102 protein-coding genes and 2 pseudogenes (2 of these 104 cut by a window edge) are annotated in these 114,212 nt (G+C 65.7%); 43 read left to right on the forward strand and 61 right to left on the reverse strand.

Features of this window, described 5'->3' with window-relative positions; genetic code table 11:
• Positions 1-220: the start of an aminotransferase-like domain-containing protein gene (locus tag AzCIB_RS01100; protein ID WP_050414197.1), read on the reverse strand. The gene continues 1,214 nt to the left of window position 1, outside the view; the window shows 220 of its 1,434 coding nt (coding positions 1-220); the start codon lies at positions 218-220; the stop codon falls past the left edge of the window.
• Positions 221-383: 163 nt separating this feature from the next.
• Here AzCIB_RS01100 and AzCIB_RS01105 point away from each other — a divergent pair, with 163 nt between their 5' ends.
• From AzCIB_RS01105 to AzCIB_RS01115, 3 genes are all read left to right on the forward strand, one after another.
• Positions 384-983 (forward strand): LysE family translocator, encoded by a 600-nt coding sequence (locus AzCIB_RS01105; RefSeq protein ID WP_050414198.1) that lies wholly within the window; start codon positions 384-386, stop codon positions 981-983.
• Between the two features lie 87 nt (positions 984-1,070).
• On the forward strand, positions 1,071-1,259 hold the full coding sequence (locus AzCIB_RS01110) for a DUF3460 family protein (RefSeq protein ID WP_050414199.1): 189 nt from the start codon (positions 1,071-1,073) through the stop codon (positions 1,257-1,259).
• An 89-nt stretch (positions 1,260-1,348) separates the two neighbouring features.
• On the forward strand, positions 1,349-2,752 hold the full coding sequence (locus AzCIB_RS01115) for an exonuclease domain-containing protein (RefSeq protein WP_050414200.1): 1,404 nt from the start codon (positions 1,349-1,351) through the stop codon (positions 2,750-2,752).
• Between the two features lie 16 nt (positions 2,753-2,768).
• On the opposite strand, the gene AzCIB_RS01120 is transcribed toward AzCIB_RS01115, so the two are convergent.
• A complete protein-coding gene (locus AzCIB_RS01120; RefSeq protein WP_050414201.1) occupies positions 2,769-3,449 on the reverse strand; it encodes a Crp/Fnr family transcriptional regulator in 681 nt (226 codons plus the stop codon).
• Between the two features lie 219 nt (positions 3,450-3,668).
• On the opposite strand from AzCIB_RS01120, the gene AzCIB_RS01125 reads away from it, so the two are divergent.
• The 18 genes from AzCIB_RS01125 to ccmI all read left to right on the forward strand — a co-directional run bounded on the left by AzCIB_RS01125 (position 3,669) and on the right by ccmI (position 19,827).
• On the forward strand, positions 3,669-5,618 hold the full coding sequence (locus AzCIB_RS01125) for an ATP-binding protein (protein ID WP_050414202.1): 1,950 nt from the start codon (positions 3,669-3,671) through the stop codon (positions 5,616-5,618).
• Positions 5,615-6,268 (forward strand): two-component system response regulator NarL, encoded by a 654-nt coding sequence (narL, locus tag AzCIB_RS01130; RefSeq protein WP_050414203.1) that lies wholly within the window; start codon positions 5,615-5,617, stop codon positions 6,266-6,268. Before AzCIB_RS01125 ends, narL begins: the two co-directional genes overlap by 4 nt.
• 120 nt (positions 6,269-6,388) lie before the next feature.
• Entirely contained in the window at positions 6,389-6,889 is a 501-nt protein-coding gene (gene napF / locus AzCIB_RS01135; RefSeq protein ID WP_050414204.1) for a ferredoxin-type protein NapF, read from the forward strand.
• Positions 6,886-7,209, forward strand: coding sequence for a chaperone NapD (locus AzCIB_RS01140; RefSeq protein WP_050414205.1), 324 nt, complete (start codon positions 6,886-6,888; stop codon positions 7,207-7,209). Before napF ends, AzCIB_RS01140 begins: the two co-directional genes overlap by 4 nt.
• 1 nt (position 7,210) lies before the next feature.
• On the forward strand, positions 7,211-9,763 hold the full coding sequence (napA, locus tag AzCIB_RS01145) for a nitrate reductase catalytic subunit NapA (protein ID WP_050414206.1): 2,553 nt from the start codon (positions 7,211-7,213) through the stop codon (positions 9,761-9,763).
• A 29-nt stretch (positions 9,764-9,792) separates the two neighbouring features.
• Entirely contained in the window at positions 9,793-10,662 is an 870-nt protein-coding gene (gene napG, locus AzCIB_RS01150) for a ferredoxin-type protein NapG (RefSeq protein WP_157058398.1), read from the forward strand.
• Entirely contained in the window at positions 10,659-11,543 is an 885-nt protein-coding gene (gene napH, locus AzCIB_RS01155) for a quinol dehydrogenase ferredoxin subunit NapH (protein ID WP_050414207.1), read from the forward strand. The genes napG and napH overlap by 4 nt, the downstream gene beginning before the upstream one ends.
• Positions 11,540-11,992: a nitrate reductase cytochrome c-type subunit gene (locus AzCIB_RS01160; RefSeq protein ID WP_050414208.1), complete on the forward strand. Its 453-nt coding sequence runs from the start codon at positions 11,540-11,542 to the stop codon at positions 11,990-11,992. The genes napH and AzCIB_RS01160 overlap by 4 nt, the downstream gene beginning before the upstream one ends.
• A 30-nt stretch (positions 11,993-12,022) precedes the next feature.
• Entirely contained in the window at positions 12,023-12,661 is a 639-nt protein-coding gene (locus tag AzCIB_RS01165; protein WP_050414209.1) for a NapC/NirT family cytochrome c, read from the forward strand.
• A gap of 113 nt (positions 12,662-12,774) precedes the next feature.
• Complete coding sequence (gene ccmA / locus AzCIB_RS01170; protein WP_050414210.1) at positions 12,775-13,401, forward strand: cytochrome c biogenesis heme-transporting ATPase CcmA; 627 nt, start codon at positions 12,775-12,777, stop codon at positions 13,399-13,401.
• On the forward strand, positions 13,398-14,075 hold the full coding sequence (gene ccmB / locus AzCIB_RS01175) for a heme exporter protein CcmB (protein ID WP_050414211.1): 678 nt from the start codon (positions 13,398-13,400) through the stop codon (positions 14,073-14,075). Before ccmA ends, ccmB begins: the two co-directional genes overlap by 4 nt.
• A gap of 8 nt (positions 14,076-14,083) precedes the next feature.
• The gene (gene ccmC / locus AzCIB_RS01180; RefSeq protein ID WP_050418143.1) at positions 14,084-14,848 is read left to right on the forward strand and encodes a heme ABC transporter permease CcmC; all 765 of its coding nucleotides are present in this window, start codon (positions 14,084-14,086) and stop codon (positions 14,846-14,848) included.
• Entirely contained in the window at positions 14,848-15,060 is a 213-nt protein-coding gene (ccmD, locus tag AzCIB_RS01185; RefSeq protein WP_050414212.1) for a heme exporter protein CcmD, read from the forward strand. Before ccmC ends, ccmD (AzCIB_RS01185) begins: the two co-directional genes overlap by 1 nt.
• Positions 15,057-15,503, forward strand: coding sequence for a cytochrome c maturation protein CcmE (gene ccmE / locus AzCIB_RS01190; RefSeq protein WP_050414213.1), 447 nt, complete (start codon positions 15,057-15,059; stop codon positions 15,501-15,503). Before ccmD (AzCIB_RS01185) ends, ccmE begins: the two co-directional genes overlap by 4 nt.
• Positions 15,500-17,473: a heme lyase CcmF/NrfE family subunit gene (locus AzCIB_RS01195; protein ID WP_050414214.1), complete on the forward strand. Its 1,974-nt coding sequence runs from the start codon at positions 15,500-15,502 to the stop codon at positions 17,471-17,473. Before ccmE ends, AzCIB_RS01195 begins: the two co-directional genes overlap by 4 nt.
• 8 nt (positions 17,474-17,481) lie before the next feature.
• Positions 17,482-18,078 (forward strand): DsbE family thiol:disulfide interchange protein, encoded by a 597-nt coding sequence (locus AzCIB_RS01200; protein WP_050414215.1) that lies wholly within the window; start codon positions 17,482-17,484, stop codon positions 18,076-18,078.
• 4 nt (positions 18,079-18,082) lie between these two features.
• Positions 18,083-18,559: a cytochrome c-type biogenesis protein gene (locus tag AzCIB_RS01205; RefSeq protein WP_050414216.1), complete on the forward strand. Its 477-nt coding sequence runs from the start codon at positions 18,083-18,085 to the stop codon at positions 18,557-18,559.
• On the forward strand, positions 18,556-19,827 hold the full coding sequence (ccmI, locus tag AzCIB_RS01210) for a c-type cytochrome biogenesis protein CcmI (protein ID WP_083446834.1): 1,272 nt from the start codon (positions 18,556-18,558) through the stop codon (positions 19,825-19,827). The genes AzCIB_RS01205 and ccmI overlap by 4 nt, the downstream gene beginning before the upstream one ends.
• Before the next feature lie 388 nt (positions 19,828-20,215).
• Here the strand turns inward: ccmI and AzCIB_RS01215 are convergent, their stop codons facing one another.
• The 6 genes from AzCIB_RS01215 to AzCIB_RS01240 all read right to left on the reverse strand — a co-directional run bounded on the left by AzCIB_RS01215 (position 20,216) and on the right by AzCIB_RS01240 (position 26,562).
• Complete coding sequence (locus AzCIB_RS01215) at positions 20,216-21,418, reverse strand: ligand-binding sensor domain-containing protein (RefSeq protein WP_050414217.1); 1,203 nt, start codon at positions 21,416-21,418, stop codon at positions 20,216-20,218.
• 88 nt (positions 21,419-21,506) lie between these two features.
• Positions 21,507-22,586: a ligand-binding sensor domain-containing protein gene (locus tag AzCIB_RS01220; protein WP_050414218.1), complete on the reverse strand. Its 1,080-nt coding sequence runs from the start codon at positions 22,584-22,586 to the stop codon at positions 21,507-21,509.
• A complete protein-coding gene (locus AzCIB_RS01225; protein ID WP_232299320.1) occupies positions 22,583-22,897 on the reverse strand; it encodes a c-type cytochrome in 315 nt (104 codons plus the stop codon). The genes AzCIB_RS01220 and AzCIB_RS01225 overlap by 4 nt, the downstream gene beginning before the upstream one ends.
• Positions 22,894-23,604, reverse strand: coding sequence for a tetratricopeptide repeat protein (locus tag AzCIB_RS01230; protein WP_232299321.1), 711 nt, complete (start codon positions 23,602-23,604; stop codon positions 22,894-22,896). Before AzCIB_RS01230 ends, AzCIB_RS01225 begins: the two co-directional genes overlap by 4 nt.
• Positions 23,549-24,973: a sigma-54-dependent transcriptional regulator gene (locus AzCIB_RS01235; RefSeq protein ID WP_050414220.1), complete on the reverse strand. Its 1,425-nt coding sequence runs from the start codon at positions 24,971-24,973 to the stop codon at positions 23,549-23,551. Before AzCIB_RS01235 ends, AzCIB_RS01230 begins: the two co-directional genes overlap by 56 nt.
• A gap of 38 nt (positions 24,974-25,011) precedes the next feature.
• Positions 25,012-26,562, reverse strand: a complete 1,551-nt coding sequence (locus AzCIB_RS01240) for a sensor histidine kinase (protein WP_050414221.1) — start codon at positions 26,560-26,562, stop codon at positions 25,012-25,014.
• A 260-nt stretch (positions 26,563-26,822) separates the two neighbouring features.
• Here AzCIB_RS01240 and AzCIB_RS01245 point away from each other — a divergent pair, with 260 nt between their 5' ends.
• From AzCIB_RS01245 to AzCIB_RS01260, 4 genes are all read left to right on the forward strand, one after another.
• On the forward strand, positions 26,823-27,350 hold the full coding sequence (locus AzCIB_RS01245) for a tetratricopeptide repeat protein (RefSeq protein WP_232299322.1): 528 nt from the start codon (positions 26,823-26,825) through the stop codon (positions 27,348-27,350).
• Positions 27,351-27,444: 94 nt separating this feature from the next.
• Positions 27,445-28,320: a hypothetical protein gene (locus AzCIB_RS01250; protein WP_232299323.1), complete on the forward strand. Its 876-nt coding sequence runs from the start codon at positions 27,445-27,447 to the stop codon at positions 28,318-28,320.
• Positions 28,321-28,335: 15 nt separating this feature from the next.
• A complete protein-coding gene (locus tag AzCIB_RS01255; protein WP_050414224.1) occupies positions 28,336-29,115 on the forward strand; it encodes a type IV pili methyl-accepting chemotaxis transducer N-terminal domain-containing protein in 780 nt (259 codons plus the stop codon).
• 34 nt (positions 29,116-29,149) lie between these two features.
• Positions 29,150-30,571, forward strand: coding sequence for a multicopper oxidase family protein (locus AzCIB_RS01260; protein ID WP_050414225.1), 1,422 nt, complete (start codon positions 29,150-29,152; stop codon positions 30,569-30,571).
• A 31-nt stretch (positions 30,572-30,602) separates the two neighbouring features.
• Here AzCIB_RS01260 and AzCIB_RS01265 read toward each other — a convergent pair whose 3' ends face one another.
• From AzCIB_RS01265 to AzCIB_RS23585, 20 genes are all read right to left on the reverse strand, one after another.
• Positions 30,603-31,037 (reverse strand): TlpA family protein disulfide reductase, encoded by a 435-nt coding sequence (locus AzCIB_RS01265; RefSeq protein WP_050414226.1) that lies wholly within the window; start codon positions 31,035-31,037, stop codon positions 30,603-30,605.
• Positions 31,038-31,173: 136 nt separating this feature from the next.
• Positions 31,174-31,380: a heme exporter protein CcmD gene (gene ccmD, locus AzCIB_RS01270; RefSeq protein ID WP_050414227.1), complete on the reverse strand. Its 207-nt coding sequence runs from the start codon at positions 31,378-31,380 to the stop codon at positions 31,174-31,176.
• The gene (gene ccsA / locus AzCIB_RS01275) at positions 31,377-32,150 is read right to left on the reverse strand and encodes a cytochrome c biogenesis protein CcsA (protein WP_083446835.1); all 774 of its coding nucleotides are present in this window, start codon (positions 32,148-32,150) and stop codon (positions 31,377-31,379) included. The genes ccmD (AzCIB_RS01270) and ccsA (AzCIB_RS01275) overlap by 4 nt, the downstream gene beginning before the upstream one ends.
• A 227-nt stretch (positions 32,151-32,377) precedes the next feature.
• On the reverse strand, positions 32,378-33,310 hold the full coding sequence (locus AzCIB_RS01280) for a hypothetical protein (protein ID WP_232299324.1): 933 nt from the start codon (positions 33,308-33,310) through the stop codon (positions 32,378-32,380).
• A gap of 42 nt (positions 33,311-33,352) precedes the next feature.
• The gene (locus tag AzCIB_RS01285; protein ID WP_050414229.1) at positions 33,353-34,012 is read right to left on the reverse strand and encodes a c(7)-type cytochrome triheme domain-containing protein; all 660 of its coding nucleotides are present in this window, start codon (positions 34,010-34,012) and stop codon (positions 33,353-33,355) included.
• A complete protein-coding gene (locus tag AzCIB_RS01290; protein WP_050414230.1) occupies positions 34,009-34,440 on the reverse strand; it encodes a c(7)-type cytochrome triheme domain-containing protein in 432 nt (143 codons plus the stop codon). The genes AzCIB_RS01285 and AzCIB_RS01290 overlap by 4 nt, the downstream gene beginning before the upstream one ends.
• 453 nt (positions 34,441-34,893) lie before the next feature.
• Positions 34,894-35,523, reverse strand: coding sequence for a tetratricopeptide repeat protein (locus AzCIB_RS01295; protein ID WP_157058399.1), 630 nt, complete (start codon positions 35,521-35,523; stop codon positions 34,894-34,896).
• Positions 35,448-36,764 (reverse strand): heme-copper oxidase family protein, encoded by a 1,317-nt coding sequence (locus AzCIB_RS01300; protein ID WP_050414232.1) that lies wholly within the window; start codon positions 36,762-36,764, stop codon positions 35,448-35,450. The genes AzCIB_RS01295 and AzCIB_RS01300 overlap by 76 nt, the downstream gene beginning before the upstream one ends.
• Positions 36,764-37,576: a cytochrome c biogenesis protein CcsA gene (gene ccsA, locus AzCIB_RS01305; protein ID WP_050414233.1), complete on the reverse strand. Its 813-nt coding sequence runs from the start codon at positions 37,574-37,576 to the stop codon at positions 36,764-36,766. Before ccsA (AzCIB_RS01305) ends, AzCIB_RS01300 begins: the two co-directional genes overlap by 1 nt.
• A gap of 1 nt (position 37,577) precedes the next feature.
• Positions 37,578-38,636 (reverse strand): cytochrome c biogenesis ResB family protein, encoded by a 1,059-nt coding sequence (locus AzCIB_RS01310; protein ID WP_157058400.1) that lies wholly within the window; start codon positions 38,634-38,636, stop codon positions 37,578-37,580.
• Between the two features lie 18 nt (positions 38,637-38,654).
• Positions 38,655-39,749, reverse strand: coding sequence for a 6-bladed beta-propeller (locus AzCIB_RS01315; RefSeq protein WP_232299325.1), 1,095 nt, complete (start codon positions 39,747-39,749; stop codon positions 38,655-38,657).
• 11 nt (positions 39,750-39,760) lie between these two features.
• Positions 39,761-40,696 carry an NHL repeat-containing protein gene (locus tag AzCIB_RS01320; protein ID WP_050414235.1) on the reverse strand — a complete coding sequence of 312 codons (936 nt, stop codon included), beginning with the start codon at positions 40,694-40,696 and terminating at the stop codon, positions 39,761-39,763.
• A gap of 7 nt (positions 40,697-40,703) precedes the next feature.
• Positions 40,704-41,099: a c(7)-type cytochrome triheme domain-containing protein gene (locus tag AzCIB_RS01325; protein ID WP_157058401.1), complete on the reverse strand. Its 396-nt coding sequence runs from the start codon at positions 41,097-41,099 to the stop codon at positions 40,704-40,706.
• The gene (locus AzCIB_RS01330) at positions 41,096-41,686 is read right to left on the reverse strand and encodes a c(7)-type cytochrome triheme domain-containing protein (protein ID WP_232299464.1); all 591 of its coding nucleotides are present in this window, start codon (positions 41,684-41,686) and stop codon (positions 41,096-41,098) included. Before AzCIB_RS01330 ends, AzCIB_RS01325 begins: the two co-directional genes overlap by 4 nt.
• Positions 41,687-41,861: 175 nt before the next feature.
• Complete coding sequence (locus AzCIB_RS01335) at positions 41,862-44,294, reverse strand: TonB-dependent receptor (protein ID WP_232299326.1); 2,433 nt, start codon at positions 44,292-44,294, stop codon at positions 41,862-41,864.
• Between the two features lie 57 nt (positions 44,295-44,351).
• Entirely contained in the window at positions 44,352-45,410 is a 1,059-nt protein-coding gene (locus tag AzCIB_RS01340; RefSeq protein ID WP_050414238.1) for a peptidylprolyl isomerase, read from the reverse strand.
• Positions 45,411-45,594: 184 nt separating this feature from the next.
• The gene (locus AzCIB_RS01345) at positions 45,595-46,407 is read right to left on the reverse strand and encodes a cytochrome c3 family protein (protein ID WP_050414239.1); all 813 of its coding nucleotides are present in this window, start codon (positions 46,405-46,407) and stop codon (positions 45,595-45,597) included.
• A 292-nt stretch (positions 46,408-46,699) separates the two neighbouring features.
• Positions 46,700-47,824: a 6-bladed beta-propeller gene (locus tag AzCIB_RS01350; protein WP_232299327.1), complete on the reverse strand. Its 1,125-nt coding sequence runs from the start codon at positions 47,822-47,824 to the stop codon at positions 46,700-46,702.
• 120 nt (positions 47,825-47,944) lie between these two features.
• Positions 47,945-48,592, reverse strand: coding sequence for a cytochrome c3 family protein (locus AzCIB_RS01355; RefSeq protein ID WP_232299328.1), 648 nt, complete (start codon positions 48,590-48,592; stop codon positions 47,945-47,947).
• A gap of 181 nt (positions 48,593-48,773) precedes the next feature.
• Positions 48,774-49,076, reverse strand: a complete 303-nt coding sequence (locus AzCIB_RS23585; RefSeq protein WP_083446836.1) for a c-type cytochrome — start codon at positions 49,074-49,076, stop codon at positions 48,774-48,776.
• A 146-nt stretch (positions 49,077-49,222) separates the two neighbouring features.
• On the opposite strand from AzCIB_RS23585, the gene AzCIB_RS01360 reads away from it, so the two are divergent.
• Both AzCIB_RS01360 and AzCIB_RS01365 read left to right on the forward strand, forming a co-directional pair.
• A complete protein-coding gene (locus tag AzCIB_RS01360; protein ID WP_050414242.1) occupies positions 49,223-50,077 on the forward strand; it encodes a c-type cytochrome in 855 nt (284 codons plus the stop codon).
• Complete coding sequence (locus AzCIB_RS01365; RefSeq protein WP_050414243.1) at positions 50,074-51,078, forward strand: c-type cytochrome; 1,005 nt, start codon at positions 50,074-50,076, stop codon at positions 51,076-51,078. Before AzCIB_RS01360 ends, AzCIB_RS01365 begins: the two co-directional genes overlap by 4 nt.
• Before the next feature lie 55 nt (positions 51,079-51,133).
• On the opposite strand, the gene AzCIB_RS01370 is transcribed toward AzCIB_RS01365, so the two are convergent.
• Genes AzCIB_RS01370 through AzCIB_RS01380 form a run of 3 tightly spaced genes read right to left on the reverse strand, consistent with a single transcriptional unit; the run spans position 51,134 to position 56,742 of the window.
• Positions 51,134-53,206, reverse strand: a complete 2,073-nt coding sequence (locus tag AzCIB_RS01370) for a tetratricopeptide repeat protein (RefSeq protein WP_050414244.1) — start codon at positions 53,204-53,206, stop codon at positions 51,134-51,136.
• 14 nt (positions 53,207-53,220) lie between these two features.
• Complete coding sequence (locus tag AzCIB_RS01375; protein WP_232299329.1) at positions 53,221-54,894, reverse strand: tetratricopeptide repeat protein; 1,674 nt, start codon at positions 54,892-54,894, stop codon at positions 53,221-53,223.
• A gap of 12 nt (positions 54,895-54,906) precedes the next feature.
• Positions 54,907-56,742: a tetratricopeptide repeat protein gene (locus AzCIB_RS01380; RefSeq protein ID WP_232299330.1), complete on the reverse strand. Its 1,836-nt coding sequence runs from the start codon at positions 56,740-56,742 to the stop codon at positions 54,907-54,909.
• A 190-nt stretch (positions 56,743-56,932) separates the two neighbouring features.
• Here AzCIB_RS01380 and AzCIB_RS01385 point away from each other — a divergent pair, with 190 nt between their 5' ends.
• From AzCIB_RS01385 to AzCIB_RS01415, 7 genes are all read left to right on the forward strand, one after another.
• Positions 56,933-57,805, forward strand: coding sequence for a glycosyltransferase family 2 protein (locus tag AzCIB_RS01385; protein ID WP_050414246.1), 873 nt, complete (start codon positions 56,933-56,935; stop codon positions 57,803-57,805).
• Positions 57,806-57,937: 132 nt separating this feature from the next.
• Positions 57,938-59,194 carry a lipid II flippase MurJ gene (locus tag AzCIB_RS01390; RefSeq protein ID WP_050414247.1) on the forward strand — a complete coding sequence of 419 codons (1,257 nt, stop codon included), beginning with the start codon at positions 57,938-57,940 and terminating at the stop codon, positions 59,192-59,194.
• A 144-nt stretch (positions 59,195-59,338) separates the two neighbouring features.
• On the forward strand, positions 59,339-60,157 hold the full coding sequence (locus AzCIB_RS01395; RefSeq protein ID WP_198149596.1) for a class I SAM-dependent methyltransferase: 819 nt from the start codon (positions 59,339-59,341) through the stop codon (positions 60,155-60,157).
• Between the two features lie 20 nt (positions 60,158-60,177).
• Positions 60,178-61,113 (forward strand): glycosyltransferase family 2 protein, encoded by a 936-nt coding sequence (locus tag AzCIB_RS01400; RefSeq protein WP_050414249.1) that lies wholly within the window; start codon positions 60,178-60,180, stop codon positions 61,111-61,113.
• The gene (gene asnB / locus AzCIB_RS01405) at positions 61,113-63,008 is read left to right on the forward strand and encodes an asparagine synthase (glutamine-hydrolyzing) (RefSeq protein ID WP_050414250.1); all 1,896 of its coding nucleotides are present in this window, start codon (positions 61,113-61,115) and stop codon (positions 63,006-63,008) included. Before AzCIB_RS01400 ends, asnB begins: the two co-directional genes overlap by 1 nt.
• Positions 63,005-63,787 (forward strand): glycosyltransferase domain-containing protein, encoded by a 783-nt coding sequence (locus AzCIB_RS01410; protein WP_050414251.1) that lies wholly within the window; start codon positions 63,005-63,007, stop codon positions 63,785-63,787. The genes asnB and AzCIB_RS01410 overlap by 4 nt, the downstream gene beginning before the upstream one ends.
• Positions 63,784-64,767, forward strand: coding sequence for a glycosyltransferase family 2 protein (locus AzCIB_RS01415; RefSeq protein WP_050414252.1), 984 nt, complete (start codon positions 63,784-63,786; stop codon positions 64,765-64,767). Before AzCIB_RS01410 ends, AzCIB_RS01415 begins: the two co-directional genes overlap by 4 nt.
• A gap of 26 nt (positions 64,768-64,793) precedes the next feature.
• Here the strand turns inward: AzCIB_RS01415 and AzCIB_RS01420 are convergent, their stop codons facing one another.
• The 12 genes and pseudogenes from AzCIB_RS01420 to AzCIB_RS24950 form a co-directional block, all read right to left on the reverse strand.
• A complete protein-coding gene (locus tag AzCIB_RS01420) occupies positions 64,794-65,810 on the reverse strand; it encodes a glycosyltransferase family 2 protein (RefSeq protein WP_050414253.1) in 1,017 nt (338 codons plus the stop codon).
• Positions 65,807-66,727: an NAD-dependent epimerase/dehydratase family protein gene (locus AzCIB_RS01425; protein WP_050414254.1), complete on the reverse strand. Its 921-nt coding sequence runs from the start codon at positions 66,725-66,727 to the stop codon at positions 65,807-65,809. The genes AzCIB_RS01420 and AzCIB_RS01425 overlap by 4 nt, the downstream gene beginning before the upstream one ends.
• Positions 66,724-67,872 (reverse strand): glycosyltransferase family 4 protein, encoded by a 1,149-nt coding sequence (locus tag AzCIB_RS01430; protein ID WP_050418150.1) that lies wholly within the window; start codon positions 67,870-67,872, stop codon positions 66,724-66,726. Before AzCIB_RS01430 ends, AzCIB_RS01425 begins: the two co-directional genes overlap by 4 nt.
• 168 nt (positions 67,873-68,040) lie before the next feature.
• Complete coding sequence (locus tag AzCIB_RS01435; protein WP_050414255.1) at positions 68,041-69,375, reverse strand: BatD family protein; 1,335 nt, start codon at positions 69,373-69,375, stop codon at positions 68,041-68,043.
• Entirely contained in the window at positions 69,369-70,937 is a 1,569-nt protein-coding gene (locus AzCIB_RS01440; protein ID WP_050414256.1) for a VWA domain-containing protein, read from the reverse strand. The genes AzCIB_RS01435 and AzCIB_RS01440 overlap by 7 nt, the downstream gene beginning before the upstream one ends.
• Complete coding sequence (locus AzCIB_RS01445; protein WP_050414257.1) at positions 70,934-71,953, reverse strand: VWA domain-containing protein; 1,020 nt, start codon at positions 71,951-71,953, stop codon at positions 70,934-70,936. Before AzCIB_RS01445 ends, AzCIB_RS01440 begins: the two co-directional genes overlap by 4 nt.
• Positions 71,950-72,429: a DUF4381 domain-containing protein gene (locus AzCIB_RS01450; RefSeq protein WP_050414258.1), complete on the reverse strand. Its 480-nt coding sequence runs from the start codon at positions 72,427-72,429 to the stop codon at positions 71,950-71,952. Before AzCIB_RS01450 ends, AzCIB_RS01445 begins: the two co-directional genes overlap by 4 nt.
• On the reverse strand, positions 72,426-73,379 hold the full coding sequence (locus tag AzCIB_RS01455; RefSeq protein ID WP_050414259.1) for a DUF58 domain-containing protein: 954 nt from the start codon (positions 73,377-73,379) through the stop codon (positions 72,426-72,428). The genes AzCIB_RS01450 and AzCIB_RS01455 overlap by 4 nt, the downstream gene beginning before the upstream one ends.
• Positions 73,380-73,386: 7 nt before the next feature.
• Positions 73,387-74,361, reverse strand: a complete 975-nt coding sequence (locus AzCIB_RS01460; protein WP_050414260.1) for an AAA family ATPase — start codon at positions 74,359-74,361, stop codon at positions 73,387-73,389.
• Between the two features lie 185 nt (positions 74,362-74,546).
• On the reverse strand, positions 74,547-75,713 hold the full coding sequence (locus tag AzCIB_RS01465; RefSeq protein ID WP_050414261.1) for a hypothetical protein: 1,167 nt from the start codon (positions 75,711-75,713) through the stop codon (positions 74,547-74,549).
• Positions 75,710-76,285 (reverse strand): glycosyltransferase, encoded by a 576-nt coding sequence (locus tag AzCIB_RS01470; RefSeq protein ID WP_050414262.1) that lies wholly within the window; start codon positions 76,283-76,285, stop codon positions 75,710-75,712. Before AzCIB_RS01470 ends, AzCIB_RS01465 begins: the two co-directional genes overlap by 4 nt.
• Before the next feature lie 19 nt (positions 76,286-76,304).
• Positions 76,305-76,466: pseudogene (locus AzCIB_RS24950) on the reverse strand (glycosyltransferase); the annotation flags it as partial.
• Positions 76,467-76,603: 137 nt separating this feature from the next.
• On the opposite strand from AzCIB_RS24950, the pseudogene AzCIB_RS24550 reads away from it, so the two are divergent.
• Positions 76,604-78,070: pseudogene (locus tag AzCIB_RS24550) on the forward strand (glycosyltransferase); the annotation flags it as partial.
• Between the two features lie 612 nt (positions 78,071-78,682).
• Here AzCIB_RS24550 and AzCIB_RS24555 read toward each other — a convergent pair.
• From AzCIB_RS24555 to AzCIB_RS01530, 11 genes are all read right to left on the reverse strand, one after another.
• Positions 78,683-79,858 (reverse strand): glycosyltransferase family 87 protein, encoded by a 1,176-nt coding sequence (locus AzCIB_RS24555; protein WP_083446841.1) that lies wholly within the window; start codon positions 79,856-79,858, stop codon positions 78,683-78,685.
• Positions 79,859-79,914: 56 nt separating this feature from the next.
• Positions 79,915-80,739 (reverse strand): cytochrome c biogenesis protein CcsA, encoded by an 825-nt coding sequence (ccsA, locus tag AzCIB_RS01485; protein ID WP_050414265.1) that lies wholly within the window; start codon positions 80,737-80,739, stop codon positions 79,915-79,917.
• Positions 80,736-81,581: a hypothetical protein gene (locus AzCIB_RS01490; RefSeq protein ID WP_050414266.1), complete on the reverse strand. Its 846-nt coding sequence runs from the start codon at positions 81,579-81,581 to the stop codon at positions 80,736-80,738. Before AzCIB_RS01490 ends, ccsA (AzCIB_RS01485) begins: the two co-directional genes overlap by 4 nt.
• Entirely contained in the window at positions 81,578-82,525 is a 948-nt protein-coding gene (locus AzCIB_RS01495) for a formylglycine-generating enzyme family protein (protein ID WP_083446842.1), read from the reverse strand. The genes AzCIB_RS01490 and AzCIB_RS01495 overlap by 4 nt, the downstream gene beginning before the upstream one ends.
• A 12-nt stretch (positions 82,526-82,537) precedes the next feature.
• Positions 82,538-83,353 carry a formylglycine-generating enzyme family protein gene (locus AzCIB_RS01500; RefSeq protein ID WP_050414268.1) on the reverse strand — a complete coding sequence of 272 codons (816 nt, stop codon included), beginning with the start codon at positions 83,351-83,353 and terminating at the stop codon, positions 82,538-82,540.
• Between the two features lie 26 nt (positions 83,354-83,379).
• Positions 83,380-84,414, reverse strand: coding sequence for a cytochrome c biogenesis ResB family protein (locus AzCIB_RS01505; protein WP_157058403.1), 1,035 nt, complete (start codon positions 84,412-84,414; stop codon positions 83,380-83,382).
• Positions 84,395-87,001, reverse strand: a complete 2,607-nt coding sequence (locus AzCIB_RS01510) for a cytochrome c3 family protein (RefSeq protein WP_050414270.1) — start codon at positions 86,999-87,001, stop codon at positions 84,395-84,397. Before AzCIB_RS01510 ends, AzCIB_RS01505 begins: the two co-directional genes overlap by 20 nt.
• A gap of 64 nt (positions 87,002-87,065) precedes the next feature.
• Positions 87,066-88,658, reverse strand: coding sequence for a B12-binding domain-containing radical SAM protein (locus AzCIB_RS01515; protein WP_157058405.1), 1,593 nt, complete (start codon positions 88,656-88,658; stop codon positions 87,066-87,068).
• Between the two features lie 161 nt (positions 88,659-88,819).
• Positions 88,820-90,190 carry a LuxE/PaaK family acyltransferase gene (locus AzCIB_RS01520; RefSeq protein WP_050414271.1) on the reverse strand — a complete coding sequence of 457 codons (1,371 nt, stop codon included), beginning with the start codon at positions 90,188-90,190 and terminating at the stop codon, positions 88,820-88,822.
• Between the two features lie 186 nt (positions 90,191-90,376).
• Positions 90,377-93,010, reverse strand: coding sequence for a cytochrome c3 family protein (locus AzCIB_RS01525; RefSeq protein ID WP_083446844.1), 2,634 nt, complete (start codon positions 93,008-93,010; stop codon positions 90,377-90,379).
• 233 nt (positions 93,011-93,243) lie between these two features.
• The gene (locus AzCIB_RS01530) at positions 93,244-94,653 is read right to left on the reverse strand and encodes a diguanylate cyclase (RefSeq protein WP_050414272.1); all 1,410 of its coding nucleotides are present in this window, start codon (positions 94,651-94,653) and stop codon (positions 93,244-93,246) included.
• A gap of 290 nt (positions 94,654-94,943) precedes the next feature.
• Between AzCIB_RS01530 and AzCIB_RS01535 the strand changes: the two genes are divergently transcribed.
• From AzCIB_RS01535 to AzCIB_RS01545, 3 genes are read left to right on the forward strand one after another with little or no spacing between them, the layout of a single operon-like run.
• Entirely contained in the window at positions 94,944-96,209 is a 1,266-nt protein-coding gene (locus AzCIB_RS01535) for a glycosyltransferase family 9 protein (protein WP_232299331.1), read from the forward strand.
• Positions 96,206-97,411 carry an aminotransferase class I/II-fold pyridoxal phosphate-dependent enzyme gene (locus tag AzCIB_RS01540; protein WP_050414274.1) on the forward strand — a complete coding sequence of 402 codons (1,206 nt, stop codon included), beginning with the start codon at positions 96,206-96,208 and terminating at the stop codon, positions 97,409-97,411. The genes AzCIB_RS01535 and AzCIB_RS01540 overlap by 4 nt, the downstream gene beginning before the upstream one ends.
• Entirely contained in the window at positions 97,408-98,829 is a 1,422-nt protein-coding gene (locus tag AzCIB_RS01545) for a B12-binding domain-containing radical SAM protein (protein ID WP_050414275.1), read from the forward strand. The genes AzCIB_RS01540 and AzCIB_RS01545 overlap by 4 nt, the downstream gene beginning before the upstream one ends.
• A 48-nt stretch (positions 98,830-98,877) precedes the next feature.
• Here AzCIB_RS01545 and AzCIB_RS01550 read toward each other — a convergent pair whose 3' ends face one another.
• Entirely contained in the window at positions 98,878-99,231 is a 354-nt protein-coding gene (locus AzCIB_RS01550; RefSeq protein WP_050414276.1) for a DUF2249 domain-containing protein, read from the reverse strand.
• Positions 99,232-99,601: 370 nt separating this feature from the next.
• On the opposite strand from AzCIB_RS01550, the gene AzCIB_RS01555 reads away from it, so the two are divergent.
• On the forward strand, positions 99,602-102,739 hold the full coding sequence (locus AzCIB_RS01555; protein ID WP_232299332.1) for a bifunctional diguanylate cyclase/phosphodiesterase: 3,138 nt from the start codon (positions 99,602-99,604) through the stop codon (positions 102,737-102,739).
• Between the two features lie 32 nt (positions 102,740-102,771).
• Here AzCIB_RS01555 and alr read toward each other — a convergent pair whose 3' ends face one another.
• Together alr and AzCIB_RS01565 are read right to left on the reverse strand one after the other, a co-directional pair.
• Positions 102,772-103,833: an alanine racemase gene (gene alr, locus AzCIB_RS01560; protein ID WP_050414277.1), complete on the reverse strand. Its 1,062-nt coding sequence runs from the start codon at positions 103,831-103,833 to the stop codon at positions 102,772-102,774.
• Positions 103,830-105,131, reverse strand: a complete 1,302-nt coding sequence (locus tag AzCIB_RS01565) for a D-amino acid dehydrogenase (RefSeq protein WP_050414278.1) — start codon at positions 105,129-105,131, stop codon at positions 103,830-103,832. The genes alr and AzCIB_RS01565 overlap by 4 nt, the downstream gene beginning before the upstream one ends.
• Before the next feature lie 134 nt (positions 105,132-105,265).
• Here AzCIB_RS01565 and AzCIB_RS01570 point away from each other — a divergent pair, with 134 nt between their 5' ends.
• Positions 105,266-105,730 (forward strand): Lrp/AsnC ligand binding domain-containing protein, encoded by a 465-nt coding sequence (locus AzCIB_RS01570; protein WP_050414279.1) that lies wholly within the window; start codon positions 105,266-105,268, stop codon positions 105,728-105,730.
• Positions 105,731-105,737: 7 nt separating this feature from the next.
• Here the strand turns inward: AzCIB_RS01570 and AzCIB_RS01575 are convergent, their stop codons facing one another.
• On the reverse strand, positions 105,738-106,466 hold the full coding sequence (locus AzCIB_RS01575; protein WP_050414280.1) for a hypothetical protein: 729 nt from the start codon (positions 106,464-106,466) through the stop codon (positions 105,738-105,740).
• A gap of 4 nt (positions 106,467-106,470) precedes the next feature.
• Entirely contained in the window at positions 106,471-106,788 is a 318-nt protein-coding gene (locus AzCIB_RS01580) for a hypothetical protein (RefSeq protein ID WP_050414281.1), read from the reverse strand.
• A 405-nt stretch (positions 106,789-107,193) separates the two neighbouring features.
• Between AzCIB_RS01580 and AzCIB_RS01585 the strand changes: the two genes are divergently transcribed.
• Positions 107,194-108,372, forward strand: coding sequence for a porin (locus tag AzCIB_RS01585; protein ID WP_050414282.1), 1,179 nt, complete (start codon positions 107,194-107,196; stop codon positions 108,370-108,372).
• Positions 108,373-108,495: 123 nt separating this feature from the next.
• Complete coding sequence (gene torR, locus AzCIB_RS01590; RefSeq protein ID WP_198149597.1) at positions 108,496-109,248, forward strand: two-component system response regulator TorR; 753 nt, start codon at positions 108,496-108,498, stop codon at positions 109,246-109,248.
• On the opposite strand, the gene AzCIB_RS01595 is transcribed toward torR, so the two are convergent.
• Entirely contained in the window at positions 109,245-112,187 is a 2,943-nt protein-coding gene (locus tag AzCIB_RS01595) for an ATP-binding protein (RefSeq protein ID WP_050414283.1), read from the reverse strand. The genes torR and AzCIB_RS01595 overlap by 4 nt on opposite strands.
• Positions 112,188-112,377: 190 nt before the next feature.
• Here AzCIB_RS01595 and torT point away from each other — a divergent pair, with 190 nt between their 5' ends.
• On the forward strand, positions 112,378-113,457 hold the full coding sequence (torT, locus tag AzCIB_RS01600) for a TMAO reductase system periplasmic protein TorT (protein WP_050414284.1): 1,080 nt from the start codon (positions 112,378-112,380) through the stop codon (positions 113,455-113,457).
• 68 nt (positions 113,458-113,525) lie between these two features.
• Here the strand turns inward: torT and AzCIB_RS01605 are convergent, their stop codons facing one another.
• Positions 113,526-114,212 carry the 3' end of a molybdopterin-dependent oxidoreductase gene (locus tag AzCIB_RS01605; protein WP_050414285.1) on the reverse strand. 1,974 nt of this gene lie beyond the right edge of the window, so 687 of the gene's 2,661 nt are visible here — the last part of the coding sequence; its start codon lies beyond the right edge, outside the window; it ends in the stop codon at positions 113,526-113,528.

Below are 114,212 nucleotides of genomic sequence, written 5' to 3' on the forward strand. Positions count from 1 at the left end.
GCGAGCGCACGAAGTAGCCCGACTGCGGCCGCGCCTCGATCAGGCCGTGCGCCTCGAGCTGGCGGTAGGCCGCGAGCACGGTATTGATGCTCAGTCCGCGGCTTTTCGCCGCTTCGCGCACCGAGGGCAGGCGCTCGCCGCTGGCGAGGCGCCCGTCCGTCATTGCGTGGCGCAGTTCCAGTGCAAGCGACTGATAGAGCGGCTGGCTGTCGTCGAGCATGGCGGGACTCCGGGAGCGATGGGTGCAGTCTGCATACCGAACGACGGATACAGTTGTAATCGTCGATAACTGTATCCAGTATAAGAGACGTTCTCTGGTTCTGTAACCTTCGCGCGCGAATCCCTATCCTTGAAGGCGTGAAAGTCAGCCCGGAGGAAGCGCCATGTTCGATCTGCCCCTGATGACCTACGTGGTCACGATGTCCGTCACGCCCGGACCGAACAACCTCATGCTCGCGGCGAGCGGCGTCAATTTCGGCTTCCGCCGCACGCTGCCGCACATGCTCGGCGTCAGCGTCGGGCACGGCGTGCAGGTCGTGCTGGTCGCGAGCCTGCTGGCGTGGATCATGGTGTGGCTCGAAGCGCTGCGGGTGCCGCTCGTGATCGCCGGCTGCGCTTACCTGCTGTGGCTCGCGTGGCGCCAGGCGCGCGCCGGGGAGCCGGCCTCGCGCGGCCAGGCCCGTCCGTTGGGCTTCTTCGGCGCCGCGCTGTTCCAGTGGGTCAACCCCAAGGCGTGGATGATGGTGCTCAACGTTGCGATCCTGTTCCTGCCGCGCGGCAGCGGCTGGCAGACGGCGGCGGAGCTCGCGTGGTGGTGCGCCGTCGTGAACCTGCCGTGCATCGCGCTGTGGGCGCTCGCGGGCGACCGCATGGGCGTCTTCCTGCAGAGCCCCGTCGCGCTGCGTGCGTTCAATTGGGCGATGGCCGCCCTGCTCGGGGCGACCGCGGCCTGGATCCTGATCGACGAACTGGTGTCGAAGTGACGTGAAGGAATCCCGTTTTTCGTGCGCGCATTGGCGGCGGCCGGTCGGGACGTCTACAATGCGTCGCCTTGTACCGGGAGAGAATAAATGGCGATGTACGAATCGGAGCACACCAAGTTCATGCGCGAGTGGCTGGAAAAGCACCCGAAGGAACTCGACGAGCAGAAGAAGGGCCGTGCCCTGTGGTGGGACAAGCCGCAGGATGTGGCGACCCAGGCGCGCTACGACGAGTCGAGCGTGCCGGTGAGGGCCTACTACTACGATACTCACTATTGAAGCGGCGCTACTGATTCGTCCGCCGCGCACGCGTCCGTCCGCGCCGCGTGCGGCCTGTCTTGCGGGAATCCGCCCTGTCCCCCGCCCGCGTGTCGCTGCCTGACTCACTGGTCCTGATCGACGTCGAAACCACCGGCGCGAATCCGCTGCGCGACCGCGTGACGGAGATCGCCGTGCTGCGCATCGAGCGCGGCGAGCTGGTCGAGCGCTGGGAAACCCTCGTCAATCCCGAATGCCCGATTCCGCCGCTGATCCAGCGGCTGGTCGGCATCACCGATGCGATGGTGGCCGATGCGCCGACCTTCGCGGCCGTCGCCGACGAGGTGCGCGCCCGTCTCGGCGGCGCGGTGTTCGTCGCGCACAACGCGCGCTTCGACTACGGCTTCATCCGCAGCGAATTCGCGCGCATCGATCAGACCTTCGATGCGCCGGTGCTATGCACCGTGAAGCTGTCGCGCGCGCTGTACCCCGAGCATCACCGCCACGGCCTCGACGCCCTGATCGAGCGCCACGGCTTCACCTGCGGCGCGCGCCACCGCGCGATGGGTGACACCGAGGTGCTGTGGCAGTTCGCCCGGCTCGTGACCGACTCCTTCGCGCCCGAGGTGCTCGCACGCGCCGTCGAGCGCGCGATGAAGCGGCCCGCGCGCGTGGTCGAGCTGCCCGAGGGCGTGCTCGAAGGCCTGCCCGAGTCGCCCGGCCTGTATTACCTCTACGGCGACAACGACCAGCTGCTCTACCTCGGGCGCAGCGCCTGCCTGCGCGCGCGCGTCATGGAACACTTCTCGCCCGGCGTGAAGGGCAAGGATGCGGAGCTTGCGCAGCGTGTGCGCCGCGTCGACTGGGAGGAGAGCGCCGGCGAACTGACCGTGACGCTGCGCGAGGCGGAGCTCCTGCGCCGCCGCTGCCCGCAGTACAACCGCGCCGCGGGCGGCGCGGACGTGTTCGGCCTGCAATACGTGCCGGGACGCAAGCGCCCGCCCATACTGCAACGCGTTCCGCTCGCCGACAGCGATCCGGCGGCATGGGGCGACGTGCACGGCACTTTCCGCACGAAGAAGGAAGCCGACAATCTGCTGCGCGAACTCGCGCAAGCCTATCAGTTGTGCCTGCGGCGCCTGGGGCTGGAAGGGGGCAACGACGGGCCCTGTTCGGCGCATCTGGCGAAACGCTGCGCCGGTGTGTGTGTCGGCAAGGAAAGCGCCGCGGCGCACGACGAGCGCCTGCTCGGCGCGCTCGGGGCGGTGAAGCTGCGCCCCTGGCCGTGGGCGGGCGCGGTGATCGTCGCGGAGCGCTGTCCGCACAGCGGCAGCGAGGCCTGGCACGTGTTCGACCGCTGGTGCCTGCTGGGCTCCGCCGACAGTGCGCAGGCGCTGGACGCCTTGCGCGCCGAGCTGCCTGCCCGCCGCTTCGATCTGGACATCTACCGCATTCTGGTGCGCTGGCTTGCCGCGGACGGCAACCGCGACCGCGTGACGCCGCTCGCCGCCTGAAGCGGCCGACCTGCCGTCAGGCGGCGATGAGCTCGAGCTGCAGGCGGTTGGTGAGAGTGATCGCGCGGCGTCCGCGCGGGACGATGAAACCGTCGCGCCGCAGCCGGTTGAGTACGCGCGAGAAGGTTTCCGGCGTCAGGTTGAGTTGCGACGCGATCGTTTGCTTGTCGCATGGAAGATGCACCTCGCCGTCGTCGCTGTCGGCATGTTGCACGAGATAGTGCGCGACGCGCTGCGTGCTGCTGCGCTGCGTGCATTGCTCCATCCCGTCGACCAGTTCGCGCATGCGTTCCGAAAGCCGCGCCATCAGCGCCATCGCGAAGGCCGGCTGCGCCGCCATTGCCGCCTGCAGCACGCTGCGCTGGATGTGCAGCACGATACTGTTGCGCGTGGCCTGTGCCGCGAGGCTCTGACAGCTGTCGCTGAAGATGTTCTCTTCGTAGAAGGTGTCGACCGGCCCGGCGAGCCGCACGACCTTTTCCGCTCCCGCGCTGGAGATCAGGAATAATTTGATTTCGCCTTCGAGCACGAGGTACATGCCGCCGGGCTCCGCGCCGCGATGCATCAGCATCTCGCCGCGCGATGCCCGCTGCGAGCGCACGCCGTGGGCGAGTCGCCCAAGCGCGGCGGTATCGAGTCGATCGAAGGGATCGATGCGGGCGAGGATCTGAACCGTCTGGACCTGGATCGTGTTCATGGCAGGAAGCTCCCTGTGCGTCATGATGCGGGGTCGGGCCGACATTCTTCCGCAAGTGTAGATGCAGAAAACATGATGATCCTAGTGGCATATGCCTCACTTCGCCGCCGACTACCCCTTCAGAGGTATTGGTGGTAAGAGGAAAGTGTCGGATTTTCATGGCCTTTTTTTGACCGGGTAATATCCGGTTACGGATTGGGGTATATGGAGGTATCTCCCATGAATCCAGCGGCCGCTCAGTCGGGGCACGGATTGCGCGGACTGGTGCTGCGCATGTGGCGCATGATCGTCGGGCGCGCCGTGCTGCTGCTTCTGTTGCTGGCGTTCTTCGCGGTCGCCGTGATCGGGGTGGTCGGCATCGGCGTGTCGGTGGTCGTCGTCGAATCCGTGCAGGGCAGCGCCAGCGCCGTGAACGTCGCCGGAAGCCTGCGCCGGCTCATTCATCGGGCGGGCGGTCTCGCGGTGGCGCGCGGGATGGGGGCGGCGGATCAGGCGGCGGTCCGCGACGCGGTCGCACAATTCGACGCGGCACTGGACAGTCCGGTCATCGCCAGCGTGCTGGAGCGCCAGCCGAGCGGCGTCTTCGCGTCGATCTTTCGCGGCGTCGAAGCCGGCTGGATGGCGCGCATCCGGCCCCGCCTGCTGCAGACTCCCGACACGCGGCCAGAAGATCCGCTCGCGAAGGAGCACTACCGCGCGCTGCTGGCGGATGTCGATGCCTTCGCCGAGGAGATCAACACGCTGGTCGCGGTGCTGGAGCACGAGGCCGAGTCGCGCATCGAGCAACTCCGCACGATGCTGGGCGCAGCACTAGCCCTGCTCGTGTTCGTCATCGTGGCGGCGCTCGTCGTGCTGCGGCGGCGCGTGCTCGCGCCGCTGACGGACCTGCGCAGCTGTGCGGCACGCATCGCCCAGGGCGACTTCGAGGCGCGCAGCCGCCACACCGGGCGCGACGAACTGGGACGGGTCGGCGAAGCCTTCAACGCGATGGCGGGCGAGCTGTCCGTCGCCTACCGCGAGCTCGAGGCCCGCGTCGAGAAGAAGACCGCGGACCTCACGCGCAGCAACCGTGCGCTCGAACTCCTGTACTACGTGATCGCGCGCCTCTACCACGCGCCCGCCAGCAGCGAGACCTATTCCGAAACGCTGGAGGACCTCGAGCAGACGCTGGGCCTCAGGGGGAGTTTCATCTGCATCGAGCCCAAGCACGGCGGGCCGGCAGCAGCGATCGCATCGACGATGGGCGAGTGCGCGGAACGCCTTTCGGGCGGCGGGAATTGCGCCCGCTGTTCGGGGCGCACGGCGCCGTGGAGCTACCACCGCGAGGGCGAAGTCGACGTGCTGTTGGTGCCGCTGCGCGATGCCGAGCGCCATTACGGCATGTTGCGCCTCGCGCTGCCGCCGGGTAAGCGCCTGGAGGAATGGGAATGCGACCTGCTCGAGGCGGTGTCGCGCCACATGGGCATCGCGCTCGGCATCTCGCGCCAGAGTGAGCGCGACCGCCTCCTCGCGCTGCAGGAAGAGCGCTCGATCATCGCCCGCGAGCTGCACGATTCGCTCGCGCAGTCGCTGTCCTTCATGAAGATCCAGGTGAGCCTGCTGTCCTCGGCGCTGGCGGGACCGCAGGCGCGCGAAGGCGCCGCGACCATCCTCGCCGATCTGCGCGAAGGCATCAACGTCGCCTACCGCCAGTTGCGCGAACTGCTGGCCACCTTCCGCCTGCGCATCGAGGGCGACTTCGCCCGCCTGCTCGGCAATACCGTATCCGAGTTCGCCCTGCGCAGCGGCTTGCCGATCGGGCTCGATCTCGATCTGGCGGGGGGCCACCTCAACCCGAACCAGGAAATCCACGTCCTGCACATCGTCCGCGAGGCCTTGTCGAATGCGGTGCGCCATGCGCAGGCGACCACCATCCGCGTCGCGCTCACGTCCGCGCCCGACGACGAGATCGAAGTCGTCGTCGAGGACGACGGCCGCGGCGTGGACGCCGACTCACCGGTCGCGGCGCAGCATTTCGGCCTTACGATCATGGCCGAGCGCGCGCGCGGTCTCGGCGGCTCGTTCGAAATGCAGGACTGCCCCGCCGGCGGCACGCGCATCGTCGTGCGCTTCAAGCCGGACCCGGCACAGATTCGCACCCGGATACCCATCGCAGTGGAAGGCAAATGAGCGAAATTCCGCAACGCATCATCATCGTCGACGACCACCCGTTGTTCCGCAAGGGGCTGATCCAGCTGCTGCGCACCGTCCCCGGATTCGACCTCGTAGCCGAAGCCGCGGACGGCAAGGAAGGCATCCGCCAGATCCTGCACCTGCGCCCCGACCTGCTGCTGCTCGACCTCAACATGAAGGAGATGTCCGGACTCGAAGTGCTGCGCTTCGTGAAGCAGGCCGATCTCGACACTCGTGTCGTGATGGTCACCGTCTCGGACGCCGCCGACGACCTCGTCGCCGCGCTGCGCGCCGGAGCGGACGGTTACCTGCTCAAGGACATGGAACCGGAGGAGATGGTGGAGGCGCTGCGCACGGCCGCTGCCGGGCGCATCGTCGTCTCCGACGCGCTCACGCACCTGTTGGCGGCCGCCCTGCGTGACGAAAAACGCCCCGAGAGCGCGTCGGCGGCCGGACTCACCGAGCGCGAGCAGGGCATCCTCGATTGCATCGCGGGCGGCCTGTCGAACAAGCAGATCGCGCGCGAACTCAACATCGCCGAAGGCACCGTAAAGGTGCACGTCAAGCACCTGTTGCGCAAGCTCAACTTCCGTTCGCGCGTGGAGGCGGCCGTCTGGGCCGTCGAGCACACGCGCAGCGAACGTTGATCCAGCCGCCGGGCTGGCTAAAGATGGGAGTCATTCTCATCTTGATGGCAGTCAAGGTTCGGCGTACCGGGCGCGTGTCCAATGAAAACCATGGATGTTTCAGGGTATTGCGCTCGCTTCATGTCGACTTCACGCCGCGGTTTTCTCAGGGGCCGCATTGGTTCCGATCCCGACATGCAGCGCCCGCCCTGGGCGATTGCCGATGGCGCGTTCGAGGACCGGTGCACACGCTGCGGCGACTGTCTGAAGGCCTGTCCGCCCGCGATTCTGGTCGCTGCCCCCGGCGGCTATCCGGTTGTCGATTTCAGCCGCGGCGAATGCAGCTTCTGCGGTGACTGCGTCGCGGCCTGCAAGGCGGAAGCCCTGCGGCGGGCCGATGATGCGGCAACGCCGTGGCAGCTCAGGGCGGTGATCGGCGACGCCTGCCTCGCACGCCGCGGCGTCGAGTGCCGGGTGTGCGGCGAGGTGTGCAGCGAAACCGCGATCCGCTTCCGGCCAAGCCTCGGCGGTGTCGCGCAGCCCCTGTTCGACGCCGGGCGCTGCACCGGCGGCGGCGGCTGCCAGGCACCCTGTCCGACCGGCGCCATCGCAATGAAGAATGAAGTGGAGATGTCTGTATGAAGATCGCAAGTCTCGTCGTTCGGGTCAGCCCGGAGCACATCGACGCCCTGAAGGACGCGCTGCTGAGGATTCCCGGCGTCGAGCTGCACGGCGCCAGTGCCGAACTCGGGCGCGTCATCGTCACCGTCGAGGATGGCGAGGGCTACGCGATGACCGACTCCCTGCTGGCCGTCAACCTCGCCCCGCACGTGCTCGGCGTGACGCTGGCCTACGAATACACGGATGAAGGTTTGGAACACGAATTGGAACACCCGGAACCGATCCCGGGCCTGCCGCTCGCGGCGGACCGAATCGGCAGCGCTCAGGACAAGGAGGCTTGAAATGACCATGGATAGACGCGAATTCATCAAGACCAATGCCATCGCGGCCGCCGCGGCGACCGCCGGCATCGGCATTCCGGTGGTGGCCGAGGCGCAGGCCCAGCCCGCCGGCTCCGCCTCCACGAAGGTGCGCTGGGACAAGGCCGCCTGCCGCTTCTGCGGCGTCGGCTGCTCGGTGCTCGTCGGCGTGCAGAACGGCCGCGTCGTCGCCACCCAGGGCGACCCCGATTCGCCCGTGAACCGCGGAATCAACTGCATCAAGGGCTATTTCCTGTCGAAGATCATGTACGGCAACGACCGGCTCACCAAGCCCCTGCTGCGCATGAAGGGCGGCAAGTACGACAAGAACGGCGAGTTCGCCCCGGTCAGCTGGGACCAGGCCTTCGACATCATGGCCGAGAAATGGAAGGCCGCGATCAAGCAGCACGGCAACGATTCCGTCGGCATGTTCGGCTCGGGTCAATGGACCATCTGGGAAGGCTACGCCGCGGCCAAGCTGCACAAGGCCGGCCTGCGCAGCAACAACCTCGACCCCAACGCGCGCCACTGCATGGCCTCCGCGGTCGCGGGCTTCATGCGCACCTTCGGCATCGACGAGCCAATGGGCTGCTACGACGACATCGAGAACGCCGACGGCTTCGTGCTGTGGGGCTCGAACATGGCGGAAATGCACCCCATCCTGTGGTCGCGTATCACCGACCGCCGCCTGTCCAAGGAAGGCAGCGAGGTGCACGTGCTGTCGACCTTCGAGCATCGCTCCTTCGAGCTCGCCGACAACGGCATGATCTTCGTGCCGAACACCGATCTGGCGATCCTGAACTACATCTGCAACTACATCATCCAGAACAAGAAAGTTAACACCGAGTTCGTCAAGACGCGGGTCAACTTCAAGAAGGGCGAAACCGACATCGGTTTCGGCCTGCGCCCCAACCACGCCCTCGAAGCCAACGCCACCAACAACGGCTATCCCGGCGCCGACGGCAAGCCCAAGGGCAACACCGGTGCGGCGACCGACATCAGCTTCGAGGAGTTCGCCAAGTTCGTGTCCGAGTACACGGCCGAGAAGGTGTCGAAGCTCTCCGGCGTCCCCGTCGATCGCCTCGAGCGCATGGCCAAGCTCTACGCCGACCCGAACAAGAAGGTCATGTCCTTCTGGACCATGGGCTTCAATCAGCACACCCGTGGCACGTGGGTGAACAACATGATCTACAACGTGCACCTGCTGACGGGCAAGATCTCCGAGCCCGGCAACAGCCCGTTCTCGCTCACCGGCCAGCCCTCCGCCTGCGGCACCGCGCGCGAGGTCGGCACCTTCTCGCACCGCCTGCCGGCCGACATGGTCGTCACCAACCCGATGCACCGTGCGATCACCGAGAAGATCTGGCAGCTGCCCGACGGCACCATCCCCGAGAAGATCGGCTACCACGCCGTCGCGCAGAGCCGCGCGCTCAAGGACGGCAAGCTCAAGTGCTACTGGACCAGCACGACCAACAACATGCAGGCCGGTCCGAACATCAACGGCGAGATCTACCCCGGCTGGCGCAACCCCGAGACCTTCATCGTCGTGTCGGACTGCTATCCGACCGTGTCCGCGCTGTCGGCCGACCTGATCCTGCCCGCTGCGATGTGGGCAGAGAAGGAAGGCGCCTTCGGCAACGCCGAACGCCGCACCCAGTTCTGGCGCCAGCAGGTGGCGCCCCCGGGCCAGGCCAAGTCCGACCTGTGGCAGCTCCTCGAATTCTCCAAGCGCTTCAAGGTCGAGGACGTGTGGCCCGCCGAGCTCATCGCCAAGAAGCCCGAGTACAAGGGCAAGACCCTGTTCGACATCCTCTACAAGAACGGCACGGTCAACAAATTCCCGCTCGCCGACGTCGAGAAGACGAACTCGCACGCGATCCCCGGCTACATGAACGACGAGTCGAAGGAGCTCGGCTTCTACCTGCAGAAGGGCCTGTTCGAGGAATACGCCCAGTTCGGCCGCGGCCACGGCCACGACCTCGCCGACTTTGCCGTATACCACAAGGCGCGCGGCCTCCGCTGGCCGGTCGTCGAAGGCAAGGAAACCCTGTGGCGCTTCCGCGAAGGCTACGACCCCTACGTCAAGACCGGCGAGGGCGTGAAGTTCTACGGCCACAAGGACGGCAAGGCGGTCATCTTCGCGCTGCCCTACCAGGATCCGCCGGAAATGCCGGACAAGGACTACGACATGTGGTTGTGCACGGGCCGTGTGCTCGAGCACTGGCACACGGGCACCATGACGCGCCGCGTGCCCGAGCTGCACCGCTCGGTGCCCGAAGCCCAGATCTTCATGCACCCGGACGACGCCACCAAGCGCGGCCTGCAGCGCGGCATGATGGTCAAGGTCGTCTCGCGTCGCGGCGAGATCACCGCACGCCTGGAAACCCGCGGCCGCAACAAGCCGCCCGTCGGTCTCATCTTCATTCCGTTCTTCGACGAAGGGCGCCTGGTGAACAAGCTCACGCTCGATGCCACCTGCCCGATCTCGAAGGAAACGGACTTCAAGAAGTGCGCCGTCAAGGTGCTCAAGGTCTGACCGCGGAATAGGGCGCCGGAGCAGCGATCATGGGTGACATGCAGGACAAGCCGGTCGGCCAGGGAGGCCCCTCGCCCCGCCGCCGCTTCCTCCGGGAAGCGGCGGGGGTCGCGGGCGGCGCCTGCCTGCTGTCGCTCGGCGTCGGCCTGTACGCGAAGCAGGCCAGCGCTCTGCCCGCGGTCGCCCTGCGCCCGCCCGGCGCGCTCGCGGAAAGCGATTTCCTCGCCGCCTGCGTGCGCTGCGGCCTGTGCGTGCGCGACTGTCCCTACGACACGCTCAAGCTCGCAGAGCTCGGCGACGGCGTCGCGACCGGCACCCCGTACTTCGCCGCACGCCAGATCCCGTGCGAGATGTGCGAGGACATCCCGTGCGTCGTGGCGTGCCCGACCGGTGCGCTCGACCGCAGCCTCACCGACATCGGCAAGGCCCGCATGGGCCTCGCGGTGCTGATCGATCACGAGACCTGCCTCAACTTCCTCGGCCTGCGCTGCGACGTCTGCTATCGCGTGTGTCCGGTCATCGACAAGGCGATCACGCTGGAGCGTCAGCACAATCCCCGCTCCGACCGCCACGCGATGCTGCTGCCCACCGTGCACTCGGATTACTGCACCGGCTGCGGCAAATGCGAGAAATCCTGCGTGCTGCCGGGCGAAGCCGCGATCAAGGTGTTGCCGGTGAAACTCGCGCAGGGCTCGAAGGCCGAGCACTACCGCAAGGGCTGGGAAGAGAAGGAAGCCGCCGGCCAGTCGCTGATCGGCGAGCAGATCGAGCTGCCCGTGCGCGGCCTCGAAGGCAAGTCCTACGGCGACACGCGTGTACTGCCCGGACAGGGCCCGGCCCCCGCGCCCGCCACGCCCGCCCCGCCGGGGAGCGGCCTCGACTCCGGGTGGAAGCCATGAGCACCGTCGCCTCCATGCCGAAAGCCGCGCGCCCGCGTGTCGGCGCCGACGCCATCGCCAGCAAGGGCTGGCTGGGCGCGCACAAGTGGCTCGTCCTGCGCCGCCTGTCGCAGCTCGGCATCCTTGCGCTATTCCTCGCCGGGCCGTGGTTCGGGCTGTGGATCGTCAAGGGCAACCTCTCGTCCAGCCTCACGCTCGACGTGCTGCCGCTCACCGACCCCTTCCTGCTCGTCCAGTCGCTCGCGGCCGGAACGCTCCCGTACAAGGAGGCCCTGATCGGCGCCGGCATCGTCGTCGCCTTCTACCTCATCGTCGGCGGGCGCGTGTTCTGCGCGTGGGTATGCCCGATGAACCTCGTCACCGACGCCGCCGCATGGCTGCGCCGGCGTCTCGGTCTCAAGGGCGGCAAGATCCCCTCGGGCGCCACGCGCTACTGGCTGCTCGGCCTCCTGCTCCTCGCCGCCTTCGCGACCGGCAGTCTCGCGTGGGAATGGGTCAATCCGGTATCGATGCTGCACCGTGGCCTCATCTTCGGCTTCGGCCTCGCGTGGGGCATCGTCGGCGGCGTCTTTCTCTACGACCTGCTGATCGCCACGCGCGGCTGGTGCGGCCACATCTGCCCGATGGGCGCCTTCTATAGCCTGTTCGGCAGCGCCGCGCTGGTCCGTGTCAGCGCCGCACACCGCAGCGCCTGCGATGACTGCATGGACTGCTTTGTCGTATGCCCCGAACCCCAGGTCATCCGTCCCGCCCTCAAGGCGGCCGGCCAGGACCATCCCGTCATTCTCGACCGCAACTGCACCAACTGTGGCCGCTGCGTCGATGTATGCGGCAGGAACGTTTTTCGAATCACGACCCGATTTGATAGGAGCGAGTCATGAAAAAACAGACCCGTAACCTGACGCTGGCGCTCATTGCCGCCGTGAGTTTCGGTACCTTCGGCGGACAGGCCGCCTTCGCCCAGCAGGTGCAGAGTCTGCGCGGCGCACCGGTCGACGCGGCCGAGCCGGTCACCCCGGCGGCGCACATCCGGCCCGACGGGCCGGCCATATCGCGCGACTACGTGCAGCAGCCACCCTTGATTCCGCACAAGGTCGAGGGCTATGAAGTCACGAAGAATTTCAACAAGTGCATGGACTGCCACGCGTGGAGCCGCTACCAGGAGTTCAACGCGACCAAGGTCAGCCTCACCCACTTCAAGGACCGCGACGGCGGCGAGCTCTCGAACGTCTCGCCGCGCCGCTACTTCTGCCTGCAGTGCCACATCCCGCAGACCGACGCCAAGCCGCTGGTCGATAACAACTTCAAACGCGCCGAGGGCCTGCGCTGATCCTCGACGCCTAACGGACAGGGAACCAACATGACCCAGGACAACAACAACGCGAAGGGCAGCCTGTGGCAGCGCCTGCGTCGCCTCGTGTTCGGCGTCGTCGGCATTGCCTTCGTCGCCGGCATCATCTTCTGGGGCGGCTTCAACACGGTGCTGGAACTCACCAACCGCGAAGCCTTCTGCATCGGCTGTCACGAGATGAAGGAAAACGTCTTCAAGGAGTACCGCAACACCATCCACTACCAGAACCGCACCGGCGTGCGCGCCACCTGCCCGGATTGCCACGTGCCCAAGGAATGGATTCCCAAGATCATCCGCAAGATCCAGGCATCCAACGAAGTCTTCCACCACCTGCTCGGCACCATCGACACGCCCGAGAAGTTCAACGCCAAGCGCGTCCAGCTCGCCCAGAACGAATGGCGCCGCATGAAGAAGAACAACTCGCAGGAGTGCCGCAACTGCCACAACTACGAGTATTTCGACTACTCCGTGCAGGGTCGCCGCTCCAACAAGGCGCACCAGAGCGGGCTTGCCGAAGGCAAGACCTGCATCGACTGCCACAAGGGCATCGCGCACTCCCTGCCGCCGATCGAGCAGGACATCGGCGCCGCGCGCGAAAGCGTCGCGCCCGAGGTGTTCCACCCGTCGGTTCCGCCCAAGCAGGACTGAAATTCCCGCTCCTCGCCGGTCCCGCCGCGATTTCACCGATCTACTGGTGAAATCGCGGTTTTCCCGTTTCCGGATCTCCCGAACCGGTCGCGTCTGTGGTTAAATTCACGCCCATGCTTTATGCTAATGATCTCGCCTGCGTGAAGGGTGACCGCCCGTTGTTCCGTGGCCTTTCCCTGCGGGTCGCCCCGGGGGACCTGCTGCGCGTTGCCGGTCCGAACGGATACGGCAAGACCAGTCTGCTACGCATCCTGTGTGGCCTCGCAATGCCCGAGAGCGGCGAAATCCGCTGGAACGACGTTCCCGTCAATCGCGACCGCGAAAGCTACCATCGTTCCCTGTTGTACCTCGGACATGCGCCGGCGCTCAATGACCTCCTCTCGCCGCTCGAAAACCTGCGCTTCGCCTGTGCCTCGGGTGGCGACGAGGTCGACGAGGATGCCTGCATCGATGCCCTCGTGCGCATCGGTCTCGCCCAGCAGCTCGACCTGCCCGCCCGCGTCCTGTCGCAGGGGCAGCGCCGGCGCGTCGGGCTGGCCCGCCTGTTCCTCGAGGCTGACCGCAAGCTGTGGATTCTTGATGAGCCTTTCACGGCTCTCGACGTTGCTGCGGTGGCCGACCTGACGGCCACCCTTTCCGAACATTGCGCCGCCGGCGGCATGGTGGTGCTCACCACTCACCAGGATGCACCCTTCGCCAAGGCTCCGACGGTGCTCGATCTTGCCGAGGTAGCCTGTTGAGCCGCGCCCTGGGTCCCTTCGTCGCGGTCCTGGGCCGCGATCTTCTGCTGGCATGGCGCGGTCGCGCCGACGTCCTCGTCACGCTCGCATTCTTCGTCGTTGTCGTGTGCCTGTTCCCCTTCGGGGTCGGCGCCGAGCCCAACCAGTTGCGCGCCATCGCGCCGGGCGTGCTGTGGGTGGCCGCGCTGCTGTCCACGCTGCTGTCGCTGCATCGCCTGTTCGCGCAGGATCATGCCGACGGCACGCTCGAACAACTCCTGCTCACGCCCGAGCCTACCGTCCTGTGGGTCGTCGCCAAGATCTGCGCCCACTGGATCGCCACCGGCCTGCCACTCTTGATCGTCGCGCCGGGGTTGGCCCTGCTGTTTGACGTCGAGCAAGGTGCGTTGGGGGTGCTGGTCCTATCGTTGGCGCTCGGAACCCCGATCCTCGCGCTGCTGGGTGCGGTCGGTGCCGCGCTGACGCTGGGCCTGCGCGGCGGCGGCATGTTGCTCGCGCTCCTGGTGCTGCCCTTGTTCGTGCCGGTGCTGATCTTCGGTGCCGGCGCAGTCGACGCTTACCTGTCCGGATCCGGCGCCCAGGCACATCTTTTGCTTCTGGGTGGCGGCCTGCTGGGTTCCCTGGCTCTGGCGCCGCTGGCCTGTGCCGCAGCCCTCCGAATTGCGGTTGAATGATGAAAGACATGCAAAAACCCGAACGCAGCAAGAGCATCTTCCGTTTCGCTGCTCCCCAGATGTTCTACCCCCTGGCCGGCCGGCTTGCTCCCTGGTTCGCGGGCGTCGCAGCGATCCTCGCGGCGATCGGTCTTTGGCTGGGATTCTTCGTCGCGCCGACCGATGCCGTTCAGGGCGACGTCTATCGCGTCATCTACATCCACGTCGCCGCGGCCTGGATGTCGATGTTCATCTATATGGTCATGGCCTTCTGGTCCTTTGTCGGGCTGGTCATGAACACCCGCCTGTCCTTCATCATGTCGCAGGCGCTCGCGCCTACCGGCGCCATGTTCTGCTTCGTCGCGCTGTGGACCGGCGCACTGTGGGGCAAGCCGACCTGGGGCGCCTACTGGGTATGGGACGCGCGCCTGACTTCCCAGTTATTGCTCCTTTTCCTGTATCTGGGATTCATGGCGCTCACCCGCGCAATCGAAGACCCTCGCCGCGCAGACAAGGCCGGGGCGATCATCGCGCTCGTCGGCGCGGTCAACGTCCCGATCATCTATTTTTCGGTGAAGTGGTGGAACACCCTGCACCAGGGTGCTTCCGTCAGTCTCAACAAGGCGCCTTCGATGGCGACGACCATGCTGACCGGGATGCTGGTCATGGCGTTTGCCGCGTGGGCCTACACCATCGCGGTCACGCTGTGGCGCGTGCGTTCGCTGATCCTTGAACGCGAACGTCATACCGAGTGGGTCGCGGCCGAACTGAACGCGCTGGAGGGCAAGATCTGATGCAGTGGGAATCCTGGAGTGCCTTCTGGGACATGGGTGGATTCGCCCCCTTCGTGTGGGGCAGTTACGGCGTGATGCTGTTGCTCGTGATCGGGGAACTGATCCTCGTCGTGCGTCGTCGTAGGGATACCGTACGGCGCCTGTTGCGCCTGCGTCGGGCCAATGCGGCCGGCGCGGGCGGGCGCCGTGCTTTTGAGGAGATCGTTGAATGAAACCCCGTAGCAAACGGCTGATGCTGCTCGGCGGCGCTGTCGCACTGCTGATCGGGGCGGTGGCGCTCGTGCTCACCGCCTTCCAGGAGAACCTCGTGTTCTTCCATACCCCCACCGAAGTCGCCGAAGGCAAGGCACCGAGCGGGCGCACCTTCCGCATCGGCGGTCTGGTCGAGCCCGGCTCGATCAAGCGCGCGGCCGACGGCCTGACCGTGCAGTTCGCGATCACCGACACCGCGAAGGTCATTCCCGTGACCTACAAGGGCTCGCTGCCTGATCTCTTCAGCGAGGGCAAGGGCGCGGTCGTGCAGGGCAAGATGGGCCCGGACGGCCAGTTCACCGCCTCCGAGGTGCTCGCCAAGCACGACGAGAACTACATGCCGCCCGAAGCGCAGCACGCGGTCGACCAAGCGCAGAAGACCGCCAAGACGGTGAAGCAATGATTCCCGAACTCGGCCATTTCTCCCTCATCCTCGCGCTGATCCTCGCTTTCGTGCAGGGCGTGGTGCCGCTCATCGGCGCGAGCCGCAACCGCCTCGCACTGATGTCCGTCGGTCGCACCGCCGCGCAGGGTCAGTTCCTGTTCATCGCGTTTTCGTTCGGCTGTCTCACCTGGTCCTTCATCAACAGCGATTTCTCCCTGCAACTGGCCGCCAGCAACTCGCACTCGGCAACCCCGCTGATCTACAGGATCACCGGCGTGTGGGGCAACCACGAGGGCTCGCTGCTGCTGTGGTCGATGTCGCTCGCGCTGTGGACCGTCGCCGTGACGGTGTTCAGCCGCAACCTGCCCGAGATCTTCATGGCGCGCGTGCTCGGCGTGCTCGGTCTGGTGAGCAGCGGCTTCCTGCTGTTCCTGCTGGTCACCTCCAACCCGTTCGACCGCATCCTGCCCGGCGCACCCGAAGGCCGCGACCTCAATCCGCTGCTGCAGGATCCGGGCATGATCATCCATCCGCCGCTGCTCTACATGGGCTACGTCGGCTTCTCGGTCGCCTTCGCATTCGCGATCGCCGCGCTCCTCTCCGGCCGCATGGATGCCGCCTGGGCACGCTGGTCGCGTCCGTGGACGATCGTCGCGTGGGTCTTCCTTACTTCCGGCATCGCCATCGGCTCAGGCTGGGCCTACTACGAGCTCGGCTGGGGCGGCTGGTGGTTCTGGGATCCGGTCGAGAACGCGTCCTTCATGCCGTGGTTGCTGGGCACCGCACTGATGCACTCGCTGGCAGTCACCGAGAAGCGCGGCGCCTTCCGCAGCTGGACCGTCCTCCTCGCCATCGGCGCGTTCTCGCTGTCGCTGATGGGCACCTTCCTCGTCCGCTCGGGCGTGCTGACCTCGGTGCACGCGTTCGCCACCGATCCCGCACGCGGCCTCTTCGTGCTGGCGCTGCTGGTCGTCGTGATCGGCGTCTCTCTGACGCTGTTCGCGTGGCGTGCGCCCACCCTGGCCGGGGGCGGCAGCTTCGGCCTCGTGTCGCGCGAGGCCTCGCTGCTCGGCAACAACGTCCTGCTGTCCGTCGCCTGTGGCTCCGTGCTGCTCGGCACGCTCTATCCGCTGTTCATCGATGCGCTGAACCTCGGCAAGATCTCGGTCGGGCCGCCGTACTTCGAAACCGTGTTCGTGCCGCTGATGACACCGGTGATCGTGCTGATGATGATCGGCCCCTTCGTCCGCTGGAAGGGCGATGAAGGCAACCGCGTCCTGCGCAAGATCGCCCCGGGTCTGGTTGCGAGTGTCGTCCTCGGGATCGGTGCCGCTTTCGCGATCGGTCACGTCACGTGGCGTACCGCCCTGGGGCTATCCCTTGCGGCGTGGGTCCTGATCGGCAGCGCCCAGATCCTGTGGCAGCGTCTCGCCGACCGTCAGGGTGCGGGAGCGGGTTCCCGCCTGCGCAGCATTCCCGCAGCGTGGTGGGGCATGTGGTTCGCCCACCTGGGGATCGGCGTGTTCATCATCGGCGTCGCCTTGGTCGGCAGTCTCAACAGCCAGATCCAGGTGAAGATGCTGCCGGGCGACACCGCACAGCTCGCCGGTTACACCTTCACCTTCCGCGGCGTCGCGGACGCTCCGGGACCGAACTACGCTGCCGCGCGTGCCACGATCGATGTGAGCCGCGGGGGCGTCACGTTTGCGACGCTGACGCCGGAGAAGCGCTTCTATGAAGCGCAGGGCATGCCGATGACCGAGGCTTCGATCGACATCGGCCCGCTCCGCGACGTGTACGTGAACCTCGGCGACCAGCTCGAGGACGGCTCTTGGGTCGTGGGCCTGTTCTACCGTCCGTTCATCAGCTGGATCTGGGTCGGTTGCACCTTGATGGCGCTGGGTGGCATCTTCGCCGCCGCAGACCGCCGCTACCGCCGTCTTGCCGAGCGCGAAGCCCCTGCGGGGGCGGCGCGCCAGGCTGCTTGAGAGGTTTCATGAAAGCGAAGTTCCTGGTTCCCCTGTTCATCTTCCTGCTGCTGGCGGGATTTCTCGGTTATGGATTGAAGCTCAACCCGCGCGAGGTTCCGTCGCCGCTGATCGGCAAACCCGCGCCGGCGTTCCGCGTGCCGCAGCTGCAGGCCGAAGACAAGTTCATCTCGCCCGAAGACCTCAAGGGGCGCGTGTGGCTCCTCAACGTCTGGGCGTCCTGGTGCATCTCGTGCCGCTATGAGCATCCGGTGCTGGTCGATTTCGCCCGCACCAGTCCGGTGCCCATCATCGGTCTCAACTACAAGGAAGTGCGCGGCGACGGCGCGCTCGACGTGAAGGGCCTCGATCCCGCGACCGAGCTCACAAGCGCCCGCCAGCGTGCGCGCCAGTGGCTCGTCGAGCACGGAGGCGATCCGTACATGGTGTCGGCAGTGGATCTGGACGGGCGCATCGGCATCGACTACGGCGTTTACGGTGTTCCGGAAACTTTCCTGATCGACCAGCAAGGTGTGATCCGCTACAAACACATCGGTCCGATTACCCCGGAATCGCTGCGCGACGTGCTGATTCCCAAGATCGCGGAGTTGCAACGTGCGAGCTGACCTGATGCGCCGCTTGGCGCTTGTTGCGGCCCTGCTTTTTCCGGTGGTGGGCCAGGCCGGCGAAGCGGTTCCGGTCTCCGACGACCCCGTCCTCGAGGAACGCGTCATGCGCCTGTCGCACGACCTGCGTTGCCTCGTCTGCCAGAACCAGTCGATCGCGGAATCCAACGCGCCGCTGGCGGTGGATCTGCGCAACCAGGTGCGCGAGCAGTTCCTCGCGGGCAAGGACGAAGCTGCCGTCGTGGACTACCTCGTTGCCCGCTACGGTGATTTCGTCCTCTATCTGCCGCCGTTCAAGGGAGCAACCCTGTTGCTCTGGCTCGGACCGGGGCTGCTGCTCGTCGCCGGAGCCGGATGGCTCGGCTGGCGCCTGCGCAGGCGCGTTCGCGAAGTTCCGCCGCCCCTGAGCGCGGAAGAGCATGCCCGCGCCTCTGCCCTGCTTGACGGCTCTGCCAAACCTTCCCAGGAGTCCCGCTCGTGACTGTTTTCCTGATCCTGGCCACCATGCTGGTGGCCGGTGCCCTGCTGCTCGTGATTCCGCCCATGCTGGGGACGGGAGCCAAGGCGCGCGAACATGCTGCACGTCAGGAACAGGCGCGTACCGTACTGATTGTGCTGCGCGAGCAACTCGCCGAACTCGAAGCCGACCACGTTGCGGGGCGCATCGCGGAGGCCGACTACAAGCGTTCTCGCGAAGAGCTCGAGCAGCGCGCGCTGACGGAGGCCGGCACGGCCGAGGCCGGCGTCGACGCCGCCCCCGCCCGTGGCTGGGCGCTCGGCGTGGTCTTCGCCGTGCCGGTTCTCGCGGTGGCCGTGTACCTCATCCTCGGCACCCCTGAGGGACTCGATCCCGCCAGCGCCAAACCCGCGCCCGAAGCGGGCCACCAGATCACGCCCGAGCAGATGCAGGCGATGGTGTCCCAACTCGCCGAGCGCCTCGAACGCGAGCCTGGCGACGTGCAGGGCTGGATGATGCTGGGCCGGTCGTTCGCCGTGATGCAGAACTTCCAGGGCGCCGTTGCGACGTGGAACAGGATCGGCAGGAATATTCCGGATCATCCCGACATTCTCGCCGACTGGGCTGACCTGCTTGCCGGCGCAGGCGGACGCAAGTTCGAGGGGGATCCCGACCGGCTCATCGCGCGTGCCCTCGAGCTGGCGCCGAATCACGTCAAGGCGCTGGCGCTTTCGGGTACGTCCGCGTTCGTCCGTCACGACTACGCGACCGCGTCCGCCCAATGGGAGAAGATCCTCGCCACCATGCCGCCCGGTGACGGTGCGTACAGCTCGATTCTGGCTAGCATCAACGAGGCCCGCACGAAGGGAGGGATGGCCCAGCTGAATCCGCCTGCCGGTGCTCAGGTGGCGGGAATTGGTGGTGCGGCCCGGGAAGACGGCGCCCAGGCCTCGTCGGCCCCCCTCACGTTGCGCGGCCGACTGAGCCTGTCGCCCGAGCTCGCACAACAAGCCGGTAGCGATGCGACTGTGTTTGTCTTTGCGCGTCCGCCGCAGGGCGGCATGCCGATTGCCGCTTTGCGCATGCGCGCCGGCGACCTGCCCGTCGATTTCGATTTCAGCAACGCACAACGCATGTCGCAGGGCCCCCTGCCGGAGCAGATCGCCGTCGGTGCGCGGCTGTCGAAGGGCGGTAGTGCGACAGCTGCCGCCGGCGATCTCGAAAGCCAGACGGTGCTGGCCTCGCCGGACGCCCAGGGCGTCAGCGTCGTGATCGACCGCGTGCGCAAGTAAGCGCCGCTTCTGCATAAATCGAGGGGCGTGGTGCCGCTGGCATCACGCCCCTTTCTTTGTTTACGGGTTTGGGGCGAGGCACCGGCGGATGGCTGCGCACGCCCAGCGACGTTCCCTGGCTCCGACCGATCAAGGCTGGGTGAGGAACCTCGATCACATCGGATAGCGCGCCTCGCCCGCTACCCGCCGCGCCTGTCGCGATCAGCCTGAGCGATCCATGCTCACCGAATGGATCCGAGACGGCGTTGAAGACCTGCCTGAACGCGCACAGACCGCGGAACCGCATGGCGGGAGTCGGCGGTGATGCGTTGATTCTCCAGGCGCAAAAAAGCCGCCCCACTCAGTGGGGCGGCCCGGGTGCTGCCGTGAAACTATCCTGCCGCTTCGCTCAAATCGCCGGACGGATATGGGCAACACCGCCGTAGCTGCCGATCCAGAGGTCCCCTTCCTTCGTCGTCGTCATCGAGAATACGGTGTCGTTGAACAGGCCATCGGCGGACTTCATGACGCGGAACTGATTGCCTTCCTTGACCGCCAGGCCGTTGTTCGTGCCTATCCACAGACGATTCTGCTGGTCGCGGTGCAGCATGAAGACATGGTTGCCAGGCAGTCCCTCGACGGTCGTGTAGTTCGTCCATTTCTGGCCGTCGTAATGCGCCAGGCCGCCACCCCAGGTGCCGGACCACACCGTGCCGTCCTCGTCGACGACGAGTGCAATGATGTAGTTCGGGTTGTAAGCCTGGTCGATCCCCTCGAGACCCATCTCGCGCTTCTGCTGGGCGTGGTGCAGCGATTCCTTCGCGGGATCGCTCTTGTAAGCGATGTCCTGCTTGACCTTGTCGTAGTCCGCACCGACGCCGCGGGAGTGGTTCCAGTTCTCCCACTTGCCATCCATGAAGCGGGCCATACCGCCTTCGGTCGCGAGCCACATTTCACCGTTCTTGCCTTCGGCGAGGCCGTACACCCAGTCGTTCGGGAGGCCGCCGCTGGTGCTTTCGACGGTATGGAGTTCCCAAGCCGCCGGATCCTTGAGCTTGCCGCCGCGGACGCGGTTTACGCCCGACCAGGTTGCGATCCAGATGTCGCCCGTACGGGTTTCGACCACGTCATACACGAAGGCGTCGCCCAATCCTTCGGGAATGTTGTAGGTGTCCCACGTGCCGGTCTTTTCGTCCAGCATCGACATGCCGCCGCCGTAGGTACCGACGGTGATCTTGCCCTGCACCCGACCGACATAGAACATGCCGTTCGACAGCAGGCCGCTCTGGTTGTCGAACATCTTGTATTCGTCGGTGCGCGTGTCGTAGCGGATGACGCCGCCAGAGGTCGCGACCCAGATCACGCCGTTGTCGGCAAAGATCTTCTTGACGTTCTTGTTGCCGACGCGGAAATGGGTGAATTTCTCGTTGGGGTCCACGCCGACCTTCCCCTCGCGGGTCTCCTGGCCACCGGCCGCCGATTGGGCGCCGGCCGGTGCGCTCGCAACGGAGGCGGGTGCGGGGGCCTTGGCCTGCTGCTGGCCGAGCGTATAGGCGCCGGCAATCGCGACGGCGCCGACGATGGCGGCGACGGCTGCAACTTTGTAACTCATGCGAAAGACTCCAGTTAAAGTTCCGGTTGTCGCTCGGCCGGCGGGGGCCGCAGAACGGTCCGCCGGCGCGTCCGACCTTGAGTGTGGATTACTTGCCGATGACCGAGACGCCGCGGCGTGTGCCGACCCAGATGTCGCCGTTGTCGGCTGCCGCAATCGTGTACACGTGCGAGTCGAGCAGACCTTCCTTGGTCGTGAAGGAGCGCCAGTTCTTGCCGTCGAAGCGCGATACGCCCTTGTCGGTGCCGAACCAGAACACGCCTTGCTTGTCCTGCGCCATCGAATACACGATGTTGCCGACCAGCCCGTCCTTGCTGTTGTAGTTCTTCCAGGACTTGCCGTCGAAGCGCGCGACCCCGCCACCCCACGTGCCGACCCACGCATCGCCCTGCGGGTCGATGTGCATCGCAAACGAGTAGTTCGGATTGTAGGTCGGCTGGCCGTGCTCCATCGTCGTCAGGTCGTGGCGCGACCGCGTGCCAAGGCCCGTGTTGCTCGATGCGGGGAGCTGTTCCGCGTTCGGTGCGCCCAGGCCGTCCTTGTGCGTCCAGGACTTCCACGTCTTGCCGTCGAACATCGACACGCCGCCTTCGGTTGCGAACCACGCGCGTCCCTTGGCGTCGACGTCAAGGCCGTACACCCACTCGTTGATGAGTTCCTTGACGTATTTCTTGAATTCGCCGGTCTTGACGTTGTAGTGGTTCACGCCCGCCCAGGTGCCAATCCAGAGGTTGCCATCCTTGTCGTTGGCGTAGGAGTAGATCCAATAGTCGGCGAGGCCATGCATCGGGAAGTAGGTTTTCCACTTGCCGTCCTTGTAGCGCGAGGCTCCGCCGGCGTTGGTGCCGAACCACTTGTAACCCTGCGAATCGATACCTACGGCAAACACGTATTCGTTCGCGAGTCCGTCAGCACGCGTAAAGGTGTTGCGCGGCTTGCGTGTCGAGAGGTCGATCTCATGCACCCCGGTCGATGTGCCCACCCAGATGGTGTTGGTGCCTTTCTCGATGGTCAGTGCGCGCACGTAAACGGTGTCACCGACATTGAAGGTCTCACGGACCCGGTAGTCGGGCGCCGGTGCCTGGGCAAAGGCGGATCCGGTCATGCAGGTGAGGGCAAGTCCGACCGCCGCGAGGGCGGTTCGTGCGTGCTGCAGATTCAGGGTCATCGTTGAAGTGTCCGTAAGTAAGCTATTACATCGAGTATTTCTTGATCCCTAAGGATGCCGGCGAATGACGGCATCATAATCTTGCCGCTCTTGATGGTGGCGAGCAACATCATGTCGGGTTGCATCAGGCGTTCCCCGCGCGAAAAATGCGGAGCGTTCGGTATCGCACTGTGTCCGCCGGGGCCATGGCAACCGATGCAATGCTGGTTGTAGATCCGTTGCCCTTCGATTACGTTCGCCGCGAAGGTGCTGCCAGATACCAGCATCGCTGAGGTCAGGGCGGATATTCCGATTGCGCGGATGATCGTCACTTGCGCGCTCCTTTCTTCCCTGTCCCCAAAATACCCGCAAGCCGTGTTTCCCACTGATCGGCGTTCGCAGCATCGGCGGTGAAACCGTACTTGCCTCCGCGGTAGCCCTGCGCGACTGCCCGGATGGCATCGACTTCACCGAGCTCGGCTGCCTTGAGGAGCATTTCACGCGCTTCCGGGGTGTCGGAATTTTCGGCCCCGAGGCGCTTGTCGCCCCGCACGAAGGCGAGGGCCATCGTGACGATCGCGAGCCTGTGCCCCTTACTGGCCGCCGAGCGCATCAGGCGGCCTGCATCTGCATCATTGGGGGCCTTCGCTTCGCCCGTGAAGTACATCTTTGCCAGCCCGTATTCGCCATCGGTGTCGCCTTGGTCGGCAGCCTTCGTAAGGTAGGGCACTGCTTCATCGTCGAGTTCGGCGCTGTCAAGGATCGAACCGTACAGCGCCTGGGCCGCAGCATGGCCCGCATCCGCAGCCTTCTTCAGAGGCTCCATCGCGCCCGCAACGTCATTCACACGATAGGCGTCGTATCCCCGCTTGTAGTCGGCTTCGGCGTCCGCAAGTGCCGCGGCGCTCGTCATGAACAGTGTCAATGCGAAAAGCGTATGGCTGAAAGCGGGAACGAACTTCTCAGTTCCGGGAAGCTTCATGTCAGGTTCCTTGTTCGGAGTTTTGGGCGCGGGCCGGGTGGGAAGCGCCGGTTTCATTCCGGTGAATTCCAAATGCCTCGAATTCCTCGAGTTTGCGATAAAGACTCGACAAACCGATGCCCAGTTTCTGGGCGGCGGTGCGCCGGTCGCTGCCGGTTTCATCCAGCACCCGGTAGATCACGCTCGCCTCGAACTCGCGTAATTGATCGCGCAAGCTTCGCTGGGTAGCAATGGGTGTGCCATGAGCAGGTCCGGGCGGAACAGTGCGGGCGATCTCGGGGGGAAGGTCGTCAAGCGTGATGCAACTGTCCTCGGCCAGAATGCATGCGCGATTGATGACGTTTTCCATCTGGCGGACGTTCCCCGGCCAAGGATAGCCGATCAGGAGTCGTTCGACCTCGTCGGAGACTGTCAGGCAGGCGGCCGCATCGCGCTGGTCGCGGGCGCGGTCGAGGATGAAGCGGATCAGGTCGCGGATATCTTCCTTGCGCTCGCGCAGCGGTGGTATGTGGATGTGGAACATGCTGAGCCGGAAGAACAGATCCTCGCGGAAAGTGCCCTCCTTGACCATCTGGCTGAGGTCACGGTTGGTCGCGGCAACGATCCGGCAGTCGACGCGGCGTGACTGTTCGCTGCCGACGGCGCGGATTTCCTTTTCTTCGATGGCATGCAGGAGCTTGGTCTGCATCAGCATCGGCAGTTCGCCGACTTCGTCGAGGAACAGGGTGCCGAGGTCCGCCTGCAGGAACAGGCCCTTGCGGGCCTTGTCCGCGCCCGTGAACGCGCCTTTGGTGTGGCCGAAAAACTCGGCCTCCATAAGCGTTTCGGGAATCGCGCTGCAGTTGACCGGCAGGAACAGATGTTCGCTGCGCCGGCTCTGTTCGTGGATCAGGCGTGCGAGCACGCCCTTGCCAGTACCGGATTCGCCGGTGATCAGTACAGTGCTGTCGGTGGGGGCCACCTTGCCCGCGAGGCGCTCCACCGCAGCCATCGACGGCGAGATGAAGCGGAACTTGTCGGAGTCCGCCTTGGCGAATTTGCGCAGGACGCGGTTTTCTTCGCGGAGCCCGCGCAGGGCGGCGATCTGCTGCACCCGGTGCAGCATTTCCTCGACGTTGAACGGCTTGGTGACATAGTCCGAGGCGCCCAGGCGCAGGGCCTCGACCGCCGACTCCATCGAGGCGAACGCGGTGACCATGATGAAGTTGGTTTCGACGCCGGACTCCTTGATCGATCGCATCAGATCGACTCCATTGCCGTCCGGCATCTTGATGTCGCAAAGCGCCAGGTCTACGTCTCCGCGGACCAGTTTGGATGCGGCCTCAGTGCAGTTGCGCGCCTCGTCGACGGAGTAGCCCGCCTGTCGGCAGGCGTCCGCGAGAATTTCCCGGACTGCGCGTTCGTCGTCGATGACCAGTATGTGCATCGAATTCCCTTGTGATGTGGATGCTGCCCGTTCAGTTGTCAGGCTACCCGCTCGGGTGGGCGCAGGGGCAGGCGTATGTGCGCCGTCGCGCCCTTGCCGGGTTCGGAATCGAGCGTCAGGGAGCCTCCCGCGTCCTCGATCAGCTCGCGGCTGAGGGCGAGCCCGAGGCCGGTTCCCTTGCCCGCCGGTTTCGTTGTGAAGTATTCGTCGAAGACCTTCCCGAGTGTGTCGGCGTCGATACCGGCGCCGTTGTCCGCGATTTCGACCAGCGCCTCGTGCTCGAGCGCCTGCGTACGCACGAGAATCTTTGCGGGATGGTCCGCAGTCATTTCCTCGAGGGCGTCGGCGGCGTTGAACAGGAGGTTCATCAGGACCTGCGTCAGGTGATCGCCGATGGCCCGTATGGCCGGCATTTCGCCGTCGAGTTCGGTCGTCATGGCAATGCGCCGGAAGCGCCGATCGTAGCTGACGAACGCACAGGTACTGCTCACGATCTCATTCAGGTTGAGCAACTCCGGGCGTTTGGGCTGCGGCCGGGTGAAATCGGCAATCTGCCGCGTGATCGTAGAGATACGCTTCGCCTGTTCGAGGATCAGTCCGGGGTGGCACGACACGCCGTGATTGGGGCATTGCCGTGACTGTTGGACCTGGTTCATGGCGCTTGCCACGCCCGTGATCGCCGCAATGGGATTGTTGATCTCGTGTGCGAGCTGAGCCGCGAGCGACCCGACCGCCACCATCTTCTCGCGATGGAACTGTTCGAGACGCGCACGTTCGATATGGCGTTCACGTTCGCGCAGGTCCTGCTGCATGCGGTTTACCGCATGCATCAGCGTTCCCAGTTCGTCATTGCGCGTAACCGGCAGGGGTGCATCGCGATTCCCATTCACGATTCCATGTGCATGTGCCTCTAGTTTGCGGATATCCCACGTCAGTCGGCTGAAGAATATGGCGGTAACCGCGCCCAGCAGGATCAGTCCGATCACGAGCATGGCCAAACTGCTCAGTGTAATGCGATCGTAATTTTCCCGGTACTGGTCGAGCAGCCGCAGCCGGTGCGCGTGCGCATTCTTCGTCACGCCGTCGAGCTCGATGATCAATTCGTTCAGGGTCGCGCGTGCGACGCCCAGGGTGCTGAGCGTCGGCGACTGGGCCAAGTCGCGCACCAGCGCATGCAGCTTCCCGGCAAGCATCAGGACCGTCGGGTGACGGTCCTGTATCGCTTCGAGCAGGGATAGGCTGGCTTCGACCTCGATCATCGAACGTATCGCCGACGATGCCAGGTCGTCGTCCGAGAAGGACATGTTCACGGCGAACAGCGTACGCGCCATCGAGGTGTTGATCTCGAGGAGCTGTGCTTCCGTGCGATGGGCCATCTCGAGTTCGTCGACCACGCGCAGCAGGCCCTGGCGCTGCGTTTCGGTCGATACGCCGATCAGCAGCGAGTATGCGACCATGAGGATGAAGGCGATGATTCCTTTCGCCCTGAGCGACAGCGAGCGCGGCTGCCGCCCGAGGTGATCCTGCGGTCGTGTTTCGTCGTCGGGCATCTCGTAGAGACCGTCGGCCGTGCTGAAGGTCGTGTTCATCTCATTTCTCTGGGCGCGTACCGCTTCCGTCGGAACTGTCGGGCTACACTGGACGCGCACGCACGCATTTTCTCAGATGGAGCGGTTGCCCGCACGATCGCGCCACGCGGAGGATGCGAAAGATAAGAGCACGGGATCGATGATACGTTCGCAATGATACGGAACGGTACGGTTATTGCGTGCGGGTTCGCCAATGCGCCGGGAGCGCACCGTCGCCGCTCCCGGAAACAGAACTGACTTGATAGGGAGAGGGTTCTTTCATGTTGCGTCGTCTTTCCTTTTGCATGTTTTTGCTGACCGGAGCCGTGCATGCCGCCCCCATCGACGATGCGCTTCGCCAGTACGATGGCGGCCAGTACGAGCTTGCCGCCGGACAGCTCGCGCCGCTTGCCGATGGCGGAAATGCCGTAGCCCAGGAAAGGCTTGCGGTCATGTACTTCTACGGACGCGGCGTACCGGAGGACGAGGACAAGGCGATGCAATGGGCCCGCCGCAGTGCGGACCAGGGCAATCTCGATGCAATGTACTTCATCGGCAACATGTATGTGTTCGGTGACAGACTCCCCAAGTCCGTGCAAGATCCTGACCAGGAGGCAGCGCGCTGGTATTTCGAAGCCGCACGCAAGGGGCATGCCGACGCGGAGTACGGTTTGGGGCTGCTGTTCCTGGCGGGCAAGGGCGTCGTCCAGGATCAGGAGGAGGCGATGCGCTGGATTCGCTTGGCAGCCGATCATGGTCACGCCGGTGCGCGATCCTTCCTCGGAGGATCGAAGGGGGCGGGGCACTGAGCCGTGTGCCCCAGGCGGCGAACATCCCGGGTGCTTAGGTATTTGACGGAGCAAGGTTCTGATTGATTTCATCGCACATGAACCGGAGAGGTCGATGAGATTGCGCTGGATGACGGGTGTCGTTGCCGCAGTGTTTGCCGTGACGGTTGGGGCACAGACGCCGGCCGACGGAAGCGATCAGAAGAGGCGTTTGGTCGAGCAGAAGATCCGCCTGGTCGAGACGCTGATCAACTCTCCGGCGGCCAGAGGCGCGGCGGAGGGGCGCGAAGCGGACTCCCGGTCGCTCATCGAACAGGGGAGGCGCGCAATCGACGACGCGCGCAAGGCGCTTGCCGACGCCCGCTTCGATGACGCCGCCAAGCTGGCGGACGAAGCCTTGCGATCCGTGTCGAGCGCATCGCGCCGGATGTCGCCGGGCGAAGGCGCCCTGCCCGAGAGCGCGCAGCGCAAAAACCTGCAGGATCTCGGCGACCAGGTCGGGATGTACCGTGTCTCGATCGAGGAGCTATCCAGGGATGCCCAGAAAGGAGCTGCCGCCAAGGCATTGCTCGGGCGCGTGGATGGTCTGACGGCCGAGTCGAAGCAACTCGCCGAAGCGGGGCGCATTGGCGAGGCCGGGAAGAAGATGGCCGAAGCCTACAAGCTTGCCGTCGAGGAGTTGTCGCGCCTGCGGGCGGGCCAGGAGGTCTTGCTATCGCTGAAGTTCGACTCGCCTGCGGACGAGTACGCATACGAGAAGAAGCGCTTCGCAAGCAACGAGATCATGGTCGACATGATGGTTGCCGAGGGTCGGGCCGCCGGCGACAAGCGGCGTCTGGTCGATGGTTTTGTCGAGGAAGGGCGCAGGCTCGGCGCACAGGCCGACGACCAGGCGAAGGCAGGTCAGCACGCGGAAGCGGTCAAACTGATGGAGCAGGCCTCCGCCCAGCTGATTCGAGCCTTGCAGTCGATGGGCGTACCGGTGTTCTGACGCGAGGAGCGCTGAATGATGCGGAAACTGTTCGTTCTCCTCTGGGCGTTGATGACGTTTGTGGCCGCGCACGCCGCTGCGCAACAGGCCGTGTCCCCGGGCGACATCAATGCCGCCGGCGAGCTCCGGATGCTGTCGCAACGTCTGGCCAAGTCCTATGTGCAGCTGGGCCTCGAAGTCGTGCCCGCCGTAGCGCTGGAGCAGCTGCAGGATTCGATCACGCGCTTCGAACGCAATCTGGAGCGGATGCAGGCGCTTGCGACGGTCGTTCCGCCGGCTGCGGCGTCGATCGAGCACTTGAGAGGGAACTGGTCGGCGTTGCGTGCCGCGGTCGCCGATCCCGCCGACAGGACGCGCGCGCTGCTCGCGTCCCGGCGCAGCCTTGATGTTCTTGAGAGCGCGGACCGGCTTGTCCTTACGCTGGAAGCCGCGGCCGACAGTGCTGGTGCGCGCAGGGTCAATCAAGCGGGACGCCTGCGCATGCTCTCGCAACGCGTCGTGAAGGCCTACATGCTGTACTCGTGGGGGGCGGATACGGCGGCAAGCCGCCGCGAGATGGATTCTGCCGCCGACGAGTTTGCGCGCGGCCTGACCACTCTCGCTGCGCTGCCGGACAACACTGCGGACATGCGTGCCGAACTCTCGGAAATCGCCTTGCAATGGGAGTGGCTGCGCACCGCTCTGTCGGTGGAGGGGGCCGGCTCCTATCGGCTGGTTGTTGCGGAAGCGGCAGACTCCATACTCGCGGCGACGGATCGTCTCGTTCGCCTGTACGAGCACGCGGAATCGCGCTGACCTGCACCTGATCAATTCGTCCGAGGGGGACTCGATGGGCATTTCGCGCCGCCAATTCATCAAAGCAGCCGCATCGTCGCTTGGCCTAATCGCACTTTATCCCCGGCTTGGCGTGGCTGCCGCTCCGCGGGCGGCGACATTGCGCGCTGCACCGGTGGAACAGTCGATTCGCGCGGGTGCGCCGCGGACGAATTTCTGGGGCTTCAATGGAAGCGTGCCGGGGCCGTTGCTGCGGTATCGCAAGGGTGAGTCGGTGCGCCTGACCTTCCAGAATGCCCTGGAGGCCGAGTCCGCAGTGCATTGGCATGGGATCCGCGTCCCGAACGCCATGGATGGCGTTCCGTACGTCACGCAGAACCCGGTGAAGCCGGGCGAGGAGTTCGTCTACGAGTTCCCGCTCCCGGATTCAGGCACCTTTTGGTACCACCCGCATCAGTCAAGTTTCGAACAGGTGCCGCGCGGACTCTACGGTGCATTGATCGTCGAGGAAGAGCGGCCGATCGAGGTCGATCGCGAACTCGTCTGGCTGCTGTCTGACGTGCGGATCGGCGACGATGGACTGCAGGTCGAGGATTTCGGCCGCATCCTGGACATCGCAAACGATGGGAGGGTCGGCAACGAGGTTCTGATCAACGGCAGGGCGGCCGGTGCAGGAAACGTGCTCGAAGTCAGAAGTGGGGAGCGCATTCGCCTGCGGCTGATCAATGCGGCAGCCGCGAGGATCTTCCAGCTCGAACTGCACGGCCACGCAATGAACGTGATCGCCCATGACGGGCAGGCGGTCGAGCCGCATGCGGTCGAGCGTCTGGTCCTCGGGCCGGGAATGCGGGCAGATCTGGTAGTCGATTGCATGCAGGCCCCCGGAAGCCGCTTCCTCATGAACGATACCCACCGCCGCAGCGCGGGGCCGATCGCGTCGCTGGTCTATAGTGATGAGCGCCCCCTGCGCCGCCAGCCGCTCGGCGCCCCGATGCGGCTGGCGCCCAATCGCTTGCCGGAACCCGACCTCGCGAAGGCGACGGAGCACTACATCATGTTTCAGGGCGGGATGCGGGGCGTCCCGACGATGGGCATCGTCGATGGCAAGCCGGTGCGTTCTCATGAGCTGATGGAGCGGCATGGTCTGGCGTGGACGATGAATTACACCGCCCAGCACGAACACGCGCTGATGCACGAGCCGTTTCTGCACCTTCGGCGGGGCGAGCACGTTGTGCTGCGCATGATCAACGAGACCGACTTCGTTCACCCCATGCACCTGCACGGTCATTTCTTCCGCGTCGTGGCCGTCGACGGTCGCAAGGAAGCTCGGCCGGTCTGGCGCGATACGGTCATCATGGGGCCGCGCCAGACGCTCGACGTCGCGTTCGTCGCGGACAATCCAGGCGACTGGATGTACCACTGCCACATTCTCGATCATGCCGCAGGCGGCATGATGGGGACGATCCGGGTCGCGTAATGCACGCGTGGTGGTCGGCGGAGTGCGCGGGCTAGGGTTTGGTTGGCGTCTTCACGGCAAAGAGGCCGCGTACTTCGCGCACCGTCAGCGGATCGGCCCAGTCCCGCTGTCCGAGATGACTGCCCAGGATGCGGCCGTCTGCACCGACGTACAGGGTCTGGGGGAGCGCAACGGCACCCACTGCGGTCATGGCCTGCGTCGGTGAATTCGCAATGCTCACCGGTAGGGTGATCCCGTACTTGAGGACAAATTCGCGCACGAGGTTGTGGTCGCTATCGACGGACAGTGCGAGAACACGAATGCCATCGGGGGCGAGGAGGGCTTCGAGCCGTTGCAGCGAGGGCATTTCGGTGCGGCAGGGCGCGCACCAGGTCGCCCACAGGTTAACCACGGCCGGACGGCCCTTAAGCCATTCCTGGCTGCGAACTGGTCCACCGTCGAGGCCGGTGAGCTGAAGTGTCGGCATGGAGGTCGGCGTTTCCCCGGCCCATGCAGGTGCGGCGGGTGGCGTCAGGAATGCAAAGACTGCGAGGGTAGCGAAGGTGCACCGGGAGAGTGCTTGCCGTGCAGTCGCAGTGGTGTTGGCGGGCGGCGATGCTAGATCAGAATCTCGAGTCCTCATTTCGCGGCTTCCTTTCCTTTCTTGCAATTTTGGCATAACGGCCAAGATGCTCAAGGATGGAACGACGCGTCAATGCGATGACTGCAATTTCCGTGAAGATGACAACGACTGCGACGAGATAGGCGCTCCAGACGTATAGGCCGTCCCCGCCCATCGCCCAGAATTCGCTCCAGCTGCCCCAGTTCATGGCCGTGCGCCGAAATTCTGCACAACCCACTCGCTGTTGCGTTCGCGCTTGAGTATCACATTGCGCAGGCGGGCAAGCGTCGCCGCAATGGCGTAGGCGAGCAGGCCCAGGCTCATCAGGAGAATGCCGGCGGCGATGGCCGGATTTTCGGGAGCCGACAGGCCTTGCGGCGCGCTGCCGTACATTGCGCTCCAGCGAAAGACGGAGAAGTAGAGCAGCGGCAATCCGAATGCTCCGACCAAAGCCAGGAGGCCGCTGGCGCGGTCCGCGCGGCGTGTGTCATCGATGCCTTCCTGCAGGGCAACGTAGCCGAGAAAGAGGAAGAGCACCAGCAGTTCCGCGGTAAGACGCGCCTCCCATACCCACCATGCACCCCAGATCGGTTTGCCCCAGAGGGATCCAGTCCATAGCGCGAGGAACGCAAACAGCGCTCCCGTCGGTGCGAGTGCCGAAGCAATCATCGACAGGAAGCGCTGCCGTCGCAAGAGACCATAGGCTGCCGCGCCCGCGGTAAAGAAGTAGATCGCGACGGACAACCAGACTGACGGGGTATGTATGAAAGCGATGCGGTAGTGTTCGTGCTGGTGCGGATCCGTCTGGGCGACGGCCAGACCGACGAACAGGCCAATCGAGCAGAGCACTGCGGCAGCGCAGGCAAACCACGGGAACAGCCGTCTCGCATGAACGTACCCACGCTGCGGGGTCGCTTTCGACCATGCGGCCAAAGGCGGTGATTCGTCCGAGCTGAGGGTGCTGCTGAGGGCGGGCATCTTGTCGTGCGTGTTTGATGGCGGGGGTCGTATTACTGATCTAGCAATCGGCATGCCGGCGTGCAGTAGCGCGAAAACGGGCGTAGACCCGTAAGCCGCTGCGTTTCAAGGGGCAGAGTCAGGGCTTCGGGAGGTCGGCGTTCCTGATTTCAGGAATCCCGTCCTTTCGGGTCCGGATCAGGGGCGTGCCGGACCCGGAGGCATGCTTGAGTGCGGCGTGGATACGCTTAGCCGGGGATATAGATGCCGGCGCTGCGGATCGCCTTGACGAGTTCGCTGGTCGATTGTTCGAGCAGTTTGATACCTGCTTCGAAGTCCTTGCGCGATGCGGCCGCTTCAGCTTCGCCGCGGAGCGACCCGGCGCTTGTGAGGAATTCCGTGACGCGCGGGCTCATCGGGGCTCCAGCGAGTTTTTCCTCGAGCAGCACCTTTACGAGCATCTTGTGCGTCTCGTTGCGGTCGATCTCGTAGTGGTATTCCTCTTCCTTCGATGCGAAGTTCAGCGAACGTACCAGCGTGTCGCCCGAGCGCATCGAACTGACCGACGCCTTCGCAAGAAGGTATGCCTGTTCCAGAATCGTCCGGCCGCTCGCATATTGGCCGGCTGCGGCCTTGCGCTCCGCATCGGCGATGAGGGCCTCGACCTGACGGCTGCTTTCCTGCGATTCCTTGTTACCCTTTTCCGATGCGATTCGCTGCTGCGCGGAAAGCAGGGCGCGGACACTCTCGAGCTTGTTCTTGTAGTCCGTTTCGACTTTCTTCCCGGTAACGCTTTCCGGCGCGGCAAGCCGTGCCGCTTCAAACATCGTCTTGCTCGCCGCCGAGAGTAGGCTGGAAGCCTTTGTGAGATCCCCCGCGTCGAAGGCGCTCTTCGCCTGCGAGTACTGTTCCTTGGCCGCTTGGCGCTTCTCGATGGCGGCGGCTTCGCCGCTGGTTTCGATCTGGCGCGCTGCAGTGGACTTCTCGATCAACGTGCCAACCGATTCGAAGCGGCGCTCGAGCTGGGCTCGGTCGGGCTCGTTGGCCTGGAGGCGGGTCGATGCGCTGCCCGGCGGTACGGGTTCGGTCTGCGCCATCGTCGCGCCGCCGGAGGCGAGCGTGAGTACCAGTGCAAGCACAGCATGCCCAGGAATCGCATTACGGTAGTTTGGTTTCATCATTGCGGACTCCTGGGCATGCATGTTGTTGACTGCAAATACGACTTACTGAACCGTGCGGGCGACCGGACCGTCCTTCTTCTTCGAGTGGCACAGGCGGCACTCGGACACCGGGAAGGCAACCTTGCCGTGGCACACGCCGCACTTCTGCCCGAGAAGGATGGCCGCCATGCTGATCTGGTTGGCGCCCTTTTGCGGGATGAAGATTGCGGGGTGGCAGTTGGAGCAGTCAAGCCACTCGGTGTGCTGCTTGTGCGGGTAGACGACGTCTGGCATCGATCCCTTGACTTCGCGGACGATGTTCAGATCCATCACGACCGGTACCGCGTTTGCATCCACACGGTCCCAGCGCGGGTTGATCGCGCGATCTTCGAGGGCCTTGACCCAATTGACGCGGTTGCCGGCGTTGCTGCGGGGAAGTGTTTCAAAGGCGGACAGAGGGGGCATCAGCGCTGCGGTGCCTTCGCTGGCGGGGTCGTGGATGCCGTCCTGCGACGGGGGCAGGTTGCGCTGATTGGCCGGCTTGAGCAGGCGGTTGAAGCGGTTGACGTCGGTCGCGGGGGCGGCTGCAGCAGGTGCGGCCACCGGGGGCGCGGCGGGGGCGGCCGCGGGCTTGCCCTTGGCCTCTTGGGCAATGGCAGGCGCCGAGCCGAACAGGGCGGCGGCGAACACGGTCAGGAGAAGGGTTGGAATACGGCGGGTCATTTCTTGCTACCTCCTTGCCCGACGGGAACTGCCAGTTTCTGGATGGTGCTTTCGTGCACTTGCGTGGGGGTATTGGGTTTGCCGGAATGGCACAGGTCGCAGTTCTCGACCGACCAGGCGACTTCGCCGTTGTGGCATGCGCCACAGAACTGGCCGTCAATGATCTTCAGCATCGTGATCTCGTTGCCGCCCGCCTTGAACTGGAAGCCGAGGTCAGCATGGCAGACCTTGCAGCGGAAGCGGATCCGGTGGAACCAGTGCGGGAAGATCGCCGGGCGCATGCCGGCCGCGTCGGCATAGTTGTTGATGACGATGTCGCCATACTCGGCGCGGCTGTCGGACGGGGTCCAGAGCGTGATGGCCACTACGGCAAACAGCAGCGCAGTGAGCCCACGACGGACTCTTGCTACCCACGGGACCTGCTTCATAGTTCAACCCTCTTGAAAACGTAAACCGTTTCTGCCAGCCAAAGTGCCCGAGATTCCGCCGGCTGGCAACCAAACGAATGTAATCGCCCTCTTGGCCGCGCCAGACGAATCCGACATGGTTTTGGAGGTTCTTACTGTCGCACCGAGCTTGCCCGTCTTTTTAATCAACTCTCCCCGACCGGGCCACGCTGCGCGTCGGACTGGTGCAAAAAGCAAGAATTGAGCCCGGCGTCTATTACGATCGGCGTACCCCATGGCAGCCGATCGACAGGCTCTAGCTGCCGGGCGAATGTAACTGATTGTATTGCGCGTGAGAATGCATTCCCGAAAGCGGGAATTGCGTCTGCGTGGCGATACCGGCCGGCTTTAGCCGACCGGGCCCGTCGGATGGCAGCCCATCACTTACCTCTACAAAGACTGGGCAAGGCTCCGTTCATCCGAGGCAGGGCGGCGTCAATGGCCAGGAGCGGCGGATACGGGGCGCTCTGCGGCGCGTGCGTCGGAGCGCCATTCCCAGATGGTCGATTCGGCTCGCACACGGAATGGGTCATCTGCCGGGGCGCGATGCAGATAGGTCTGCATCGCGCCCATGGCTCCGGGCCGGTCGCCCAGCGCGTCGAGCGTCAAGGCGAGCCCGAAATAAGCATTGATCTGGTCGCGTCGCAGCTCGATTGCCGACTCGAAGAAGTCGCGTGCGTGTTTCCATTGTTCGAGCCCGATCAGTGCGAATCCCATGTTGACGTGCGCTTCCGGAATCTTGGGCGCGAGCGCCAGGACTTGGTGAAAGGCCGTCAGGGCGTATTCGTACTGGTGCATGCGGAGCATCGCCACGCCCTGTTCGAAACGTGTCTGGACCTCTTTCAGTGTTGCAGCGTCGGCCGTCGGATTGCGCAGCTCGAGGGGTGCTATGTCCGCAAAGGCAAGGCGCTTCGGGGGCTGCAGGTCGCCACGCGGTGAGTCCAGGGCCAACAGGCCTCCGAGTGCCAGTGTAGCGAGCACCGTGATGACTAGCGCGCGGCTGCGAACGTCGCGGCTGGCTGGCTGGGGCTGTGCGGGGGCATCGTGGCCGTGCGTGATTTGCATAGTCTGACAATCCGGGGTACGACAATGAGTGCGAAGTAGGCGACGCCGACGATCGTGATGGTGCCGCCCACTCCGGTGAGTGCGGCGGCGATGATCGCTCCGGGCTCCGCGTCTGCCGGGCTGAATCCGGTCTTGCGTGGCGCGCCCAGCACGCCGCTCCACGCAAGACCGCAGATCAGCGTCGTTATTCCGAAGGCGTAGATCGAGAGCGGTCTCCGCGTCGGGGTGGCACGTTCGCGAGCATTGTGCGCCGGCGACAGGCGTGCAATGACCGCTGCCATTTGTGCGAGCGTAAACGCGCCGATTGTACCGTGATAATGGGCTGGAATCAGCGTCGTCTGACTATCGATGGCGGTGCCGGCGAAAATGCCGAGGGAATATAATCCGAGAGATGCAGCAAATCCGTCGGCTCGACGGGCGCCCGGCTGGAATGCGAGGAGCAGGCCGAAGATCAGCGGGGCCGGCCAGTTCGCCCAGCGCATGATTTGAGTGTGAAGGCCGTGCAGGGTGTCGTGATCGACCCCTCCAAGGAGCAGTGCGGGGGCGAGGGCTGCAGGCAGGGATGCTGCGGCGAACAAGGCGACCGTGACCCGTGGGGAGGGGGCGCCGGCTCCGGAGTTCTGTGCCAGCCGCAACCATATCGCCATCATCAGCGTCACGAAGCCGAATTGAAGGATGTGTCCGGCGCCCCAGAGGGTGTCGACCAGCCCCATCCCTTGTCGCCATGCGAGCAGCAGGTACATCGCCCCCATGAAGAAGGGCAGGCGGGCGATGGCGAAGCCGCATTCGGCGGCGTCGCGGGGGCGGGACAGGGAGATGCCTGCGGTTAAGAGCGTTGCGAGTGCAAACAGCGTCAGCGATCCGAGAAACAATGGATGGTCGAGATAGGGGATGTAATTGGCGAGGGTCGGTGTGCCGGGGGCAAGCAGGCCCGTCGCAATAACGCCGAGCGCCCCGGCAGCGCCACAAAGGTTAAGTATCCCAGCGAGTTTTTGGCGGCGCGCGTCGAGTCTTTCGGTCCATAGCGCGCTCGCCATCGAGAAATACCATAGCAGTGTGGCCAGGTTTACATGCACCACGAGTGCGCGGGGAAAGCTGTCCGAGGCTATTAGTGATGTGAGGACCGGGGTGCGCGCGAGCACGAGTAGAGCGGCCGCTACCGAGGACAGGCCTAGCGACATTGCCGCCGCAAGGAGCCATCGCTGAGAGACCACCGTGGGTTGAACGCGCGTCTGCGTCATCACACGGCTCCTTGGTGCGGGGCGGCGGAGATGAACGGTACGCCGAAGAATGTCAGGAAGGCGGTGATGAACACCGCAAGTACCAGTCCAGCGTGTGCCGGCGGCGAGAGGCGATAGGCAAGGCGGGCGTGAATGGTGAATGCGACCGTCAGCCAGGTTATGAACGCCCAAGTTTCCAGCGGATCCCAAGCCCAGTAGCGGCCCCAGGCATCCTGGGCCCAGATTGCGCCGGCGATAAGCATCAATGTGTGGAAGATCAGTCCGATTGCCATGCAGCGGAAAGCGAGCTCGTCGAGTTGAGGGTTGGCCGGGAGGTGGGCCAGACGTTGCCGTCCGATTCCGGCATGGCGCATGAGGATCACGCACGACAGACCGACAGCCACCAGCACTGCACCGAGGAAGACCTTTCCGAGTCCGATATGGATGTACAGCCAGGGGGTGTTGTAGGTAGGGGGGTAATGCCCTTCGCCGGGGTGGGCGACCATCAGCCAGCCCAGCATGATGAACATCAGCGGCATCACGATCGCGGCAGTTGCACGAATCCGGGAGATGCGCCAGTAGGCCAGGGAATAGGCGGTCATCAAACTCCACACGTTCGAACACAGGATCTCGAACATCGTGATGAAGGGGCCGTGTCCGAGGCGATCCCAGCGCAGCCCGATCGATAGGGTCTGTAGCGCAAGTCCGGCAAGCATGAGCACGAGTACCGAACGTTCCGGTCGTTTACCCAGAACGACGCCCACGACGGCAACGACACCCGCGAGTACGTAGGCTGTCACTGCGGCCCAAAGGATCTGCAGTTCTTGTTCCATTTCAAGCATCCCACGGCCTGGCCGTGAATTTTTTCCAAAAGTGCGCGGCCAGACTCATGACCGCTAGCGCACAAGCAGCAAGAAGCCAAGGCAAGGTCCAATCGTAGAATACGCGGTAGCCCATCCAGCTGCGCAGCCCCTCGAATTCGAGGGTGCCTTCTGCGGTCTGCAGCGACTCTCCCGGGCGCATTTCATGGCGGTCGCGGCCGATTCGCACAACAAGCCGGTATCGTTCCGGCAGCCGGAACGTCGTGTGTTCTGCGGGGTCGAGGAGAATCTCGTCGATGTCCAGCATCACCCAGATCGACAGCGCGCTGCCGGGAGGGGTCCATTCCGCCGCCTGGCTGTATTCCTTCAGAGGGTAGGGCGGAAGCTGAACGGACCCGCGCAGATCGGTCCCGTGAGCGTTGCGCCACCGGAATGTCGGCGCGAATCCCTTGTTGAACGTCGTGTAGAAGCGATATCCGGACAGAACAAGGGGGGTCTGGTCGCCGATCAGTTCCTCGTGCCAACGCCCATCCGGGCCGGCCCATGCCACCTCGTTGCGGGTAGCGCCACGTTGGAGTCCGGGCGCGTAATCGATCCGGAAACCCTTGTTCACGAAATGCACGCGCGAAAGGTCGCCTGCATGCAGAGGCCCTTGATCGGACTCGGAGAGAGTGCCGTCGAACGGCACGCCCTCGGTGACGCCGACATAGCCGTTCAGGTAGGTCAGTCGTCCCGCAGCGACGAGCAGCAGCAGAACGATCAGGGCAAGATGGAAGACGAGCAATGCCGTCTGGCGCCGGAACACGCCATTGGTCAGCACTGCTGCCAGCAGATTGAGCGCCAGCAGGACAAGCGGGACGACCAGTGGCCATGTGCGGGCCCCTTCCCTCAGATAAGCAAACGCGACCCCGCTTCCGAGGAGAGCGATCAGCGCCAGGGTCAGCCGTAGCGAAGCGAGGAGGCGCAATATCCATGCACCCGCCGATCTTCGTTCCGGGATGATAGTGAGATCCGCCCAAGCCCGGTCGACGCTACCCTCCGTTGCCTTGCCCTCCTTAACAGCACGAACCATCTTGCCGCCCGACCTCCGTCATTCCGCGTCGGCCTTCGCTCCGCCAAGGTACTGGAAGATCGTTACTCGTCCATTGAACGTATCTGCGACGAACACACGATTGAACGAGTCGACCCACACCCCAGCGGGGAGATAGAAATTGCCGGTTCCCTGGCCGACGCCGCCGATCGGCATCAGGAACTCCCCGGCCTCGTTGAAGATCAGCAAATTATCGTAATAAGACTCGACGACGTAGATATTGTTCTCCCTATCGACGCCGACGCCCTTCGGTCGAACGAGATTACCGTAGTACAGGCCGCGTTTGCCGATGATCTGCGGTTTCCCGTCGCCCTCGAGCGGGATCACCTGCACGCGGCTGTTCATCGTGTCCGTCACGTAAAGCTTGTCTTGCCCAAGCGCGATGTGTGTCGGGAAATTGAATTCACCTGGGGCCTCGCCGCGCTCGCCGATGATCCTCTCCAGCCGGCCATCGGCGCCGAAGACCTTGATGTCGTGTGCGTAGGTGTCAGCGACGTAGATGAGGCCGGTGACCGCGTCGCGTGCAATTCCTGTGGGGCGCTGTAACACGCCTGCGCCGATGGGAGGCTGCGGGTTTCCCTGCGTGTCCAGGTGTGCGACGAGCTGCAGCTCCGCATCGGAAACCCAGATACCGCCACCTTCGGCGAGTGCGACGCCAATGGGGGCGACGAAACGACGCAAGCCTACAGCGTATTCCCAGATCTTGAGTTCACCGGCTGGTTTGTCGAAGACGAAAACGGCGGCACGGCTGACGTCGGTGACGAAGATCCGTTCGTGCTCATCCGCAATCACGGCCTGCGGTCGCTGTAGCACATTCGGCTTTTCCTCGTCGAACAGACCGACTACCCAGGCGAGAAAACGCACGATTCCTTTCGAATCGTCCTCGCGGACAAAATTCTCTTCGCCGGTGAGCTGGCCGGCGAACTGATAGCGGGGAACTTCCGGTTCGGCCGGCCACATGAGTCGCTTGCCTTCTGGCGCTTCGAGCAGGCCGTAATGGAGGCGCGCCGGCGTGGCCTGGGTCGCGCACCCGGCCAGCGTAATGGCAAGTGCAAGAGTCAGCCACGAGAGGACGGGCGACGCGGTACTTTTCAAACTCATCTCCGTTAGGGCGGGGTGATGCTGAATACTCCGATCCGCCCGGAAGGGGCGTCGGCGATGTACGCGTGATATACGTCGATCGAGATCGCGGTAATGTCCACGAGCCCGAGTTGTGAGGGCTTCAGTGTGGCGACCAACTCGCCATGATCGAAGATCTTGAGACTTCGATCGCCCCGGTCAACCACCCATGTGCGGTCATGCGCGTCGATCGCAATATCCGACGGGTTGAGCAGGTCGCCTTCCCCATGCTTGCCGATAACGGACCCTTCGCGGTCGAAGTCGACTATGCAGCGGCAGCGGGGATCGATTCCGGCGACGCGCACCCGGTTGGCAGCGAGAAGCGTCGCTCCGGCGAACTCGTCCGGAAAACCGTCGCCTCTCCCAACGAGGGGCTCGCTTTTTCGCCCGGATGGGTGAAAGGCGAAAACGCCGCCTGCTGCATCGGATATCCACGGCCTGTTGAGGGTGGGTTCTATCACAATGTCAGCCGGTTGGAGGACCTCATACTTTGCGCTGAACGTGACGATCGGGCGACCATCTCTTGTAAGGCGGGTGACTTCTCCACGATCGGGGCGGAGAACGTAGACGCTGCCGTCGATGCCGGCCTTGATGCGAACCCCTGGCAAAGGCGGTATCTCGCGCAGCGGCGTGATCGACTGGCTAACGGTGTCGATGCGCAGCAGCAAGCGCTGGCCGCTATCGGCGACGTAGAGGTCGTGGCCGATTGCGGCCAGCGCGGTAGGATGCAGCAGTTTTAGATAAGCCCCGGTCGGGGGCTGCCCGGGGACTGGTGACGCTGGAGCCGAAAAGCCGCCGACAATCATCCTGTAGGGCGACAGGAAAGCGGAGGCGTGCTCGATGGCCGCCGCCTCGGAACCCATGTCGGCCCCGGCAATCTGGGCCAACGCGAGGAGCACGCTGCCGGCTAGGTTGCGCCACATGATGTATTCACCAACGTCCGGGTCCGAGTGTTTCGTGGCCGCCGAAAATGCCGGGGGGCAGTCCCGCCTTCCCGGAATGACACAAATCGCAGTTCTCGACTGACCATGCGGTTTCTCCGTCATGACACGCGCCACAGAAGCGGCCGTCGATGATATCGGTCATTTTGATCTGGTTCGCGCCTGCCCGCATCTTGAAGCCGAGTTCCGCGTGACATACCTTGCAGCGAAACCGGATGCGGTGGAACCAGTGGGGAAAGATCACCGGCCGCATGCCGGCCGCTTCGGCGGCTCGATTGATAACGACGTCAGCATACTCCGCTGTCGCGCGCGGCGCTGCAAAAAATGGCAACACGCACACCAGCGCAGCACAAACCATCCACAGCGAGGTCCGCGGCGCACTCATCTGGTTTTGCCTTCGGTCTTGCGAGCCGGGGGAGGCGTGTTCGGTGCGACTGCGGGTTCGGGGGGCGGAGTGGCGCTGGGTTGCGCAGCAGCTTCGCGTTCGAGTTCGGCCAGTGCGTCGGCGCGCTTGACGCTGTGGCAGCGGCCGCATTCGGTCAGGGGGAAAGCCACGGCGCCGTGACAGACCCCGCATTGCTCGCCCTGCAGAATCAGGAACATGCTGATCTTCGTCGCGCCTCTTTGCTTCTTGAACAAATGGTCATGGCAATTCGTGCAGTCCAGCCACTCGTTGTGCACGCTGTGCGGAAAGCGCACGACCGGCATGCCCCCGTTGAGGTTCAACAGCACGTCCTTGTCGTAACTTTCGCTTTTCAGCGGTTTCCGCAAGCTTGATCGCGGGTTGATCTGGCCCTCCTTCAAGGCGCGGACCCAGCGGACCTGATTGCCCGCGTTGTCTGGAGTGAGGGGAGACAGCGCATCTGCGGGCTGTTGGAGCACTTTCACGGCGGGACCGCTGGAATCACGAAGCCCATCCTTGGCAATCGGGAGCCAGGAACGGTCGTCAGCCCTTGCGGACTGGGGGAACACCAGCAAGAGCAGGCACAGGCAGCAGATGAAATGTCTCTGCGAAGTGCCTCGTAGGCGAGCAGACATATTTGCGACGCAACCGGTTCGGGCAGATCGGTCCGAGAGATTATCGGATTTAGTGGGCTCGCAGGGCAGAAGGTTGCACTCGGCAACACCGTGCGAGGCTGATCTGGCGTCAGAAAGAACCGAACTCCCGGCTGACCCGGAAGAAGATCAGTTGGTTACGCCGTCCTTCGATCTCGGCAATACGATACTGCAGTTCCGTGTCGAGACGGCCGATGCGGTAGAACAGCCGCTGATCGAGATCCAGCGTTGCGCGGTCTTGTTGGCGCTGGGCATTCGGATTCCCGAATCGCCGCGAGTCGTCACGGTTGGTGTTCGCACGGAAATCGAGTCGATAGCGCAGGCCGCGGAGCCCGAAAACTCGACGATGACTGTAACCCAGGCCTCCGGCTAGACTCGTATTGCCGCTGCGCGACGTGTCTTCGCGAAAGATGGGGCGACCCAGTTCGTCGACGAGCACTACCGGTTGATCGTTTTCGGACTCCTGACGCGACCATTGCCATGTCATGTTTGAATCGAGTTCCGAATTCTGATTGATGCGCCAGCTGCCGGTGAGCTGGACATTAAGCATCTGGAAGGACGATGTCGTGTCTCCGGTGGTGCGGCTGTCCGAGGCACTGGCGCTGAGGTAACCGGTGAGCGCTTCGCCGGCATTCGCCTGCATGCCAAGGCTCGCGCCATGGCTAAGCGTAGTTGCGCTCGAGGAGCCGATGCCGGTAGAGCGCGAGCTCGAGACTGACTGGTTCAGGCTACCGCTGAGGGTGGTTTGCGCGCTCGTCTGCCAGGTGCGCATCAGCGAGTGCCCTACCGATCCGTTGAGCGAGCGGAATGAGTCTCCCTCGCCGGATGTCGCATTCGACAGCGACGCGGACGTGAACCAAGTGTAGTCGTAGTTGCCGAAGCGCAGCGGATCGCCGCTATAGCTGAGACCCAGAGATTGGTTCGACGTCAGGTTATTGTCAGTGTCGGCGCTCAAGCCGGCCGAGCCGAAAATGCTGAGATTGCGGCTGGCCTGGTAGTTCAGGCTGGCAGCGCCGCCAATCGTCCGATTCGTGAAATTCGTTCCGCCGACCGTATTGTTCGTCTGGAAATAACGGAGGTTTGCCGAGCCCCGCAATTTCGATTCCGCTGGCGACCAGTTTCCATAGCTGAACACTTGCAGACTCTGCGTCGTTGCGGAATCCGTGTCCAAGTCGAACTGTTGGCCGGTAAGACTCGCGTTCGTGCTCAAGGACAGTTCATCGCTATAGGCGAAACCGTGATTGGCGCCGAGGAAGTAGCTCTTCCCGGTCTGCTCGGCGGCTTGATTCCGCGAGAAGTCTCCGGTCAGATTGATGGAGTGCCGCTCCAGCGAATTCGAAAAATTGCCGAAGACACGGTCGACGACGTCCGAGCCGAAATCGCCGGTCAGTTCGCTGCGGTCATAGCCTGCCGCGGACGTCCATCGCCCGGTCTGTGGTCGATAGTCCTGTCGTAAGGACAGGCGCTGTTGTTTGATGTTCGAGTCCGAGAATGAGCCTTCGCTGCGGCTGTCCGACAGCGTCAGGGAGGCCGAAAATGGGAAGCGGCTCTGGGGGAAGAGCTGGAGCGTTCCACTCCCCGTCACGGAGGTGCCCACCAGATTGTTCGATGAGACGTCGCCGGACTCCTGCGATCGAATCGAGGTAAGCGCGAAATCGCCTGAAACGAGCGCGAAGTAGGGCCTCCAGATGTAGGAATTGGCGCGCAGCCGGCCTTCGTACACCTGACTCGTTGAGCCCGACGAGGTGTCCGAGCTGTTGCGCCTCACGCCGACCGAAACGATGCCGCCCCAGCGGATCGGGGCGACGCCCCAGCGCTTCTGGGTGGGGGCGGACGAATTTGGTGTAGGAGAGCCCTTGCTGCGCGAAGGCACGGGAAGATCGGCGACCGTTGACTCTATGTTCGCTTCTTCGGCCGGCAGAAACTCCTCGTCCCCGACGACCTTGGCATCGGTGCTCCCGGTTTGTGCAGGCGACGCCGCATCTTCGGATGCCACCATCAGCGGGGCCACAGGTGCTGCAATCGTGTCGGCCGTGCGCTTAGTCTTGCGCGATGCGTCAATGAGCGTATCCCGCGGTTCGGACTTTGCGATCGTCGAACGTCGAACGGGAATGGCGGGGGCGTCAGCACTGCCGGGCTTGTTGCCGGGTTTCGGTTGCTCGGGCGCCGGAACGGACGCAGATGAATTTCCTTCGACTAACGACCCAGGTCCGGCGGCCGCGGACTTTGCGGTGGCGATGCCGGGCAGCTGATACGTCCAGCTCAGGGTGAGCGGAGGAGATTCCGGTGTTGCGGACGAGGAGTCGATGTCCACGGCCGCCGTGGGCCGGACTTCGCCCTTCGTCTCGCGATCCGTATGCAGGCTTGCGAGAACTGTCGCGAGACGCAAGCGCGACTGTACCGGGGCGTCGGCCGGTTGTGACGTCGAAGCTGCGAGGGCCGGCATGGTAGCCAAGCCCAGCAGCATTCCGCCGCATAGGGGCGGAATGGAACCGTGGCAGGCCGACACGAGCCTGCGTGTCATGTGGGCTGCTGAATTGTTCGCTCGCACTAGCGCAGAACGCGACATTCTTGGCGCGGATTACTTGCTCGTAACCAACCCCTTCTTGGCGAGCGCCGGATAGCGTGCCGTGTTCAGCTCGATTTTCGCCTTCTTGCGCAGTTGCTCCTTCAGGCTTTGCCATGCTTCGTCGCTGAGATCGCGTTTGAGCAAATCGCTTGCGCGGGACTTCACGGTCTCGAAATCATGATGTTTGGGAGGCTGCAGGGCTTCATAGCGGAACAGGGCAATGCCCTGCAGGACTCGCGTCGGAGGTGAGAGGTCGCCCGGCTTCATGTCGTCGATCCTTTCCTGGATGCCCTCCGGCAACATGCCGCGATGCATGTAGCCGAGGTCGCCCCCGTTTTCGGCCGATTCATGGCGCGAGCGCTCTTTTGCCAGTTGTGCGAAATCGGCGCCGCCTTCGGTGAGTTTAAGCCGCAAGGCGCCGGCATCGGTTTCTGCCGCCTCCCAGGCCGCGGTGGGTGCCGAGGGGTCAACCGACAGCAGGAGCAGCGAAATCCGCATCTTCTCGGGTTCGGTAAATTTCTCGGGATGCTTCTTGTAGTAAGCGAGAACCTTGTCTTGAGCGGGTTGCGGGACATTCCGCGTCTTGGCTTCGAGAGTGGCCAGCATGTCGTCCTCTTCGAGGCGCTCTCGCAGTGCCGGCAGAATCTGCTCCCGCTCCTGTTGCCAGCGTGCGCTCGATGAGTAGCGCTTTTCGTAAGCGGCAATCTTCTCATCGATCGCTTTTGCATTCGCCTTCAGGTCACGACGCTTAATTTCTTCGACGAGCAGTCGGCGGTCGATCATGTCGTTGGCGACATCGCGGACAAGTTGTTCGACTTCGCCTTCGGGCGGGGTGCCGTGATAGAACTTTTGGCGGATCGCTTCCCGGGTCGCTGCATCGAATTCGGAGGAGCTGATCACCTTGCCATTGACGACCGCCAGGTATGGGGGCGAGGCGTGGGGGTCGGCGGGCCTCTGTGCCGTAGCGGCCGCCTTGGCGGTGTCGGGTTTGGGCGCGTCGGCCGCATGGGCGCCGAAGGCAATGAGCGTTGCGGCGATAGTGCCGGAAACTGCGCGAGCGATCATTTTCATCAGGAATTCTCGTCTTGCTGGGCTGCTAGTGTCTGCTTCGGGCCAGCGGCGACGCAAGTTGGTTGCGATATGCGATTGTGACAAAAAAAAGGTCAGGCGACCTTGTCGCCTGACCCCTTTCGTGACCGCGGCAGCGCAGTTTGCGTGGCAAAGTGCGTGGTGCAGATCGCGGTCTGTGCCCGACTTACTTGGTGTGGCAGGCCAGGCAGATCTTGCTGCCGGACGTCGTGACGCGCATGAAGTTCACGTCGGAGTTCGTGCCAGCCTTGTCGGTATGCGGATCGTGGCAGGACGCGCACTCGACCGACGGGCCCGTTGCATTGTTCGTGAAGGTACGGGTGTAGAGGATGATGTCGTTCTTCGAGCGGGTGCCAGCGCCGGTGGTGTCAACCCAGAAGACCTGGGAGCCATTGATCGACTTCGTCGTCACGGCGTTGAAGTCCGTGTCGGCACACGTACCGCTCACCGTGTTGGCCGAGCCGGTCAGGCCGCCGCCGCAGTACTGGATGCCGATCGGGTGGTCGTTGGTCAGGTCCTTGGTGAGGTTGGCAACGCCGGTGACCTTGTTCGTGCCCGTGGTCCAGTTGTAGTTGCGGTCCGAGCCGGCGGCGTTCAGGCCGCCCGAGCCCGGCGCGTTGACCAGGTTGTCCATTGCCTGGGTGCCGTCGTGGCAGGACAGACAGGCAGCGGAGACCGAACCGACCGCCAGCACGTTACCGTCGATCGTCGACGAGTTCGCCGTCGAGTAGGTCGTGTAACCGGTGCTCGCGGGAATAGCCTTGTTCCACAGGGGGGCAGAAGCGCTCGTGTTCGCCGCGTGCGGGGTGTGGCAGAACACGCAGATCTGTTCGGTAGTGCTCTGCTTGTTCGGGCCCGGGCCAGGATTCGCGCCCGTAGCGGTCAGGTTATGCGGCGTGCTCACAATGCCCGCCGACGCGCCGCCAGCAATCAGCGCGAGCGCCGCGGCTGCGAGCGACAGTTTGAAGATTTTTTTCATGGTAACCCCCGATGGATGGTTAAACGGTTTATTAGTCATCAAGGACCGTGTCCGGGTCGTCGGACGGTTGTCGATGCTGACCTCAAAACGAATTTAAATGTTGCACGCTCTACTAGCAGGTTCCGGTCCACCTGTTCGGCTGGCAGGTCGAATAACGCAAAAAATTGCGAAGATATTGTTTTTAAATGCTTTGTTATGGATTTTGCCGCTGCTTGAGGTTGCCTCGCAGATTTCAGGGTGCTGAAACCCGCGACGTGACAGCGGAATATTCCTGAACTCGGGAAGGTGATTATCAGCGTTTGGAACCGCTTGATCGATTCACGAGGAAGCCTTGGTCCGCTGGCAGGTTGTATGGCCTGAAGACGTCGATCTTGGAGAACCACTGGTCGACGAAAAAGATCCGGCCGTCCTCGTCGACGGCGATGCCCGAGGGCAGAATGTACTGGGCCGGGCCGCCCTGCTCGGAGCGGTTGCCGATGTACATCAGCAGTTCGCCTTCCGGGTCGAAGATCTGGAAATTGCCGAATGCCGCATCGGCGACATAGACGTTGCCGTCGTTGTCGGTCGCGATCTCCTTTGGCCGGGCAAAATTACCGAGCTGGCGACCGACAGCGCCGAAGCTGCTGTGGTGGCTGCCGTCGGCGTTGAAGATCTGGACCCGGAAGTTGCCGCCATCGACGACATACAGTCGCCCGTCCTTGCCGATAGCCATGTCTCGTGGCAGATTGAATTCTCCCGGCCCCGTGCCGCGCTTGCCGATGTCCATGACGTGCCGGCCTGTTGCGGTCTCGAACACCCGGACACGATGGTTCTCCGATTTGACGCCACCGATGTCTACGACGTAGATCCGTTGTCCCGAGGGGTCGACGGTGACGCTGGAGATGCGGTCGAAGAGGTCCTTGCCCCCGATCTTGCGCAGGAATTTGCCGTCGCGGCTGTAGATGAAAACCATCTTCTGCGTGGCGTCGGCAACATAGAGTCGTCCGGAGCGATCGACGTCCAGCCCGAGCGGCTTGACGAGTTGGCCGGGCTCCTCGTCGCCGATCGTAAAATACTTCGCGGTGGCGACGTCGAAGACCTTCACCGAGCGTTCGGCGGTGTCCGACACGAAGATGCGGCCGCGGTGAGCGGCGACCGCATAGGGTTTCGTGAGGAAGTGGCCGGTGCGCTGCGAGCCGGTCACCATGCGGCGAAACGCATCATCGCTCGTGTCGGTCTCGACGTCGGCCGAACTCGTGATCGTGCGTTCGTAAACGAAGCGCGGCTCGTCCGGCGGGCCGGGGAATACCAGTGGGCCAGTGGCGCGCGTTACCGGGGCTTCGCCGCCGATTTCCGCACATCCCGCGATCAGGGTGACGCTGGCGGCGAGGGTGAGGGTGAGGGTGAGGGCGAGAAGGCGCGAGCTTGTGCGAGGCATGCGTCGCGTCTTCGTGGAAGTATGGCGGTCTGTGAGCAGTTTCATCGGCGTGTCGGGCAGGAATGGTCTGAGATGGAAATGCGGCGTATCGCAGGTGGGTGGGGGCCGTGCGCGCTTCGCTCACTTGACGTGGCAGGTGAGGCACAGTTCGCTGGGATTGCTCTCGGTGCGGAGGAATAACGGGCGCACGGTGTGTGGGTCGTGGCAGCTGGCGCATTCCACGAATGGAATTTCCGTTTGGTCTTCCTGATCAAGGCGTACGTAGAGCGGCACATCGAGACGGCCGCGCTGGGCCGATGAAGTGTCCTTGGAGACCCACCACACCGGGCGATCGTCGACAATCCCGCGCTTGGCTTGGCGAAACCCGTCATCGAACTTGATTTGCTTTGCTGTGTTGATGAGTTTGCCGGCGCGTTGCAGGTCTTCGCGGATCTGCTTGCGCTGCTCGGGTGTTAGCGCCCCTCGATAGGGGACTGCGAAGGGGTGATCGAGGCTTCCGCCAGAGATTCCGAAAGCCTGGGACGAATCGTGGCACGAGAGGCAGGCGATCGACTGCGAGCCAACGGCTTCGTTGCCCTCCTTTCCCAGGCGGCCGATGTCGTCGAACATCAGGAAGATTCCGTCTTTCGGTACTGAGCTCTGCCACTTCGGCTGGGCTGCGTCGTCGGCGTTCGTGTCGGTCGGGGTGTGGCAGAAGACGCAGATCTGGCGCGGGTCAGCGCCTCCGTTGCCATTGATCTGGACGAGATTGTGCTTGCTGTTGCGCATGTCTATCCGCTGTGCCTGTGCCGGCAAGCTGCCGAGCGAGCTCAAGGCAAGAAGTGCGATCAGTGTCGTGATGAGCCGGAGTGGGGTCGAGAGGCGCGCGGTTAGCAATTGTCGCTCGTATGGTTGCGGGGTTTTCCAAACCGTGGAAGCCTGTTCTCAAGTTCGGGACCGGGTGCTGTTCCTACCGGGACTGTGACACCATGTATTCCACCGCAGCTCGTACCTGACTGTCGGCAAGTCCCGGGTTGCCCCCCTTGGGTGGCATTCCGCCCTTGCCCCGGAGTGCCGATTGCTGCAACGCTTCAAGTCCTGCCGGCAGGCGTGGCGCCCACGCGCTCTTGTCGCCAAGAATCGGGGCTCCGGCGACCCCGGTTGCATGACAGGCACGACAAATTTGAGTATAAACCGCCTTGCCGTCGGCAGCTGAAACATTGGCTGTCACGACGAGGAGTGCCAGGCTGGCAAGTGCAAGGAAGTGCTTCATTCTGGTCCCGTCGATTAATCGTGGCGCTGGTCGGAGGCGTAACGTATGGTTGGATCGGTAAGGCAAGCAATGCACATGCCAAAGATGGAAACTGGCCGGTTCGGTTCTTGCATCTAGGCTGCAGTTTTTCGACCCAGAGGTATCTTGTGAATCAGAAGAAGCAATTCACGCAGGTCCTGCGCTCATGCGCGCTTGGTGTTGGCGTGGCGCTGAGTTACGGCGCGAGCGGCAGCACAATCAAGGCGGACGTGCTTTACCATGAGTACTGTTCGGTGTGCCACGGTGACCGGGGTGACGGAAACTCCCGGGCGATGAAGAGCTTGAACCCCCCTCCCCGGGATCTGACCACGGCGGGCGCGAATCTTCCGCGCGACTATATTCTTCACGTTATTACGCATGGCAAGCCGAACACGGCGATGGTCGGTTACAAGTCCCGTTTGAATGCGGAGCAGCTGGCCGCGCTGGCGGACTACGTGCACACGGACATCGTGAACCGCGGAGCGGCAATTTCGGCGGGCATGATCAAGGGGATTTCCGGAACGTCCGGTACGACCGGCGGGGGCGGCGCGGCAAGTTCGGCGCCCGGTGCCGCGGGAACTGCCCCGGTGCCGCCGATTGCCGCGCCTGTGCCGCCGGTGAAGCCGGTGACGCCCGATGAGCGTGCCGACATGAGCGCACCGTTTCCGTCCGGATTGAAAGGTGATGCCGCCAAAGGCCAGGCGTTCTACGACAAGAATTGCGCCGAATGCCATGGTGTCAAGGGGGACGGTCAGGGGCCGCGTGCCTACTTCATTCGTCCGGTGCCGCGCGACTTCGTGAATGAGCGTTCCCGTCTGACCCTGAATCGCCCGGCCATCTATGCAGCCGTCTTTTTCGGGCGCAACGGGACTGAGATGCCGGCATGGAGCAAGGTGCTGACCGAGCAGGAGATCGCCAACGTCTCGGAATACGTGTTCCAGACCTTCATCCGCTCGGGTGAGAAGGCTGCCAAGGCGAAATGATCGGACGTATCTGGTTGGGCGGGTTTGCTGCGGCACTTGTCGTGGCCCCGTTCACGGCACCGGCGTATGCTGCCGACGCAGGCAAGGACGCCCGGCACGAGGCCGGGCGCAAGATCTACAATTTCCGCTGCTATTTTTGCCACGGCTACTCCGGGGATGCGAAGACGCTCGCGGCGACGTATCTCGCACCCAAGCCGCGTGACTTCACGAAGGACGACGAGAAGGCGATCGGCCGCGAGCAGATGATCGCCGCGGTGCGCGACGGCAAGCCGGGCACGGCGATGAAGGGCTTCAAGGGCATCATCCCGGAGCGCGACATCGAACTTGTGGTCGACTTCGTGCGTGCGGAATTCATTCGCGCCAAGGCGGTGAATACGCGTTATCACACGCCGGAGAACGGGTGGCCCAACCATGAGCGGCACAAGGTGGCCTTTCCGTTCGCGACGGGAGCGATTCCGCTCGACCGTCCGTGGGAGCAGCTCAGCCCGACCGAGCAAAAGGGCAAGCGCCTGTTCCTGACGACGTGCATTTCATGTCATGACCACGCCCGCACCGAGGATCCGGGGCCGGTGTGGGGAGGGCGGCCGCTGTCGTACCCTCGCAACCATTTCGATCCGGGCGATTTCACTGCGCCGCCGCCGACCAAGGCCGATGCCATCGCGAGCGCCAGTCCGTATGCTTTGCATGACGTGGTGCCGCAGGTGCCGGGTCTGACATCCAACGAGAAGCGCGGGGAGACACTGTTCCAGGCGAACTGTTCCTTTTGCCACGGTGCCACCGGGACGGGGCGGAACTGGATCGGTAGCTTCATGGAGCCGCATCCGCGTGATCTGACCGATCCGAAATTCATGCAGAACATGACGCGCGGGCGCCTGTCGCACACCATTCGGGAAGGGCTGCCGAACACGTCGATGCCTGCGTGGAAATCCGTGCTGAAGGACGACGAAATCGATGCGATCGTTTCCTACGTTTCGCGGGTGTTCTATCCCGTGAAGCCGTAGGAGGATCGAGGGCGATTCCGGGCGGTGCGGTGGCCGGGGCGTCGTCCGGCTACGCTCACTGCGCCGCGCCGAGTTCGCTTACGAGGCGGGCGGTCCGTTCATCGGTGGGGTCGAGGAGCAGCGATCGTTGGCCAGCTTCCAGCGCCTCGCGATGGCGGCCCAACTGTGTCAAGGCTTCGGCGCGGCCGTAGTGGGCGCGCGCGATGTCGGGCGACTGAGCGATCACCGCGTCGAAATCCGAGAGTGCTTCCCGTGGTTTGCCGCTGCGCAGGCGGGCATAGCCTCTATTCAGGCGGGCTCCGCCAAGAGCCGGGTCGATCTGCAATGCGCGATCGAATGCGTCGATGGCTTCGTCGTAGCGACCGAGGCGACCGTGGGCCGCGCCCAGAAGCGTGAAGTAGGGCGCGTCGGCCATCGCCGCGTCGCGGGCGCGGGCCAGTTCGAGGGCGCGAATCGTGGCGTCGGGGCGTCCGGTGGCGAAATAGACGTTCGCCAGCTCACGCGCGGGAAGGGCTGAGCGCCCGTCGAGTTGGGCTGCAAGGTCGAGCCAGCGGGCCGCGTCGTCGTATCGCCCGGATGCGGCGTACAGGCTGCCGAGAGCGAAGGGGCCGCGATAGTCGCCCGCTTCGAGGCGGATGAAGCTGTGGTAGTCGGCCTCGGCGGCGGCGAGGTCGCCGCGTTTGCGATAGCTCGATCCGCGGTTGAGATAGGCAATCGCGCGGGCAGGGTCGATCTCCAGGGCCTTCGAATATGCGGCGATTGCGTCCGTGGTCCTGTCCTGGCCTTCATAGGCCGTGGCGAGGTTGGTCCATGCGCGGGGAGCATCCGGTGCATTGCGTACGGCATGCTCGTAGAGCGATACGGGAGTCCGCCAGGTCGGAATGCGCACGACCGTGGCCGCCATGAAGCCAAGCATGGCAATTGCCGCAATCACGATCGCCGCGGGGCGGAGCCGGGTGCTGGCGAGCTGATGGAGTCCGAGACCGGCGAGTCCGGCCAGCCCGATCGACGGGAGGTACATTCGGTGCTCGAAGACCATTTCGAGCGGGACGATGCTGCTTTCGATCGCCAGCGTGGCCGGTACCCAGAGGACCAGAAAGCCGACCACGGGGAATTTGCTGCGCAGGGCGAGCCAGATGCCGCCGGCCATCCAGGCGGCGATGCCGGCGATCGCACCTGCGGTGGTCCATGGCTGCCAGAGGCTCGTCGAAGTCGGGAAGGCGTGTTCGATCGAAAAGCGGTCGGGTAGCGGGAGAAGCATCTGGCCGAGGTGGAAGAAGATCACGCGCGGCTGGGTGAGCAGGCGCTCGGTCGGGGTGAAGTCGCGCGACGCGTAACCCGCCATCACGTAGTCCGACAACGGGCCATGCAGGATTGCGAGGTCGACGACGGCATAGAGGGCGGCGATGACGGGCAGCGCGAGGAGAAGGCGGTCGACGCGCGATCTGATGCGCTCGCCCGGCTTCCGGCACAGCGTGTATTCGGCGAGCAGGATCAGAGCCGGCAGGATGTAGGCCGTTTCCTTGGACAAGCATGCGGCGACGGCTGCGACGGTGGCGACGCCATACCACGGCCAGCGGCGCGGGGCGGCTCTTGCGCGGACGTAGGCGATGAGCGTGACGAGCATGAAAAGGGCCGCCATCGAGGCCATGCGCTGGATGATATAGGTGACCGCCTGGACCTGGATCGGATGGACTGCCCAGAGCGTCGCTGCAGTCGCCGCGGTGATCCAGGCGCCACGTTCGGGGACTCCGGCGCAGCGGAAGGTCGTGAGGAGGAATGCAAGCGCGGCCAGCGCGGTGGCGGCATGGATCAGGATGTTGGTCAGCTGGAACGGCGCTGGTGAGCCGTCGCCGCGCCACCAGTCAATTGCCAGGCTGAGGTTGGGGAGGACGCGATGCGGCAGGTGCGCCTCGGTGGCGGCACGCCTAAGCGATGCAACGTCGAGTTCGGCAATGTGCATGGAGCCATGACGGACGATGTTGACGGCATCGTCGAGATGGAATCCGTTTTGCGGCGCTGCGTGGTAAGCGATTGCAATGGCGAGGAGCGGTAGCGCGATCAGGCAGAGTTGGAGCAGATGGAATCGGCTGCGCTGCACTTCGGGCTGAACGGTGGTGTCGGGCATCGGGAAAGACTGTTTCAGCGGTTGCAATCGATGCTTACGCCGAGCGCGCACGCACGGCGACGGGCAGTGCGCGCTTCGCTGAAGCGCTCTGTCTGCAGATAGATTTCACCGAGATAGTGCTGGGCGGCGGCCTCACGCGACGAGACGGCGATCGCTTTTTCGAGGTCCGACTGTGCGCCGGCAATGTCGCCCTGAACGTAGCGTGCGACGCCGCGATTGGTGAGAGGGGCCGCATATTTCGGGTCGAGTGCAATGGCCCGGTCGAAGGCATCGAGGGCGCGCAGGTAACGGTCGCGGCTGACGGTTTCGCCACGATGCTGGGCGAGATTTGCGACGCCGAGATGGTTCCATGCCCGCGCCGATCGCGGGGCGCGTAGCACCGCCTGTTCGTACAGGCTCGCGTCCGTGCGCCACTGCGGAATTCGCTCGCTGGTCGACCACAGCGCCAAGCTGGTGGCTGCGACGAAAACGAGTCCAGCGGAGGGAAGGGCTGCGCCGCGGCGCCGGGCCGCATGTTCGAGTCCGAGCGCGATCAGTCCTGCGAGGCCGACCGCGGGGAGGTACATGCGGTGCTCGAAGACCATCTCGAGGGGGATCAGCGAGCTTTCGATGAGGAGGGTCGCCGGAAGCCAGAGCACGAAAAAGCCGGCGACACGGCTGCCCCGTCTCGCGGCGAGCGCGATGCCGGCCAGGCACCACGCGAGGATCGCCATGAGCGGGATCCAGAAATCGGGGGAGGCCGCGGAGCGCACGATGCCGAGATCGTGTTCGAGCGAGAAGCGGTGCGGGAGCGGCCAGGCGATCTGGGACAGGTGGAAGAGGACGACCTTGGGTTGGGTGAGGAGGCGCTCGGCGAGCGTGAAACTGCGGGTCGCATAGCCGGACAGCGCCCATTGGCTGATCGGTCCCTTGAAGGCGAGATCGGCGAGCAGGGTAATCGCGGCGCATGCCGGGATGAGCAGCAGAAGCATGTCGCGCCGGCTACGGACGAGCTTTCCGTCATTGCGCAGGACGAGGAATTCGGCCATCAGCACCAGGACGGGCGTGATCCAGGCATTTTCTTTCGAAAGCGCGGCAAGTGCGAGACTGAGTGCGGACAGCGCCCACCAGAGCCCTCTGGCGCGGCTTGCGGTGCGGCCCTTCAGGTAAGCCCAGACGCAGAGGACCGCGAACAGCGCAGCCATTTCGGTCATGCGCTGGACGATGTAACTCACCGCCTGCACGTGGATGGGCTGGGCGGCCCACCACAGGGCGGCGGCGCTGCAGGCAAGGACCGTGGGCAGTGTGGCGGGGCGATCCTTTGCGAGTACGCGCAGCAGCAATGCGAAGACCGCCCACGCAGTCAGGAGGTGGAAGACCAGATTGGTGATGAGGAAGGGCGCCGCATCGCTGCCGCCGCGCCACCAGTCGATGGCAAAACTGACCGATGGAACGGGCCGTAGCGGCAGGAAGGCGCCGCGTGCGGCGTCGATGAGTGCCCCGGCGCCCAAGTGCGTCATGCGCAGTGCGGCGTTGTCGAGGATGTTGGGCCAGTCGTCGAAATGGAAGCTGTTTCTGTCGACGCCGTGGTAAGCAAAGGCGACGAGGAGGGTCATTGCGAGTAGCGCGAGCAGGAGATATCCGCGTGTTGCGGCCTGACTCGGTGTGGCGGGGGGCGTGTCGGATGCTATGGCGGCGTGCTCGATCATGGCGGTCGGCGGTTATTGTGTGCAGTCTTTGGCGACACCGAGGCGGCATGCACGCAGTCGGGCCGCTGCGGCCTCGGCCTGGCGGCCTCGGGCGGCGTAGATGTTGGCGAGATAGTGCCAGGCGATCGACTCGCGGGGCGAGAGCCGGACAGCTGTTTCAAAGTCGGAGAGTGCCGCTTCGGTTCTGCCGCGCAGGAAATTGGTCGTGCCGCGATTCGTCCACGCGGGCGCGTAATCGGGATCGATTTCGAGCGCACGGTCGAAATCGCTGGATGCGAGTTCGAATTCGCCGGCGCGCAGGCGTATCAGTCCACGGTTGTTGTATCCGAGAACCTGACGCGGGAACAGGCGAATTGTTTCTTCGTATATGGCAAGGGCCTGGTCGCGCTGGCCCAGTGCTTCCAGAACGACGCCGCGATTGACGAAGGGGTAGCCGTCGCCCCAGCGCGGTTCGATCTGGTTGGCACGGTCGATTGCGCGCCTCGCGAGGTCGAGGTTCCCGTGCTCTAGGTACTCCAGGCCGAGTTGGTTCCAGATCCGCACGGAGTCGGGTGCGTGCCTCGTCGAATTTTCCAGCAGGCTGATCTCGGTGTGCCATTGCGGCAGGCGTTGCTGGGTCGACCAGATGCCGAAGGCAGTGGCGAGTACGACCGCCGTCCACGCGGGGGCCGAGAGCTTGGCGGCCCGGCCGGGTGTTCGTGCGAGACCGAGAGCGATCAAGCCTGCAACGCCGACGGAGGGCAGGTACATGCGGTGCTCGAATACAAGTTCGAGCGGAACGAAGGTGCTTTCGATCAGCAGCGTGACGGGCACCCAGAGCACGAAGAAGCCTGCCAGCCGGGTTTTGCGGTGCAGAGACAGCCAGATGCCGCCCAGAGTCCAGGCGAGCACCGCGCTCATGGGTAGCCAGAACTGGAGGGCGGTTGCGGAGCGGACGATTTCGATGTCGTGCTCGAGCGAAAAGCGGTCCGGCAGTGGCCACAGGAGCTGCGAGACGTGGAACAGCACCACCTTGGGTTGGGTGAGCAGGCGTTCGGTGAGTGTGAAGTCCCGCCATTCATAGCCGCGAAGGATCCACTGGCTGAAGGGGCCGTCGATGAACAGGGCGGCAAGGGCAAGGACTCCGAGTGTGGCCGCTAGTGCGAGCAGCCAGTTGTCCAGCCGGTTACGTACGAGGTCCGAGTGATGGCGAAGCACGAGGAATTCGGCCATCAGCACGAGCGCGGGCGTGATCCAGGCGTTCTGCTTGGACAGCATGCCCAGCATGAGGCACAGCAATGACAGTGCCCACCACGCCGTGCGTCCGCGCGGCGCCGTGCGTCCCCGTACAAAGGCCCAGATGCACAGCACCGAGAACAGGGCGGCGAGTTCGGTCATGCGCTGCACGACATAGCTCACGGCCTGGACGTGGATCGGTTGCGCGAGCCACCATGCGGCGGCGAGTCCGGCGGCCGCGATTGTCCGCAAGGATGTCTTGTCCGATCCGGTCAGGCTCAGCGACTGAAGGAGGAGGGCAAACACGGCCACGCCGGTCGCGCCGTGCAGAAAAAGATTCGTCACGAGAAAGTGTGCCGCGCGGTCGCCTCCCCCGCGCCACCAGTCGATTGCGAACGTGATCGAGGCGACGGGGCGGTGCGGGAGCGACGCGCCCCGGGCCGCGTCGAGCAGGCCGTTCAGGGTGAGGTCGTCGAGATGGATCGCTGTGTTCAGGAGGATGTTGTGCCAGTCGTCGAAGTGGAAGCTGTTCGCCTCGATACCGTGGTAAGCGGCAAAGGCCACGGTGATCAGCAGGGCGGCGACAATCGCACGGGGAAGCAGGGACGACTCGGCAGTTTTCAGTTGAGGCACGGCGTTGGGGCGCTAGAGTGTGAGTCGGTGGGGCGCTGCGTTAGTTTATGCGGAGAATGTCAAAAGCAAGCTTCGTTCCCGATTGGTGCGAATTAGCATGAATCGTGCTTGTGGTGTCAGGGGGCGTTATCATTGTCGCTTCAATGACGAGGTAATGGTCACGTGCCTGCCCGTTTGGATCGGAAATTACATGAACAGACTCAGTGTCATCCTGCCCGCGAAGAACGAAGGGGCGGTAATTGGGCGGGTGGTCGAGGGGATCAGGGATCTCTTCCCCGATGCCGAGCTTCTCGTGGTCAACGATGGTTCCACGGACGCCACGCGCGACGAGGCGGAGCGCGCGGGTGCAGTGGTGGTCACTCACCCCTACAGCATGGGGAACGGCGCGGCGATCAAGAGCGGAGCGCGTGCGGCGACGGGCGATATCCTCGTGTTCATGGATGCGGACGGCCAGCACGATCCCGCCGATATCCCACGATTGCTGGCACAGCTGAACGAAGGTTTCGACATGGTGGTCGGCGCGCGTGACGGCGGTTCGCAGGCGAGTCTCGGGCGTGGATTGGCGAACCGGTTCTACAATCGGTTGGCGAGCTACATGACCGGTCACCGGATCGAGGACCTGACCTCGGGGATGCGCGCGGCGCGTGCCCACCGGTTCCGCGAGTTTCTGTACTTGTTGCCGAATGGCTTCTCCTATCCGACCACGAGCACGATGGCGTTCTTCCGTGCGGGATATCCGGTCGCATATATACCGATCAAGGCGGCGAAGCGGGTCGGCAAGAGCCATGTGCGGATTCTCAAGGACGGGGCGCGCTTCCTGCTGATCATTTTCAAGATCGGCACACTGTATTCGCCGCTGAAGCTGTTTGCGCCGGTCGTGGGGCTGCAGGCCTTGCTGGGTATTGGCTACTACGCGTACACCTTCGTCGCCCATGGGCGCCTGTCGCTCGCTACGATCTTTCTGCTTACTGCGGCGGTGACGACTTTCCTGATCGGGTTGGTGTCGGAGCAGATCACGCAGTTGATGTATCGGCCGGGGGCCGAAGACAGCAGGCTCCGGTGAACGTGGCGTGTTGATCGGGGATTCGGGGAAATTCGGTGCGTTGGAGCGAGTTACCGGCCACGCCGCGGCCGGTCCGTACTACAAGGCGGTCAGCCGCGCCCGGCGCTTGTCCGGTCTTCTGCAAATGCAGTCATGAAACAGGCCGCCCTGCTCGGTTTTCTGTCAGCTGCCAATATCGGTATGGCATTTTTGTCGCAGTGGTATGTGGTCACGGCCATCGGCGCGGGGCCAGAGACCGACGCATTGTTCGCAGGGATGGCGCTGCCGCAACTTGTTCTGGCCGTTATCGGGGGGTCGTTGACGCACGTCCTGGTGCCCATTCTCAGCGGTGAGAGCACGGAGCGCCGCCGCCACGACGCATGGGGCTTCTTCTTGCTCGTGGGGGGATTTTTCGGAGCGCTCGCAGGCTTGCTCCATGTGGGCGCCCCGTACTGGGTGCCGCTGACGGTGCCGGGTTTCGGTGCAGACACGTTGGCGCTGACGATCAATCTTGTGCAGATACAGCTGATCGGTATGGTGTTTGCCGCGCTCAATGGCGTTCAATGGGCGGCTTACCATGCGCAGCAAAAATTCGTGTGGGCGGAGATTGCTTCACTGCTTTCGGGTGTTATCAGCATCGCATTGCTGATATGGGCTCTCCCTATTTATGGTGTGGTTGCTGCGGCGTGGATCGCGTCACTGCGTATGGGCCTGCAGACTGCATTGCTCACCTCAAGCATGGGGGCTCCCATGCTTCCGGATCTGCACGCACAATCGATCCGGGTTGCGTGGAGACGCGTCAAGCCGCTTCTTTTCGGTACCCTGTACTACAAGAGCGAGCCGGTCATCGATCGTTATCTGCTGTCGAGCGCGCCGAACGCCACCCTGTCGCTGTACTACCTTGCCCAGCAGATCTACGCAGCTGGAAACCAGGTCATCAACAAGGCTCTGGCCGCGCCGTTCGTCCCACTGTTGAGCAGCTTGTACAAGAGCGGCAATGATGTCGCCGTACGGCGCGCGGCGCGGCGAAAACTCATGGAAGTGACAGGGCTCGGCATGGCAGGAATATTGTTCATTGCCCTGGCCGGTCGGGAAGTTATCGACCTGCTCTTCGGCCACGGTCGCATGACGTCCGAAAATGTCTCCGACCTGTGGTGGATCATGCTGTGGCTGGCCGGAATGTTCATCGGTGGCGTAGCGGGCCAGATCAGCTCCACCGTATTCTATGCTGCGGGGGATACGGTCACCCCGACGCGCATGTCGATCATTACTTACACGGTGTATATACCGGGAAAGATTTTTGCATTCCAGATGTGGGGCACGCAGGGATTGGCCTTGACCACGAGTGCGTATTTCCTGATCAACCTGCTGGTGCAGGTCCGCATTCTGAGAACAAGGAACATGCTTTGACGCAGCGGGGAGCGCGTGATGCTGGAAAGTAGGCCCTGCCCGCTGGGTTGTGATGGCGGTGATGACCCGGTTCTTGTCGGTAACGACCGCCTACATGGCGGGCCGGGGGAATTCACCGTGGTACGGTGTCGCGGGTGTGGGCTCATGCGAACAAATCCAAGACCGACGCCCGAATCCATCGGTGAGTATTACCCGGACGACTATGGTCCCTACCTTGGCACGCAGGTGAAGGTGGGCGAGGGGCGGCCGGTGTCGCGGCTGCGACGCCTTTTCCGGCGTATGAAGAGCCGGATCTTCCAATTCAACACCGAGGTTCTCCCACCTGTGGCGCCGGGACGGTTGCTGGAGGTGGGTTGCGCGTCCGGGGCCTACCTGCACAGGATGGCGCAGCAGGGGTGGAAGGTGCATGGCATCGAGTTTTCCCCGCTTGCAGCGCGGCGGGCATCCGCGCTCGGGTATGAGGTCCATGCAGGGAGCCTGGAGACGGCTCCGTGTCCCGCCGAACCGTTCGATCTCATCGTCGGGTGGATGGTGCTGGAGCATCTTCACGATCCCTTGGGCGGGCTGTCGAGGCTTCGCGAATGGGCGAAGCCGGGGGCATGGCTGGTCCTTTCAGTGCCGAACGCGGGATCGCTCGAGTTTCGTCTGTTCAGGAACAGATGGTATGCGCTGCAGGTGCCGACCCATCTCTATCACTTCACTCCCGGCTCCGTGGAGAGGCTACTGAATGACGGGGGCTGGCGGGTCGAGCGGATTCTTCATCAGCGGACATTGGGCAATCTGGTCGCCAGCGTGGGCTATCTGCTGTGCGACATGGGATTTCCCGTGACAGGCAGGAAACTGATCGACGTCCCCGGTCGGTCTGGCGGTACTTGGTTGTACGTGCTTTATCCGCTCGCATGGCTCCTGAGCCTGATCGGCCAGACGGGACGGATGACGGTGTGGGCGAGGGGCATGAAGTGAATTCACGACGTGACGGCCCCATGGTTACGATCATGATTCCCACATATAACCAGGCCGAATTCGTAGGCGATGCGATTCGTTCGGCCCTTGCGCAGACTTATTCCAATCTTGAGGTGGTCGTCGGAGACGATGCGTCGACTGACGGCACGGGAGCGGTTGTCGCAACATTCAGGGATCCGCGGCTGAGTTATGTCAGAAACGAGACCAATCTGGGGCGCCGGGGAAACTACCGCAGCTTGCTCTACGAGCATGCGCGCGGCGACTATGTCGTCAATCTCGACGGTGACGACTACTACACAGATCCGGAGTTTGTCGCCGAGGCCGTGAGGCTTGCACTCGGCGCCAAGGATGTCGTGATGGTGGTTGCACGCGCGACGGTGAAGACGAGCGCGGCTGAACAGGTAAGCGGGATACCAGACCGGCCCGACGCGGCGGGACTGGACGTGTTGCGAGCGCTGCCGGATCGTCGATACATGCTGATGCATATGGCCGTGCTGTACGCGCGGCAGCCTGCGCTGGAACTCGATTTTTACCGGTCGGGCGCAATGAGCGCCGATTGGGAGTCCTTGTATCGGCTCGCGCTTAGGGGTGGCGTCCGCTATCTGGATCGCAATGTCGGTGTCTGGCGGGTTCATGGTGCCAACGAGACGGCCGGCAACGATCCTGACGCCTTGTTCCGCAATCTGGAGATCTGGCCGGTGCTCTACCGGGAAGCGGCTGCGTTCGGCATGCCGCCCGCCATTGCCGCGCTGACTGCGGCAAAAAACGTCGCGTTCTTTGTGCAGGCGGGTTTCCGCGGAGTTTCACTGCGGGGGAATGCGGCACTCGTGAGCTTCGTCCTGGCGGTCTTTCGCCGCTATCCGCTCGCCGTTGCGCTGATCGTACTGTCACCCCGATACGCGATGCGATTGGTGCTGGCGCTCGTCGGGATCTACCGCTGGACGGGAAGTCGCTGATGTGCGGGATAGCGGGTTTTGTCTCCTCGCAGCATATCGGTTACGAGCGCGGGCTTGTCTGCGGGACGATGCTGGAGGCACTGAGGCATCGTGGGCCGGACGACGGGGACGTCTGGTGTGACCCGAGCGGGAGAGCGACACTTGGTCATCGCCGTCTCTCCATCCTCGAACTCTCTGCGGCGGGACATCAGCCGATGGTTAGCCGCTGCGGTCGCCTGGTGCTGGTATTCAATGGAGAAATCTACAATCACCTCGACATGCGGCGCGAGCTAGCTGACGAAGACGAGGGGCCTTCGGGAGGATGGAGGGGGCACTCCGACACGGAGACTCTTCTCGCCGCGTTTGTGGCCTGGGGCGTGGAGGCGACGCTGCAACGCGCGGTGGGCATGTTCGCCTTGGCCTTGTGGGATAAGGAAAATGCTGAACTCGTGCTCGCGCGCGACCGCATGGGCGAAAAGCCGCTGTATTACGGTTGGCAAGGGAGCGATTTCCTGTTTGCGTCGGAATTGAAGGCGGTCCGTGCCCACCCGCAATTCGAGGGCGAACTGGATTGGACGGCCGCAGCGGGCTTCCTGCGGTGCAATTACATCCAGGCGCCAGCAACGATGTATCGCAAGATATTGAAGCTGATGCCAGGCACGTGTGTCCGATTACGGCTACGGGAGGCACATGTGCCAGACCTGCCTCCTCCGGTGTCGTATTGGTCGCTGGATACCGCCTTGACCCGGGGTCTCGAGCAGCCATTCGAGGGCAGTCTGGAGGATGCCGTAGACCGATTCGAGGAACTTCTGCAGCAGGCTGTGCAACTGCAGTCGGTCGCCGATGTGAAGGTGGGCGCCTTTCTCTCGGGGGGCATCGATTCGTCTGCCGTGGTGGCGATGATGCGGGCGGCAACGACATCGGAAGTGATGACGTTTTCGATCCGGATGCCGGATCCGCGATTCGACGAATCTGCGCACGCTGCGGCGGTTGCTCGACATTTGGGGACCGAGCATGTCGAGTACCGCGTGACGGCCGAAGATGTACTGGGGTTGGTGGGCCAGTTGTCCGAGATTTGGGATGAACCGCTCGGTGACAGTTCCCAGATTCCCACCTTCTTCGTCAGCAGATTGGCGAGCACCCATGTAAAGGTCGCGCTCTCTGGCGATGGCGGTGATGAGTTGTTTCTCGGCTACCCCAAATATGCCCTCTACCGTCGCTTTTGGCAGTGGCGCGCGCTGCGGTGTTTGCCGCTCGGCTCCGCCCCGCAGTTGCTCTCGACTTTGCGCGGCAGCTCACCGCCACTGTCGCTGCTGAGACGCGGCGGGCGTTTTCTGTCTGCGTGCAGACAGCCGGATGTACAGGCCTTGGACAGGTATTGGAGCGATCCCTATCGCGGCGCGAAGGTGCCTCTCGCCGAGCAGCGGGAGCCGGCCTTGCAGCCGCCGCCTGTGGCGCCCGGAATCGCTACGAGTGCGGGCATATGGGATGCGGGTGCGTATCTTCCAGATGACGTTCTGGTAAAAGTGGATCGCGGCGCGATGGCGAACGGGTTGGAGACCCGTGCTCCGTTTCTCGATCACCGTATCGTGGAGTTCGCGCTCAGCTTGCCTGAGGCATATAAGCTTGACGGAGGCGTGGCGAAGCGTGTGGTGCGCGACATGCTTTACAGGAAGGTTCCCCGCGTGCTGGTGGACCGGCCCAAGATGGGGTTTTCGATACCCCTCGATCGCTGGCTGAAGAATGAGCTGAGACCGTGGTGTGAAGCCCTGATCGCGCGGGCGGACAGAGGCTCTGGTGGCTTTGATCGTGTCATGGTGCGGAAGTTGTGGAGTGATTATCTTGCGGGCGTGTGCCGCGATACCGAGCAAGTGTGGGGAATCCTGACGCTCATCGCGCACTACGAAAAATCATGACGAATGATTGTGTTGTCTACACTACCGTGTTCGGCAACTACGACCGTGTTGCCGCAGTGGATGGCACATGGAGCAGCGCGTTCGTGTGTTTCACGGACAACCCGGACCTCGTCGGATCAGGGTGGGACGTGGTGCGGGTCGAGTCGGGCGAAGAAGGTCCAGCGGTGGCGAGCAGGCGCTTCAAGATGCTGCCGCACAAGTATCTGGCGCCATTCGCGCGCAGCCTTTATATCGATGCGAATATCGCGTTGTGCAAGGATCCGTCGGTCTTGTTCGACAAGTATCTCGAAAGAAACCTCGTGGCGCTCGCCGCGCATCGGTTCCGGAATTGCGCGTATGCGGAAGCGCAGGCCTGCGTACGCGATGGATTGTTGGCGCAGGACGTCGCTGCAAGGCAGGTTGCGACCTATCGGGTGGCAGGATTTCCCGAAAACTACGGGCTTACCGAAAACAACGTGATTTTTCGCCGGCATAACGATCCTGCCGTGATCGGCCTGATGGAGGCCTGGTGGGCGGAGTATCAGCAGTTCGGGCGGCGCGATCAGGTCAGCCTTCCCTTCCTCCTGTGGCAGCGTGAGTTTGCCGTCGCCCATATCGAGGAAGGTCCCCGGGTGTCGCGGGAGTATTTCGATCTTCGGCTTCACGGGCGAGACGCCCGTCGAGCACCGTGGAGCCGAATGATCATGATCGCCCACCAGCGCAGGGATCAGGGGGGGATCTATCGGTTGTTGTCCGATCTGGACCGTGCAGCCGCGAAAATGCTTGGAAAATCTGCATGAGTTCAGAAGTCAGCATGAGTAGTCGTGATGCGCGTTTGTTGCAGCCGAAGCCCGTGAGAGTGCTCGCCGTCGTGGTGACCTTCCACCCGGATCCCGAGGTGCTTCAAACGTTGCTGGACAAGCTTGCGGAGCAGGTTGACGAAACTCTGATCGTCGATAACAACCCGGCGGCGGACGATCGCGTCTGGGAGACCTTGAACGGCGTCGGGGGCGTGCATGCGAAACTCCGGATCGTGCGATGCGGGGATAACCTCGGTATTGCGCGTGCCTTCAATGTCGGCGTGGACGTTGCGATCCGTGAAGGGTTTTCGCACGTGTTGCTGAGCGACCAGGACAGTCGGCCGGATCGACATATGGTTGATGGACTGCTGCAGGCCGAGGCGCGTAACGTGGCCCGCGGCCGCAAGGTGGCGGCGGTCGGTCCGGTATATCAGGACGAGGTCACCGGGATCACGTTTCCGGTGCAGGTCAAGGAGGTCGGAAGGCCGTTCTACACGCGCAAGCACGTCAGTGCGGAGCACCCCGATGTCGAGACGCTGTCACTGATTTCCTCGGGGACTTTGATCCGTACGGAGGTGCTGGAGGCGATCGGCGGGATGATGGAGCCACTGTTCATCGACTACGTCGATGTCGAGTGGTGTCTTCGGGCGATCGCGCGCGGCTACGTGGTTGTCGCGACGAACGATGCCGTCATGCATCACAGGCGGGGAGACGAGTGCCTGTCCGTTTGGTTCTTCGGTTGGCGGCCATTCAACGGTTATGGTGCGACCAGGCTTTATTATCAGTTCCGCAATTTCGTTTATCTCGCGCGTCTCACGTATATACCCTTGCACTGGAAAGTTCGCGCGTCGTGGTATTGGCTGGGCAATTTGTACGCTAATGCGCTGTTCGGGCGTGAAAGATGGAAGTCCGTCGTCGCGATGTTTCGTGGCATCGCGGATGGCGTGCGCGGACGGATGGGCCCAATTCCGGTACGGTAGGGCGCGGTTGCGGCCGATCGTCGTGCCTAGCGGATTTGGGGCATGCCGTGCCGCAGTAGTAGCTGGAGTTTGCGCGGCAGTCCAAGAAAGCCGCGTGCGTAGGTCGACGTCGATGCTTTGCGCGTTTCCTGGGCGCATTTGCGTTCTTGCCGCAGGCGGGAACCTTGACGGACCAAAGCTAGCGGCACGTTTGCGTATATTTCACGCAGAAGCCGGTATTGGCGCCGCATCAGGGCGAGCAGGGCGCCTTCGGCCATCAGCGTGAGCAGGTGCAGCGGCAGCAGCAGCCACACCCACGGCGCCGGTGTGCAGACGGCCAGAACGAAGGTCTTGTTGCGTTCGCTCAGGCGTCGGCGGCGATAGGTGGTGGACAGACGACCTGCGCTCGCGCGGTTGCCGCCGAAACTTTGTCCTTGCCGATGCCGGTAGGCGCTGCCTGCGGTCACTTCGACCGGATAGCCCGCGAGGCGGGCACGGCAGCAGAGGTACATGTCTTCCGCGATCGACTCGAACCATTCGGGGAAGCCGCCGAGCTCGTGCCACAGGCCGCGCGGGATCCACAGGCAGGCGCCGATGACCATCGCGACGTCGGTACGGTCCGGGGCTAGGTTCGGAACGGGGTTGTAGAAGGGGTCGAGCAGGCAGCCGCGGTCGACGAGTTCGTTTGTCTCCCAGTCGTATTGCGGCAGGGTGAGGATGCCTGCCGGTTGCTGGCGGCCGGCGTGGGCGAACAGGGTCGACAGGGCGTCGGGGGCGAGGGCGGCGTCGTTGTTGAGCAGTAGCAGGTAGTCGCCGCGGGCGCGGTCGGCGAGGCGGTTGTTGGCGATGCAGAAGCCGACGTTCGCAGCGCTCGTGATCACCTCGACCTGCGGGTAGCGCTCGCGCAGCAGGGCGAGCGATGCGTCGGTCGAGGCGTCATCGTGGACGAGAATTTCGACCGCGAAATCGCAGTCCTGGGCGAGTATGGAGTCGATGCAGTCGGCGAGCAGGGATTCGCCGTTGTAGTTGGCGATGCAGACGGAGCAGACGGGGGCGGTCGTCATGCCTGGCCGCAATGCCACTGCCACGCGCTGGCGAGACCGTGGGCGATCGGTGTCGTGGCGCGCCAGCCGTAGTGGCGATGAGCGCGCGTGGGGTCCAGGACAATGCGCGAGACGTCGACTGCGCGCCCGGGTTCGTAACGGCGCGGGAGTGGCTGGCCGGCGATCGATTCAATATGCGCGAAGAGATCGTTGAGGCTTAGTCCTTGTCCGCTGGAGGCGTTGAGCACCTGGGTTCCTGCCGGCATCGGGCGTGCGAGGATAGTCAGGCAGAGGGCGACGAAATCATCGATGTAGAGGTAATCGCGGACGGTCCTGCCGTCGCCCCAGACCGTGAGGGGACGGTTGTTGCGCAGGGCTTCGAAGGCGGTCGGGATGATGCCGAATCCCTGGCGAATGCTCTGGCCCGGTCCATACAGGTTGGAAGGGCGCAGGATCGTCGCCCGTGCGTTGAACTGGGCCGTCCATGCGGTGATGAAGTGCTCCGCCGCGGCCTTGCCGGCGCCGTAGTAGGACTTCGGGCGGATAATGTGGCGTTCGGTCGCGGGCTCGGTTCCGGCGTCGCCATAGAGCGTGCCGCCTGACGAGAGGTAAAGGAGTTCGCACGAGGGGTGGTCCTGCAGCGCTTGCAGTAGTGCAAGCGTTGTCCGCAGGTTGCGCTCGAACTCGTGCAGCGGCTTGCCGGCGCTGCTGCCGGGGGTGGAGGCGGAGGCGAGATGGACGACCGCGCGGCATTCGGGCAGCCAGCGCGCAAATTGTTCGGGGCTGTCGAACACCTCGTCGATGCAGGTGATGTCTGAGCCAGCGTCGGTCTGCGCATGTCCAACGGCGATCAGCGGGATGCCCGTCTGGGCAAGGGCAGGGGTGAGTGCCGTGCCGACGAAGCCGCCGGCGCCGAGGACCAGGATGGCCTTGCTCACGCCCGGGTTTCCTGCAGCAGGGTTCGATACAACGTCATGTAGCGCGTTGCGCAATCATCCCAGGTGCCGATTTCGCGGGCGACCCAGTCGCGGGCGGTTTCGCCGGCCTGCCGGTTGGCGTCGGCGGGTTCGAGGGTGTCGAGGGCTGTCGCGACGTCCGCTGGCGTGTCGCAGAGCCAGCCGGTCTTGCGATGGAAGACGATGTTCTCGTGCGCAGCGAGGCGCGAGGCGATGATCGGGAGCCCGGCCGCCATCGCTTCGAGCATGACCTGGGGGCGGCCTTCGGCGTGCTGGCTGAGGGTGATCAGGCCACGCGCGGTCGGGAACCAGTCGTTCATCAGTTGGGCCGGCGCGGCGGGGCCGTGGTAATGCACCCATGCGGGCAGGGCGATCTGCTCCTGCATGGGGCCGAACAGATGGAGTTCGCGCGCGCCGTCGCGGAAATGCGGCTCGCACCAGTCGAACAGCGGACCCAGCTTGCCGCGCGTGAGCCGCGTCACGGTGAGCCAGCGTGCGGGTGTTGCCGGTACGAGGGGGCGGCGGATTGCGAACCAGCCGGGGTCGATGCCGAAGGGGACGAAACGGACCGTGGCCAAGTCGCCGAATTTGTCATTGAGTGCCGGGACCATCCATTCGGCATTGGGGCAGATCGCTACGCGGCGCCCGCGCATGGTTCGTCGGAGCAGTGGTGCCATCAGCGGCAGCTTGAGCAGCTGCATGTCGGTTCCGAGCACTGTGATCAGTGCCGGACGTCCGTTTGCCGGTAGCGGCAGTGCGTTCTGTAGCCAATTGATGTGATAGACGTCCACCTGGCGGCTGCGCGCGTAGGTGCGACGCAGGAATTGCAGCAGCCTCAACGCATGGGCTGCGCCGCGCGGGGCGCTGTTGCGCAGCAGGTGGGCGATGCCGCCTTTCTGCATCAGTGCCGCAAGCCACGCGGATTCGTCCGGTGTTGCGGCGGCGCGGACGGCGGGGTGCGACTCGCCAGGCGGCGCCCAGAGTTGCAGTGCGAGGTCGTCGCGGCGGGCGAGCGCATCGGACAGATGGCGGATGAATAGGCCCCGCCAGTCGGTGAGCGTCGACGGATACGACGTGCTGACCATCAGCACATCGAGAGGAGCGGCTTGATCGCTGGGCGGTGGCATCACTTTGTCGATCGGACACAAACCGGGCATACGGTCTGGGATCGCATCCGGATTCATGTGCTGGCTTGAACAACTGGCTATTACAGCATGTATTGGATATTCCCACCACGGCGTCATGGGTGCACGGGGGCGTGATCACTTCATCTTGAGGTTTCGACCACGATTGACTCAGAACGGCCGTCGCAGGTGCCAATGACGAAATTCGGGGTGTTCGCTGCGCAGTGCGGTGACGAGTTGCTGGCCGCTCCAGGGATGACGATGTTCGCCATACAGGTGGCGGTCGAGGGCGGCGAGTTGGTCGCAGGTCGCAGCGCCGCCCAGATGGCGGGCGAGCGCGAGCAGGCTGGCCGGCCCGGGCGCGCCGATTTCGCGGGACCATTGCAGCAGGGCCGCGCGGGCGGCGACCGGGTCGTTGTCGTGGCAGGCGCGGCGGATGTGGCGGCGCGTTTTGGTGTCGCGATATCTGCGCGTGAAGGCTGCGCCTGCGGCCAGAAGCGCGATCGCGGCGAGGAGTGCGGCGCCGGGGATCGTCGCGTTTGTGTGTGCTGCAGGGGCCGTGGGAGCGCTCTGTTGTGCCGGTGCGAGCGCGGTCGCAGGTGCCACCCGTTCGTCCGTCGCCATTTCGCTCGCGCCGGGCGAAGCCATGACGGCAATGGGGCGTGCCGGAAGCGTGGCCTGTCGCGGCAGGCCGGCAACGGAATCCCACCACGACAACCGGAGGATGGGGAGCGTGATAGCTCCCCCCTGCCTCGGAACGAGCCGCCAGCTCTGCTCGCGTATGCCGGTGATCCAGCCGTCTTCTTCGCGCTCTTCGAGGCGCGGCGGTTCCGGATGCACGGAGAAACCGTCCGTGCCAGGGTGGAGCGGGGGAATCTGTGCCGCAGCGACGCCTTTGGCCTCAATGCGGATCGTGCGCCGCAGCGCTTGCCCGGGGCGCAGTTGCGGCGCGTCCGGTTGCCAGGATTCGGTGAGCGTCACGGCGCGAGCGGGCAGCCATTCGTCCGCTCGGTGGCCCGCGGGCACCGGGCTGACGTTGCGGGTCAAGGGGGGCGCGTCGATTCGATGTTCGGGCGAGGAGACGCCGTCGGTGCGCAGCGATACATGGCCGCCCGTGAGCTGCAGGGTGCCGCTCGCGAACGGGAAGACGGCGTAGCGCCGTTCGGTGACGCGATAGCGCTGGCCGTTGCGCGTCACGTCGTGGATGCTTTCGCCCGAGGGGCGGATATCGGCGAGAGCGGATTCGGGGGCATGGAAGGCGAGTTCGCGCACGCTGACTGCTTGGTAAAGGCGCAGCGTGTAGCGCGCCTGCGCCTGGACGTGGAGCGTGTCCGGTTGCAGTACCGCCTCGACCCACAGCGCTGGGTCTGAGCGTGCGCTGTTGTCGGTGTCGTCGGCGTGAATCGGGCTCGGCGCGGTGATGAACAGGGCGACGGTGAGGGACAGTCGCGCCAACATGTGCGTCGTCGCGTGACGGCCGCCCGGGAGTGCGCCGGATTTCACCATGGCCGCGGAGCCTCTCCGCTCTGGCGCCGGCGGTTTTCGAGTTCGAGCTTGCGGCGCAGCAGTCCCGCCGGTTCGTCCGGGACGCGGCGCAGCCACTGTTCGGCGAGACGTTCGGCTTCCTGTTCGTGCGTGTCGCGGCTGGCGACGGGAGCGGGAGGGGGCGAGGATGCGGACGACGGGGCGTTCCGGCGGGGAGGCGGCGGAGTGTCCCGTGCGCCCTGCCCCGATTGCGGTGGGGGCGGGCGTTTCATCAGTTCGCGCACCAGATCGCGGTTGTGGAGGATGTCGGGGTCGTCGGGGCGTCGTTGCAGTGCCGTGTCGTACGCCTGCAGGGCTTCGTCGAGGCGCTGCAGGCGCGCCAGTGCGTTGCCCCGGTTGTAGAGGGAGTCGGCATCGTCGAATGGTTCCAGCAGCGCGGCCGCGTCGGCATAGGCCCCGGCGCGATAGTGCGCGACGGCTTTCCAGCGGGCGTCGGTGAATCGGGTGGCCGCGGTTTCGGCGGCGCCGTTGCGCAGGGCCGCCATCGCGCGCTGGTCGGGGCGCTGCCACCAGTCGCCGAAATCGCCAGCGTTCGCGGCGGGCGGGGGCATCAGGAGGACCGCGGCGAGCAGCGTGAAGATGCCGCGGCGGAAGGCGAGGGTGGCGAAGGGCAGCAGCAGCACCAACAGCCAGGGGCCGAACTCGCGCGGTGTCGAGGTCGTCGGGATCTGTTCCTGCCGCAAGATCGATGCTGTGTCGAGATGGGCGAGGAGGGCGCTGACGTCGTGGTCGTCCGTGCGCCGGGCGAGATCCAGTCCGCCGCTCGCCAGGATGGCGTCGTGCAGGGCTCCCTGCGCATCGTTCTCGGCTCCAAGTTGTAGAAGCGAGACACGCACGCCCGCCGCCTGTAGCTCGGCGACGGCCTGCAGCGCGGGCGCGGAAGCTGCGCCGCCTGCGCGGAGCCAGAGCACGTCGCGTGTTGCAGCGCCGCTCCGCGCCAACAGGTTCGCCGCCATCCGCAGCGCGCGTTCCGGGCGGTCGCCGGCGATGGGGAGGACGTCTGGCGCCAGTTCGGTGACGAGCATGCGCAGCGTCGCGGTGTCGGTCGTCGGTGGTGCGAGGAGGTAGGGCTCCTCCGCGTACGCGACCAGCGCGGTCTGGCCTTCGGGCATGCGGGCTAGGAGGTCGAGCAGTTCGACCTGCAGGGCCTCGACGAGGGAGGCGCCGTCGCGCGCATCTTCAAGGGCTGGTGACACGTCTGCCACCAGCACGCGCATCGCGTCGCTGCGCAGCGCAACGTCAGTCCGGCCCTTCAGGGCGGGCCCCGCCAGCGCGATGATCGCGGGCGTCAGGCCGACGGCGATCAGCATGCGAGCGGTGCCACGGTGCCCGGTCTGCGCCGGATCGACCAGATGGGGCAGTAGGTCGGCGTCGACCACTCCGGTCCAGTTGCCGAATTGGGCGCGGGGGTTGCGGGCGAGCAGCCATGGCAGTGCCCAGCAGGGCAGCAGCGCCAGCAGCCACCAAGGACGCAGCAAGGTGAAGTCCGCTAAGCCGACGACTATTTCGCTGGCGGGATTCATGCGCGCGCCACCTCGGTGGGGGGCCGCCGGCGGCGCAAGCCGAGGACCACGGTGATGAGCAGTGCGGCGGCGAGCGGCCAAGGATAAAGCTCATGAGCGGGGCGCATCGCGACCTGTCCGAGGGCCTGCGGCTCGAGGCGATCGACGAGGCGGTAGAAATCGGCCAGCGCCCGCTCGTCGGTGGCGCGCCGGTAGGTGCCGCCGGTCTGATCGGCGAGTGCCTGCAGCGTCGTTTCGTCGAGATCGGCCACGGGGGCGACTGCGATTTCGGCGCTTTGTGCGGGTACCGTTGCCCGCGCCGGTTCCGCGCCGATGCCGACCACATGGATGCGAAGGCCTTCGCGCCGGGCGATCCAGCCGGCCTGCGCCGGGGACAGTTGGCCGGCGGTGTTGGCACCGTCGGTGAGCAGGACGAGTACGCGCTCGCTGCCGTGGAATTCGCGCAGGCGGGTAGTGGCGAGCGCGATCGCGTCACCGAGAGCGGTTTCCCGCCCCGCGAGGCCGATCGCGGTGTCGTCGAGCGCGGCGTGCACCGTGTTCAGGTCGAACGTGAGCGGGGTGTGCAGGTAGGCCTGTTTGCCGAACACGATCAGGCCCATGCGGTCGCCGTCGCGGCGGGCGACGAAGTGCTGTGCGAGCCGGCGCGCAGCGTCCAGGCGTGCCACAGGTGCGCCGTCGAGGCGGAGGTCGGCGGTCGCCATGCTGGCCGACACGTCCAGCGCGAGCATCAGTTCGCGGCCGCTGACCGGCAGCGTCGTCGGGTCGGCGGGGCCCAAGGGCCGCGCCGCAGCAAGTACCAGAAGCATCCACGCCAGCGTCGCGAGGACGAGGTCGAGGTTGGCTCGCGTGCGCGCCGACCGTTGCGCGCGCGCCTGCGGGTCGGCAGTCGCAGACTCTGCGAAGAGCGTAAGGGACGGGACGTGCAGGACTGCACTTCTGCCTGCCGGGGGCAGCCAGCGGCGGACCAGCCAGGGCGCCGGCAGGAGCATCAGCAGCCACGGCCATAGGAAGCTCATGGCGCGTTGGTCCTCAGCCAGCGCCGCGCGAGTTCCAGCAGGGCCCGGGTTTCACTGTCGGTCAGTGCCGGAGTCGCTGTTGCGGGGCGATACGGCAATGTGTCCAGCACGGCGCCCGCGCCGGAGACGAATTCGCCTTGCCCACCATGCGCGTCGAGAAAGTCCAGCCATGCGGCGCCGCTCAGGCCCGCCGTGGGCGCTTCCGGGAAACGCCATCGTGCGTAGCGGCGGAGGACTGCGCCGATGCCGCGCGCGAGCTCGACCGCGTCGTGCGTGTGCGCGCAGGTCCGCGCGACGATGTCGAGTTTGCGCAGGGCGGCCCGCAGCGGACGCCCGCGCCTGTGACGGCGCACCAACCAGACTGCGATGACGATCGCTGCCGCAAGGAGAACCCACCAGCCGGGCGCGGGCGGCCATAGCCCGGGGGGCGGCGGCAGGTGGATGTCGCGAAGCTGGTCGATCGAGGCCGTGATCATCTAGCCGCCGTGGGTCGGATCAGCGTCGCGAGCGTTCGCAGCGGGTCGTCGTGCGTGGCGAGGGGCAGGAGCGTTGCGCCGAGACGCCGCGCCAATGCGGCGAGCCGTTCGCTGCGTTCGCGAAACGGTGCGCCGTATGCGTCGCGTGCGGCCGGATCGCGCAGGTCCAGCGTCCGTTCGCCGTCCCGAGCGGCAATGCGGTAGATGCCCGGAGGCGGCGGCGCGGATTCGATGGTGTCGAAGACGCGTACCAGGGTGATGCCCGACGCGCCGCGCAGCGTCGCGAGGGCCCGCTCGCCCGCCGCATCGAGGTGGTGGAAGTCGGACAGCACGATCGCGTGGCTGCCCGGGCGAACGGGGTGTGCGAAGGCGCGTAGCGCGGCGGCGAACGCATCCGGTCCGGAGCTTGAACGTGGCTGCGCGGCGGCCGCGACGAGTTGGTGGATCAATCCGAGGGCGCCGCGTTCGCGTCCGCATGTCGGCTGTTCGCGATGCGCGTGGCCGTCGTGGACGGTGCCGCCGATGCGATCACCGACGTCGATGGTCGCCCAGGCGAGCAGCGCGGCCGTGCGTGCCGCCACGACGGACTTGAACGCGCAGCGCGTCCCGAAGCGCATAGTCGGACCCAGATCGACGAACACCCGGACCGGCCGCTCGCGCTCTTCATGGAAGAGTTTCGTGAACGGTTGCCCGCGCCGCGCCGTGTGTCGCCAGTCCATGTTGCGCGGATCGTCGCCGCTCTGGTAGGGGCGCACCTCGGCGAAATCGAGCCCCGCGCCGAGTCGCGGGCTGCGATGCGTTCCGCCGCTCGCGCCATTCCCCATGCCCCTTGTCGCGCGCAGCGCGGCGACCTGGGCCCGTAGCGCGATCAGATCGTGGTGCGTCGGCGCGATGTTACTGGTCTGCACGGTCGGCTGGCCGGTCGTTGCGGCGTTCGTGTCACAGTGCAAGCCACGCTCACGGCACCGGGACGCGCTCGAGCAGCGCCGCCGCGAGCGTGTCCGCGTTCATTCCGTCAGCCATCGCCTCCCAGCCGGGCAGGATGCGGTGGCGGAGCACGTCCGGCGCCAGCGCCTGGATGTCGTCGGGCGACACATAATCACGCCCATGCAGCCACGCACGCGCCCGGGCGCATCGGTCGAGCGCGATAGTCGCCCGCGGGCTCGCGCCGAAACGCAAGGCGCCCGCTAGATCCGGCCCGTACAGTTCCGGCGTGCGCGTGGCCGCGACGAGCCGCACGATGTAGTCCTCGAGGTCGGGGCTCAGGTGCAGGTCGAGCACGGCGCGGCGTGCGGCGAATACCTGTTCCTGCGTGACGACGGGTGGCAGGGCCGGGCTGGCCGAGGATGCGATGCCGGCCTGCGCTTCGGCGCGGGCAAGACGCAGGATGTCGCGCTCGGTGGCTGCGTCGGGGTATCCGACGCACACGTGCATCAGGAAGCGGTCGAGCTGCGCTTCGGGTAGCGGGTAGGTGCCTTCGTGCTCGATCGGGTTCTGTGTTGCAACGACGAAGAAGAGCTGCGGCAGGGCATGGGTCGTCTGTCCGATCGTCACCTGGCGTTCGCCCATCGCCTCGAGCAGCGCCGACTGCACCTTGGCCGGTGCGCGGTTGATCTCGTCGGCGAGCAGTAGGTGATGGAACAGCGGGCCGTGTTCGAAGTGGAAGCTGCCATCCTGCGGACGGAAGATCTCGCTGCCGGTGAGATCGGCCGGCAGCAGGTCGGGCGTGAACTGGATGCGATGGAAGTCGGCGTCGATCAGCGAGGCCAGCGCGTGGGCGGCGCGCGTCTTCGCGACACCGGGCGGGCCTTCGACGAGGAGATGGCCGTCGGCGAGGAGCGCGACCAGCAGACGCTCCACCAGGGCTGCCTGCCCGAGCACGGCGCCTTCGAGCGTGCGGCGTAGTGTCAGGAAGGCGTTGTCGAGTGTCATGGGCGTGGAGCGGGACGCGTCGCGTCGCAGGCGGCGGGGCAGTCGGGAACGGAACGGGCCGGCGTGCAGCGCAGGTGCGCGTCACACCATCCCGCAGACAGGGTGAATTGTAACGCAGGGTGCAGGCAGGCACCGTGCCCGGCCCGGGTCGCCGCGGGGCGCTGTGGTCAGGCTGGCCGGAACCGTCATGCCGGCCTCGTGACGTCACGCGAGCGGAAGGCGAGCCACACAAGGGCGGCAAGCAGTGCTGCGAACAGGAAGGCGCCCTGGTTCTGCACCAGCCAGCGCATGTCGACCAGGCTCCGCCACGTCGTCGGACCGGTCCCCCAGATGAGCGCGAGTTTGCGCAGCCACCAGATCGCGGCCGGCAGCACGATACCGAAACCGCCGACCAGGCCGAGCCATTCGCGCCGCTCGCGTGCGTCGAGCGTCGGCCACAGCGCCAGGGCGAGCGGGATCAGTATGAGACAGTCGTATTCCTTCAGCCGTGGTAGCAGCAGTGCCGTGCCGGCGATCGCGACGAATGCCCGCAACGGCGGGGTCGGTGCACGTTCGACTGCGCGCAGCGTGAGCACGAGGACGAATGCGGCCCACACGGCGTAGGCCGCGACGATCCACGGCCCGCCCTGCAGTTCGAGGCCGGATTTGCGCACCAGCATCGAGAAGCCGAAACCCGGCACCTCGTTCGCGTGTTCCACTGCCGTGCGCAGCCAGTCCGCAAAATGCGCCGGAAAAAGCAGCGCATCGCCGCCGTACCACGCGGCGACGGTGATCGCCCCGGCGAGCGGGAGAAGCATCTCGCGGCGCTGGAAGAACGGCAGCAGCACATAGGCCGCATACAGCGGCTTGAACGGCGCCATCGCGACCCCCAAGGCCGTGACGGGCCGTCCTCCGGCTCCGCGCCAGACGAGCCATGACAGGGCGCCATAGAACGGTACGCCCATGTTTCCGGACACCAACTCCGATACGAACACGCCTGCGGCCGGTGCCAGCACGAGAAAGGTGACCGCCGAGGGCGATCCGCCGAGACGGCCGGCCACGTACAGGAACAGGGCGCCGCCGCCCGCGTACGCGAGGACGTAGAGGTATCCGAGCACGGCCGTGCCGGTCACCGACGCGAGTCCGGCCAGGAGACGGGTGCCGGCGTAGGGGTAGGTATGCGGCAGGAAGTAGCCCGTGCAGTCGCCGACGAAACGGTAGGGGTCGCCATGCGCGAGAGTCGCCTCGATCGCGCACCGATACACCGTCGCATCCCACAGCCAGGCGCGGTGTTCCAGCAGCAGGGAAAGTCCGAACAGCAGGCCCGGGACCAGGCACAGCGCAAGGCCGATGCGCATCAGGGAGGTATTCATCGTGCCTGCTGTTCCGCGAGGCGGGCGCGCGGCATGGCCGGCGCGCCGTGCGTCAGTGCCCAACGCGCGAACTCGGCGATCTCGCGCGTGCCGAGCTTCGAAGTGCCGACCTTGCGGTCGGGGAAATGCACCTGAACCTCGCGGATGTTCGCGCCCGCGCGGGCCGCGTTCTGCAGCATTGCGACGATGAAGACGTAGCCTTGAGCGCTCACGTCGGCGAAGCGCGACTGTCGCAGCGCCGGGGTTCGCCACGCCCGGAAGCCGGCCGTGCAGTCGCGCACCGGCGCGAGGCCCAGCCAGTGGCGCGCGACCAGATTACCGGCCCGGGAGAGGAGGCGTCGCCGCCAGCCCCAGTCCTGCGGCGTGCGATTCCCGTCGAGGTAGCGGCTGCCGATCGCGACGTCGGCGCCGTCTTCGATGGCCGCGAGCAGGCGCGGCAGATCCGACGGGATGTGGGAGAAATCGGCATCCATCTGGATGACGACATCCGGGGCGTGATGGGCCAGCGCGTGATTCAGGCCGCGCACGTAAGCCGCACCGAGACCGGAGCGTCGCCCGCTCAGCAGCGACACGTCGGGGCAGCCGCGCGGCGCAGGCGCGGACCTCCGCGGCGGTGCCGTCGGGGGACTCGTCGTCGACCACGAGAACGTGCACATCCCGGTCCGGCGCAGCAAGCGTGGCGTGCACCTCCCCGATCAGGCGCCCGATGTTGCCGCGCTCGTTATAGGTGGGAATGACGACGACGATCTTCATGGGAACTCGTTGCCTGGGAATGGCTGCGACGGGCGCACGGCGATCGTACGCTTGGGGAGGGACGCGTCTGCCGGGGCGCGTAGAATACAGGCCCACGCTCCCCGGATCCAGAAACGTTTCATGCAAACGTCAAGCGCATGAAGATTTCCATAGTCATCCCCGCGTACAACGCTGCGGCCTTCATCGACGGACTGCTCGATTCGCTCGAGGCTCAGCGGCTCGGCGGCGTAGACGGCTGCGAAGTCATCGTCGTCGACGACGGATCGACCGACGGGACGGCGCAGCTGCTTGCACGCCGCCCGGGGCTGCGCGTGCTGCGCCACGAGCGCTGTGCCGGAGCGGGGGCGGCGCGCAACACCGGCGCGCGCGCGGCACATGGCGAGTGGTTGGTGTTCCTCGACGCCGACACGCGCATCCGCGATCGCGAATTCCTGCGGCGCTGCGTGGAGCTGAGCGTCAGTCATCCTGGGTACGACGCATTCTCCGGCTGCTACCACGACGAGAACCCGGGCGGCGCGCGCTTCGCGCGTTACCTCGACGCGTGCGAGACCGTGATGCGTCGCGGAAGTCTCGATCGCAGCGCGCCGGGCTGCCTTGGCGGCTCCGTGTGTGCGGTCCGCCGCGCCGTGTTCCTCGAGCTTGGCGGCTTCAGTGAGGATCGCCGTGTCGCGCTCGAAGATCCCGACCTGGGATGCCGGCTGGCATTGGCCGGTCACCAGCTGTGGCTGTCGGGTGAGCTGCGTGTCGAACACCGGCAGCCGGGCTGCCTCGATTACGTGCGCGAACTCGTGCCCCGCACGCGCCACTACCTGCAGCTCATTCGCCGCTACCGCAGCTTCAATCCAATGATGGGCGGGGCAGGCGAAGGGATAGGGCGCGGGGCGCTGGTCCTCGGGCTGCTCCTCGCGCCATGCGGCATCGTGTTCCCCGGCCTGCTGGTCGCCGCCTTGCTGCTGCTGGGTGTGGCAGGCTGGCAGGCGCGCGCCCTGGCGCGGGAGCTTGCGCGCCGGCACGGCTTCGGCTTCGTGTTGCCGGGGCTTGCATTCCACGCCGCCGCCAGCGCCGCCATCGTCGCCGGCGGCCTGCTGGCGGTGCGGGACATTGCGGGGCGCGGCGTGCACAGCGCGGCCATCGATCTCGCGGTCGTGTTCGCCTACCTCCGCAGCCTGGTGTCGCGCGGTTCGCCGGGCTACCTGATCCAGTTCCTGACGCATCGCTGCAACGCGCTGTGCGGCCACTGTTTCGACATGCCGCAGCGGCACGCGATCGGACGCGACGCCGAGCTCGACCTCGCGCGCATCCGCCGCGTCGCGGCGAGCACCGGACCGATCGGCCACCTGTCCCTCACCGGCGGGGAGCCCCTGTTGCGCGACGACCTCGCCGAGATCATCGCGGCCTATTACCGGGCCGGCGTGCGCTCGTTCAGCGTCTCCACGAATGGCTCCTACCCGGAAAAAATCGGGGTTTTGCTGACGCGTATCGCCGGCATTGCGCCGTTCGGGCGCGTCATGGTGACTGTTTCGGTCGACGGGGTGGGCGCCACGCACGACCGTTTGCGCGGCGTGCCCGGCCTCTTCGTGAAGGTCGAGCAGTCGCTGCGCCTGTTGTGCGAGGCCCGCCAATGGCTGCCTCAGCTGCGGGTGCACGCCTGCATCGCGGCGACCGCGGCGAACGCGCAGGATGTCCCGGCGGTTCTCGCCCGCTTGCGGCGATTCCCGCTGGACCAGTTTGAAGTCACCCGGCTGCGCGGCACACCGGCCGATCCGGCAGTCCAGGGGCCTGATGACGCGTCTTACGCGCGACTGAGCGCCGACGTCGCCGCTGCAAACGGCGGCGCGACCGGCCTGTCGCGCCTGTTCGCGCTGCTCGACCGTGCGATGTTCACGATCGTGCGCTCGCCCGACGAGCCCTGGCCCTGCGGAAGCTGCCTCGCCGGTCGGCGGCTCGCGGTGATTCGCGCCGATGGCGCCGTGCTGCCCTGCGAGATGATCCGCGACGTGCGTCCGCAGGATGCTTTGCCGCACGACGACTTCATCATCGGCCGGCTCGCCGAGCACGGCGACGACCTGCGCGCGCTCCTGGGCAGCTCGCAGGCGCACCGCATCACCGATTACATCCGCAACACGCAATGTCGCTGCTCCTTCGAGTGCGCGATCTTCGCGACCATGAGCTATCGCCCGTGGACCTTGCCGCGTTTCCTGCTGCACGGCGTTGGCTCACGTCGCGGCAGCTTCGTCGCGCGGCAGGGCGGAGAGGAAGCGGTAGAGCGCGAGTCCCAGCAGCAGCGCGAGGATCCACGGCGCGATCTGGACGGGAGTCGCCTTGGCGAGTTCCTTTGCACCGAGCAGCGCCGAGAGCCCGCCCGCGAGCAGCCAGTATTCTTCGCGCCCCGCGCCGCGACGCCGCATGTCGGACAACAGCCAGGCGGCTGCAGGGACGATCAGCGCGAGGTCGTACAGGAAGGCTAGCGGCAACGCGAGCGGTGTCGTGAGGCACAGCACCGCCGCCTGCAGCCCGTGCGATTCCGCATGTCGCCGGCCGCGCCACCACACCCACGTGACGATCGCCAGCATCAGTGCGCTGACGAGCGATTGGAGCGCCCAGGCCTGCTCGACCGTCATCCCCGCGAGGCGCGCTGCCGACCACGGCGTGACCATCGCGGGCAGCGCGAAGGCGCCGACCGAGAAGGCCTCGATATGGAACAGGCTGGTGCCGATGAAGGCGAACCATGGATCGTCGCCGAGCGTCAGGACGCTGAGCGCAATCAGTGCCAGCACGCTTGCGCTCGCGGCGGCGAAGGCCCGCCAGTGGCCGCCCGCGAGCAGCGCGAAGGGGATCAGCACGCCGAAATGCGGTTTCACGCTCGCAAGGCCGATCAGCACGCCCGCCCATAGCGGCCGCCCGCGCAACAGCAGCAGACCCGACCCGATCAGCCCGGCGGTGAGGAAACCGGTCTGGCCGTACATCACGTTGAAGAATGCCGGTGGCGCCGCAAGCGCGAAGGGCAGGCCAAGGCGGTCCGGAAGGATTCGCCGCAGGGTCAGCAGATAGGGCAGGGCGGTGATGCCCAGCCATCCTGCCCACGCGGCCAGGTAGGGCAGATAGGCGAGCGGGAGCGCGAGCAGGATGAAGGTGGGCGGATACATCCACGGCGCGAAGCCGACGACCCTGGCCTGCTCGTCCGTGAGATCGCCATAGATTCGACGCGCGGCCTCCTTGCCGGCTGCCACCATCGTGCGCTGCATGTACACGAACTCGGCCGGAAGTTCGCGTACGATCATCGACGCCGCATAGGTCGGTGTGAAATCGGTGAACAGCGGCGTGTCGCCGCGGGCGGCGTTGCGATACCCGTCTGTGATCTTGGCGCCGATGAAGAGCGCGTACCCGACCACCGCCAGCCAAAGTGTGAAGCGCAGGAGGCGCAGTCCCGACGTGAAGCCTGGGGCGTTCAGATCGCCCCCTTGTGCAGCGCTGTCGTGACAAAGGGGATGCCGAAAAAGGTGAAGAAGGCTATGACAAAGGTGCCGGTGACCAGCAGCGAGTTCGTCAGGGGCGGCGTGCGGAAGGACGCCCGCACGTGCAGCGTCAGCCCGATCGCGAGCCAGGTCACCAGCGACCACACCTCCAGCGGATCCCACGACCAGTAACGGCCCCACGCGTCCTGTGCCCAGATTGCGCCCGCGACGATGCCCAGCGTATCGAAGATCAGCGCCAAGGCCATGCAGCGGTAAGCGGTTGCGTCGAGTTCGCGGTCCGCAGGCAGGCGCTGCAGCGTCGCAGCTCCGGGGTTCAGTTTGCGGAAGATCGTGATCAGGGCGATACCGAGGGCGACGAAGGCGGCGCCGAGGAAGATCTTCAGGAAGATGATGTGGATGAACAGCCAGACCGTGCGGTAGGTCGGGGGAAGCGAGGATTCGTCCATGGGGATCAGGATCATCCAGCCCATCAGCATCGTCACGACGGGAAGTACGAAGGCGGCGAAGGCGCGCACCCGTGGCAGCATCAGATAACCGAGCCACACCGCGGCAACGAGCCCCCACACATTCGCCGAGAGCATCTCGAAGGTGTTGATGACCGGAAGATGGCCGATCCGCACCCAGCGCGCGCCGAACGCGACGGTATGTACGCCCCAGCCGATTATCAGCAGGGTGAGGATCAGTCGCGACCAGTCGCGGCGGAACACGAGCGCACTGATGGCCGCCACGGTGGCGAGGCTGTATGCAACGACGGACGCCCAAAAGGCGATGAGTTCGGTCTGGAGCAGATCAGTCATTCTTTGTCGTACATCTTGATTTTGTCGGCGTGCTTTATCTCATACTTCGTCACGCCGCTCTCGTCTGCCGTCCCGGGAATCGGCATCTTGGCGCCGACGCCCTTGCCGTCGCGGCGCAATTCGGCTGCGGTGAATCCGGGCGGGATGCCCTGCGTCGGTCCCCACGGTCCGCGCCCGAGTTTGGATTCCCATTCCCAGATTGCCGAGCGTGCTTGCGCCACCTTGAGACGGAACGGGTCCTTGTCGTCCACGACGTGAAGGTAGCTGCGCATGCCACCCAGTGCGGACTCGAGGTCTCCCATTGCCTCGGACGCACTGGCATGGCCGAAATAGGCCTCGGCGCGGAGCCGGTCGCGGTCGATCGCTGATTCGTAGTATTCGCGGGCCTCGCCGAAGCGCTGACGCTGCATCATCACGTCGCCCATGAGCTGAAAGGCATCGGCATCGTCCGGGGCCAGGTACATCGCCTTCAGCAGCGATTGAGCGGCTTCGTCGGCTTTGCCCGCTTTCAGCAGTTCGCGCGCCATGCCATTCAGCGCATCCAGCGTCACGCGACGCACCTCGCTGAGATGACCTGCCCGGTCCTGTGTCGGATCAACACTGAGATGGTGGCCGGCAGGGCGATCCGGCTCCTTTTCGTCTGAACGGAACTGCGCGGGGCCGTGTGGCGCCAGCGAGGGAAATGCGGACGTATCGGCGTGTGATGAGGCAGACTCGATGCCGCGACCCGGCAGCAGCGAGACAACGGTGGCAAGCAGTGCGATCGAGAACGGGACCGCGAGGATGGCGCCCCGGCGGTAGTCGCGCACCGCGGTCGAGCCTTCAATGCGCTTGTCGTTCATTTTTCGGCAATCACTTTGGCGGTGCCAGCCTGCAGTAGTCTGGCAACCACTGATTCGTCTATCGCGAAGCGCGTGCCGAAACAGATGAACCCCCGTTCGGGGTGGTGCAACGTGCGGGAATAGATGGACATGCCTTGGGCGTGGGTCGACCAGCGTCCACCCTTCAGAACCCGCATGGGATGACTGAGGTCTGCCCCGACGGTGGCGTTCTTGGCCAAAGGCGGATTACGCATACCATCCCGCAGTGCCAGATCGTGGGCGTTGTTGTACCAGTCGGCAACATGTTCGAACACGTTGCCGCCCATGTTGTAGAGACCATAAGCGGAGCGGCCGTTGGCGAAGGAGTCGACGGGGGCCGGGCTGCAGCCGGCATGAGACTTGAAGCCGGCAAAGGTGTCGTCCGGATACTCGTCCCCCCAGGGGAACATGCGCCGGTCGGTCCCGCGGGCGCCCTTGACCCATTCCATCTCCGTCGGCAAGCGGAAGCCGAGCCACTGCGCCAGCTCGGTCGACAGTTCATTCGACATGTGGGTGGCGGGAAGGTCCTGTTCGGGCGACTTGAGCGTGTAACCCGCGGTTGCGCTCCCGGTCAGCGAGCAGCCTTCCGTCTCGCCCGCATATTTGGCATGGCGCTTGAGGCCCGGCTGTTCCAGGAAGCGCTTCAGGTCGCGGGCGCGTGCCTCGAATTTCGCCAGGTAGAAACCGTCGAGCCAGATCTGCACGTCGCGGTAGTGCTCGCCGTTCACCGGCTTTTGATTGTCCAGATAGTCGGTGTTTTCGACCCCGTACCAGAAGTTGCCGGCGGGTATGTGGACGAACTCGACGCCGTTGATCATCACTTCCCGGGGAAGCTGCGTGGCCGGACTTTGAGCCAGGGCGAGCGCCGACGAGAGGATGGCGGAGAGGGTGGCGGTGAGGACGGCAAGGTGGCGGAATGGTGTCATGGCGTCTGGTCCTCACTCTTCGCGCACGAGGCGCAGTCCGAGAAGGTTGAGAGTGTCGTGCTTGGGATACCGTCCACGCATCGTGCAGCGGGTCTGAACAAATTCCGTGCGCACGCTCCCGCCGCGGATGACGGCCTTGTCGAGGCCTGCGCCGGTGCGGGGGTTGTACAGGCTGTGCCGCGCGTAAGCGTCCGTGACGTAATCGTCCGAAGTCCATTCCCAGACGTTGCCCAGGAGGTCAAAGAAGCCCGCTGCGCTGGCTGGGCGGCTGCCTACCGGTTCGGGCGGTACCGGAGCCTCGACCGCGGCCACGGCGATGCGTGCGAGTTCATCCCCATTCGTAGGAACGTTCTTGTCGAGCGACGCAGGCGTTGCGCCGCGGCAGGCAAATTCCCATTCGGCCTCGGTCGGCAGGCGGAAGCGGAAGCGCTTCTTGTGCTGCGAGGTGAGGCGTTCCGCATAGGCATTGGCTTGCTCCCACGTGACCCGCGTGACCGGGAGATTGTCGGGCAATGTCTCGTCGCCGTCGGGCAGAGAGCCCATCACCCGCTTCCACTGCTTGCGCGTCACTTCGTGCCGGCCCAGCCAGTATGCGTCGAGGCACACCTCATGCGCAGGTGCTTCATCGGCCGACAGGGACTGCGTGTAGTTGAGGCGACCCCATCCACCGTCCGCATCCGGAGCTACTCTGGTGTCATTGCCCATGCGATAGCAGGATTTTTCAACCCGGATGAATTCCAGTCCGGTCTGCGGTTCCTGCCATATCCGTGGTTTGATTTCGCTGCTGGCGTGTGCGGATGCCGCGATCAGGCTGCAGGCCAGGAGCATGGTCGCAGATGTCGATTTTGTCGGTTTCATGGGATGGAAGAGGCGGCTGGAATGGGGCGGACGAGAATGCGTGAATAGAACCATACGAGCGACAGGATACCGAGCAAGACGGCACCGATGAGCCAGGGGCGGGTGGGGTCGGCGATGATGCGGTATCCCATCCACGAATCGAGTCGCACATACGTGAGAACGCCGCCCGCGAGCGTGAGCTGGTCGCCCGGTGCGAGAACGCTACGGCTGTCGCCGATGCGGAGAACGAGCTGTTGTGCGTCGCTGCCCGCTCCCAAATTGGTCCGTACGCTCGGCCCTTCGGTCCGTGCCGGGGCTTCGGCGTCCACCATCAGCCACGCAGTGCGGCCGTCGGGCAGCGTCCATTCGTTTGCGCCGGCGAAAGCGCCGTTGTTGCTGTCGCGCAGCTGGACGGTGCCCCAGTCCTCCGAGCCGTCGGCGGCCTGCCAGCGAAATACCGGCGAGAAGCCGCGATACCTGCTGGTGTAGATCCTGTAGCCGTCGATGATGAGCGGGATATCGTCGCCGATTTCCGCAACGTGGGTGCGTCCGTCCGCCGCTTGCCAGCGGACCCGGTTGTAGGTTGTTTGGTAGCGACCCCGCTCGGGATAGTTTTCCGTGAAGCCGAGGTTGGTGAATCGCAGTTCGGCAATCGTTCGATCGTGCAGGGGGCCGTGCTCCTCACCAAGCAGATTGCCGTCGAAAGCGGTACCGGCGGTGACGGTTGCCTGGCCCTCGAAGTAGGTCAGGCGTGCAGCCACCAGCGCCAAAATCAGGGCCAGCAGCGCGAGATGGAACACGAGCAGCGGCAGGTCGGCGCGGAATCGCCGGTTGGTGACGATTGCCGCGATCAGGTTCAGGGTCAGCAGCGAGAGCGGTGCCAGCATCGCCAGCGTCGCGCTGCGCTCCGGGGCCTTGGCCCACAGCGCGGCGCCGGCCATCACGACGAAAAAGGCAGCGGAGAGTCTGGGCGACGCGAGCGCAGTCAGCCAACGGGGCATGCCGCCGGCACTCCCGAAGCGGCCGAGCCGCTCACTGGCAACCCGAAACATCGGACATCCAGTCCTTGCCACCGTAGTTCGGTGCGCCGCAACTGGTCTCCGTCCATTGTCCGCTCGCCTGCCAGGTGCGGATGCGCAGCGCCGCCGAGTTGTAATATGGGGCGATGTTTTCGGTGCTGGTGCTCGTACCGTCGGTGGTATTGTTGCCGACCGGCGTGCAGCCGGTTGCCTTCCCACCTTCGGGCCCGACGCACTCCAGATTCACGAGGAAGGCCTTGTTCTTCCATCCGTGCGGCACGGCGATATGGCAGCGCATGCACGGCCGGGAGCTCTTGGTCGTGAAGGAGTGCGAGGCTTCCGACGCGCTGCCGTCGAAGCCGCTGTTGGCGTTCGGGTTATGGCAGCGGCCGCAGATGCCGCCGCTGGTGTTGGTGTCGCGCGTCGCGCTCGGGGTCACCGTCAGGTCCCAGACGCCCTTGAGGATGAAGTTCTGCGGCGAACCGTGCGGCCCCTGGACCTTCGCCAGATTGGGGGCATTCGTCGCGTCGCTCGCAGTGCTGCCCTGTGTCCACGAGCCGGAATGCCCGTGGCAGTCGGAGCAGTACATCGTCTGCGTTCCGACCTTGGTGCCGTTGAACGGCGGACGGAAGTTGTCCATCGAGGTGCCGCTCCGCGTGCGTTCGGCGACATCGCGTCCGGTTGGCCAGATTACCGGATGCCAGGAACGATGGTTGTTTCCGGTTGCGCCGCCGCCGATGGGCGAGGTGCCGTTGGGATCGCAATCGCCTCCGCTACAGGCGGTGCCCGAATTGCCCTGCTCGCCCTGATCACCGCCAGATGTCGGGGGATCGGTGGCCTTGACGGCGAACTCCGCGGCGACGTTCGTGTATGTGGACATCCCGTTCGTACCGCTGGCGGTCCCCCCCGTATAGCTGCCGAGTGCGGGGAAGGAGGTGCCGGCGCCGTAGTCGGAATGGCACTTCAGGCACAGCTGGTATTCACGCGTAAGGAACGGGTTGCTGCGCGCGGTATCCTCGTTGGCGCCGGGGTCGCCGCGCTTGACCGCATACGTCGTCGGCTGATTCGGCCAATCGGTGCTGGTGGTGAGGGCCGGATAGGTCGGTTCCACACCCCAGGTGCCGCGCAGGGGACCTGACGCGACGTTGCCGTTCACTCCGCCGAGTTCATGCGTTCGACGCGTCGAAAGACCTTTGCCATTGAAGAGTGAATTCTTGAGCACGCGGTGCGGGTTATGGCAGTCCGTGCATTCAACGTGGCGGTTGGCATGGTTGCCCGCGCCGAGCAGCGAGCGCCGTTCGATGAAGTCCGCGCCGCACTTGTTGGTGGGGCCGCTGCAGTCGACGAAGACGTCGTCGGTGAAATTCCCGCCAATATCGTGTCTTTCGGCGCTGGCCGGCTGGTCGGTGTTCGAGATCGGCATGCGCTTGTTGCCCGAGGTCGTGAACTCGGTGCGGATGTCCGGTACGCCGGTGCTCGCGGTCATCGCAGCTACGTTGAGAATGCTTGCCGTTGTCGTGGTGTGACACTGATAGCAGGTTTCCTCGATTGCCGGATTGCCTCCGGACTTGGGAACGGAGGCGTTGTCGGTGCCCTCACGCAACAGGCGGCGCGAGCCCTGGACGGTGTGGGTGTCGTGGCAGTTCAGGCAGCCGGCTTCCCATACCTTGATGCTCGCCGGGAACTCGCGCTGCGTTGCAGCCGTGCCCTGATACGCCGGAGTGGCGACGTTGGAGTTGGCGTGGGCCGAGTTCGACCATGCGAGATAGGCGGCGCCCGTCCGATCCTTATTCTTGTCGTGGCAACCGAGGCAGATCTGGTCTGTGCTCGGATTGAAGCTTGTCCCGGGGCTGCTGGCCGTCTGGAAGCGGTTCAGGCGCAGGAATTTGCTTGCGTCGAGATGGGGGTCGTGACAGCTCGTGCACTGCACCTTGCCCTCGTGGTCGAGCGGCAGCATTGGTTTGGTGCCACGGCTGCGAATCCCGACCACGGTCTTCGTCTCACCCGCAACCACGACCGAATAGGGCGGCGAGCGGAATTCGCCGTCACGTTTTGACAGGGTGTCGGTGTCGGGGGCTGCGCTCTGGAAGGTGAAGGAGATCGGGTGGTCGTTGGTGAGATCGATCCCGAGGTTGCGCGTGTAGCCGGTCGTATTGCCGGCCGTCGGCATCTTGCCGTCGGGCGTGCCGACCATGGAGAGGGTCCTGCCGGTGCCGCTCCCGGGCGAGTTCGCGACCGCACCGAGCGCGAGTGTGCCGTCATGACAGGACAGGCACAGTTTGGAGGCGCCGCCGGGCTGGCCGATCGGGCCATTGAGGATGTCTTCGGCGTCGAGCGAGTTCGAGGTGTAGGGCGTGTAGGTGGCCGAAGACAGCGTGCGGTTCCACAGTGGACCGGGAGCGGTGGCATTCGCTGCGTGCGGTGTGTGGCAGAAGACGCAGATCTGGTCGGTGCCGCTCGCGCCGGTCGCGGCCTTCACCGTTCCGGGGCCGGAGGTCGACAGATTGTGCTTGGTGTTCGAGACCTTCGCATTCGTGTTCTGGGCCAGTGCCAGCGTGGCCTGTCCGAACAGCGCCGCAGCGATGAGCAGCAGGGCATGGAATTTAGGGAAATTCTTCATAACCTTTTGATGGCCGCGGGTATTTGGGCGCGCTCTGGGATGCGAAACGGTTAATGCTAAACGATTATGGGATCGGTGCGAAGTTTCGCGGCTCGGCGCCGGCCTGGACCTTGAGGTCGCGGCGCGTGGCATTGACCTTGCGCAGCATCTGCTTGACCGCTTCGGGCATGCGCTGGCCGGCGGCCATTTCCTGCATCTGGCCCGAGAGGTAGGAGTGGTTGATGAGGATGTCGAACACCGCCAGCATGAACTCCTGCTTCCACTCCGAGAGCTGGTCGAGGTTCTGGAATTTGTGCATGAAGAAGTTGCGCGACGCGCGGCCCAGTTCGCGTTCGACTTCCTCGAGCGTCATCGCGTCGGGTTTGACGACGGGCTGTACGAGGTTGTACTTGCTGTAGTCCTTGGTCGCGACGTGGGCCTCGAGTTGCGGGTAGAGGTCCGCGTAAGGCCACGGGGCGATCGCGAGGAAGAAGGCCATGTCGGGGTTGTAGAGCTTGGCGAGTTCGACGGCTTCCTTGAAGGTCTCGGGCGTGTCGCCGGGCATGCCGAGCACGAAGGAGGTCTCGGAGACGATGTCGGAGCCGTTGATGATGTCGATCGCGCGGCGCGAGTCGGCAGCTTTCGAGCCTTTCTTGAAGAGGTCCAGGGTGGCTTGCTGGCCGGCCTCGACGCCGACGTAGATGTGTTCGACGCCGGCTTCGGCATAGCGGTCCATGATGTCCTCGTCGCGCACGATGTCGTCGACGCGGGTTTCCATCAGCAGGCGCACGCCAGGCTTGCGCTCGATCATCAGTTCGAGGATGCGCTCCCAGCGGGGGCGGTCGAAGGTCGGGATCTCGTCGGCGAGCATGGCGACCTGCACGCCGTACTTCTGGTGCAGCATTTCGATTTCGGCGACGAAGTTCTCGGCGCTGCGGGCGCGCCAGCCGCGGCGCCAGAACAGCTTTTGCGAGCAGAAGGAGCAGTCCTGCTGGCAGCCGCGCGCGGAGGAGACGATCGCCAGGCGCGCGTCGTTCTTGGCGCGGTACTTGTAGATCGGCCACTCGACGAGGTCCCACGCGGTGGGTAGCGAGTCGAGGTCGCGGATGAAGGGGGCGGAGCGGGTCGCGATGACGCCGCCGTCGCGCCAGAAGGCGAGGCCGGCGACTTTTGCCGGGTCGTCGCCGGCGTTGAGGCAGTTCAGCAGCTGGGGTAGCGTCAGTTCGCCTTCGCCGCGCACGACGAAGTCGATCGCGTCGTTGTCGATGCGCAGCATCTCCTGGTAGCAGAAGGTCGCGTGCACATTGCCGATGACGGTGACGATCTCCGGGTCGATTTCCTTGGCGAGGCGCAGCAGTTTCGTCGCTGCGACGATCGCGGCGGTGAAAGCCGAGGTGCACACCACATCGGGGCGGAAGTCCTCGAGACGCTTCTGGATCTGGGCCTCGTCGTGCCACAGGGACATCGCGTCGTAGTAGTCGACCTCGTAGCCCGCTTCGCGCAGGGCGCCGGCGATGTAGACGAAGCCAACGTTGAGCCAGGTACCGGCCGATTCCACGACCCCCGAGTGATAAGGCACGGTGACGAGCGCGACGCGCTTGATCTTGCGTTGCCGCGGCGTGGCGGGACCGGTGCGCGGGGGAGGGGTGAAGGTGATCGGGGAGCCGTTGGTTTTCATTGTTTTCTGCGTGCGGACGTGTCGGGGGGAGACTACCGGCGGCATGGTAGGTGAGCACCTGCCCGAGGCGTTTGACGTACATCAACGGCATTGCCGAAGGCATGGCGGAACCGCGTGCCGACGGGGCCGGTACGCGGGAAGGGGGCAGGAAGGGCGCCGGATCAGCGCGCTGCGGCGGTGGAGTCGGTGGCGGAGTCCACGCGGGGGACGGGGTTGGCGAGCATCTCCTCGCTCAACTCGTCGCACGGGCATACGGGCGGCGTCATCGGCAGCGGCGCCGGGATGGCGCTGTCGGCCGCTGCGGGCTTGCGTGCGCGGGCGAGGCCCATCTTGAAGCGGATGGAGAAATTCACGTAGGCCTCGAGGAAGCGGAAGATGCGCTTGTCGCCCATCGGGCCGACTGCGCGTTCGCTCGGCAGCGGGGTGACCTTGCCATCGACGAGCTTCGCGCGACCGACGATCTGGAAGCTGCCGTCATGGTCGACGTAGCCGAGGTTGTCGGTCTGCACGGCCAGCACGGTCGGCAGGTTGGCGAGGTCGTAGTGGCGCAGCAGGCCGACTTCGCCGGGAGGGAGGGGGCGCAGGTCGTCGAGGCCGACTGCGGCGACGCGCGCCCACGGCGGGGTGAGCCGGCGGCGCTGCGAGGTCCGGCCCTGGACGGCGGCGCGCAGCGTGTCGTCGAAGTAGTTCGTGGCGCTCTCGGCCATGCCGAGCACGTTCACGCAGTGCGAGGCCGGAATGCCGAGGACCTCGCCGGCGAGGCGGAAGTAGTCGTCCTGCGTGAGTTCGCCGAAGCGCCCGCGGTAGCCGCCGCCGTCGCCGATGCGACTACCGGTGGGCAGGCGGAAGCGCAGGCCGCGCGCCTTGCAGGCGTTGAAGAAATACACGAAGGCCGAGGTGGAGCCGATCATCGCGAGCGGGACGCCGGTGGCTTCGGATTCTTCCAGCGCGGCGATAAGCCCCTTGATGTCGAGGCCCGAGTAGTCGAGCAGGAAGCGGCTGTCAGGGGTGCCGAAGTGGCGGCGTGTCTCGTCCATACCGACCGCCATGCCCATCGACGGCGCCATCTCGGGGCTGGGGGCGAGGATGAGGATGCGGCAGCGCTGGCCGCGCGCGAAGTCGGGGAACAGGTAGGCCCCGGTCATCGTGCGGTTGGCGGTGAGGATAAGCTCGCGGCCGATGTCGTCGCGAAAGATCTGGCCGCGCCGGTTGGCGGTGGTGCCGCTGGTGATCTGCGCCATCACGGCCTGTTCGGGCGGGAAGGACGTGACGATAGCGGTCTTGAAACTGTCGGTCGGGAAGGCGGGGATGTGGCGCCAGTCGGTGACCTGGGCGGGCGTGATGCCTTTGGCTTCGCAGAATTCGCGGTAGGGGATGTTGCGCTCGAACTGCCACGCGAAGATTTCCGGTGCGAGGGCGTCGAAGGGCGCGCGGTCGGCGTCGATGCCGGCGGCGATCATGGCGCGGATGCGTTCGGCGAGTCGCTCGCGCACGGGGTCGGGCTGGGTGTCGGGGGAGGTATTCGTGGTCATGGCGGCGACTCGGAGTGTGCACGCCGCGGTGGTTGCGGCGGGGCCGCATGCCGCGCGAGCAAGGCGCTCGCGGGTGGCCCGGGAAAGGTGTGCGCACTCTATCAACAGTCGTCATGCGACTTGTTGACGAGGATCAGTCGCCGCGGTGCCGGCCCGGCGCGGCTGCGGCACCGCGCCGGACACAGCTTAGGGCGGATTGGAGCAGGTGTTCGTCATCCAGTCCTTGCCGGTGGCTGGATTGGTGTTGTTGGAGGTGTTGCCGTTGCTCGCAGGAATGCGATCTCCAACTGCCTTTTGCGACGAGCCGCAGTCGCTGTCGGACCAATCGGCGTTCTGGCGGAAATTGACGATCTTCAGCTTGGCGCGCCGGTAGTAGGGGCCTTCGCTGTAGTTGTCGGAGCTTCCGTTTATCGCGACCTCCTTGCTGCCGACCTGGCCGGCCTCGGCGCCGACGTCGTTGAGGTTCACGAGGAAGGACTTGTTCTTCCAGCCGTGCGGGACGGCGACGTGACACCAGTTGCAGCGCATGCTGCCGATCTTCTCGCGGTGATAGGCGTGCAGGTCGCCCCGGCCGCCGCCGCGGAAGCCTGTCGTGCCGCCGCCGTTGGCATACACGGTCGAATGGCACTTGAAGCACAGGGCGCCGGTGTCGGGGCTGCCGGTGCTGGTGTTATACGGGCCCTTCAGCAGGAAATTGTTGGTCGAACCGTGCGGCCCCCATGGGTTCGGGCTGGTCGGCGTGATCGTGCCGGCCGCGGTGGCGTTGCCGTGGCAATCGGTGCAATGCATCGTGTTGGTGCCGACGCTGGAGTTCCACGGTGCGAGCCAGGAGTTGGCGCTTGCGTTGTTGCGCAGGGAGGTCGTGCGCCCGGTGTTGGCCATGACGGGATGCCACGAGCGGTGGTTGCCGCTGTTGTAGGCTGTGCCGGCGCCGGCGTCGGTGCCGAGGGGGCCGGGGGCACCCTGGTGCGTGATCGGGGCCTGGAATTCGCGCGCCTGGTTGGTGTAGCGCGTGTAGTTGTTCCTTTCGGTGACCGCGCTGCCGGAGGGCGTGCCGGGTGCGCCGAGCTCGGGACGCCGGATGCCGCTCGGATAGACATTGTCGTCCGGATAGCCGTAATCGGAATGACACTTCAGGCACACCTGGTATTCGCGCGTCACCCACGGGCTGGTGACGGCCGTGGCGGCGCCTTGTCCGCCATCGCCGCTCTTTTCCGTGTAGCTGTTCGGCAGTGCGAAGAAGCTGCGCGTTCCGTAGACCGGCTCGACGCCGAAGGTGCCGCGCAGCGCGCCCGACGCGATGTTGCCGTTCGCACCGCCCGGGACGTGGGTGCGTTGGTCGGTGCCGGTGAGGTTGAACACGCTGTTGCGCGTGACGCGGTGCGGGTTGTGGCAGTCGGTGCACTCGGCGTGGCGGTTGTTCACGTCGATCTGGCCGAGCGTCGTGCGGTCTTCGGCGAAGTTGTGGTCCTTGATGTCGTGGCTCTCGACACCGGATTTTTGTTCCGCGGTCGTGATCGGCATGTGCCGCGGCAGGCTGAAGTCGGTCTTGATGTTGGGTACGGTGCCGGTGGCGGTGCCGATGATGCTTTCGCCCGAGGTCGTGTGGCACTGGTAGCAGGTTTCCTCGACTGCCGAGACGGCGTTGGGCGCGGCTGTCGAGCCGGTCCTGAAACTGCCGACGCCGGTGCCGCCGGTGGCGCCGCTGATGCCCTCGCGCAGCAGGCGGCGCGTGCCCTGCACGGCGTGGGTGTCGTGGCAGTTGAGGCAGGCGGCCTGCCAGACCTGTGTCGTTGTCGGGAATTCGCGGCGGTTCGCGGAGTCGGTCTTGTACTGCTCGTCGGCGATCGTCTGCGAGGCGTGTGAGGATTGCGACCAGGCGGTGCCGAGCTTGTCGTGGCAGCCGAGGCAGATCTGGTCGGAGGCGGCATTGAACGCGCCGCCGGCCGGGTTGGCGCTCTGGAAGCGGTTCAGGCGCAGGAATTTCGACACGTCGAGGTGCGGGTCGTGGCAGGTCGTGCATTGCACCTGTCCGGCCCCGGCCGTGCCGGTCGGCTGCAGCGGCAGCAAAGGCTTGAGGCCGGGACCGCGGATGCCGATCACGCTGCCGCTGGCAGGGGGGTGGCGCTGCTGTGCGTCCATGCGGCGCAGTTCGCCGTCGGCTGCAGCCAGCGTGTCGTTGAAAGTGAAGGAAATCGGGTGGTCGTTGCGCAGATCGACGCCGAGATTGCGCGTGAAGCCCGAAGTTGCGCCCTGCGGACCGGCGGGCATCTTGCCTGCGTCGGTGCCGCTCATCGTCACCGATACGTTGGTGTTACCCCCCAGCACGCCGACCGTGCCGATCGCCATCGTGCCGTCGTGACAGGAAAGGCACAGTTTGGAGCTGCCGCCGGGCTGCGACAGCGCCCCGAAGATCGTCTGCGCGTCGAGCGAGTTCGAGGTGTAGGGCGTGTAGGTCGCGTTGGAGAGTTCGCGGTTCCACAGCGGCGCCGGTGCGCTCGCATTGGCGGCGTGCGGCGTGTGGCAGAACACGCAGATCTGGCTTTCCGTGTTGGCCTTGACCGTGCCGGAGCCGGACGTGGACAGGTTGTGCTTGGTGTTGGCGATCTTCGACTGCTGTGCCGATGCGGGCGTGATGCAGGCGATCGCGAGCAGGGCGAGTGCGGTGCGCTGCAGTGCGCGGACCCAGCGGCGGGTATCGACAACCCGGTGCGGGGTGTGGCCGGCGTGCCGGGTCGCGGCTACAGCGGTAGCGGAGGCTCGGCGGTTCCGCAGTGGCGGTGCGCCGATGGGGGGGCCATCGTTGATGGGCTCGTTCATCGTCTGTCGGGTGTGCGTTGACCGTTGGGTTGCCCGCACGCCATCCGGAGCGGGCCCGAATAGACCGGCCCCATGTCGACGCCGAATCGGGGTTGCAAGTTCCCCCCGGCCCGGCGGGCAGGGACGGATAGTCACGCTTGCTTGTGCAAGGCTCGTTCTTTTCGCCGATTATCGGGCACGGTCTGGCGAATGCAAAGCGCCGAAACGTATCCGTTTTGCACGCTACGCGCGGATTACCGCGCTGCGGAGGCGGGGGGCGTTTCCAGGTAGGGGAAGTATTGCCGGTCTGCGCCGACGAGGTGCTGGGCGACGATGTCGTAGGCGAGGAACTGGAATACCTCCGCGATGGGGAGCTCGGCGTCCCGCCGGGCGCGCTCGAACAGCCGGGTGGCCTGCGCGAGCAGGTGTCCGTGCTCGGCGGCATGCGCCACGCGGGCGGGATAGCCGATGGCGTCGTGCAGCTGCTCTTCTTCCGCGAAATGCGCGGTGATGTCTTCGACGAGGACTTCCATCGCTTCGAGGACTTCTGCGCGCGGTGCGTGCGAGATCACGGCGTGCAGAAGGCGGTTCGCGTGTTCGAAGAGCTGACGGTGCTGGTGGTCCACCCGCTCGTTGCCGCTGCGGTAGCTTTCGCGCCACACCAGCTCGACCGGCGAACTTGCCAGGCGGGTACCGTCGCTCGCGAATGCGGAATAGGGGTCGGAGACGACGCGATTGCGTCCGGTATCCTTGGCCCGGTACATCGCGCGGTCGGCGCGTGCGAGCCAGTGCTCGAAGCCTTCGCTGCTGTGGTATTCGGCGACGCCGACACTGATGGTGACCGGTCGTGCGCTCGACAGTTGCGCCTCGGCCACGCGCGCACACAGCTTCTGTGCCAGTTGTTCGGCTTCGCGCAGGGCGGTGTCGGGCGCGAGCACGACGAATTCCTCGCCGCCCCAGCGCGTGACGGTGTCGGCACGGCGGATGTCGCCGCGGATGCAGCGGACGAGCTCGACGAGCACGTAGTCGCCGACGGCATGGCCGAGTTGGTCGTTGATTTCCTTGAAGTGGTCGACGTCGAGCACCAGCAGGGAGACGGAGTGGCCGTGACGTTCGGCGCGGGACATTTCCAGCAGGGCGGCGTCTTCGAGATGGCGGCGGTTCCACGCACCGGTCAGCCGGTCGGTGTAGGCGAGGCGCTCCATCTGTTCGAGGGCGTGCAGGAGCTCTGCGTGGCGCGCCTCGGCGTACTCGGCCGGGTTGGCGATGGCGCCGGTGCGTGCGCCGGTTTCGGTGGCGATCATCCCCGATGCGATGATCTCGCCGTCGCCCGCGCGTAGCGGGAAGCGCGTGATGAGGAAGCGGCGCGAGCGCAGTCCCACGATGGCTTCTTCTTCGCTGTGCGTGACCTCCACGGATGCGCCGTTGCCGATGCGCAGGACCCGGGGTACGCCGGCGGTGCGCAGCACGTCGTCTTCGTGCCTGCCCGGTAGCGATTCGGCCGGAAGATTCAGCATCTGCGCGAAGGCCTCGTTCGCGTAGAGGTAGGTGCCGTCATTGCCGCGAATCGCGATCAGGGCCGGCGACTGGGCAACGAGCGAATGCAGGAGCGATGCGCGGGCGTCGCGAGCCGGGGTTTCCGTTGAGACCAGGGTTTCGCTCATTCGACCAGATTCCGAGTGCGTGAACAATAACCGCACTCCCGTCATTGGCTTGCGATCAGCGGCATTTTAGCGGGATCGGGGCGTGTCTGGCGTGATTCCGGTCACGTGCGTTCGGGCTGTGGCGACAGGCGACGGCGGGGGCAAAGCGCGGTATAGTCCGCTCCGTTCGACATCACCTGAATTGCCTGTTTGTATGCGTATTTCATGCGATTGCACGCATGTCTTCGAAATGAATTCGAGGCCGGCGCAGATGACGCAGCGGAACGGCGATCTGCGTCGGAGGAGTGGTCGTGCCCGGCCCTGAGGCGATGCGCCGCATGGACCGCTGGCTCGGTGTGCCGCTGTGTGCCGCGCTGTCGGGACTGCGCAGGGCGGTGCGTGCGTGGTGGCGAACGCGGGCTCAGGAACAGGCGGTGCGCCGCGTGCTCTTCGTGCAATTGGCCGAATCCGGCAGCATGGTGCTCGCAGATCCGGCGATGCGTGCGCTGGCGGCGCGCAGCGGTGCGCAGGCGTATTGCCTGACCTTTGCGCATAATCGCGACAGCCTCGCGATTGCCGGTACGGTGCCGCCCGAGCGGGTGTTCGTGATCCGCACGGGATCGCTGCGCATGCTGGCGGCGGATGCCTGGCGTTTCCTGCGCGACGTGCGCCGGGCGCGCATCGATGCGCTTGTCGATCTCGAACTGTTCTCGCGCCTGACCGCGGCCTTGTGCCTGCTGACGGGGGTGCGCCGGCGCGCGGGTTTCCACCGCTTCGAAGGGGTCGGTCTGTATCGCGGCGACTTGTATACGCATCCGCTGGCCTTCAATCCGCAGCTGCACATGGCACAGAACTACCTGATGCTGGTCGAGGCCTTGTTCGCCGAGGATGTGCCGCCCGCGCCACGCCTGCCGGCGGCAATGCTGGTGCCGCGCGTGCGTCGGCGCGAGTTGGGCGCGGACGAGCTGGCGGCGGTGCGGAACAGGCTGGCCCGCTTTGGGGGCGGTCCGGTCGGCGACGAACGCATCGTGTTCGTGAATGCCAACGCGAGCGCGATGCTGCCTCAGCGGCGCTGGCCGCAAGCACACTTCGTGGCGCTGGTACGCGCGACGCTCGCACGCCATGCGGAGGTGCGTGTGCTGCTGATCGGTGCCGAGGACGACCGGGCGACGACGGCGGCGATCGCGGCCGAGGTCGGGGATGTGCGCTGCGTCGATATCGCGGGGCACTTCGCCCTCGGCGAATTGCCGGCGCTGTTTACGCTCGGCGCCGCGCTGGTCAGCAACGACTCGGGGCCCGCGCACTTCGCCGCGGTTACGGCCCTGCCTGTGATCGCCCTGTTCGGTCCCGAGACGCCGGTGTTGTTCCGGCCGCTGGGGGATGCGACCGTGATTAGTGCCGGGCTGGCTTGTTCGCCGTGCGTGAATGCGGGCAATCAGCGGCGCACGCGCTGCACGGATAACCAGTGCATGCAGCGGATTTCGGTCGCAGAGGTGTTCGGTGCGCTGTGCCGCGTGCTCGATGCGCGGCCGGCGCGGCTGGTACAAAGCGACGGTCTGGCCGGGGTCGGGGCGTGATTCCGCGCCGGCGCATTCCGCTGGAGTGGGGCGATCTCGCGGACGCGTTGCGTGCGCCGTGGGGGTCGGCCGACGCCACGGCGGCGCAGGTGGCGGCTTTCGAGCGCGCCTTCGCCGACGCGGTCGGCGTGCCGCATGCGATCGCGACCGCGAGCGGCCGCGATGCGCTCGGCCTGATCCTGGACGGGCTGGGGCTCGGCGCGGGCGACGAGTTGGTGATCCCGGCCTATACGCTGGGCGAACTGGTTCCGCTGATTCGCGCGCGCGGCATCGTGCCGGTGCCGGCCGACGTGGATCCGGCGAGCTTCAACATGACGGCCGCCAGCGTCGCCACCCGCATCGGGCCGCGCACGCGTGCGATCTTCGTCGTGCATCTGCTCGGCGCGCCGTGCGACATCCGCGGCATCTGCGCCCTTGCGAATGCGCACGGCATTGCGGTGGTCGAGGACTGCGCGCATGCCTTCGGGGCGTCGATCGACGGCCGTCCGGCCGGCAGTTTCGGCCGCGCCGCGCTGTTCAGCCTGGAGGCGACGAAGGCCGTGGCGGCGTTCGGCGGTGGCGTCCTGACGACGGCGGACGAGGCGCTGGCGGCCGCGACGCGGGCGCGCCTGGCCGGGCGCGCACGACGCGAGTGGCCGCCGGTGCGCAAGATGCTGCTGAAGTTCGCGGAAGAGCTTGCGGTGCGCAGCCCCGCCTACGCGATCGCCGCGCGCGTGATGTTTTCGGCGCGTCGTGGCGGCGGTTTCGACCGCCTCTATCGCCAGGCACATGACCGGGTGCGCGGGACGGCGGCTGCGTTCAGCGGCTTCCAGGCGCGGCTGGGCCTGCGCAAGCTGCAGCGGGCACAGGCGCGGCAGAAGCGCCTCGATGCGCAGTGGGAGGTGCTCGCGCGCAGCCTGCCGCCGCGTTTTGTCACCCAGCGGCGCGGTGATTTCGGCCGGCCGGCGTTCTACAACTTCGTCGCGCGCTTTCAGGGCGACATCGGCGCCCTGCGTGCCGCGGCGCAGCGGCACGGCCTGGACCTGGGCATAGGCGGGGAGGTGATGGACGATACCGCGGCGATGCTCGGCTACACCGATTGTCCCGGTGCCGCGACGGCGGCGGCTCAGGCGGTGTTGATCCCCCTGTACGACGGGCTTTCGGAGGGGCGTCTGCGGCGCACGGCCGCCATTCTCCGGCGACTTGCGGAGGAACTCCCATGACCGGTTCGGGACATCCCGTCGTCGTGCTGCGCGTCGACCGCGAGGCGGGGCGCCATACGGGTCATCCGCGCCACCTGCATCCGGCGCTCGACCTGATGTACGTGCAGGGCGGGCTGGAGGAGGCCCTGAAGGTCGCGGTGCCGCTGCTCGATGGCTGGCTGGGGGATTTTTCCGTCGACGCGTTCGTCGCGCGGGTGCTGGCCTTGAAACCGCGTGTCGCGGTGATCCGTGCCGTGACCTGGTGCCTGGAGGAGTCGGTACGCGTCGCCGCGGCGTTGCGCGCGGCTGGAGTCGTCACGATCGCGGTCGGGCAGCAGGTGCAGCACGTCGCGCGGACGCGGTTTCATGGCTGGAGCGAGGCCTACGACCTGGCCGTGCCGGGCGAGCCCGAGGAGGAGGCGCCGCGCTTGGCGCTGCGTGTGCTGGCGGGCGAGGATCTTGCGGCCCTGCGCGAGGAATGCCGCTTGCGCGTGGGTGCAGGCGAAATCGTGCTCGTGGGCGCGCCCGATGCGCTGCCGCGCCCGCGCTTCGGGCGCGATGCACTGAAGGCGTATGCGTTCCCGTTCCCGGTGCGCGGGCGGCCGGCGGCGCGGTGGGGCTACGTGCTCACCGCATGGGGCTGTCCGCGGCCGTGCCGCCATTGCACGGCCATCGTGCGCAAGAGCGTTGGACGGGACTTGCGGGTGCGCTCGGTCGGCGACGTGGTCGACGAGGTACTCGCGCTGAAGGCTGCCGGGGCGCAGGCGATCGCCTTCGAGGATGATTCGCTGCTGGTGCATCGCGGTCGCTTCCTGCAACTGGCCGACGAACTGGTGCGTCGCGGCGTCGAGCTGCCGTGGATGGCGAATGCGCGCCCCGACGAGCTCGACGAGGAGCGGGTGGCCGCGGCCGCGGCGGCCGGCGCGGTATTGCTGAAGGTGGGCGTCGACAGCGGTTCGGCGCGGCTGATCGAGCGTCTGGGCAAGACTGCGGATGGTGCGGGCTGGGTTGCCGCGACGGAATCGGCTTTCGAACGGCTGGATCGGGCCGGCATCGGCTCGGTGGCCTTGTTCATGGTCGGCATGCCGGACGAGACCGAGGACGATGCCGAGGATACGCTGGCGCTGGCGCGGCGCATCAGCCCCGATTACCTGCAGATGCAGATCTATCGCCCGTATCCGGACGTGCCCTTGTGGAGCGAGCTGCCGCCGCAGCGGCGCACGCACGGCGCCGAATACCACTACCTGACGCCGGCGAGCAGCTGCAGCCGCATTCCGCCGGCCGCGTTGACGGCCCTGCAGCGCCGCTTCTACCGGACCTTTTACCTGCGTCCGGGATTCGTCGCGCGCCACCTCGCGCGCCACTGGCGGCATTACCTGTCGGTGGCCGGGCTGGCGCGCGCGCCCGGCGCGCTGGTGTACCTGCTGCGCGGCGCCTGAATATCTGTAAATGAGCCCGGCGCGCGGCCGGGCCCGCAGTGGGCTTGGTTAGTGGCCCGAGCAGCCGCAGCCGCCACCACCGCCACCGCAACCGCCTCCGCTCTGGCGGGCCGGTGCAGGTGCCGCAGCGGGTTCGGAGTCGCGTGCCTGGAGCTGGATGCGGAAGTCGATGACGATATTGCCCGGTTCGCGGGCCACATACTCGATCGTGACCTGCGAGCCGTAGCGCTGCTGGATCTGGCCGAGCAGCGGCAGGGGGTCGTGGTCGTTCACGAAGCGCATCGTCTCGCCGTCCTCGAGCGATTCGAGGGCGCCGAAGATCGCGGCATGGCGGAAGCGTTTGGCGACGCCGCGGGCGTCGAAGGGAAAGACGGTGTTGTCGAGGATGGGCAGCTCGCTCATGAATCGGGTCTCCGGGTTGGGGCGGCGATAGCGCAACGAATGGGGTGCAAAAAGGGTACATAAAGGGGTGCCGCAGGGTTCCGATCGTAGGGGGCGCCGGGGGGCTGCGCCTTGAGCCAGAACAAGAATCGACCCGTGGCCTCGGGGGGCGGGGAGGCGCCACCGGTTGCGCGCGCTATGACAATGGCCAGGTTTTGTTCCGTGTGTTATCTTTAAATAAAACAAGAACATATTTGAGCAAAAGGGATGAAGCGACCTGGGCGAAGTCCTTTCGGGTGCCGGAGGCCCGAGGCGACGGGGATAATCGCAGTGCGCCGCTGCGGCATGCGGGGAGGTCTTGCGGGCGGGAGCCGCAATCATCGAGGGGCCGATGCGCGCTAGCCGCCCGTCGGCGCCCCCGCTGCCGGATGCGCGCAAACGCATGCGTCTGGGTTTGCGCGGACGCTATACCCTTTATGGCGCCGCGCTGACCACGCTGGTCGTGGTCGTGATGGCGGCGCTGTCGTATTTCAATGCGCGTGCCCTGGTGCACGGAATTGCCACGGGGCACCTCGCGCAGATCGCCAATTCCGTGTCGGATCGCATCGAGCGCACGCTGGAGCTCGCGCATCGCGAGCTGGCGGCGCTTGCTGCGCAGCCGTTGCTGTCGAACGCACTGCTCGACTCGCAGGGACGCGACGCTTACCTGAGGCCCTTCCTCGCCCGGCACTCGCTGCCGGTGTCCATCGACTACAACCTGGTCGTGACCGACTACCGCGGCGAGCCCGTCGCCGCGCGCAAGGCCCCGCGGAGCTTCCGTGGCGAGGCATGGCTGGCGGACAAGGTGTTGCGCGGCGAAACCCATGCCGCCATCGAGCGGCTCGACGCCGATGCCGTGTTGCGTGTCGCGGTCCCCATCCTGGTCAATGCCACGGGCACCTTTGAGGGGGCGCTGGTGTTCGAGGCGAATCTCAGCCAGTGGTTGCGCAGTGCCGGTTCGCCCTTCGATCTGCACGACGACGGCCTGACGGAGGTGGCCCTGACTGCGGGAGGCGGCATGCTCATGCAGCGCAGTTTTCCGGGAAATTCCGCGCGGCGGGTGTCGAGCTCGCATGCGGTGAACGCGGGTTTGCCCCTGTCGGACCCCTTGCTGGTGAGGGTGAGCATGGATGCCGAGGTGTTCGAGCGACCGATCGAGGCGCTGCTCGCCGAGCACGTGGCATGGGGCCTTGTCGCGATCCTGCTGGTCGGGGCGGCGAGCCGCGCGCTCGCACGCGCGCAGACGCGCCGCATCGAGGAGCTCGCCAGCGAGGCGCGTGAGGTCGCGCTGACAGGGCTGCCGCGGCAGGGATTCAGTGCGGGGCACTTCGGCAACGACGAGGTGGGGGATCTCGCGGCGAGCCTGGTGCGCCTGCTCGAGGAACTGAAGGCGCACGAGAGCGAGCTGGAAACCCTGGTCGAGGAGCGTACCGCCGACCTGAACCGCGCGCAGGCGATCGCGCATGTGGGGAGCTGGGTCTACCTGCCGCAGGTGCCGAAGCTCGAACTGTCGGCCGAGACGCGCCGGCTTTTCGGCTTGCCGGCCGATTCCCGGCTGTCGTGGCAGGTCCTGCTGGAGGCGGTGCACCCCGAGGATCGCAAGATGGTGCGGAAGGCATGGAGGCGGGTGATCGCCGGCGAGCCCTTCGACATCGAGCATCGCGTCCTTCTCGACGGGGAGGTGCGTTGGGTGCGCGGGATCGCCGAGCGCATCGTGGTCCCGGGCGTGCCGCCGCGCTGCGTCGGCACGGTGGAGGACGTCACGGAGCGGCGCCTGACCGAGGCGCGCATGCGCGAGGCGATGGTGGTGTTCTCGGCGTCGAGCCAGGGCATCATGACGATGAATGCGCAAGGCGCGATCACGTCGGTGAACCCCGCGTTCTGCCGCATCACCGGGCACCCGGCCGAGGAAGTCATCGGCCACCAGTCCACCGTCTTCCGTTCCGGGCGCCAGGACGACGCCTTCTATGACGCGATGTGGTCGGCGTTGAGGACCTGTGGGGAGTGGGAGGGGGAAGTCTGGAACCGGCGCCGCAGCGGCGAAATCTATCCGCAGTGGCTGACGATGTCGGCGGTGCGCGGCGAGAAGGACGGGGTTGTCGAATATGTCGCGATGTTCAGCGACATCACGGAGCGCAAGCAGCACGAGGACGAGATCTGGCGTCAGGCCAACTTCGACGCGCTGACCGGGCTGGCGAACCGCAGCCTGCTGTATGACCGCCTCGATCGAACGCTCGCGCATGCGCGCCGCAATGGCTGCAAGGCGGGACTGCTGTTCCTGGATCTCGACGGATTCAAGTGGGTGAATGACACGCTCGGCCACGACGTCGGCGACGAGCTGCTGGTCGAGGTCGCGCGCCGCCTGAAGGGCTGCGTGCGCGAGCAGGACACGGTGGCGCGTCTGGGCGGGGACGAGTTCACGATCGTGGTCGGCGAGCTGCACGATCCCGAGGACCTGCGCACGGTCGGGGAGAAGGTGCTGGGCGTGCTGGAGGAGCCGATCGCGCTGGCGGGCACGCGGCACCAGATCTCGGGCAGCATGGGCATCACGGTGTTTCCGGACGACGGCGAGGACGTGCACAGCCTGCTGCGCAACGCCGACATCGCGATGTACAAGTCCAAGCAGAACGGCAAGAACCGCTTCCACTTCTACTCGCGCGAGATGCAGTGCGATGCGCTCAAGCGCATGCAGGTCGAGGCGGACCTGCGCACGGCGCTCGCGCATGACGAATTCACCCTCGAATACCAGCCCATCGTCGTCGCCGACAGCGGCGAACTGTTCGGCGCCGAGGCGCTGATCCGCTGGGCGCACCCGCAGCTCGGCGCGGTGTCACCCGCCGATTTCGTGCCGGTGGCGGAGGACAGCGGCCTGATCGTGCCGATCGGCGCATGGGTGTTGCGCGAGGCGGTGCGCCAGATGCACGCCTGGCGCCTGCTCGGCCATACCCTGCCGCATCTGGCCGTCAACGTGTCGGGTGTGCAGTTCCGCGATCCGGCGCTGCCCGAGCTGGTCGCCGAGGTGATGGACGCCTACGCGGTGGCGTCGGGGGCGCTGACGCTGGAGATCTGCGAGTCGGTGATGGTCGACGCCAACAGCGCCACCGAGAAGCGCATGCGTGCGCTGAAGGAGCAGGGCGTCGCGTATTCGCTCGACGACTTCGGCACGGGGTTCTCGTCGCTATCCTACCTGAAGCGCTTTCCGGTCGACATCGTCAAGATCGACCGCAGCTTCGTGCGCGATTGTCCCGACGACCGCAGCGACGCGCACCTGGTCGCGGCCATCATCAACATGGCGCACAGCCTTGACCTGAAGGTGGTCGCGGAAGGCGTCGAGACGCAGGCGCAGGCGGATTTCCTGCGCGATCGGGGGTGCGATTACCTGCAGGGCTACCTGATCGCCAAACCGCTGCGCGCGGAAGCCTTCGAGCGGCTGCTGCGCCGCAGGGGGGCGCAGGCCGGGCGTGGGGGGCTCGTGCTGGCGGCGGGGTAAGGGATTACTGAGGGGTTGCTGAGGGGCCGGGTTCAGTCCGTGTATTCGAAGCGCACGCGCTTGACGTTGCACAGCAACTCGTAGGAGATCGTGTTCACTGCTTCGGCGATGCGATTCACCGGAACGTTGTTGCCCCACAGCTCGACGCGGCTGCCCAGCTTGGCGTCGGGCAGGTCGGTGAGATCGACGGTGAGCATGTCCATCGACACGCGGCCGATCAGGCGCGTGCGGATGCCGTCGACGGCGACCGGCGTGCCGTCGGGCACCGTGCGCGGATAGCCGTCGGCGTAGCCCATTGCGACGAGGCCGACGCGGGTGGGGCGTTCGGCGCGGAAGCGCGCGCCGTAGCCGAGCGGGGCGCCGGCGGGAATCTCGCGTATTGCCATCACCGCGCTCTCCAACGTCATCACGGGACGCAGGCTGTTGGGTTCGCCCGGCATCGGGTCGGCGCCGTACAGCAGGATGCCTGGGCGTGCCCAGTCGCGGTGGGCGTCGGGCCAGCCCAGGATGGCGCCGGAGTTGGCGAGGCTGCGCGGTCCGGGCAGGTCGCGGGTAGCGGCGTCGAAGGCGGCGACCTGTTCGGGCGTGGACAGGACGTGGGGTTCGTCGGCGCGGGCGAAGTGGGTCATCAGCGTGATGCTGCCGACCCTGCCGTTGTCCTTGAGGCGTTGCCATGCGGCGCGCAGCTCGTGCGGCATGAAGCCGGCCCGGTTCATGCCGCTGTTGACCTTGAGCCATACGTCCAGCGGCAGCGCCGGTTTCGCGTGGTCGATGATACGGATCTGCTCCGCGTGGTGCACGACCATCCACAGGTCGTGGCGCACCACGTCGTCGAGTTCGTCGGCATCGAAGATGCCTTCGAGCAGCAGGATGGGCTGCTCGATGCCGGCCGCACGCAGTTCCAGCGCTTCCTCGAGGAAGGCGACGGCGAAGCCGTCGACTTCCGGTGCGAGGGCGCGCGCGCAGGCGACGGCGCCGTGGCCGTAGGCGTTGGCCTTGACGACGGCGAGCGCCCGGCCGCCGTGGCGGCTGCGGGCGAGGCGGTAGTTGTGACGCAGGGCGTCGAGGTCGATCAGGGCGCGGGCGGGTCTCATGCAGCGGGGGAGAGGTTAAGGCCTTGTGAGCGTGAAGCTGCTACTTTGCCATAACGCGCGAGTCCCAAGTCGCGATGACGAATCGCCGGCTGGCGGCCGGTGACCAGATCGGCGACGAGTTGGCCGGAGCCGCAGGCCATCGTCCAGCCCAGCGTGCCGTGGCCGGTGTTGAGGTAGAGCTGCGGATAGGCGGTTTCGCCGACGATGGGGGTGCCGTCTGGCGTCATCGGGCGCAGGCCGGTCCAGAATTCCGCCGCGGGAAGGTCGCCGCCGCCGGGGAAGAGGTCGCCGACGACCATCTCCAGCGTCTCGCGGCGGCGCGGGTTGAGCGAGAGGTCGAAGCCGGCGAGTTCGGCCATGCCGCCGACGCGGATGCGGTCGTCGAAGCGGGTGATCGCGATCTTGTAGGTCTCGTCGAGCACGGTGGACACCGGGGCCTTCGCGGCGTCGACGAGCGGCACGGTGAGCGAGTAACCCTTCAGCGGGTATACCGGCAGGTCGAGGCCGAGCGGCTTGAGCATCTTGCGCGAGTAGCTGCCGAGCGCGAGCACGTAGCGGTCGGCGGCGAGCACTTCCTCGCCGACCTGCACGCCGATGACGTCGCCGCCGCCCACCAGCACTTCGCGGATGTCCTGGCCGAAGCGGAACTCGACGCCCAGTTCGCGCGCCTTTTCGGCGAGTCGTGTGGTGAACAGCTGGCAGTCGCCGGTCTCGTCGTTGGGCAGGCGCAGGCCGCCGGCGAGCTTGTCGCGCACCGCGGCGAGCGCCGGTTCGGCACCGGCGAGGGTGTCGCGATCGAGCATCTCGAAAGGTACGCCGCATTCCTTCAGCACCTCGATGTCGCGCGCCGCGGCGTCGACCTGGGCCTGGCTGCGGAAGAGCTGCAGCGTACCGTTCGTGCGCTCCTCGTACGTGAGGCCGGTGTCGGCACGCAGCGCGCGCAGGACGTCGCGGCTGTATTCCGACAACCGCATCATGCGTTCCTTGTTCACGGCGTAGCGGTCGGCGGTGCAGTTCTTCAGCATCTCGGCCATCCAGCGCAGCTGGAACAGGCTGCCGTCGGCGCGGATCGCGAGCGGCGCGTGGCGCTGGAACAGCCACTTCATCGCCTTCAGCGGGATGCCGGGCGCGGCCCACGGGGTGGAGTAGCCGGGCGAGACCTGGCCGGCGTTGGCGTAGCTGGTCTCGAGCGCGGGGGCGGGCTGGCGGTCGATGACCGTGACCTGGGCGCCGCTGCGGGCGAGGTAGTACGCGGTGGTGGTGCCGACGACGCCGCTGCCGAGGACGAGAACGCGCATGACTGACTCCGTGGATTTCGGTGAATTGAATATCGCCAGTCTAGTGATGGTTTGGTAGTGAAATTCACTTGATTTTATGTGCTGTGCAGTGAGTTTATGTATATTCTGGCGATGTTTACCTCCGGAATAGTGAAATGCGCGAACTCGATCGCATCGACCGCCGCATCCTCGATCTGCTGCAGAAGGACGGCCGGATTTCGATGACCGATCTGGCGGCGAAGATCGGCCTGTCGGCGACGCCCTGCACCGAGCGCGTGCGGCGCCTGGAGCGCGAGGGCGTGATCACGGGCTACCACGCGCACGTGAATCCGCATGCGCTGGGAAAGAACCTGCTGGTGTTCGTCGAGATCAAGCTGTCGGCGAAGTCCGGCGAGGTGTTCGACCGCGTCAAGAAGGAGCTGAGCTTCGTGCCCGAGGTGATGGAGTGCCATCTCGTGTCGGGCGACTTCGACTATCTCGTGAAAGCGCGCATCACCGAGATGGGCGAATACCGGCGCCTGCTCGGCAACATCCTGCTGAAGCTGCCGTCGGCGGCCGAGTCGCGCAGTTATGTGGTGATGGAGGAGCTGAAGGAGACGCTGTACATCGCCGCCGAGTGATCTCGCTTCAGATCAGGCCGGGGATTTCCGGGCGGAACAGCGAGTCCGCGATCGGGGTGTCGTATTCGACCGATTCGATGACCGAGCGGCCGATGTAGCGGCCCATGGCGTAGTGGTGTTCGACGGCGGCGTAGAGGCGGCCGTCGGTGGTGCGGAAATCCTCGTACACGGTGCCGAACACCATCTCGCTGCCGCCCGGGTGGATGAGGATGCCGCGCGAGCGCAGGATGCGCCCGGACTCGGGATCGACTTCGGCGACCATACGCAGGTTGTCGCCAAGCGGCATTTCGACGAAGTGCAGGCGCACGTCGCCGAGGCGTTGCTCGCCGCCGTCGCGCAGCCGCTCGCGTGCGGCGAGCAGGTTCCACGGCAGGGCGACGCGTGCCGCCTGCAGGATCAGCGCGCCGCGGAAGGCTTCGCTCATCGGCTTGCTGCTTTGCCAGGCCGCCGGGCCGTCGATGATGCGGGTTTCGACGCCGGAACGGTAGCGGATCTCGATGCGGAAGCGTTCGGCGCCGCGGTAGGCGCGCAGGAGCGTGCCCTCGCCGCGGCTGTGCGAGAGCGTGCGTCCGCGCTGCAGGATGCTGTTTGGCTGCGTGACCGTACCGTAGGCGCGCTCGATGCGTTCGAGCAGCGGTCCGAGCTCGCCCGCGCCTGCCGTGCCGGGGAAGGACAGCACGGCCGCGGCGAGGAGCAGCCGCAGCCAGGATGCAGGGCCGGACCCGCGGCGGCGCATCGCCTTATTCCTTCTTCCAGCGGTCGTGACCGATGAATTCTTCCCAGTCGAGGAAGCCGTCGCGGTTCTTGTCGTTCTGGTCGAAGTTCTCGCTCTGGTAGGTGAAGCGGCCGCTGACTTCTTCGCGCGAGAGCTTGCCGTCCTTGTCGGTGTCGGCACTGTCGAAGCGCTCGATGGCCTTCTGGCGCGCGGCGCGGCCGACCTCGCCGAGGTGGTCGTTGCGGTCGAGCGAGGGGATGCGCGACTGGGCCGTCGCAGTCAGGGGGGCGGCCAGCGCGAGCGCGAGCAGGGTGGCGGCCAGGGGGTGTGCGGGGGAGTTCATGATCGGTTCGATACAGGGGCGGGGAACTGCGCCGGTGCGCGGCGGGCGCCGGGGTGTCGGAAGGATGTTCCGCCAAATCGCCGGCGCTGGCAATCGCGAACGGGCGAATATCCCCGCTTGCGCCGACCCGAGGTGTTCCACCCTGTAACAAGTGTGTCGTCGGCCGGTTGCGCGCTGTGTCAAAGCGGATCAATTTTGTGCGGCGATATAGGGGTGATGCGTAGCGAAAAACGCTAAAAAGGCAGCGAAAGTGCGGTAATCCGGAATTGGCCCGGAGTTTGCGAAGTGCGCCCAGGCCCGCCCACCGGCGAGGCTGTACGCACCGGTTGTCGCCCTTCGGGACAGGGGCGCGGGGGCGGAACGCAAACAAACAAGGCAGCAAATCCAGAGGCCAAGGAGGAAAACATGACTATTCGTGCGAAATCGGGTGTGCTGAAGCGGACGGCGATGGCGGGGGCGCTGTGCGCGCTCGGACTGGGGCAGGCCCATGCGGTGAGCTTCTCGCAGGGCGATTCGACGATCGACATCAACGGGACGATCAACGGCTTCTATTCGAGCCGCACGCAGGAGGTGGGCGGGGTCAAGACGCGCGAATCGGCGCTGACCAACGGCCTGCTGCCGGGCTGGATCAACTTCGTGTTCACGACCAAGGTCGAGGGGCTGGACATCAAGGCGCACGTCGGCTTCGCGCCCGGCATCAACGACAAGTCGGACGTCGTCGGCCTGCCGACCAACCCCGGCTGCGGCGGGGCGAGCGGCTGTGACAGCCCGTTCTCGCAGATCGACACGCGCAACCTGTACTTCCAGTTCGGCGCGCCGGACTGGGGCACCGTGAAGCTCGGCCGCGACATCGGCCTGTTCGGCCAGAAGATCATCCTGTCCGACATGACCCTGCTGGGCCTGGGCGGCAACAGCTACGCGGCGACGCCGTTCAACACCACCTTCGGCATGATCGGCCACGGCTACATGTACACCGGCTTCCAGCCGCAGATCACCTACACGACGCCGACGATGGGCGGTTTCTCGGCCTCGGCCGGCATCTTCGATCCGAACAAGTTCGCCGGCGACGAGACCAAGGATCCCGGCTTCCAGGCGATGCTGAACTACGACTGGAAGGCGAGCGAGACGACGACCGGTTCGCTGTGGGCGGGCTTCATCCACCAGGGTACCAGCGGCGAAGGCAGCTTCGATGCGAGCGGCTACGAGCTCGGTGCGAAGGTCGGCATCGGCAACTTCGAGGCGGTGGCGTACGGCTTCGACGCGAAGGGGTTGGGGCTGTCGACGGTCGGCGCGCTGTACTTCTCGCCCTTCGAGAAGACCAAGGGCAAGGGCTACTTCGTGCAGGGTACGTACAAATTCGGCAAGACCAAGGTGGGCCTGAACTACGGCGAAAACCGCGACAGTAGCGGGCTGCTGACCGAGACCAACAAGTTCCGCTCGGCGACCCTCGGCGTGTATCACAGCTTGAACAAGCACATCACGCTGGTGGCCGAGTACAACCGCGAGAAGGGCTCCGGAGCGGACATCTTCCCGGGCGACCTGAAGACCCGCACGATCTCGCTGGGCGGCATCCTGTTCTTCTGAGACTCACGTCTCAGCCCCGGCATCATGATGCCGGGGGCTCGGCCCGGGGCGTTGCCGGGCCGGAGGCGGGGATGACGGGAATCCCGATATAATCGGACGCGCGTCGCCGTGGCGGCGCGCCCGATGCTCCGTCCAATCTTGGTAGCCCCGCCGACCGTGATCGAGAATCGACCCGCCAGACTCCTTGTCGTCGATGACGATCCGGTGACCCGTGCCCGGCTCGAGGCGTATTTCGCCAACGAGGGCTACGAGGTGCTGGCCGCGTCGAACGGCGAGGACATGTGGCGCATCCTTCACAGCGAGCCCGTCGACGTCGTGCTGCTCGACGTCGGCCTGCCGGGCAAGGACGGGCTGGAGCTGGCGCGGGAGCTGCGTGCCCACGACGAGCGCCTCGGCATCATCCTCGTGACCGGGCGCAGCGACGACATCGACAAGATCGTCGGCCTCGAATCGGGCGCCGACGACTACGTCACCAAGCCATTCAATTCGCGCGAACTGCTCGCGCGCGTGAAGATCGTCCTGCGCGGCAACCGCAACCGCCCTGCGACGCAGGAATCCAGTGCCTACCGCTTCGGCCGCTGGACGCTGGACATCGGTCATCGGCGTCTGGTCGCGAGCGACGGCAGCCGGGAGAGCCTGACCCGCGGCGAATTCGAATTGCTGGCGAGCTTCCTGCGCCGGCCGGGCGTGGTGCTGAGCCGCGACCGCCTGATGCAGACCGTGAGCCACCGCGCGTGGGATCCCAACGATCGCACGATCGACGTGCTGATCTCGCGCCTGCGTGACAAGCTCGAGGACGACCCCAAGGCGCCCGAGCTGATCGTGACGGTGCGCGGCGAGGGCTACCTGTTCGCGGGCGACGTCACGTCCGTTTAGCCGGCCGCGTCCTTGCCCTGCGCGGTGAGCCAGTCCTCGAGCGCCGCACAGGCTTGCCGGCAGTCCTCGCACAGGGTATCGATCATCGGCGGTAGCGCCGTCCCGTCCGTGGTCGGGTCGGTCGCGGCGTTCTCCAGGCGGCGCGTTGCCGCCATCACCCGCAGGAAACCCAGATTGCCGGCGGCGCTGCGCAGGCGGTGTGCGCGCTTGCCGAGCGCCTGCCGGTCAGGCGTGGCGAGGTGGCCTTCGAGTTCGACCAGTGCCGTGTCGGCGTCCGCACGGAAGAGTTCCAGTAGCCGCGCGAGCGTCGCGGGGCCGAGGCTGTCGAGCTCCCCGGCGAGGTAGTCCTCGTCGAGCACCGGTTCGCCCGAGTCAGCTTGGAGGGCGGGGGGGGAATCGTCGGGGCTGCCGGCCGTCGCGGCGGCGAGGGCGCGGGCGAGTTGCGCGCGGTCGAAGGGTTTGCTGAGGAAGCCCGCCATGCCGGCGCCGACGTAGCGTTCGACGGCATCGGCGGACACGTGCGCCGACATCGCGATGACCGGCACCGCCGCCCAGCGGCCACCGTCGAGCGCGCGGATGTCGCGCGCCACCTCGACGCCGGACGCGCCCGGCAGGCTGATGTCCATCAGCACGGCGTCGATCGGGTCGCGGCGCTGGCCGAGCAGCGCGATGGCCTCCTCGCCGTCGCCGGCGACGAACGGGTGGTGGCCGAGCGATTCGAGATAGCGCACGCAGACGATGCGGTTGATCTCGTCGTCCTCGACCAGCAGGACGTCGAGCGGGCGTTGCGCGGCATCGGGGCGCGTGTCGGCGGCCTGCTGCGGCAGCGCGTCGGCCAGCTCGAAGGCGATGTCGAAACCGACCTGCGTTCCCTGTCCGGGGACGCTTTCCAGTCCGATGCGGCCGCCCATCAGTTCGACCAGCCGTTGGCAGATCGCGAGCCCGAGGCCGGTGCCGCCGGGCCGGTGGTGCCGGGCGTCCTCGACCTGCACGAAGGGCTTGAAGACTTCCGCGCACTGGTCGGGCGGGATGCCGATCCCCGTGTCGGTGACGGTGAAATGCAGGAGCGCTTTTCCGTCCGCTGCGGCGGGTTCGGCGCGCACGGACACGGTCACCGAACCCTCGTCGGTGAACTTGATCGCGTTGCCGAGGACGTTGAGCAGGATCTGGTTGAGCTTGCGCCGGTCGCCGACGAGGATGTCGGGCACGTTGGGGGCGATGTCGCGCACCAGCGCGATGCCCTTCGCGCGCGCCGCGACGCCCTGCAGCGCGAGCATGTTGTCGATGGTGTCGCGCAGCGCGAACGGGAGGTGCTCGAAGTCGAGCTTGCCGGCCTCCAGGCGCGAGAAGCTCAGCATGTCCTCGAGGATCTCCAGCAGCGTCGCGTTGGCGTAGCCGATCATGCGCACGTATTCCTGCTGGCGTGCGTCGAGCCCGGTGTCGCGCAGCAGGTGCACGCTGCCGCTGACGCCGCTGAGCGGCGTGCGCAGCTCGTGGCTGAGGGTCGCGAGGAACACGTTCTTCGCGCGGTTGGCTTCTTCCGCCTCGCGCCGCGCGACCGCGTGCTCGGCGACTTCGCGTTCGAGCAGCGTGTTGCTCTGCTGCAGCTGTTCGGTACGCGCGGCGACCTGGTCTTCCAGTTCGTGCTGGTGACGCAGCAGTTCGCCTTCCAGGCGCACGCGCTCGCGCGCGTTGTCGCGGAACTGTTCCAGCGCCCGCGCGAGCGGGGCGAGCGGGTCGTTGGCGCGCGTGGCGATGCGCACGTCGTAATCGCCGCTCGCCAGCGCGCGCACCGTGGTTTCCATGCCCTGCAGGCGGCCGAGCACGTGATAGCGGAACAGCACCCACAGCGTCGCCATGAGGGCGAAGAACAGCAGGGCGCCGACCGCGAGGAAGCCGACGATGCCGCGTTCGACCGCGCGCTTCGACTGATCGCCGGCGACGTCGATCGCGCGGTGCGCCGCGACGACCAGTGCGCCCGCCTGCTCGGCCAGTTGTGCTGCCTGCGCGGCGCCGTCGTCGCGCAGTTGCATGAAGCTGCGCACCAGCTCGAGGCGCTGCCCGCGGGTGGCGAACAGGCCGTCCGGTTGCGTCGCCGTCTCGAGTACCGCGAAATGCGCGACGCCGCTCGCCTTGCGGCCGGGGTCGACGATGTCGTCCAGGCGGCGCCGCAGGATGTCGAGGTTGCCGTCGAACCCCGCCTGCAGCGTCGCGAGCGCGTCCGGCGCGTCCTCGCGTTCGAGGCGTTCGAGCAGCGTCTTGAGATTGAAGCACGCGAGCTGGAACTCGCCCATGCGCTCCATGCGGTCGAAGTTGACCTCGACGAGGCGGTCGAGCGATTCGAAGACGCGCTCCCTCGGCGGGTTGCGCTCGATCAGCGGATAGAGGTTGGAGATCGTTGCCGTCGTCGCGGTCGAGGCGTTGGCCGCGAGCGATTCGGACAGCATCACCAGCGCGAGCACGGCCTGCTGCTGGCCGGCGAACAACGCCTGTTCGCGGCGGGCGAGCGCGAGGCGGCGTCGCACCTCGTCGGCCTGCCGGCCGAGGTTCGCCGCGATCGCATCGAGCGTCGATGCGATTGCCGTGCCGAGTCCCGGTTCGAAGTGGCGCTGCTCGAGCCGCTGCAGCAATCCGCGCAGCTCGGCGAGTTGCTCGCCCGCGGTCTGCTGCAGGCGATCGACCTCCTCGGGCGACTCCGCGCGGCCCAGCCTGTCGACCACGGTGCCGACGCGCATGTTGAGGCGCGCGACCGCCTGCACCGCGTCCATCGCGGGCACCGCGTCGTCGATGATCGCGCGCTGCGTCGCCACCACCTGCTGGAAGCTCAGCCACGCGATCGTCGCGACCACGAACGTGAGCAGCGCTGCCGCGCCCAGGACGAGGACGAGCTTGCCGATCAGGCCGAGGCGCGCATCGAGGCGTGCGATCCAGGCTTTCATCTATGGTGTGCGTCCGGTCGGAGCGGGGCTGGCGGGACGCCGGAAAGTCGCGCGGAAATGACTTTGTCCCGGCGTGGCGATTGGAATACCATTTTGCGCGCAAGGCGCGAACTCAGGCAACGCGGGCGTTTGCGCCGTCCGCCGGCGGCACCTGTCGTGCCGGCGTACCTGAATCCTCCGGGAACCATCCATGCGGCGTTTCCCTGTCGTCATCGCGAGTGCGCTGCTGGGCCTGGCCGGCGGGGCTCCCGCCGCGGCGGCGGCGCAACGCGAGATCACGCGCTGGGAGGCGCCCTACGACTATTCGCAGCCCGGCGTCGCGGCACCCTACGTGCCGGCAAAGCCGGCGACACGGCGCTGGACGCTGTGCGCGGCCTTCCCGCACATCAAGGACGCCTACTGGCTGGGGGTGAATTACGGCATGGTCGACGAGGCGCGGCGCCTCGGCGTGCAGTTGCGCCTCGTGGAGGCCGGCGGCTATCCGAATCTGAGTCTTCAACGCGAGCAACTCAAGGCCTGCGGCAGCGACCCGGCGGTCGATGCGGTGATTCTCGGCACCGTGTCGTTCGACGGCCTCTCCGACGTGATCGACGAGGTCGCGCGGCGCATTCCGGTGCTCGCGACGGTCAACGACATCGCCAGCGAAGGGATCGCGGCGAAGGTCGGCGTGTCGTGGTACGAGATGGGACGGCTCGCCGGGGCGTACCTCGTGCAGCGTCATCCGGGGCGCGGTGACGAGATCCCGATCGCGTGGTTTCCTGGTCCGCAGGGCGCGGGCTGGGTGCCCTTCGTCGATCGCGGTTTTCGCGAGGCGATCGCGGGCAGTCGCATCGCCATCCGCGCGACGGCATGGGGCGACACCGCGAAGTCGATCCAGCGCAACCTCGTGCAGGGCACGCTGGACGAGCACCCGGAAGTGCGCTACGTGGTCGGCAACGCGCTGATGGCCGAGGCGGCGATCAGCGTGGTGCGCGAGCGGGGGCTGCAAGAGCGTATCGGCATCGTCGCGACCTACTTCACGCCGGCGGTGTACCGCGGCATCCTGCGCGGGCGCATCCTCGCCGCGCCCTCGGACGCGCCGGTGCTGCAGGGGCGGCTGTCGGTCGGGCAGGCGGTCGATCTCCTCGAAGGGCGGCCGGTCGCGCGCCATGTCGGCCCGCGCGTGCAGGTCGTCGATCGCGCCGCGCTGAAGCGCATCGAGCTCGACGATTCGCTGGCGCCGAGTACCTTCGTGCCGCAGTTCCGCTATCCGTCCGCGTCGACGCAATAAAGCCCGGCCGGGGGTGATTCCCCTCAACCGGGCTTCGCCGCGAGACGCCCCGCTCGGGGCGTCGCCGTTCACATCGCCGCCGCGTCCTTCGCGTTCTTCTCAAGGAAGTCGAGCACGATCTTCTTCTGCGCGTCGTCGAGGCCGGCGCGCGGGAACATGCTCTGCGTGATGCCGTGCCACTGCTTCTTCGTGTAGTCGCCCGGTTCGCGCGGCACATGGCACAGCGTGCAACGCTCGTAGAAGAGCTTCTCGCCCGGCGTCATGCTCGCCATCGTTGCGCCCTTCAGTGCGGCGGCGCGTTCGAAGAGCTTCATGCCGGCAACGTCGAGCGCGAGCTTGTTCGCCTTTTCCACCAGCGGAGGCTCGTAGGCGCGGTTCTCCGATTCGGCGTCGATGCACTTTTTCAGACTCGCGATGCAGGTGTTCGCGCTCGTCGCCTGGCTCAGGCCGCTCGACGCGACGCTGGTCGTGATCATGTTGATGGCGCCGCTGTTGCAGCGTCCGCGCGAGTCGAGCTGGATCCAGTTGCCTTCCTCGAGGCTCACAACACCTTTCATGATCTGGTCGGTGACCACCGCGCCGGCGATCAGCGCGCCCCGCTCGTTGTGCAGCTCGACGAGATCGCCGCTCTTGATGCCGTTCGCCTTGGCGTCCTCGACGCTGATGCGCACGTGCTGCCGGCCCTTCACGTTCTCGTACTTGCGCACGTCGGCCTGCGCCATCTGCGAATGCACGCGGTTGAAGGGGTGCGGGCT

Source organism: Azoarcus sp. CIB (assembly GCF_001190925.1).
Taxonomy (GTDB): domain Bacteria; phylum Pseudomonadota; class Gammaproteobacteria; order Burkholderiales; family Rhodocyclaceae; genus Aromatoleum.

Coding starts and splice junctions, on each gene's coding strand:
- AzCIB_RS01165 (WP_050414209.1), top strand. CDS start 12,023: ATGACCCAGGACAACAACAACGCGAAGGGCAGCCTGTGGCAGCGCCTG.
- AzCIB_RS01280 (WP_232299324.1), bottom strand. CDS start 33,310: ATGATGAAACCAAACTACCGTAATGCGATTCCTGGGCATGCTGTGCTT.
- napA (WP_050414206.1), top strand. CDS start 7,211: ATGACCATGGATAGACGCGAATTCATCAAGACCAATGCCATCGCGGCC.
- AzCIB_RS01320 (WP_050414235.1), bottom strand. CDS start 40,696: ATGTGGCGCAACCTAGCCGGCAGCGTGCTCCTCGCGTTGGCCCAGATT.
- ccmD (WP_050414227.1), bottom strand. CDS start 31,380: ATGAACTGGGGCAGCTGGAGCGAATTCTGGGCGATGGGCGGGGACGGC.
- AzCIB_RS01420 (WP_050414253.1), bottom strand. CDS start 65,810: ATGACGACCGCCCCCGTCTGCTCCGTCTGCATCGCCAACTACAACGGC.
- AzCIB_RS01545 (WP_050414275.1), top strand. CDS start 97,408: ATGACCGGTTCGGGACATCCCGTCGTCGTGCTGCGCGTCGACCGCGAG.
- AzCIB_RS01240 (WP_050414221.1), bottom strand. CDS start 26,562: ATGAACACGACCTTCAGCACGGCCGACGGTCTCTACGAGATGCCCGAC.
- AzCIB_RS23585 (WP_083446836.1), bottom strand. CDS start 49,076: ATGAAGCACTTCCTTGCACTTGCCAGCCTGGCACTCCTCGTCGTGACA.
- ccsA (WP_050414233.1), bottom strand. CDS start 37,576: ATGGAACAAGAACTGCAGATCCTTTGGGCCGCAGTGACAGCCTACGTA.
- AzCIB_RS01325 (WP_157058401.1), bottom strand. CDS start 41,099: ATGAGTGCGCCGCGGACCTCGCTGTGGATGGTTTGTGCTGCGCTGGTG.
- AzCIB_RS01350 (WP_232299327.1), bottom strand. CDS start 47,824: ATGCCTCGCACAAGCTCGCGCCTTCTCGCCCTCACCCTCACCCTCACC.
- AzCIB_RS01290 (WP_050414230.1), bottom strand. CDS start 34,440: ATGAAGCAGGTCCCGTGGGTAGCAAGAGTCCGTCGTGGGCTCACTGCG.
- AzCIB_RS01205 (WP_050414216.1), top strand. CDS start 18,083: ATGCGCCGCTTGGCGCTTGTTGCGGCCCTGCTTTTTCCGGTGGTGGGC.
- AzCIB_RS01265 (WP_050414226.1), bottom strand. CDS start 31,037: ATGCCGACACTTCAGCTCACCGGCCTCGACGGTGGACCAGTTCGCAGC.
- AzCIB_RS01580 (WP_050414281.1), bottom strand. CDS start 106,788: ATGAACTCCCCCGCACACCCCCTGGCCGCCACCCTGCTCGCGCTCGCG.
- AzCIB_RS01340 (WP_050414238.1), bottom strand. CDS start 45,410: ATGAAAATGATCGCTCGCGCAGTTTCCGGCACTATCGCCGCAACGCTC.
- AzCIB_RS01415 (WP_050414252.1), top strand. CDS start 63,784: ATGAGTTCAGAAGTCAGCATGAGTAGTCGTGATGCGCGTTTGTTGCAG.
- AzCIB_RS01460 (WP_050414260.1), bottom strand. CDS start 74,361: ATGACACTCGACAACGCCTTCCTGACACTACGCCGCACGCTCGAAGGC.
- AzCIB_RS01300 (WP_050414232.1), bottom strand. CDS start 36,764: ATGACGCAGACGCGCGTTCAACCCACGGTGGTCTCTCAGCGATGGCTC.
- AzCIB_RS01575 (WP_050414280.1), bottom strand. CDS start 106,466: ATGCGCCGCCGCGGGTCCGGCCCTGCATCCTGGCTGCGGCTGCTCCTC.
- AzCIB_RS01495 (WP_083446842.1), bottom strand. CDS start 82,525: ATGACACCATTCCGCCACCTTGCCGTCCTCACCGCCACCCTCTCCGCC.
- AzCIB_RS01530 (WP_050414272.1), bottom strand. CDS start 94,653: ATGAGCGAAACCCTGGTCTCAACGGAAACCCCGGCTCGCGACGCCCGC.
- AzCIB_RS01375 (WP_232299329.1), bottom strand. CDS start 54,894: ATGATCGAGCACGCCGCCATAGCATCCGACACGCCCCCCGCCACACCG.
- AzCIB_RS01400 (WP_050414249.1), top strand. CDS start 60,178: ATGGTTACGATCATGATTCCCACATATAACCAGGCCGAATTCGTAGGC.
- AzCIB_RS01250 (WP_232299323.1), top strand. CDS start 27,445: ATGAGATTGCGCTGGATGACGGGTGTCGTTGCCGCAGTGTTTGCCGTG.
- AzCIB_RS01105 (WP_050414198.1), top strand. CDS start 384: ATGTTCGATCTGCCCCTGATGACCTACGTGGTCACGATGTCCGTCACG.
- ccmE (WP_050414213.1), top strand. CDS start 15,057: ATGAAACCCCGTAGCAAACGGCTGATGCTGCTCGGCGGCGCTGTCGCA.
- AzCIB_RS01140 (WP_050414205.1), top strand. CDS start 6,886: ATGAAGATCGCAAGTCTCGTCGTTCGGGTCAGCCCGGAGCACATCGAC.
- AzCIB_RS01390 (WP_050414247.1), top strand. CDS start 57,938: ATGAAACAGGCCGCCCTGCTCGGTTTTCTGTCAGCTGCCAATATCGGT.
- AzCIB_RS01445 (WP_050414257.1), bottom strand. CDS start 71,953: ATGAGCTTCCTATGGCCGTGGCTGCTGATGCTCCTGCCGGCGCCCTGG.
- AzCIB_RS01435 (WP_050414255.1), bottom strand. CDS start 69,375: ATGGTGAAATCCGGCGCACTCCCGGGCGGCCGTCACGCGACGACGCAC.
- AzCIB_RS01430 (WP_050418150.1), bottom strand. CDS start 67,872: ATGCCACCGCCCAGCGATCAAGCCGCTCCTCTCGATGTGCTGATGGTC.
- torT (WP_050414284.1), top strand. CDS start 112,378: ATGCGGCGTTTCCCTGTCGTCATCGCGAGTGCGCTGCTGGGCCTGGCC.
- AzCIB_RS01230 (WP_232299321.1), bottom strand. CDS start 23,604: ATGAAACCGGCGCTTCCCACCCGGCCCGCGCCCAAAACTCCGAACAAG.
- AzCIB_RS01215 (WP_050414217.1), bottom strand. CDS start 21,418: ATGAGTTACAAAGTTGCAGCCGTCGCCGCCATCGTCGGCGCCGTCGCG.
- AzCIB_RS01310 (WP_157058400.1), bottom strand. CDS start 38,636: ATGGTTCGTGCTGTTAAGGAGGGCAAGGCAACGGAGGGTAGCGTCGAC.
- ccmA (WP_050414210.1), top strand. CDS start 12,775: ATGCTTTATGCTAATGATCTCGCCTGCGTGAAGGGTGACCGCCCGTTG.
- AzCIB_RS01490 (WP_050414266.1), bottom strand. CDS start 81,581: ATGAACGACAAGCGCATTGAAGGCTCGACCGCGGTGCGCGACTACCGC.
- AzCIB_RS01195 (WP_050414214.1), top strand. CDS start 15,500: ATGATTCCCGAACTCGGCCATTTCTCCCTCATCCTCGCGCTGATCCTC.
- AzCIB_RS01565 (WP_050414278.1), bottom strand. CDS start 105,131: ATGCGCGTTCTCGTCCTCGGCAGCGGCGTCGTCGGCACCACCACCGCG.
- narL (WP_050414203.1), top strand. CDS start 5,615: ATGAGCGAAATTCCGCAACGCATCATCATCGTCGACGACCACCCGTTG.
- AzCIB_RS01200 (WP_050414215.1), top strand. CDS start 17,482: ATGAAAGCGAAGTTCCTGGTTCCCCTGTTCATCTTCCTGCTGCTGGCG.
- AzCIB_RS01245 (WP_232299322.1), top strand. CDS start 26,823: ATGTTGCGTCGTCTTTCCTTTTGCATGTTTTTGCTGACCGGAGCCGTG.
- AzCIB_RS01525 (WP_083446844.1), bottom strand. CDS start 93,010: ATGAACGAGCCCATCAACGATGGCCCCCCCATCGGCGCACCGCCACTG.
- AzCIB_RS01160 (WP_050414208.1), top strand. CDS start 11,540: ATGAAAAAACAGACCCGTAACCTGACGCTGGCGCTCATTGCCGCCGTG.
- AzCIB_RS01285 (WP_050414229.1), bottom strand. CDS start 34,012: ATGACCCGCCGTATTCCAACCCTTCTCCTGACCGTGTTCGCCGCCGCC.
- AzCIB_RS01465 (WP_050414261.1), bottom strand. CDS start 75,713: ATGAATACCTCCCTGATGCGCATCGGCCTTGCGCTGTGCCTGGTCCCG.
- AzCIB_RS01505 (WP_157058403.1), bottom strand. CDS start 84,414: ATGTTTCGGGTTGCCAGTGAGCGGCTCGGCCGCTTCGGGAGTGCCGGC.
- AzCIB_RS01235 (WP_050414220.1), bottom strand. CDS start 24,973: ATGCACATACTGGTCATCGACGACGAACGCGCAGTCCGGGAAATTCTC.
- AzCIB_RS01500 (WP_050414268.1), bottom strand. CDS start 83,353: ATGCTCCTGGCCTGCAGCCTGATCGCGGCATCCGCACACGCCAGCAGC.
- AzCIB_RS01365 (WP_050414243.1), top strand. CDS start 50,074: ATGATCGGACGTATCTGGTTGGGCGGGTTTGCTGCGGCACTTGTCGTG.
- AzCIB_RS01125 (WP_050414202.1), top strand. CDS start 3,669: ATGAATCCAGCGGCCGCTCAGTCGGGGCACGGATTGCGCGGACTGGTG.
- AzCIB_RS01370 (WP_050414244.1), bottom strand. CDS start 53,206: ATGCCCGACACCACCGTTCAGCCCGAAGTGCAGCGCAGCCGATTCCAT.
- ccsA (WP_083446835.1), bottom strand. CDS start 32,150: ATGCCCGCCCTCAGCAGCACCCTCAGCTCGGACGAATCACCGCCTTTG.
- AzCIB_RS01295 (WP_157058399.1), bottom strand. CDS start 35,523: ATGCAAATCACGCACGGCCACGATGCCCCCGCACAGCCCCAGCCAGCC.
- AzCIB_RS01440 (WP_050414256.1), bottom strand. CDS start 70,937: ATGAATCCCGCCAGCGAAATAGTCGTCGGCTTAGCGGACTTCACCTTG.
- AzCIB_RS01335 (WP_232299326.1), bottom strand. CDS start 44,294: ATGACACGCAGGCTCGTGTCGGCCTGCCACGGTTCCATTCCGCCCCTA.
- AzCIB_RS01520 (WP_050414271.1), bottom strand. CDS start 90,190: ATGACCACGAATACCTCCCCCGACACCCAGCCCGACCCCGTGCGCGAG.
- AzCIB_RS01220 (WP_050414218.1), bottom strand. CDS start 22,586: ATGACCCTGAATCTGCAGCACGCACGAACCGCCCTCGCGGCGGTCGGA.
- AzCIB_RS01585 (WP_050414282.1), top strand. CDS start 107,194: ATGACTATTCGTGCGAAATCGGGTGTGCTGAAGCGGACGGCGATGGCG.
- AzCIB_RS01550 (WP_050414276.1), bottom strand. CDS start 99,231: ATGAGCGAGCTGCCCATCCTCGACAACACCGTCTTTCCCTTCGACGCC.
- AzCIB_RS01450 (WP_050414258.1), bottom strand. CDS start 72,429: ATGATCACGGCCTCGATCGACCAGCTTCGCGACATCCACCTGCCGCCG.
- AzCIB_RS01595 (WP_050414283.1), bottom strand. CDS start 112,187: ATGAAAGCCTGGATCGCACGCCTCGATGCGCGCCTCGGCCTGATCGGC.
- napG (WP_157058398.1), top strand. CDS start 9,793: ATGGGTGACATGCAGGACAAGCCGGTCGGCCAGGGAGGCCCCTCGCCC.
- AzCIB_RS01510 (WP_050414270.1), bottom strand. CDS start 87,001: ATGAAGAATTTCCCTAAATTCCATGCCCTGCTGCTCATCGCTGCGGCG.
- AzCIB_RS01355 (WP_232299328.1), bottom strand. CDS start 48,592: ATGCGCAACAGCAAGCACAATCTCGTCCAGATCAATGGCAACGGAGGC.
- alr (WP_050414277.1), bottom strand. CDS start 103,833: ATGAGACCCGCCCGCGCCCTGATCGACCTCGACGCCCTGCGTCACAAC.
- AzCIB_RS01570 (WP_050414279.1), top strand. CDS start 105,266: ATGCGCGAACTCGATCGCATCGACCGCCGCATCCTCGATCTGCTGCAG.
- torR (WP_198149597.1), top strand. CDS start 108,496: ATGCTCCGTCCAATCTTGGTAGCCCCGCCGACCGTGATCGAGAATCGA.
- ccmD (WP_050414212.1), top strand. CDS start 14,848: ATGCAGTGGGAATCCTGGAGTGCCTTCTGGGACATGGGTGGATTCGCC.
- asnB (WP_050414250.1), top strand. CDS start 61,113: ATGTGCGGGATAGCGGGTTTTGTCTCCTCGCAGCATATCGGTTACGAG.
- AzCIB_RS01395 (WP_198149596.1), top strand. CDS start 59,339: ATGCGAACAAATCCAAGACCGACGCCCGAATCCATCGGTGAGTATTAC.
- AzCIB_RS01260 (WP_050414225.1), top strand. CDS start 29,150: ATGGGCATTTCGCGCCGCCAATTCATCAAAGCAGCCGCATCGTCGCTT.
- AzCIB_RS01515 (WP_157058405.1), bottom strand. CDS start 88,658: ATGAAAACCAACGGCTCCCCGATCACCTTCACCCCTCCCCCGCGCACC.
- AzCIB_RS01120 (WP_050414201.1), bottom strand. CDS start 3,449: ATGAACACGATCCAGGTCCAGACGGTTCAGATCCTCGCCCGCATCGAT.
- AzCIB_RS01410 (WP_050414251.1), top strand. CDS start 63,005: ATGACGAATGATTGTGTTGTCTACACTACCGTGTTCGGCAACTACGAC.
- AzCIB_RS01255 (WP_050414224.1), top strand. CDS start 28,336: ATGATGCGGAAACTGTTCGTTCTCCTCTGGGCGTTGATGACGTTTGTG.
- AzCIB_RS01345 (WP_050414239.1), bottom strand. CDS start 46,407: ATGAAAAAAATCTTCAAACTGTCGCTCGCAGCCGCGGCGCTCGCGCTG.
- AzCIB_RS01110 (WP_050414199.1), top strand. CDS start 1,071: ATGGCGATGTACGAATCGGAGCACACCAAGTTCATGCGCGAGTGGCTG.
- napF (WP_050414204.1), top strand. CDS start 6,389: ATGTCGACTTCACGCCGCGGTTTTCTCAGGGGCCGCATTGGTTCCGAT.
- ccmC (WP_050418143.1), top strand. CDS start 14,084: ATGCAAAAACCCGAACGCAGCAAGAGCATCTTCCGTTTCGCTGCTCCC.
- napH (WP_050414207.1), top strand. CDS start 10,659: ATGAGCACCGTCGCCTCCATGCCGAAAGCCGCGCGCCCGCGTGTCGGC.
- AzCIB_RS01555 (WP_232299332.1), top strand. CDS start 99,602: ATGCGCGCTAGCCGCCCGTCGGCGCCCCCGCTGCCGGATGCGCGCAAA.
- ccsA (WP_050414265.1), bottom strand. CDS start 80,739: ATGACTGATCTGCTCCAGACCGAACTCATCGCCTTTTGGGCGTCCGTC.
- AzCIB_RS01385 (WP_050414246.1), top strand. CDS start 56,933: ATGAACAGACTCAGTGTCATCCTGCCCGCGAAGAACGAAGGGGCGGTA.